General features: G+C 42.0%; 100 protein-coding genes and 2 pseudogenes (1 of these 102 running past the window's edge). 55 read left to right on the top strand and 47 right to left on the bottom strand.

Annotated elements, in window-relative coordinates; translation table 11 throughout:
* The 16 genes from V1U08_RS04810 to malK form a co-directional block, all read right to left on the bottom strand.
* Positions 1-431 carry the 5' portion of a glutathione S-transferase family protein gene (locus V1U08_RS04810; protein ID WP_330470069.1) on the bottom strand. 187 nt of this gene lie to the left of the window's left edge, so only the first 431 of its 618 coding nucleotides appear in the window; it begins with the start codon at positions 429-431; its stop codon lies off the left edge, out of view.
* Between the two features lie 14 nt (positions 432-445).
* On the bottom strand, positions 446-1,480 hold the full coding sequence (locus V1U08_RS04805) for an NADP-dependent oxidoreductase (protein WP_330470068.1): 1,035 nt from the start codon (positions 1,478-1,480) through the stop codon (positions 446-448).
* A 146-nt stretch (positions 1,481-1,626) separates the two neighbouring features.
* Entirely contained in the window at positions 1,627-2,226 is a 600-nt protein-coding gene (locus tag V1U08_RS04800; protein ID WP_065298140.1) for a TetR/AcrR family transcriptional regulator, read from the bottom strand.
* Between the two features lie 33 nt (positions 2,227-2,259).
* Positions 2,260-2,586: a N(4)-acetylcytidine aminohydrolase gene (gene yqfB, locus V1U08_RS04795; RefSeq protein ID WP_330470067.1), complete on the bottom strand. Its 327-nt coding sequence runs from the start codon at positions 2,584-2,586 to the stop codon at positions 2,260-2,262.
* 117 nt (positions 2,587-2,703) lie between these two features.
* Complete coding sequence (locus tag V1U08_RS04790; protein ID WP_065298142.1) at positions 2,704-3,093, bottom strand: VanZ family protein; 390 nt, start codon at positions 3,091-3,093, stop codon at positions 2,704-2,706.
* A gap of 2 nt (positions 3,094-3,095) precedes the next feature.
* Positions 3,096-4,403, bottom strand: coding sequence for an oligosaccharide flippase family protein (locus tag V1U08_RS04785; RefSeq protein ID WP_330470066.1), 1,308 nt, complete (start codon positions 4,401-4,403; stop codon positions 3,096-3,098).
* A gap of 9 nt (positions 4,404-4,412) precedes the next feature.
* Positions 4,413-5,444 (bottom strand): glycosyltransferase, encoded by a 1,032-nt coding sequence (locus V1U08_RS04780; RefSeq protein ID WP_330470065.1) that lies wholly within the window; start codon positions 5,442-5,444, stop codon positions 4,413-4,415.
* Complete coding sequence (locus V1U08_RS04775; protein ID WP_330470064.1) at positions 5,441-6,274, bottom strand: putative capsular polysaccharide synthesis family protein; 834 nt, start codon at positions 6,272-6,274, stop codon at positions 5,441-5,443. The genes V1U08_RS04780 and V1U08_RS04775 overlap by 4 nt, the downstream gene beginning before the upstream one ends.
* Complete coding sequence (locus V1U08_RS04770; RefSeq protein WP_330470232.1) at positions 6,271-7,509, bottom strand: O-antigen ligase family protein; 1,239 nt, start codon at positions 7,507-7,509, stop codon at positions 6,271-6,273. Before V1U08_RS04770 ends, V1U08_RS04775 begins: the two co-directional genes overlap by 4 nt.
* Positions 7,487-8,533: a glycosyltransferase gene (locus tag V1U08_RS04765; protein ID WP_330470063.1), complete on the bottom strand. Its 1,047-nt coding sequence runs from the start codon at positions 8,531-8,533 to the stop codon at positions 7,487-7,489. The genes V1U08_RS04770 and V1U08_RS04765 overlap by 23 nt, the downstream gene beginning before the upstream one ends.
* Positions 8,534-9,352, bottom strand: coding sequence for a putative capsular polysaccharide synthesis family protein (locus tag V1U08_RS04760; RefSeq protein ID WP_330470062.1), 819 nt, complete (start codon positions 9,350-9,352; stop codon positions 8,534-8,536).
* The gene (locus V1U08_RS04755; protein ID WP_020335424.1) at positions 9,330-11,510 is read right to left on the bottom strand and encodes a GumC family protein; all 2,181 of its coding nucleotides are present in this window, start codon (positions 11,508-11,510) and stop codon (positions 9,330-9,332) included. The genes V1U08_RS04760 and V1U08_RS04755 overlap by 23 nt, the downstream gene beginning before the upstream one ends.
* Before the next feature lie 15 nt (positions 11,511-11,525).
* Positions 11,526-12,059 carry a polysaccharide biosynthesis/export family protein gene (locus V1U08_RS04750; RefSeq protein WP_014234868.1) on the bottom strand — a complete coding sequence of 178 codons (534 nt, stop codon included), beginning with the start codon at positions 12,057-12,059 and terminating at the stop codon, positions 11,526-11,528.
* Between the two features lie 12 nt (positions 12,060-12,071).
* Positions 12,072-13,286 carry an outer membrane beta-barrel protein gene (locus V1U08_RS04745; protein WP_330470061.1) on the bottom strand — a complete coding sequence of 405 codons (1,215 nt, stop codon included), beginning with the start codon at positions 13,284-13,286 and terminating at the stop codon, positions 12,072-12,074.
* A 10-nt stretch (positions 13,287-13,296) separates the two neighbouring features.
* Positions 13,297-14,697 (bottom strand): undecaprenyl-phosphate glucose phosphotransferase, encoded by a 1,401-nt coding sequence (locus V1U08_RS04740; RefSeq protein WP_330470060.1) that lies wholly within the window; start codon positions 14,695-14,697, stop codon positions 13,297-13,299.
* A 461-nt stretch (positions 14,698-15,158) separates the two neighbouring features.
* Positions 15,159-16,277 (bottom strand): maltose/maltodextrin ABC transporter ATP-binding protein MalK, encoded by a 1,119-nt coding sequence (gene malK, locus V1U08_RS04735; protein WP_014234865.1) that lies wholly within the window; start codon positions 16,275-16,277, stop codon positions 15,159-15,161.
* Between the two features lie 671 nt (positions 16,278-16,948).
* On the opposite strand from malK, the gene malE reads away from it, so the two are divergent.
* From malE to malG, 3 genes are all read left to right on the top strand, one after another.
* Positions 16,949-18,127, top strand: coding sequence for a maltose/maltodextrin ABC transporter substrate-binding protein MalE (gene malE, locus V1U08_RS04730; protein WP_014234864.1), 1,179 nt, complete (start codon positions 16,949-16,951; stop codon positions 18,125-18,127).
* Positions 18,128-18,206: 79 nt separating this feature from the next.
* Positions 18,207-19,781 carry a maltose ABC transporter permease MalF gene (gene malF, locus V1U08_RS04725; protein ID WP_014234863.1) on the top strand — a complete coding sequence of 525 codons (1,575 nt, stop codon included), beginning with the start codon at positions 18,207-18,209 and terminating at the stop codon, positions 19,779-19,781.
* A 12-nt stretch (positions 19,782-19,793) separates the two neighbouring features.
* Positions 19,794-20,684: a maltose ABC transporter permease MalG gene (gene malG, locus V1U08_RS04720; protein WP_014234862.1), complete on the top strand. Its 891-nt coding sequence runs from the start codon at positions 19,794-19,796 to the stop codon at positions 20,682-20,684.
* A gap of 436 nt (positions 20,685-21,120) precedes the next feature.
* Here malG and V1U08_RS04715 read toward each other — a convergent pair whose 3' ends face one another.
* The 4 genes from V1U08_RS04715 to V1U08_RS04700 form a co-directional block, all read right to left on the bottom strand.
* On the bottom strand, positions 21,121-21,375 hold the full coding sequence (locus V1U08_RS04715; RefSeq protein WP_014234861.1) for a hypothetical protein: 255 nt from the start codon (positions 21,373-21,375) through the stop codon (positions 21,121-21,123).
* A gap of 150 nt (positions 21,376-21,525) precedes the next feature.
* Positions 21,526-22,011 carry an acyl-CoA thioesterase gene (locus V1U08_RS04710; RefSeq protein WP_330470059.1) on the bottom strand — a complete coding sequence of 162 codons (486 nt, stop codon included), beginning with the start codon at positions 22,009-22,011 and terminating at the stop codon, positions 21,526-21,528.
* A gap of 157 nt (positions 22,012-22,168) precedes the next feature.
* Positions 22,169-24,598, bottom strand: coding sequence for an ATP-binding protein (locus V1U08_RS04705; RefSeq protein ID WP_330470058.1), 2,430 nt, complete (start codon positions 24,596-24,598; stop codon positions 22,169-22,171).
* A 36-nt stretch (positions 24,599-24,634) separates the two neighbouring features.
* On the bottom strand, positions 24,635-25,747 hold the full coding sequence (locus tag V1U08_RS04700; protein ID WP_330470057.1) for a response regulator: 1,113 nt from the start codon (positions 25,745-25,747) through the stop codon (positions 24,635-24,637).
* Positions 25,748-26,276: 529 nt separating this feature from the next.
* Here V1U08_RS04700 and V1U08_RS04695 point away from each other — a divergent pair.
* From V1U08_RS04695 to V1U08_RS04650, 10 genes are all read left to right on the top strand, one after another.
* The gene (locus V1U08_RS04695) at positions 26,277-27,914 is read left to right on the top strand and encodes a BCCT family transporter (RefSeq protein WP_014234857.1); all 1,638 of its coding nucleotides are present in this window, start codon (positions 26,277-26,279) and stop codon (positions 27,912-27,914) included.
* 55 nt (positions 27,915-27,969) lie between these two features.
* Positions 27,970-28,374, top strand: coding sequence for a hypothetical protein (locus V1U08_RS04690; RefSeq protein ID WP_330470056.1), 405 nt, complete (start codon positions 27,970-27,972; stop codon positions 28,372-28,374).
* 247 nt (positions 28,375-28,621) lie between these two features.
* Positions 28,622-29,614 (top strand): CsgG/HfaB family protein, encoded by a 993-nt coding sequence (locus tag V1U08_RS04685; RefSeq protein WP_330470055.1) that lies wholly within the window; start codon positions 28,622-28,624, stop codon positions 29,612-29,614.
* A 9-nt stretch (positions 29,615-29,623) separates the two neighbouring features.
* Entirely contained in the window at positions 29,624-29,986 is a 363-nt protein-coding gene (locus V1U08_RS04680) for a hypothetical protein (RefSeq protein ID WP_014234854.1), read from the top strand.
* 11 nt (positions 29,987-29,997) lie between these two features.
* The gene (locus V1U08_RS04675; protein WP_014234853.1) at positions 29,998-30,351 is read left to right on the top strand and encodes a DUF4810 domain-containing protein; all 354 of its coding nucleotides are present in this window, start codon (positions 29,998-30,000) and stop codon (positions 30,349-30,351) included.
* A gap of 2 nt (positions 30,352-30,353) precedes the next feature.
* Positions 30,354-31,049, top strand: a complete 696-nt coding sequence (locus tag V1U08_RS04670; RefSeq protein WP_014234852.1) for a GNA1162 family protein — start codon at positions 30,354-30,356, stop codon at positions 31,047-31,049.
* Positions 31,050-31,315: 266 nt separating this feature from the next.
* Positions 31,316-31,780 carry an Lrp/AsnC family transcriptional regulator gene (locus V1U08_RS04665; RefSeq protein ID WP_330470054.1) on the top strand — a complete coding sequence of 155 codons (465 nt, stop codon included), beginning with the start codon at positions 31,316-31,318 and terminating at the stop codon, positions 31,778-31,780.
* 226 nt (positions 31,781-32,006) lie between these two features.
* The gene (locus tag V1U08_RS04660) at positions 32,007-32,609 is read left to right on the top strand and encodes a YitT family protein (protein ID WP_014234850.1); all 603 of its coding nucleotides are present in this window, start codon (positions 32,007-32,009) and stop codon (positions 32,607-32,609) included.
* A gap of 14 nt (positions 32,610-32,623) precedes the next feature.
* Positions 32,624-33,817 (top strand): amino acid aminotransferase, encoded by a 1,194-nt coding sequence (locus V1U08_RS04655; RefSeq protein WP_330470053.1) that lies wholly within the window; start codon positions 32,624-32,626, stop codon positions 33,815-33,817.
* 616 nt (positions 33,818-34,433) lie between these two features.
* A complete protein-coding gene (locus V1U08_RS04650; RefSeq protein WP_243978715.1) occupies positions 34,434-35,570 on the top strand; it encodes a hypothetical protein in 1,137 nt (378 codons plus the stop codon).
* A gap of 76 nt (positions 35,571-35,646) precedes the next feature.
* Here V1U08_RS04650 and V1U08_RS04645 read toward each other — a convergent pair whose 3' ends face one another.
* A complete protein-coding gene (locus tag V1U08_RS04645; protein ID WP_330470052.1) occupies positions 35,647-36,678 on the bottom strand; it encodes an AraC family transcriptional regulator in 1,032 nt (343 codons plus the stop codon).
* Between the two features lie 184 nt (positions 36,679-36,862).
* On the opposite strand from V1U08_RS04645, the gene V1U08_RS04640 reads away from it, so the two are divergent.
* Together V1U08_RS04640 and V1U08_RS04635 are read left to right on the top strand one after the other, a co-directional pair.
* Positions 36,863-38,365 (top strand): flavin-containing monooxygenase, encoded by a 1,503-nt coding sequence (locus tag V1U08_RS04640; protein WP_330470051.1) that lies wholly within the window; start codon positions 36,863-36,865, stop codon positions 38,363-38,365.
* Positions 38,366-38,395: 30 nt separating this feature from the next.
* Positions 38,396-39,199: an alpha/beta hydrolase gene (locus V1U08_RS04635; RefSeq protein ID WP_330470050.1), complete on the top strand. Its 804-nt coding sequence runs from the start codon at positions 38,396-38,398 to the stop codon at positions 39,197-39,199.
* A gap of 76 nt (positions 39,200-39,275) precedes the next feature.
* Here V1U08_RS04635 and V1U08_RS04630 read toward each other — a convergent pair whose 3' ends face one another.
* From V1U08_RS04630 to V1U08_RS04620, 3 genes are all read right to left on the bottom strand, one after another.
* Complete coding sequence (locus tag V1U08_RS04630; protein ID WP_014234844.1) at positions 39,276-39,698, bottom strand: Hsp20/alpha crystallin family protein; 423 nt, start codon at positions 39,696-39,698, stop codon at positions 39,276-39,278.
* A gap of 140 nt (positions 39,699-39,838) precedes the next feature.
* Complete coding sequence (locus tag V1U08_RS04625; RefSeq protein WP_330470049.1) at positions 39,839-41,326, bottom strand: sensor domain-containing diguanylate cyclase; 1,488 nt, start codon at positions 41,324-41,326, stop codon at positions 39,839-39,841.
* A gap of 433 nt (positions 41,327-41,759) precedes the next feature.
* On the bottom strand, positions 41,760-42,668 hold the full coding sequence (locus V1U08_RS04620; RefSeq protein WP_330470048.1) for a DMT family transporter: 909 nt from the start codon (positions 42,666-42,668) through the stop codon (positions 41,760-41,762).
* A 98-nt stretch (positions 42,669-42,766) separates the two neighbouring features.
* Here V1U08_RS04620 and V1U08_RS04615 point away from each other — a divergent pair, with 98 nt between their 5' ends.
* The 4 genes from V1U08_RS04615 to V1U08_RS04600 all read left to right on the top strand — a co-directional run bounded on the left by V1U08_RS04615 (position 42,767) and on the right by V1U08_RS04600 (position 47,238).
* On the top strand, positions 42,767-43,555 hold the full coding sequence (locus tag V1U08_RS04615) for an AraC family transcriptional regulator (RefSeq protein WP_014234841.1): 789 nt from the start codon (positions 42,767-42,769) through the stop codon (positions 43,553-43,555).
* Between the two features lie 122 nt (positions 43,556-43,677).
* A complete protein-coding gene (locus V1U08_RS04610) occupies positions 43,678-44,313 on the top strand; it encodes a TnsA endonuclease N-terminal domain-containing protein (protein ID WP_014234840.1) in 636 nt (211 codons plus the stop codon).
* Positions 44,310-46,226 (top strand): Mu transposase C-terminal domain-containing protein, encoded by a 1,917-nt coding sequence (locus V1U08_RS04605; RefSeq protein ID WP_330470047.1) that lies wholly within the window; start codon positions 44,310-44,312, stop codon positions 46,224-46,226. The genes V1U08_RS04610 and V1U08_RS04605 overlap by 4 nt, the downstream gene beginning before the upstream one ends.
* Positions 46,219-47,238, top strand: a complete 1,020-nt coding sequence (locus V1U08_RS04600; RefSeq protein WP_330470231.1) for a TniB family NTP-binding protein — start codon at positions 46,219-46,221, stop codon at positions 47,236-47,238. The genes V1U08_RS04605 and V1U08_RS04600 overlap by 8 nt, the downstream gene beginning before the upstream one ends.
* Here the strand turns inward: V1U08_RS04600 and V1U08_RS04595 are convergent.
* Positions 47,235-47,549 carry a helix-turn-helix domain-containing protein gene (locus V1U08_RS04595; protein ID WP_330470046.1) on the bottom strand — a complete coding sequence of 105 codons (315 nt, stop codon included), beginning with the start codon at positions 47,547-47,549 and terminating at the stop codon, positions 47,235-47,237. The genes V1U08_RS04600 and V1U08_RS04595 overlap by 4 nt on opposite strands.
* Positions 47,550-47,650: 101 nt before the next feature.
* On the opposite strand from V1U08_RS04595, the gene V1U08_RS04590 reads away from it, so the two are divergent.
* The 6 genes from V1U08_RS04590 to cas6f all read left to right on the top strand — a co-directional run bounded on the left by V1U08_RS04590 (position 47,651) and on the right by cas6f (position 54,663).
* Complete coding sequence (locus V1U08_RS04590; protein WP_330470045.1) at positions 47,651-48,193, top strand: hypothetical protein; 543 nt, start codon at positions 47,651-47,653, stop codon at positions 48,191-48,193.
* Complete coding sequence (locus V1U08_RS04585) at positions 48,187-49,572, top strand: DEAD/DEAH box helicase (protein ID WP_330470044.1); 1,386 nt, start codon at positions 48,187-48,189, stop codon at positions 49,570-49,572. The genes V1U08_RS04590 and V1U08_RS04585 overlap by 7 nt, the downstream gene beginning before the upstream one ends.
* Before the next feature lie 83 nt (positions 49,573-49,655).
* Positions 49,656-50,867, top strand: a complete 1,212-nt coding sequence (locus V1U08_RS04580; protein ID WP_330470043.1) for a TniQ family protein — start codon at positions 49,656-49,658, stop codon at positions 50,865-50,867.
* Positions 50,868-50,885: 18 nt separating this feature from the next.
* Complete coding sequence (locus tag V1U08_RS04575) at positions 50,886-52,985, top strand: type I-F CRISPR-associated protein Csy2 (RefSeq protein ID WP_330470042.1); 2,100 nt, start codon at positions 50,886-50,888, stop codon at positions 52,983-52,985.
* A gap of 3 nt (positions 52,986-52,988) precedes the next feature.
* A complete protein-coding gene (gene csy3, locus V1U08_RS04570; protein WP_330470041.1) occupies positions 52,989-54,050 on the top strand; it encodes a type I-F CRISPR-associated protein Csy3 in 1,062 nt (353 codons plus the stop codon).
* A gap of 10 nt (positions 54,051-54,060) precedes the next feature.
* On the top strand, positions 54,061-54,663 hold the full coding sequence (gene cas6f, locus V1U08_RS04565) for a type I-F CRISPR-associated endoribonuclease Cas6/Csy4 (RefSeq protein ID WP_330470040.1): 603 nt from the start codon (positions 54,061-54,063) through the stop codon (positions 54,661-54,663).
* A 493-nt stretch (positions 54,664-55,156) separates the two neighbouring features.
* Here cas6f and V1U08_RS04560 read toward each other — a convergent pair whose 3' ends face one another.
* A complete protein-coding gene (locus V1U08_RS04560) occupies positions 55,157-55,741 on the bottom strand; it encodes a hypothetical protein (protein WP_330470039.1) in 585 nt (194 codons plus the stop codon).
* A 411-nt stretch (positions 55,742-56,152) separates the two neighbouring features.
* On the opposite strand from V1U08_RS04560, the gene glgC reads away from it, so the two are divergent.
* The 5 genes and pseudogenes from glgC (at position 56,153) to V1U08_RS04535 (ending at position 62,152) form a co-directional block, all read left to right on the top strand.
* Entirely contained in the window at positions 56,153-57,409 is a 1,257-nt protein-coding gene (gene glgC, locus V1U08_RS04555; RefSeq protein ID WP_065302754.1) for a glucose-1-phosphate adenylyltransferase, read from the top strand.
* 419 nt (positions 57,410-57,828) lie between these two features.
* Positions 57,829-58,266, top strand: coding sequence for a GFA family protein (locus V1U08_RS04550; protein WP_330470038.1), 438 nt, complete (start codon positions 57,829-57,831; stop codon positions 58,264-58,266).
* Between the two features lie 404 nt (positions 58,267-58,670).
* Entirely contained in the window at positions 58,671-60,224 is a 1,554-nt protein-coding gene (locus tag V1U08_RS04545; RefSeq protein WP_330470037.1) for an arylsulfatase, read from the top strand.
* A gap of 254 nt (positions 60,225-60,478) precedes the next feature.
* A pseudogene (locus V1U08_RS04540) lies at positions 60,479-61,064 on the top strand (tyrosine-type recombinase/integrase).
* A 257-nt stretch (positions 61,065-61,321) separates the two neighbouring features.
* Positions 61,322-62,152, top strand: a complete 831-nt coding sequence (locus V1U08_RS04535) for a diguanylate cyclase (RefSeq protein WP_330470230.1) — start codon at positions 61,322-61,324, stop codon at positions 62,150-62,152.
* A 619-nt stretch (positions 62,153-62,771) separates the two neighbouring features.
* Here the strand turns inward: V1U08_RS04535 and V1U08_RS04530 are convergent.
* The 9 genes from V1U08_RS04530 to potE form a co-directional block, all read right to left on the bottom strand.
* Positions 62,772-63,275, bottom strand: coding sequence for a porin family protein (locus V1U08_RS04530; RefSeq protein ID WP_014234784.1), 504 nt, complete (start codon positions 63,273-63,275; stop codon positions 62,772-62,774).
* Between the two features lie 558 nt (positions 63,276-63,833).
* The gene (locus V1U08_RS04525; RefSeq protein WP_330470036.1) at positions 63,834-65,189 is read right to left on the bottom strand and encodes an FUSC family protein; all 1,356 of its coding nucleotides are present in this window, start codon (positions 65,187-65,189) and stop codon (positions 63,834-63,836) included.
* A 14-nt stretch (positions 65,190-65,203) separates the two neighbouring features.
* On the bottom strand, positions 65,204-66,067 hold the full coding sequence (locus V1U08_RS04520) for an HlyD family secretion protein (protein ID WP_014234797.1): 864 nt from the start codon (positions 66,065-66,067) through the stop codon (positions 65,204-65,206).
* Between the two features lie 10 nt (positions 66,068-66,077).
* On the bottom strand, positions 66,078-66,290 hold the full coding sequence (locus tag V1U08_RS04515) for a DUF1656 domain-containing protein (RefSeq protein WP_014234796.1): 213 nt from the start codon (positions 66,288-66,290) through the stop codon (positions 66,078-66,080).
* A 112-nt stretch (positions 66,291-66,402) separates the two neighbouring features.
* Entirely contained in the window at positions 66,403-67,293 is an 891-nt protein-coding gene (locus V1U08_RS04510) for a DMT family transporter (RefSeq protein WP_330470035.1), read from the bottom strand.
* Between the two features lie 35 nt (positions 67,294-67,328).
* Positions 67,329-68,267 carry a cation diffusion facilitator family transporter gene (locus V1U08_RS04505; RefSeq protein ID WP_014234794.1) on the bottom strand — a complete coding sequence of 313 codons (939 nt, stop codon included), beginning with the start codon at positions 68,265-68,267 and terminating at the stop codon, positions 67,329-67,331.
* Positions 68,260-69,600 (bottom strand): amino acid permease, encoded by a 1,341-nt coding sequence (locus tag V1U08_RS04500; protein ID WP_202796687.1) that lies wholly within the window; start codon positions 69,598-69,600, stop codon positions 68,260-68,262. The genes V1U08_RS04505 and V1U08_RS04500 overlap by 8 nt, the downstream gene beginning before the upstream one ends.
* A gap of 97 nt (positions 69,601-69,697) precedes the next feature.
* Positions 69,698-70,570 carry a transporter substrate-binding domain-containing protein gene (locus tag V1U08_RS04495; protein WP_330470034.1) on the bottom strand — a complete coding sequence of 291 codons (873 nt, stop codon included), beginning with the start codon at positions 70,568-70,570 and terminating at the stop codon, positions 69,698-69,700.
* Positions 70,571-70,619: 49 nt separating this feature from the next.
* Positions 70,620-71,963, bottom strand: coding sequence for a putrescine-ornithine antiporter (gene potE, locus V1U08_RS04490; RefSeq protein ID WP_014234791.1), 1,344 nt, complete (start codon positions 71,961-71,963; stop codon positions 70,620-70,622).
* 580 nt (positions 71,964-72,543) lie between these two features.
* Here potE and V1U08_RS04485 point away from each other — a divergent pair.
* The 4 genes from V1U08_RS04485 to V1U08_RS04470 all read left to right on the top strand — a co-directional run bounded on the left by V1U08_RS04485 (position 72,544) and on the right by V1U08_RS04470 (position 79,077).
* Complete coding sequence (locus tag V1U08_RS04485) at positions 72,544-74,838, top strand: Orn/Lys/Arg decarboxylase N-terminal domain-containing protein (protein ID WP_330470033.1); 2,295 nt, start codon at positions 72,544-72,546, stop codon at positions 74,836-74,838.
* Between the two features lie 94 nt (positions 74,839-74,932).
* Positions 74,933-77,227, top strand: a complete 2,295-nt coding sequence (gene adiA, locus V1U08_RS04480; RefSeq protein ID WP_330470032.1) for an arginine decarboxylase — start codon at positions 74,933-74,935, stop codon at positions 77,225-77,227.
* Between the two features lie 234 nt (positions 77,228-77,461).
* A complete protein-coding gene (gene pdxY / locus V1U08_RS04475) occupies positions 77,462-78,319 on the top strand; it encodes a pyridoxal kinase PdxY (protein WP_014234788.1) in 858 nt (285 codons plus the stop codon).
* Between the two features lie 329 nt (positions 78,320-78,648).
* The gene (locus tag V1U08_RS04470) at positions 78,649-79,077 is read left to right on the top strand and encodes a hypothetical protein (RefSeq protein WP_330470031.1); all 429 of its coding nucleotides are present in this window, start codon (positions 78,649-78,651) and stop codon (positions 79,075-79,077) included.
* A gap of 729 nt (positions 79,078-79,806) precedes the next feature.
* Here V1U08_RS04470 and V1U08_RS04465 read toward each other — a convergent pair.
* Complete coding sequence (locus V1U08_RS04465; protein WP_014234784.1) at positions 79,807-80,310, bottom strand: porin family protein; 504 nt, start codon at positions 80,308-80,310, stop codon at positions 79,807-79,809.
* Between the two features lie 482 nt (positions 80,311-80,792).
* Positions 80,793-81,701 carry a LysR family transcriptional regulator gene (locus V1U08_RS04460; RefSeq protein ID WP_014234783.1) on the bottom strand — a complete coding sequence of 303 codons (909 nt, stop codon included), beginning with the start codon at positions 81,699-81,701 and terminating at the stop codon, positions 80,793-80,795.
* A gap of 324 nt (positions 81,702-82,025) precedes the next feature.
* Here V1U08_RS04460 and V1U08_RS04455 point away from each other — a divergent pair.
* The 6 genes and pseudogenes from V1U08_RS04455 to V1U08_RS04430 all read left to right on the top strand — a co-directional run.
* Positions 82,026-82,226 (top strand): annotated as a pseudogene (locus tag V1U08_RS04455) (M20 family peptidase); the annotation flags it as partial.
* Between the two features lie 268 nt (positions 82,227-82,494).
* A complete protein-coding gene (locus tag V1U08_RS04450) occupies positions 82,495-83,568 on the top strand; it encodes an ABC transporter permease (RefSeq protein WP_330470030.1) in 1,074 nt (357 codons plus the stop codon).
* A gap of 9 nt (positions 83,569-83,577) precedes the next feature.
* The gene (locus tag V1U08_RS04445) at positions 83,578-84,384 is read left to right on the top strand and encodes an ABC transporter ATP-binding protein (RefSeq protein ID WP_330470029.1); all 807 of its coding nucleotides are present in this window, start codon (positions 83,578-83,580) and stop codon (positions 84,382-84,384) included.
* Positions 84,377-85,348: an MlaD family protein gene (locus V1U08_RS04440; protein ID WP_330470028.1), complete on the top strand. Its 972-nt coding sequence runs from the start codon at positions 84,377-84,379 to the stop codon at positions 85,346-85,348. The genes V1U08_RS04445 and V1U08_RS04440 overlap by 8 nt, the downstream gene beginning before the upstream one ends.
* 40 nt (positions 85,349-85,388) lie before the next feature.
* Complete coding sequence (locus V1U08_RS04435) at positions 85,389-85,988, top strand: ABC-type transport auxiliary lipoprotein family protein (RefSeq protein ID WP_330470027.1); 600 nt, start codon at positions 85,389-85,391, stop codon at positions 85,986-85,988.
* Positions 85,989-86,057: 69 nt separating this feature from the next.
* Positions 86,058-88,634: a mechanosensitive ion channel domain-containing protein gene (locus V1U08_RS04430; protein ID WP_330470026.1), complete on the top strand. Its 2,577-nt coding sequence runs from the start codon at positions 86,058-86,060 to the stop codon at positions 88,632-88,634.
* A gap of 408 nt (positions 88,635-89,042) precedes the next feature.
* Here the strand turns inward: V1U08_RS04430 and V1U08_RS04425 are convergent, their stop codons facing one another.
* Positions 89,043-90,074: an IS110 family transposase gene (locus tag V1U08_RS04425; protein ID WP_257887991.1), complete on the bottom strand. Its 1,032-nt coding sequence runs from the start codon at positions 90,072-90,074 to the stop codon at positions 89,043-89,045.
* A 294-nt stretch (positions 90,075-90,368) separates the two neighbouring features.
* On the opposite strand from V1U08_RS04425, the gene V1U08_RS04420 reads away from it, so the two are divergent.
* Entirely contained in the window at positions 90,369-90,755 is a 387-nt protein-coding gene (locus tag V1U08_RS04420) for a hypothetical protein (RefSeq protein WP_330470025.1), read from the top strand.
* 181 nt (positions 90,756-90,936) lie between these two features.
* Here the strand turns inward: V1U08_RS04420 and V1U08_RS04415 are convergent, their stop codons facing one another.
* The 4 genes from V1U08_RS04415 to V1U08_RS04400 all read right to left on the bottom strand — a co-directional run bounded on the left by V1U08_RS04415 (position 90,937) and on the right by V1U08_RS04400 (position 95,880).
* Entirely contained in the window at positions 90,937-91,968 is a 1,032-nt protein-coding gene (locus V1U08_RS04415) for a competence protein CoiA (protein WP_330470024.1), read from the bottom strand.
* A gap of 253 nt (positions 91,969-92,221) precedes the next feature.
* Positions 92,222-92,512 carry a hypothetical protein gene (locus tag V1U08_RS04410; protein ID WP_330470023.1) on the bottom strand — a complete coding sequence of 97 codons (291 nt, stop codon included), beginning with the start codon at positions 92,510-92,512 and terminating at the stop codon, positions 92,222-92,224.
* Positions 92,513-92,577: 65 nt separating this feature from the next.
* Positions 92,578-93,710 (bottom strand): IS3 family transposase gene (locus tag V1U08_RS04405; RefSeq protein WP_330470022.1). Its coding sequence is split into 2 segments (ribosomal slippage): positions 92,578-93,458 and positions 93,458-93,710, totalling 1,134 coding nucleotides; the frame shifts between segments, so codons are not numbered across the junction.
* Between the two features lie 1,273 nt (positions 93,711-94,983).
* A complete protein-coding gene (locus V1U08_RS04400; RefSeq protein WP_330470021.1) occupies positions 94,984-95,880 on the bottom strand; it encodes a phospholipase A in 897 nt (298 codons plus the stop codon).
* Between the two features lie 208 nt (positions 95,881-96,088).
* Between V1U08_RS04400 and V1U08_RS04395 the strand changes: the two genes are divergently transcribed.
* The 4 genes from V1U08_RS04395 to V1U08_RS04380 all read left to right on the top strand — a co-directional run bounded on the left by V1U08_RS04395 (position 96,089) and on the right by V1U08_RS04380 (position 99,952).
* Positions 96,089-96,652: a lipid-binding SYLF domain-containing protein gene (locus tag V1U08_RS04395; RefSeq protein WP_330470020.1), complete on the top strand. Its 564-nt coding sequence runs from the start codon at positions 96,089-96,091 to the stop codon at positions 96,650-96,652.
* Between the two features lie 526 nt (positions 96,653-97,178).
* Positions 97,179-97,781 (top strand): class I SAM-dependent methyltransferase, encoded by a 603-nt coding sequence (locus V1U08_RS04390; protein ID WP_330470019.1) that lies wholly within the window; start codon positions 97,179-97,181, stop codon positions 97,779-97,781.
* Positions 97,782-97,925: 144 nt separating this feature from the next.
* Entirely contained in the window at positions 97,926-98,774 is an 849-nt protein-coding gene (locus V1U08_RS04385; protein ID WP_330470018.1) for a hypothetical protein, read from the top strand.
* Positions 98,775-98,914: 140 nt separating this feature from the next.
* Positions 98,915-99,952, top strand: a complete 1,038-nt coding sequence (locus tag V1U08_RS04380; protein ID WP_330470017.1) for a DUF5677 domain-containing protein — start codon at positions 98,915-98,917, stop codon at positions 99,950-99,952.
* Positions 99,953-100,256: 304 nt separating this feature from the next.
* On the opposite strand, the gene V1U08_RS04375 is transcribed toward V1U08_RS04380, so the two are convergent.
* Entirely contained in the window at positions 100,257-100,718 is a 462-nt protein-coding gene (locus tag V1U08_RS04375) for a hypothetical protein (protein ID WP_330470016.1), read from the bottom strand.
* Positions 100,719-100,832: 114 nt separating this feature from the next.
* Here V1U08_RS04375 and V1U08_RS04370 point away from each other — a divergent pair, with 114 nt between their 5' ends.
* The 3 genes from V1U08_RS04370 (at position 100,833) to V1U08_RS04360 (ending at position 102,841) form a co-directional block, all read left to right on the top strand.
* Positions 100,833-101,276: a helix-turn-helix transcriptional regulator gene (locus V1U08_RS04370; protein WP_330470015.1), complete on the top strand. Its 444-nt coding sequence runs from the start codon at positions 100,833-100,835 to the stop codon at positions 101,274-101,276.
* A gap of 64 nt (positions 101,277-101,340) precedes the next feature.
* Positions 101,341-101,700: a VOC family protein gene (locus tag V1U08_RS04365; RefSeq protein ID WP_330470014.1), complete on the top strand. Its 360-nt coding sequence runs from the start codon at positions 101,341-101,343 to the stop codon at positions 101,698-101,700.
* Between the two features lie 259 nt (positions 101,701-101,959).
* Complete coding sequence (locus V1U08_RS04360; RefSeq protein ID WP_118120592.1) at positions 101,960-102,841, top strand: diguanylate cyclase; 882 nt, start codon at positions 101,960-101,962, stop codon at positions 102,839-102,841.
* A gap of 104 nt (positions 102,842-102,945) precedes the next feature.
* Here the strand turns inward: V1U08_RS04360 and V1U08_RS04355 are convergent, their stop codons facing one another.
* Entirely contained in the window at positions 102,946-103,161 is a 216-nt protein-coding gene (locus V1U08_RS04355; protein WP_330470013.1) for a hypothetical protein, read from the bottom strand.
* A gap of 404 nt (positions 103,162-103,565) precedes the next feature.
* Between V1U08_RS04355 and V1U08_RS04350 the strand changes: the two genes are divergently transcribed.
* From V1U08_RS04350 to nhaA, 6 genes are all read left to right on the top strand, one after another.
* On the top strand, positions 103,566-104,153 hold the full coding sequence (locus tag V1U08_RS04350) for a tyrosine-type recombinase/integrase (protein WP_330470012.1): 588 nt from the start codon (positions 103,566-103,568) through the stop codon (positions 104,151-104,153).
* 62 nt (positions 104,154-104,215) lie between these two features.
* Entirely contained in the window at positions 104,216-104,617 is a 402-nt protein-coding gene (locus V1U08_RS04345; protein ID WP_330470011.1) for an NYN domain-containing protein, read from the top strand.
* A gap of 97 nt (positions 104,618-104,714) precedes the next feature.
* Complete coding sequence (locus V1U08_RS04340; RefSeq protein ID WP_330470010.1) at positions 104,715-104,939, top strand: OST-HTH/LOTUS domain-containing protein; 225 nt, start codon at positions 104,715-104,717, stop codon at positions 104,937-104,939.
* A gap of 516 nt (positions 104,940-105,455) precedes the next feature.
* Positions 105,456-106,514, top strand: coding sequence for an FtsH protease activity modulator HflK (hflK, locus tag V1U08_RS04335; RefSeq protein WP_330470009.1), 1,059 nt, complete (start codon positions 105,456-105,458; stop codon positions 106,512-106,514).
* Complete coding sequence (gene hflC, locus V1U08_RS04330) at positions 106,511-107,500, top strand: protease modulator HflC (protein ID WP_330470008.1); 990 nt, start codon at positions 106,511-106,513, stop codon at positions 107,498-107,500. Before hflK ends, hflC begins: the two co-directional genes overlap by 4 nt.
* Positions 107,497-108,837: a Na+/H+ antiporter NhaA gene (nhaA, locus tag V1U08_RS04325; RefSeq protein WP_330470007.1), complete on the top strand. Its 1,341-nt coding sequence runs from the start codon at positions 107,497-107,499 to the stop codon at positions 108,835-108,837. The genes hflC and nhaA overlap by 4 nt, the downstream gene beginning before the upstream one ends.
* 76 nt (positions 108,838-108,913) lie before the next feature.
* On the opposite strand, the gene acnA is transcribed toward nhaA, so the two are convergent.
* The 3 genes from acnA to V1U08_RS04310 form a co-directional block, all read right to left on the bottom strand.
* On the bottom strand, positions 108,914-111,637 hold the full coding sequence (gene acnA / locus V1U08_RS04320; RefSeq protein ID WP_330470006.1) for an aconitate hydratase AcnA: 2,724 nt from the start codon (positions 111,635-111,637) through the stop codon (positions 108,914-108,916).
* Between the two features lie 244 nt (positions 111,638-111,881).
* Positions 111,882-112,094 carry a cold-shock protein gene (locus tag V1U08_RS04315; RefSeq protein ID WP_005378997.1) on the bottom strand — a complete coding sequence of 71 codons (213 nt, stop codon included), beginning with the start codon at positions 112,092-112,094 and terminating at the stop codon, positions 111,882-111,884.
* Positions 112,095-112,970: 876 nt separating this feature from the next.
* Entirely contained in the window at positions 112,971-113,180 is a 210-nt protein-coding gene (locus V1U08_RS04310) for a hypothetical protein (protein WP_014234823.1), read from the bottom strand.
* A 533-nt stretch (positions 113,181-113,713) separates the two neighbouring features.
* Between V1U08_RS04310 and V1U08_RS04305 the strand changes: the two genes are divergently transcribed.
* On the top strand, positions 113,714-114,730 hold the full coding sequence (locus tag V1U08_RS04305; RefSeq protein ID WP_330470005.1) for an IS110 family transposase: 1,017 nt from the start codon (positions 113,714-113,716) through the stop codon (positions 114,728-114,730).
* Positions 114,731-115,343: the final 613 nt, after the last annotated feature.

The following is a 115,343-nucleotide window of genomic DNA, read 5'->3' as shown; positions in this document are numbered from 1 at the left end:
AAAGCTTGCTCGAAGTAATTCAAAACACTCATGGTTTCTTTATCTGCGTAGCCTGATAAGAACTCTGTTTGAGTTGGTTCTTTGCTTACAAAGACTTTCAGCAATATTGGTAATATCGCCGAGCTTTCAGCAAAGTGCATCCACTGCAAGTACTGCGTATGAGCTTTCGTTCCGCGTTCTGGAGCAAGTTGACCATCGCCGTATTTTTCGATCAGATACTCTGTAATTGCGCCTGATTCAATGATGATTTCACCGTCATCTTCCAGAACTGGTGACTTGCCTAGTGGATGTACACTTTTAAGCTCTGGAGGCGCCAAAAAAGTCACTTTGTCACGTGCATACGGTACGACTTCATAGTCCACATTGAGCTCTTCGAGTAACCAGATAATGCGTTTCGAGCGAGACTGATTGAGATGGTGAAGTTTAATCATTCTTTATCCTATATTTATAGAGGGTTGTTTACCTGAACAACAACTTTGCCGAAGTTTTTTCCTTCGAGCAGACCGATGAACGCATCAGGTGCATTTTCCAGGCCTTGTACGAGTTGTTCACGGTATTGGATCTTTCCTTCTGCCAACCACTGGTTCATGTCTTGCGCAAATTCATCGTAACGGTGTCCGTAGTCATCAAAAATGATGAATCCTTGAACTTTGATTCTCTTTGTCAGAATGTTAACCATCAGTAGTGGCAGGTGGTCTGTGCCTTGTGGAAGCTCGGTCGCATTGTATTGAGAAATCAAACCACATACAGGAATACGGGCGTTTGTATTAAGCAGCGGAAGTACCGCATCGAATACCTTGCCGCCTACGTTTTCGAAGTAGACATCGATGCCATTGTCACATGTATTTTTCAATTGTTGCGCGAAATCGTCGGCTTTATGATCAATACACTCATCGAAGCCCAACTCTTCTTTTGCATAGCGACATTTCTCTTCACCACCGGCAATACCGACTACGCGACAGCCTTTAAGTTTTGCAATTTGACCGACCGTTGAGCCAACGGGGCCGGTTGCCGAAGCAACGACGATAGTTTCCCCTGGTTTTGGCTGGCCGATATCAAGCAATCCCATGTATGCCGTAAAGCCAGGCATACCTGCTACGCCTAGTGCATACGAAGGGTTTTGTGGATTTTTGCCCAATTTAATGACCATTTCGCCTGTTGAAATCGCGTAGTCTTGCCAACCCACAGTGTAAGCGAGTACCCATTCACCCGCCTCGTAATCTGGGTGGTTTGATACTTCAACCTGACACACGGTTCCTGCAACCATTACGTCATCAATTGCAACTGGTTCTGCGTAAGATTCCGCATCACTCATACGACCGCGCATATAAGGGTCGAGTGATAGGTAAACGGCTCTTAACAACATTTCACCATCTTTTGGTACTGGCTTTGCCACTTCTTCCAGTCTAAAGTTTTCAGTTGTTGGTGCGCCGTGTGGACGTGATGCAAGTACGATTCTGCGGTTAAGTGCGTCTGTCATGTTATTTTCACCTTAGATTAGACCGGTCGTCTAGTTTTTATTGCAAAATATCCCGCTCTGAGAGCGGGAAAGTATTTTGTGTCTGCAAAGGCTAGCCTTAAACAGACACTTATAGGGTTGTTCTCTTACTGCGTTGTTGAAGCCACTTACGATAAAGTGCGTGTGTTCTGCAATAGATCTTGAGTATAGGTCAGACTCTGCGTCAGTGCCGTCTGATCTTGATACAGCTTGTTGAGTAAGCTTGCACCATTCCAAAGGTAGTAAAGTTGTCTTGCTAACAAAGCACTGTCACCATTTGCAATTGATCCGTCTTGAATGCCAACATCAATACAGTCCGCGATGGCTTGAATTGATTTGTCGGCTCCACGACGTAGTGCAAGTCGCATTGGTTCGGAAAGGTCAGAAACTTCCGCGCTAAGTTTGACTAACAGACATTTGTTCGCATTACATACATCTTGTTCAACTTTTGCCAATTCCTCAAAGTAGCTCATCAGACGTTGGTATCCGTTGCGATCAGTATTGGTAAAGAGCTCATCTAACTTGTGGAAATAGCGATCGAAGTAAGCCTCAATCAAAGCCTCACCAAACTGCTCTTTGGATTTAAAGTAATGATAAAACGAGCCCTTTGGCACTGCTGCCGTTTTTAGAAGCTCGGAAAGTCCAACGCTCGTAAAGCCTCGGGTTACGATTAACTCGTATCCGACCTCGAGAATATGTTGGCGTGTGTCGTTAGTCTTAGCGTTCATGGGACGTACTATAATTAAAATTAGACCAGTCGTCTAGTTTGTTTTGATCAACTCGTATTCAATAACGAAAAGTGTGTCAGTATCAGGGTAAATCTCCCTAATCAGCTGCTTTAACTTTGGTAACTCCATGGCTTCTTGTTCTGCGTGGAACTCGTTGATTTCATAAAAGTTAAGTGGATTTACCGATAGGATCTTGATGTCACAGACCTTGCGGTTAGTCTCTAAAGTAAAGACTTCCACTTCGGTATTTGGGATGTAGTGACTTTCTGACTTATCTCGTATCGTGATGGTTTTTTTGCCCGATGTGATCAAAGGGGTCAGAAATTCAAAAAAGGTGATGGTTGTTGGATGAGATGACATGCAGCACTCGCTTCTCAAGGTTATGTAAATGCATTATATAGCGATACCTGAATAACCTCGAGGTGCTTATTTCAGTGCACGTCGCTTATTAATCCTCAGTTGGCTAAAACCGACAGCTTAGTGATTTCGTATGCTAAGCCATACCTTAGCGGCAAAGTAACCAAGTAACATGCCGCTCCAATTGGTACTGAGATCCGCAACGCTGAATGTGCGGTTGGGGATAAAAAGCTGACTAAACTCTTCGAGTGAAATTATTAACAGCAGACACAGCAAAAGGCGAATTCCAAAAGCATCTGCTTTGATTGGTCTGGCATGGCGGGGAAATGCAAATACGGCACAGAGGCCAATCAGCAGACTGAAGGTAAAGTGGAGCGTCGTTGATCCGCCAACATAGTGCTCCATATTGAGATAGGTCGCATGACTCAAATCAGAACTTTTCCATAAGGAAAGGATGACGGTCAGTAGTGATACGAAGCCAAAACTGATGCGCGCAATCATAGAAGACATAATTAGCCTACCGGAAAGAATCCCAAATATCGTTTAACAAAGTACAGTGCGGCAAGGTTCTGTATCGCCATTCCGATTGCCATAGCCCAAGCTGCGCCAATAACACCGTGAATGTGGCACAAGACGAGCAGCAGCAAAATCGAGATAGTTCCAGAGCCAATGGTGATGTATTTCATTGTTTTTTCATGTCCGCTCATTAAAAGCAGAAACCCGACCGAGCCAGTGGCAACGTTGACCAATTGACCGAGGGACAGCACCACAAGAAGAGGCGCGGCAGCGACAAACTCTTCGCCAAAAAAATTCAGTACAAATACAGGGTACAGTGTACAAATCAACACTGGAATTAATGCGGCTGCAATGTTCATTCGACAGGCCATCCGGCTCAAATTGCGTAATTTGTCCATCTCACCTTCTTTGTAAAGTGACGCAAACATTGGAGCGACGACAAAGTTAATAGTGATTAACACAAAGCCGATCAATAGTGAGGTCCGTTGGGCTGCGGCTAACAAGCCAATCTCTGAAGCGGAAATGAAGAACCCTGCGATGACGAGGCTTCCCCACTGCAGTACATTGTTAAATATGCTCCCAATCCAGACTTGTTTGGCTGAAGCCGTCAGTTGGAGATTAGGCGTTGACGTTGGTTTGCGAAATTGCCCCGATCTCACCCAGTTTGTTGTCGATGTCGTGGCAACAATCACGCATGTTAGCAGTAGAGCTGCCATGAGATAGTTGAGACTTTGCAGGCCAAACATGGCTAAAGCAGCAATGGCAAACACCATCAGCATACTCACACCCAATTGCAAAGCGAATAGCGAAGAGACCACTTTTTTGCTCGCTTGCAAGACTCGGCTATTGGTTTGTCCAAGTACTAAGAAAGGAACACAGAGTAACGCGAGTGCAACGGCTGGTAGTGGGGCATTGGTCTGATTGACTGTCTCGGGGAATAGATAGAATCCGGCAAAAATGGCCAGTCCGGCCGGGACGCAAAATGCGAAGCTTCGGGATAACGCTGTTTTGTAATTATCGCTTTGTTGCTGAGCATTGTGACTGTTAAAGGCTATGGCGTTGTATCTCACCAAAGCCACGTCAAAGCCCAACTGAGAAATAATCGCGGTCAGTGATACTAGATTAAATAAGAAGAAAAACTGACCTGCTATCGAGGCATCTGTGGTTCGGGACACCATGACTGCAAGCAAAAATGCAAACAATGCGCTGAACACTCGGGTAAGCGCGGTTTTTAAGCCAAGTGAGAACAAGCTTTTTTGTTCGCTGGGCGCAGACAGTCTTTTTTGATGAAAGGCGTGAAACATGTAATCTCTCTAACGGTAGATGCTGTTCAAAGCGAGACGCTGTTTTTCTTCACTGAATGTGTCGTTCAATTCAGTCGTGTATTGGCCAAAATCAATATCGTGATAGTGGTTGATACAGTGGGCCAGCTGTTTTGCCATTTCTTGCGGCGTTTGCGCCAAAAATGGATAGTTCAGAGCTTCTGTCGCGCCAATCTTGCGAATCACCATTGGGAGATGCAGCTTAGCGGCCTCGAGAATCGTTAGTGGCATGCCTTCCCAAGCGGCAGTGTGCAGATAAATATCCGACGCTTTTAATTGCTTCATAACTTCACTACGAGGAAGCATGCCAGTCACGTGTACGCCTTGGTCTTTTAAACGCTGTTCAAGCTCTTGGTCGCCACCACCAATCCAGGTGATCTCAAACTGACGATTGAGTGTCGCAACATCAAGGTGGGAAAGAGTATCAATCAGAAACTGAGGGTCTTTCTGAGGTGCGACCCGGCCAAGTACCACCAGTTTTAATGCGGCGGCTTTATCTCGGCTTTCGCGCTCTTCACTTTGATAAGATACGTAGTTATTAAGTAACTCAGCCTGCTTGGCGCCGATGCTGATGGCTAAGTCACATTCACGTTGGCTACATCCCGCCACGATATCGATTCTATCTAACCGCAAGCGCTCTAACGTTTTATAGAGTTGTCGAGCAAAGCCTGAAATATCCTCCCGCTCAAATGCGTAGCAGTGGGGCGTGTAAACTAATCGTGCGTTGTTGAGTCGCAAAAAACGCCCCAAAAAGCCTGCTTTGCTCGAGTGTAGGTGGACAATATCTGGTTTGACTTCATCGATTGTTTTATTTGCATCTTTGATGAACTGCAGCAGTCCACCCTTTACCCATTGAACACGTGAAAATACATCGTGGTCGCTGTCATTGGTTAAATCATTTTCGCGAGCTCTGGCAACCAGAAAATGCTGATAAGGTTCATGACGGGAAGAGTGCGTGTAACTGTAAAGTGCAGTTTGAACACCACCACCAAAAGATTCGGTTATATGCAGTACTTTTTTCATGATGACTTGGTTCCCGGAGTTTGCTGCCATTTGGACTTAAAAGCGTCTCGCTCTTGAACTGAGTAAACATGCTGATAAAGCGGCAAGTCGTACATGTAGAACAATTTAGAAAAATCGTATTGCTGCTTAAAATACTGATAGATATTTGAATACCATTTGTTTTTCGCTTCGTTGCTATTCTTCAACTCAAAATTGTCGACATTCAAGAACTGGCCAATCTCTCGGTCTAGCGAGCTGAGTTTTTCGCACTTAATTAACAGTACTTCTGCCTGACTGTTGCTAAAGGTAAAGAAAGGTTGGGTGTTATCAACCTTCTGGTCCATTACGTCGATGTTGAAGTTACGTTTCAGTTCGTTGTCGAACCAGTCGGCAAAATAGTTAAGATTAATGTAGTTGTCGAAGCAGTGCTCCAAATGCTGGTAGGTCACGTCCATGTCGTTGTGGATCGCTTCGTTTTTTTTACCTTCGATAAACTGAAAATGCAGGTCCTGGAAAAAGCGAGACAATACAGTAGCGATAGGGTCACGCACTAAAGTGACGATTTTTATCTGTTCGCGTTTTTGCAGAATTCGTTTTCTTTGGTTAAGGACCAAACGGTAAATTGCTCGGTTTTTGAAATCGAAGAATTTCTTCACATCGCGTTTGTTGTGATACATGTGGAACTCCTCATGATCATCAAAGGTATGGATGTGGTAACTGGGAATATTACGCTCTCCCAATGTGTGTTCAATGGAAGATGAGCCGACTTTGCCCATCTGGTAAACCAAGACAAAGTTGTCAGCTCGAAGCTCTCGGTTCTTTTCAAATTGTCGAGCGATTGAATATTTCATTGATCAAGTCCTTGATTATTAAAATTGGTGGCTTTAATTCCCGAACATGAAGGCATGCGGCTGGATTCATCCGTGCGTTTTATGCTGAGCATTACTGGTAGTAACAGGATTAAAATAATCGTGGTATTTACCGCAACGAAGCAGACCATAATGAGCGCGTACGCTGCGAGTAGCAGGCTTTTGCGGTTCTCATTTAAGCTGTAGAAGCAAAATTTGATGAAGAAAAAGTATCCACCGAACAACAGCGCTATACCCAGTAACCCATACTCAATGGCGGTATCTAGAACAAAGTTATGGGTGTAAATCGCCAGCTCTTGATAGTTAAAGTAATTGACCATGAAGCTAGGCAACATTTTGGCTCCCACACCTAAGATGGGATGCTGTTGCAGAATGTCGAAACCATTGGCGAGTAAAAGTTTTCGGTGCAAATTGGATACCCACCTCGCTTCACTCTGATTGGCAAACAAGATGTCTTCTTGGGTGAACTCTAGCTGATCGGCTAACGTGTCGAAGCCCACATATGAAGTGATGGACACCGCAGCCAATACCGCGAAACTCAGCGTCAGTAATATGGTCCAGGCATATGTTTCACTGACGGTTTTTCTCATCAAACTTTTAATGAAAAGCTGATCCAAAAGAAACAATAAACAAAAGCCAAGCAGGGCTTTGCGCTCTTGCGATAAAACCAGTAAGACCAGTGCTATCAGCATTAAAATATGGAAGGCGCGAATTTTGTCTCGATATAAATAGAGCAACGAGCAGAGCAGGCCAAAACCATACTTACTGACCCCAAGAAGCTTGAATCCACTTTGATAACCTTGGGCAAAATGCCAAGCGGCAACCAGACAGCAAATAACGAAGAGAATATAAGAAAAGTACACCATGACTCGTTCATCTTCGAAAGCTCCATAAGCGAACAGTAATCCGAGCAGACTAAGAATCGCTACCCACTGAACGGTTTCGGTAACGAGAGGCATCAAGGGCACACGATTAAGCAGGCCGTTAATAAACACATAACCGGTGAACAGCAATACAAATCCGATGCACGGATGCAGGAGCTTGCGTGTTTTGCTTTCCATAACAACAAGCGCACTTAATCCCAGAGAGAGAAGGCTTGCGATATCACTCGGCGCTAGCGCAATACCTCCCGCTTGAATTTTCACTGGCACAAAAAAGAGCGCTAGGGTAAACGCAGCCAGCAGAGGAATGTAATTACTTACTGGCATAGAGTTCATCATAAGCCTTGTAATAGCTCTCTCTGAATTGTTCCAGAGTGAAAGATTTACAACGTTCGACAAAAAATTGGGTAGCCATTTCATAATGGGCTTGGCTACTGCAAATTATCTCAATTTTATCGGCTAATTCCTGTTCGTTTCCTAGTTCAAATAAGTAGGAGTCGTTACCAATCACTTCATCTAATCCCGGAACATTCGAGCCTAAAACGGGCAACCCTTCAGCCATCGCTTCCACGGCGGCCAGCCCAAATCCCTCAATAATTGAAGATTGAACATACACATCAAGATTGGATAAAAAAGTCGGCACATCTGAGATGACACCATGCCAGTGCACACGGTGAGCGCAATTTAATTGTTGCGCTAAATCTTTCAGCTGTTGTTTTTTATCACCGTCACCCGCTAAATGAAGGTGGTAGTGTTCCGGTAATTTAGCGATGGCCTTTATGAGCGTCGGGTGATCTTTATAGCCATGAAGTCTGCCTGCCATCCCGATATTGATTAGGCTGTCTGGTTGAATTCTGCTATACGATTTGGCTTTTCTGGAGAAACGATTTAAGTCGACGCCATTGTAAATAACGTCGTAGCGATCCTTGTATCTCGGCAAGAACCTGACTAACTCTTCTCTTACTTTATTGGTGATACAAATCGTTTTCTGATGTTTTTGGTACATCAGATACTCCGTAAACTTCAAGGCAGGGTAATCTCTGCGTCTGTTCGTCGTATTGTGTTCGGTTTGTACCCGTTTCTTACCAATCGCCAGTAAAGCGACGTATATCGAAGGAAATAAATGGCTGTGGATCAGGTTTGGCCAGCGCAACAGCCTCCACTTTTCTTTTATCGACAGGGAAGGCCAGTAATAGAAACTGACCCCGTTTTCATTTAACTGGGTCTCGAAGTCATTGTCTTTATTCAGAACCAGTATCTTTACTTCGTAGTGGGGCTTATGCTTAACAACAAGGTCAACCAGAAAGCGCTGCGCTCCCCCGTTGTTAGATAAGTCATTAATTATATGCAGTATCTTCATTTATCTACCAAGCTGTTTCTGTGTGTATTTGTTCTTGATGTTGTCAATTTCTGAGCTCGTAAAGAAATGCATAGCAAGCTTTGAAGAAAGCATGTCCTCAACAAACTCTGGTTTGAGTTGGTAAGAGCTCTTGAACTCAGTGGCAAGTGGCGAGTACCACTTGTTCTCGGATTGGTTGTCATGAGTCACTTGGATGTCTTGCTGCAAAAATTCACTGATCGCCCGCTGTGACTGGTCCAGTTTGTCGGTTCTAATCACCATCAAAGAGAAGTTGCCCTTTTGATAGGTTTGATAACCAAGCTCATGATCAAACGGATGAATGAAAACATCTATTCCTGTGAGTGCTTTGATTTCGTTGTCAAACCACTCAAGCGGATAGTGATGATTCACATGCTCCTCAAACGCTTCATGAAGCAGTTGAGGACGTTCTGAACGGACTGCACTGTCATCTTTGAGGTATTTATCCGCGACCCAAAAAGGGAGTGACTGAAAGAGCATGGATATGTTTCTGCCAATAGGCTCTCTGACCAGCGAGATAATACGAACATGCTGTTTACGTTTTAGCATGTTGATCATAATGGCCCGTTTCAGTAGCCGCTTGACGTAGTTGGTTTTTGGTTTGTATAACTGTGCTCGCACAGGGGAGATCTGTTTTGACGCCGAAATGGACATCAGGTCATGCAGATGGATGGATCCCTCAATCGACTTTTCGAGTGCACTCGAACCCACTTTTCCCATTTGGTATATCAATACGGGCTGTTCCTGACGCTTCAGCGTTTGGTACCAAGACACTTGTTTAGTAGGCGTATTTGTGGACATATAACGCTTCCCCTTCCTTAGATTTTGCCTGTGTAATAAGCACGCCAAGAGATGGTACGGAATGTTGTAATTGTTTGGATAACGCAACGTTAACCAGTTGTGCTTTGGTCGACTCTGCGCGAATAACGGTAATCAGACCATTCGCATACTGACCCAAAATCAGAGCATCGCTCACTGACAGTAGTGGTGGTGTGTCAATAATGATGCGGTCGTATTTTTCCTGAAGGTAATCCAATAGCTTTTTAAAGCGTGCCGAGGCTAACAGTTCCTGCGGATTTGGCGGAATTAATCCTGCTGGCAAAACATCCAGCTTTGCTTCTTCCACTCTCACAATGCAGTCTTTAATGGACGTATCCATCGTAAGTATGTTGGTTAATCCCGGTTGAGATTCGGCAATGTCGAACCTTTTGGCCAATGAAGGTTGGCGAAGGTCGCAGTCAATGATCAATACCTTTTCCATGGTAGAAAAAGACACGGCCATATTAATGCTGGTGGACGTTTTCCCTTCTTCCGGGATAGCAGAAGTAAAGGGCAGAACTTTCTGTTTTGCGTTGGTCAGTCTGAGTAACAGAGAGGTTCTGACGGAGCGACACGCTTCACTAAACAGTTTTTCATTCTTGTCTAAGTAAGCTGTGTAGCTGAGCCCACTTTTACGCAAGCGACGACTTTTGACGAGTGGGATAGTGCCCAAGCAGGTCACGCCTAGTTTTTCTTCAACATCCGATGCGGTTCTTATCACCTCACGCAATGTTTCTAAAATGATGACGAGCGCACAGGCAATTGCAAATCCGAATACTGTTGCAATAAAAACCAGCTTCATTCTCTGTGGCGCAACGGGAAACAGAGGAATAATGGCTTTATCTGTGAAACGAGCAGTGACATTTTTGTAGTCGCTGGTCGCACTGGTTTCCTTCTCTCGGTTTAAGAACGCTTCGTAAAGCGCTTTATTGGATTCAACTTCTCGCTTGAGTTGTTCATAGCGCGCTTTTTGTGAACCCAATGATTGGAACTCTGTTTTCTTGCGATTCAACTCAGCACGCAGCATGTCTTCCTGAGATTTTGCTGACAGTAAGTCTTGCTGTTTACTGAACGAGATTTCTCGAATGAGCTGTTGGGTTCTGGTTTGGATCGAATCTAATTGAGCCTTCGCCTGAATCATACGATCGTGCTTAGGTCCGTAACGCTGTGCCAGTTCGGACAAGTTCTTCTCCGCCTGAGCCTCCGAGAGTTTCAGATCACGGATCTGTACTTGGTTGGCGAACTCATCTATCGACAGCAGGCTATCTAAGCTTTGCGATGATTTACGCCTCAGAAGCTGAATCAACGATTGCGCTTCAATACGGTTGTTAACAGCGGTGTTGAGTTTTCGGTTGAGCTCTTCCAGCTCATTGGCGTAGATTTCATCGATACCGTTGATATCAATCAGCCCCTCTTGCAATAAGAAGTCTTGCAGAGCCTGTTCTGAGTCTCTCAAACGCTCTTCTAACTTTTGTGAGTTGTTGGTCAGCCAGGTTGCGGCATTTTGTGTGACGACTAATTTCGCTTCAAAGTTTGTGTCGATGTAGGCTTGACCCACCGCATTGGCGACTTGTGTTGCTAGTTTAGGATCCACCGATCGAAAACGGATTTTAACCATTTGCGTATTGCGGACAGGTTCTATTTCTAGCTTGTCTTTAAATGTTTGCAGTGCTCGATAATAGGTATCGGAATACTGCGCTGTTTCTGTTGGGTTTGGCGTAACGTTGAGTAAGTCTTGAACCAGTGGAATTGATTTTATGTTATCAATGGTTTGTTTTAGCCCACCTGTACTCGTGAACTCGGGATACTGAGTCAAGTTAAGGCCTTGGATAACCTTATCCGCGATATGGTTCGACTGTAAAATCGCCACTTGAGTCTGGAAGTACTCTTTCTTGGTCGTATCCACGCCATAGACTTCTTCTATGGACAAAGCGCTTTTTTGCTCTTCTTGAATCAAAAGTGTTGCTGTTGCTTGGTATATAGAAGTTTTGGAGTAGATATACCAAGTGCAGGCCAAAGAGAAAATTAAGGTAAAAGCAGCAATACTCAACCAGTTCTTTTTGAGCGTATTATAGTGATGACCAAAACGAATCAGTTCTACTTTGTTCATCGGGAAGGTGCTTGGGTGAGTTCCGTTCATTTGATTACCTGTCACTTAAAAGAAGCTTTGATCAATAAATACAATGTCACCAGGCTCAACATTCAGGTGCATATCGACATTTTCTACCGTTTTACCGGTCTTGTGTTTGGTGAGGTTAATTCCTTTGCGTGATGCTCTGTCAGTGAGCCCACCCGCAAGAGCGATCGCTTTTTCTATCGTCAGCCCCGGACGATATTCAAAACCTCCGGGTTTACGTACTTCGCCATTGACGTAGAAAAGGCGGAAGTTATTGATCGTAACCATGACTTTTGGATCAATCAGGTAATCGCCTTTCAGCCCGGTCTCAATTTCATCTTTAATCTGTTTTGGCGTTTTCTGGATAGCTTTAATTCTGCCGAGATAAGGGTAATCAAAGTAGCCGTCAGACGTGATCTGTATGTTCAAAATCGACAAATCTTCTTCACCATAAACTTGTATCGAAATGGTATCCCCGGTATCAAGTAGGTAGTCTTGTTCATTCGTTGTAGCCGTGGCGAACGTGCTAAATAGCAATAAAACCAGGCTGATAAGCGTCGTTAATGGGTTCATTAAAAATCCTTTTTACAGCGAAAATTGAGTGCTTAGTGTCCAAACATTCTGTTGGAAGCTATAGCCTGTTCGGTCTGACGTTTTATCTTGGTATTGCCAGTTGGCCTGCAGTAGAATCCAACGTTTGATTTGATAGTCGATACCGGCAGACAGCGAGTAACGTTCGCTATCTCTTGAATCACTTTCCGGCAGTTCCCCGGTGTAGTCATCTTCTTGGTATAGGAATCCTAACTCTGTGGCGAGGTAGCTGTTCCAGTCATGCTTAAAATCAATTCGATAGCGTGTTTGCAGGTTGTAGTCGCCATCTTGATCTGGATTAACCGCAGCTTGAGTTGTTTTTACCGTAATCAGCGTTTGCTCTTGAGGTAACCACTCAAAGCCGATATCCCAACTGAAGCCTTTAAAAGTTTCTCGCTCATTGCTATCAAAGTCTTTTATTTGGTAGCCAAGTCGAGCAATACCCTGTGTTTTTCCGGTTACTTCCCATTGTGCCCCGGTATAGTAAAAGCCCGCTGTACTGTCTCTGGATGCCATGGCTGGGTTGCTGTGCTGATAATCGGTTTGAATTTGTCTGCTACCTATCAGCCAATAGGTTCTTGGCGTTGCTCGCAAATAAAACTCAGCGTGAGCACTGGGTGCTCTAAAGTCGTTGTATTTTGTTTTCGCATTTGGTGCGAACGTTAAGCCGTCGCGATAGTTTTGGTAGGTTTTGTCGCTATAGTTAATACCGAACTCGAAACGTCCTTTGGCCCCTTCAGAACCAAAAATGTAATTGGTTTTTAGATCGTTACGGTGGAATCTAATTGGCGAGTCAACCGCGTCACCGTTGCCTTCTGTGATGTTCTCACCTCTCAATTCATGTTGGGCACGGAATTGGTAATCGACGACCAGACGATTCCGGTGGTTAAACTCAAAGAAATTGGTGAATTGAAACGTATGATCATCGTAATCATTACTGTCATCCGATGAGAAGCCCGATTTCAATTTGTACATAAGGTTAGCGCGATATTGATTTCGCTCGATTCGGGCAAGCAGGCTTGGCTCTACTCCCCAAGTATTAATGGACTTCGCGTTCTCTTCGTCTTTATTCACGTTGTCGTCGCCTTCATAAAAGGCTTTCACTTGCGGAATAAATTCAATACCTGAGCCAGTTGTATACGCCATTGGTTCTGCCAAAGTGAGCATTGGCAAAAAGAGTAGCGAAATGATTGGAGTTGCCGTCTTCATCGTCTCTACCTTAGTAAGCGTTAGCGCCGGTGAATCCTTTAAATACGGTCAGGAATATGATTTTTATATCCATCCATACCGACCATTGGTGGATGTATTCCAAATCAAACTCGACGCGTTTTTCCATTTTATCGAGAGTATCGGTTTCGCCTCGGTAACCGTTAATTTGAGCCCAGCCAGTAATGCCGGGTTTTACTTTATGTCGCAGCATGTAACGGTCGACAATTTGACGATACTCTTCGTTGTGGGCAACGGCGTGAGGACGCGGTCCTACGATGGACATGGTGCCTTGCAATACGTTAAAAAACTGCGGTAACTCGTCGAGTGATGTGCGGCGTAGAAACCCACCAAACGGGGTAATACGAGGGTCGTTTTTTGTTGCCTGTTTAATGTGGCTACCTTGATCCATGGTGGTCATGGAACGGAATTTCCAAACGGCAATTTTGCGACCATCCAAACCATAGCGGTGCTGCTTAAAGATGACTGGTCCTTTGGACGTTGCTTTGATGCCGATAGCTATCGCAATGAGTATTGGCGAGATCAAGAGCAAGATCAGACTTGAGAAAATGATATCTTCAAGTCGTTTTATCCAGGATGAAACACCAGCGAAAGGCGTGTCGAAAACGCTGAGAGTCTGAACCTGCCCGATTTGATCCCAGCGAGAATGCAACAAGTTATAGGTAAAGAAATCTGGTATGAGGTATGTGTTCGCGGTGGTGTCAGAGAACTGATTAAGAAGCGATGCGATACGCTCATTCGCATGCATTGGCATCGCGATATAAACATAATCAACGTCGCCCTTTTTAGCGCGTTCTAGTGCTTGGTCAACAGGACCTTTTATCGGGTATTGGGAGTGAGGGAGTCTGTCTATGGAACGTTCGTCGTAGAAACCATCAAACAAGACACCGTGCTCGGTATGAGATTGTATTTCGTTCGCTAGGGTAATACCGTGTGGGGTTTGGCCGATAATGATGGCTGTACGAGTGTTTAAACCCATTGTTCGCAAATACGCTAAGCCCGTGCGGAAGGCCAGTCTCCACGTTAAAAGTAAAAGCGGTGTAATGATCACCCAAAATCCTAAAATGCTGCGATCAAACAATGGATACACTTCAGAAAAATAAATAACCGCAAACAGCAATGTGATGGTTATCAGCCACGACATACAGGTGATGAATGCTTGTGCTTTAAATGAGCTGGTACGCCACGAGCGATAAAGGTTGCCGCTCTCAGCCATCAAAAAAAATGAGATGCCAGCGACAAATGAGAGTATGACGTAGTCCTTGTCCATTGTGGTATGCGTTCCTCTGAATACCAGAAACAGCATAAAGAAGACAATGACGGTAAGATCGGCGATGCGATATAAAAAAGCGAACTCTGCTTCATGAGAACGAATAAGTCCTTTGTATTTCATTACCTAGATTCCCTTCTGACACGCTACCGCCAATGGAGTTATTGTCCAGTGGTTGTGCCGTAAACGTTTTAATTAGTGAACAGATTTTTCAACGAACTTTTGTACTGCGAAAACACTTAAATTCGGTATTAAGTTTAAAAATTCGTTGCGTAAAGGTAAGTGGAATTAAGAATGAAATTTAAACTTGGTGCTCAGCTTCTTATTTAAGATAAAGCTGGTACTTAGAAGCAAGGGATGAGTAAAAGTATGATGAAAGTAGACTGAAAATTTAGACTAAGGTTTATATAGCTAGTGGCCTAATGAACTAGCTTTTGAGCAGAAAAATAATGGATTAGTTGTGGTTATTTTTAATTAGACGTATTGCTATGAGTGGCTTTGATGAATATTTTTGCTTTATTGGCCGGATATAAAAATCCCTCTCAAGTGAGGAGAGGGATTTTTAGCAATTAGAGGTGAACTAATTATTCGACGTCTACGCCATTCTCTTTAAATAGGCGACGACATGCGCGACCATCGCTGTGGAATAGGTGACAACGGTGTGCCGGGATACCAATTTCCAATTTATCACCCAGGTCGACAGCTAGCGTATCTGGTTGACGGAAAATAACGTCAGCATCTGCACCTTCAAGGTTTAGGTATACCTGAGTTTCGTTACCTAGTTTCTCCACAATCATCACTTCACCGTGAATGCTTGCATCTGCTTCAGAAGCGGATAGTAAGTGCTCTGGACGGATACCCAAAGACATACGGTCACCGCGGTTAACGGTTGTGCCGTCAACAGGAATCCAGAATGATACGCCGTTAGATAGCTGAACTTTCACGCGTTCTGCTTCGGCTTCTTCAATAAATACACTCATGAAGTTCATTTTTGGAGAACCGATAAAGCCTGCTACGAAGCGGTTTTGTGGGTAATGGTATAGCTCTAGTGGCTTACCAACCTGAGAAACATAACCACCATCCAAAACGACGATCTTATCTGCCATTGTCATCGCTTCTACTTGGTCGTGCGTTACGTAAATCATCGTACAACCCAACTGGCGCTGTAGTTTAGTGATTTGAGAACGCATGTTTACACGCAGTGCCGCGTCAAGGTTAGACAGAGGCTCATCCAACAGGAATACGTTTGGCTGTGAAACCAGAGTTCGACCAATCGCTACACGTTGGCGTTGACCGCCTGAAAGTGCTTTAGGTTGACGTTCAAGCAGGTGACCTAGCTGTAGGATTTCTGCTGCGTGCTCAACACGTTTGTCAATCTCAGCTTTGTCTGCTTTAGCCAGCTTAAGACCGAATGACATGTTGTCATAAAGGTTTAAGTGTGGGTATAGAGCATAAGACTGGAATACCATACCAACACCACGTTTGGATGGTTCAACGTCATTCATGCGCTCGTCACCAATATATAAATCACCTGAAGTAATGTCTTCTAGACCGGCAATACAACGTAGAAGGGTAGATTTACCACAACCTGATGGACCTACGAAAACAACGAATTCACCTTCGTTAATTTCCAGATCTACGTTTTTAGAAATCAATACGTCGCCATACGCTTTACAAACATTTTTTAACGTGACACTCGCCATGTAGCTCGTCCTCGATCAAATTTTTATTTTTTCACCACTCATCATTATATGAATTATCTAGCGAGCAGTAACAGTAGGAATCGGTAAGTAAAGGTGGTTGATAAGAAAAGTAGGGTAGCACTTCAATAAATTGTCCTAAGAAGTGCTACCCGTCACAGCCAAGTACGAGTTTCTCTCCCCCACATTAATAGCGTTGTCTCCCCCGTGAAAAAATAACCACAAACAACACCAATCAATGACATTCCACTCGTATGGCAATGCAAAACCAGCCTATTTTCACCTAACTAATAGGTATAGCTGGGAAAGGGTTCTTACCATCCACTCTTGGATGGGTGCAGTTTCTAAGATTGTTCCTTTTGTCACATCCTCCTAATCGAAATAATTGTGGGGGGAGTAGACGGGGAGGAGTAAAAAAGGAGGAGTAATGAAGGAGTTGGGCGGAAATCACATTATCACACCACCTAAAGTTGAAGTGGATCACGACAAAAGCCCTTTTTGTGATTTGGGTCTCCTATGCTTGACGATATAGATCACGAAAATACGCCATAATTGATAGGGCGTAGGGATTAGGAGGATGAGACATACTGGATTATTTCAGATGATATATGTCGAAATACGGCTGAACCTCAATGGACTAGCCCTACATCAAAAATATAACAAAGGATACGAACATGAAAAAGTTAAGCGCTGTAGCACTAGGTACTCTTGTTGCTTTGGGGTCATTTGGTGCTCATGCTGCCATCGAAGAAGGACAACTAACTATCTGGATCAATGGCGACAAAGGTTACAACGGCCTTGCTGAAGTTGGTAAGAAGTTTGAAGAAGACACTGGTATTAAAGTAACAGTGGCTCACCCTGATGGCCTTCAAGATAGATTCCCACAAACAGCAGCGACTGGTGACGGTCCTGATATCGTATTCTGGGCTCACGACCGTTTTGGTGGTTACGCAGAAGCTGGTCTTTTGGCAGAAATCAAACCTTCTAAAGAAATTCAGGAAGGCATCGTTGATTTCGCATGGGATGCAGTGCGTTACGACGGCAAACTTATCGGCTACCCTGTAGCGGTTGAGTCTCTATCTCTAATCTACAACAAAGATCTTGTTCCTAACCCACCTAAGAGCTGGGAAGAAGTTGCAGAGCTTGACGCGAAACTTAAGAAAGACGGCAAATCTGCAATCATGTGGAACCTAAAAGAACCGTACTTCACTTGGCCATTAATGGCTGCTGATGGCGGTTACGCGTTCAAATACACTTCTGAAGGCTACGACGTTAAAGACGCGGGTATCGCTAAGCAAGGTGTGAAAGATTCTATGTCTTTCGTTAAAGGTCTTGTAGACAAAGGCGTAATTTCTGCAGATATGGATTACTCAGTATCTGAGTCTGCGTTTAACCAAGGTGAAACTGCGATGACTATCAACGGTCCGTGGTCTTGGGGCAACATCGAGAAGTCTGGCATCAACTACGGTGTAACTACACTACCTAAATTCCAAGGTCAGTCTTCTAAGCCATTCGTTGGTGTTCTAACAGCAGGTATCAGCACTGCGTCACCAAACAAAGACCTAGCGGTAGAATTCCTAGAAAACTATCTGCTAACTAACGACGGTCTGCGTAAAGTTAATGATGACAAGCCATTGGGCGCGGTAGCACTTAACTCATTCCAACGTGAGCTAGATTCTGATGCACGAATCGCGGCAACAATGGATAACGCAATGAACGGCGAAATCATGCCAAACATCCCTCAAATGAATGCATTCTGGGGTGCGGCTAAGAACGCAATCATCAACGTTGTTGACGGTCGTCAAACTGTAGATGCAGCGCTTGCTGATGCAGAAAAACAAATGACTAAATAATTCTGTAATACCTTTTTAAGGAGGGGGTAACTCCTCCTTACTTTTCTATACTTATTCTATATTCGCTAGCAGGTTCCCTATGCAGTCAGTTCAAGGTACAAAAGCTATGACAGCACCAGCAGCCAACCTTCCGAGCAGCAAAAAAGTGTTTATTAAATGGGCGCTTTTAGGCACAGTCGGCATTCTTAATGGTTACGCAACAATTCTTATGTATTCGCGCGGTGAGATTGCGTTTGCACTTCTTACGATTATTCTTACTGCTTTAGCACTGTACATTTTTGGTAGTAAAAAGACTTACGCTCACCGTTACATTTATCCTGGTATTGCAGGGATGATTTTGTTCATTCTTTTCCCATTGGCATATACCGTAGGTCTGGCATTTACTAACTACAGCGCGAAAAACCAGCTCTCTTTCGAGCGAGCCCAAACTGTACTTTTGGACAGGACGTATCAAAGTGGTGATAGCTATCCGTTCACGTTATACAAAACTGAACAGGGCCATCAAATTGTCATTGATAAAGATGGCGAGTTACTGGCTACGCCGACTTTCCAACTACAAGGTTTCTCTGCAACGGATTTAGATCTTGCACCAATCCAAGAAGTGACTGGTGAGAAAGAGCAAATCAAAACCATCGTGAGTAATCGCGACGCACTAAGCAGTGTTGACCTTCATCTGCCAAGCGGTGATGACATCCGTATGAGCGGTCTGCGTAAGTTCGCAGCGGTTGTACCTTTGTACACGCTACAAGAGGATGGTGAGGCGCTATTTAACAACCGTACTCAAGAAACCCTACTGCCAAACATGGAAACGGGTTACTACCAGCCGATTGATGAAAATGGTCAGTTTGTCGGCAGTACCGTATCACCGGGTTTCGTGGTTGGCATTGGTAGCCATAACTTTGAACGAGTTTGGAAAGATGACGGTATCAAAGAACCATTTATTAGCATCTTTATCTGGACGATTGTTTTCTCTGCACTAACCGTACTATTTACTCTAATCATCGGTTTGGTTCTGGCGAGTGTGGTTCAGTGGGAAGAGCTAAAAGGCCGCTCTGTTTACCGACTTCTACTTATTTTGCCTTATGCGGTTCCAGCGTTTATTTCTATCCTGATCTTTAAAGGTTTGTTTAACCAAAGCTTTGGTGAGATCAACATGCTACTTGAAGGTCTGTTTGGTATTAGCCCTGCTTGGTTCTCTGACCCATTCATGGCGAAAAGCATGATCTTGATTGTAAACACTTGGCTTGGTTTCCCTTACATGATGATTCTATGTATGGGTCTGCTTAAAGCGATTCCTGATGACCTTTATGAGGCTTCTGCTATCGATGGTGCGAACTTCGTGTCTAACTTTACGCGCATTACGTTGCCAATGATGCTTAAACCGCTGACACCGCTGTTGATTGCAAGCTTTGCTTTTAACTTCAACAACTTCGTGCTTATCCAGTTGTTAACAGGTGGTGGTCCAAACATGATTGGTACTTCAGAGCCTGCAGGTTACACAGACCTATTGGTTAGCTACACCTACCGTATCGCATTCGAAGGTGCTGGTGGTCAAGACTTCGGTCTGGCAAGTGCGGTAGCAACACTTATCTTCCTGTTGGTTGGCGCGTTGGCTCTACTAAACCTACGTGTAACTAAAGTAGCTCAAGATTAAGGAGACATTATAATGGCAATGGTACAAGGTAAGTCATTAAAGTATCGTGTTTGGGCTACTCATATTGCAATGTGGGCGTTCTTGGCACTGATTATTTTCCCTTTGCTGATGATCATCGCGATCTCATTCCGTGAAGGTAACTTTGCAACGGGTAGTCTGATTCCTGATAACCCAACATTGGATCACTGGAAACTGGCTCTAGGTTTCTCTGTGACTAACGCAGATGGTACTGTTACACCACCTCCATTCCCGGTAATGACATGGCTATGGAACTCGGTAAAAGTAGGTGGTATCTCAGCGGTTCTGATTGTAGCGCTATCGACGACTTCTGCTTACGCGTTTGCTCGTATGAAGTTTAAAGGTAAGAACACCATCCTAAAAGCGATGATGATCTTCCAAATGTTCCCGGCAGTGTTGGCACTAGTTGCTCTATACGCTCTGTTCGACAAGCTTGGTCAGTACATTCCGTTCCTTGGTTTGAACACTCACGGTGGTTTGATCTTCGCTTACTTGGGTGGTATCGCTCTGCACGTTTGGACGATTAAAGGTTACTTTGAAAGTATCGATTCATCTCTGGAAGAAGCGGCAGCACTCGATGGTGCGACACCATGGCAAGCGTTCCGTTTGGTATTGCTTCCACTGTCAGTGCCAATCCTGGCTGTAGTATTTATCCTGTCGTTCATCATGGTAATCGGTGAAGTTCCTGTAGCGTCACTCCTACTTTCTGATGTAAACTCTTACACATTAGCAGTAGGTATGCAGCAATACCTATACCCACAGAACTACTTGTGGGGCGATTTCGCAGCTGCTGCAGTACTATCAGCAGTGCCAATCACTGCAGTATTCTTACTTGCTCAACGCTGGTTGGTTGGTGGCCTAACCGCTGGTGGTGTGAAAGGATAATCTCAACTGGTCTTTGAGATTGACAAGAATAACTAGAAAAGGGCGACCAAATGGTCGCCCTTATACTTAGCACTGATATTACACTTTTGGTTTGGCCGCCGATCAGTAATATCTTGCTTTTATTGGCGTTACGCATAGCTGGCTGTTAGCTTAGTTCCTTACGACACAATCACTAACAGTTCTTGTAACCATAACCTGAGTTCAAACTCAGGTTTTTTTATGTCTGTAAAATCAGATCTTTACGTATTTAAACAATCGTAGAATACGGTGATGATGTTTATCGCCAATAATGAGTAAATAGATATTGATGATGCAGGCCAAGACTATCGGCTTTGTAATGGATTACATAGAGCCTTGGAAATGGCCTGCGTAGCACTTCACATAAAAATATCGCGCAAAAGCGCTGGGGGAGAGGGGTAGCTAGGCGGGTTAGCCGTCAAAACTCACGGCTGGAAGGCGCACATCCTACATACTGGAGCAAGGTATATAAGCTCTCTTGCTGCAGTGCGACACGACGAAAAAGGTTGGCAAAGGTTACGTCTCCACCAAAACACGTTTGAATATAATGGTTGATTTCAGTCTCGTTGTAACCCTCGACATACATGGTTCTTACCCATTGATATTCGACTGCCTTTAAATTGGTCAGCGTTTCTTCACTTAAGGTGGTTTTTACAGTTCCCAAGATCCACACTCATTCATTTCCAAATTAGTGCAGGGATTTAAGCAAATCAAGGTGAAAGATTTATGACAAGGCAGGAGAGTGTGTGAAACAAATGGCAGAAGCATGACATTGCTTCACACAACAATTGGGGCTACGGTTTTGAATTCTCGTGGTAGGTAGTTACTTGAGGTACTTAACGTGAGCTTCCATCTCTTCGCCGATTTCTTTACGCATGTTCATCAGCGCAATGGCGGAGCGCTCTAACGCTTTGTCCTCATCGGATTCAGGAACCCACTTAGGAACATCTGTTGGCTTGCCGTCTTCGTCTACCGCAACCATGATCACAATACAGTGAGTGGTTAAACGGTTTTTCATTTCTTTGGGATCGCTCGCCTGTACATCAATGGCGATGTGCATCGAGGTGCGACCGGTGTAAATTACTTTTGCACTGACTTCAACTAGGTTACCCACATGGATCGGTGCAACAAATCGAATCCCACCCGCGTAAGCGGTAATACAGTATTTGCCACTCCAGGCGGCAGAGCAGGCATAAGCAGCTAAGTCTATCCATTTCATTACTGCGCCGCCGTGGACTTTACCACCAAAATTTACGTCGCCAGGTTCTGCTAAAAAGCGAAGGGTAATATCTCTTTGACCACTGCTCATCTGTTATTCCTTTGTGAATTTGTTGTTACAACCATACCTTGAAAAAATGATCGACACCACTAGTTTTAGACACCAAGTCAAGAGCCTACAATTCACATAAAAAAGCAGGCCCTGAGTTTGACCTCAGTGCCTGCTTTTTAGTGCTAGGCAAACGTCTTTATTCGCTTGGAACCATGGTCTCTTTGAATTGACTTAACTCGACTTTGACTTGATCCATTAGCTTCAGAGCGTCGTCAAAATGATAGGTTGATACTGCTTCAGACAGAGCGTAGCTCAGTTCCGGATTAAGTTTTTCAAAACAGGACTTATGCTTGGAATAATAAAATTCAGACTCTAAGTCGCACTCTTCAAGAAGCGCTGTCAGGTGGTTCACTTTAGACTCAAACTCCTCGACTGATTTGATATCACACTCGTGTTGAAGATGCGTGGTATCAACAAGCACAGGTTCTGGAAGCTCTGTGTACTTAGGAATTACTGATATACCGGAGTGGTCAATATCGAGTTTGATGGTAAACCAGAAATTGCTCCCTTTATCTAGCTCACTGTCGACACCAACATGACCGCCCATTAACTCTGCGAAGTGCTTAGAAATCGCAAGGCCAAGGCCAGTACCTCCGTATTTTCTGGTCGTTGAGGCGTCTGCCTGCTGGTAGCTGTCAAATACGACGGCCTGATCGTGTTCAGATAAACCAATCCCCGTATCCATGACACTAAATAGCAGGTGAATATGGTTTTCACTTCTTTGTACGACACTGACTGCGATGGTTACATCTCCTCCTTTAGAAAACTTGATGGCGTTACTCACATAGTTCAGGAGGATTTGCTTAATACGAAGTTGATCGCCAACGACCTGAGGAATGGACTGATCAACTTTAGTCATAAGATGAACATCGTTTTTTCTGGATTTGTGCTCAACAAGATCGTGCACATCCTGAATTGTCGCTCGGATATCGAATGGGACCTTCTCAATATCAACCTTATTTGCTTCAAGCTTAGAAAGGTCCAGAATGTCGTTAATCAGTGTCAGCAAGTGCTTGCCTGACTTATCGATTTTCAGCAGGTTATCTTTTTGCTCAGACGTGAGGTCCGAATTTAACAGTATGTGAGATAACCCGAGAATCGAATTCATCGGCGTGCGGATTTCATGGCTGACATTTGAAATAAACTGGCTCTTAGCTAGGTTAGCATGTTCAGCCGATAATTTTGCCTCAGTCAGTTCGGAGGTGAGCCTATCCAACTTGCCACCCATGTTGATGATCGCGTTTGCTGTTTCATTGAGCTCTTTTAAACGGAAGCCTTCATGAGCTAAATGAAAATCACCCAGCCCGATTCGATTGACCATACTCTGGATCTGAGTTAATGGCTTAGCAATAAATTCACTCATCTTCTTGGACGAACGCCAGATGAGGATGAAGAACAAGGTGTAGAATGCCACTAAACCGAAGATCAGAATGTAACCAATGTTTTGGTATTTTTGTTCTAGCGCGCGAGAAGTCGCGTACATTTCATTCTCACCAACAATCATCAGTAAGCGCCACTGGGTTTCTGGTATGGTCGACCACGATAGAAGTTTATTTTCACCATTCAGTTTGAGCTGCATAAACCCATTGGTGTTCTTGAGCAAACGCATGCTCAAATCAGCGGTGTCATCACGTTTATACAGGTTAAACGCGTCAGGCTTAAAAATTTCTTTCGTGATGGCTTGCTGGTAGCTGTGCTCAGTGAGTTCTTTCAAGCCAAAATCGTGTTCGCCTTGTGGTGGCAAAGCCATAATTGTACCGTTACTACTCGCTAAAATAGCGTAGCCGCCCCAAGGAATGGCAAGATTTTGAATGCTCTCTATAATGTCACTGACTTTGATATCAAGCCCGACAACCCCTTCGAGAAAACCTTGGTTGTAGACCGGAGCGATAGCCGATGCCATCCAGCCGTGACCCGCAGGATCAATGTAAACATCTGTCCAAACTGTCTTTTTGTCAGGATTGTTTTCAGCGTTCGCCAGATAGTAAAAATTGTAATTAGGGATATCCATTTTAGCAGGATACTGATCGACGGTAGAAAACCATGGGTAGATTCGGTTGTATGAATCCCAGGAATTAAAATAAATCGACGCAACTAATTCGCTGTTATTTTCGATTTGTTTCATAAGTGGATCGAGGTGAGCAAGTCTATACACCTTCTCCCAATCTTTCTCCGCGGTTAGGCCAGAGTAGAAAGAAGCTGAGCCCCCTAAATCTTGTTTAGAATACAAGACGCCATCTTTGCTCACGGCAAGATTATCTTTTTCAGAGCGGTCAATGGTGTGTTCTTCTGATAAAACACGTTCGGTTTCGTTTCTGTATACGGTGGTTAAACTTTCTATTGAGAGCAATTTTTCTCGAATGATTGCCGCTTCTCTGTCCGATGAAATTTTCAATTCTTCATTTACTTGTGTGTAAATGTATTCCATGTTGTCGGTACTGATAAAGTGGTTACTTATCAAGTAAACGGCAATAAGAACCGATTCCACCAGAATAAGTGGAATGATTCCGGTTTTGACCATTGAACGCCACACCCACGATTGTGTGGTGATTTTGTTGTCTTTCATGTTTTTCCCAGAAACGGCTATAAGTACTTGTCTTATCTAGTTCGTGTATGCTTGAGCAATGGCATCGAGTTCATCTGTAATTTCAGCGAAGGCATCGATGATAGTAGGGTCAAATTGAGTGCCTTTGCCCGACAAAATGATGTTTACTGCATCTAAATGAGTAAAAGCAGGCTTATAAACTCGCTTGCTGATCAGCGCATCATAGACGTCGGCTATCGCCATGAGTCTGGCTGACAACGGAATTTGCTCTCCAGCAAGACCTAATGGGTATCCTTTACCATCCCAGCGCTCATGATGCGAGTAGGCGATCTCTTTTGCGACAGTCAGAAATTTCATTGGCTGATCGCTCACTTTCTCTGCGTTTTTAATCGCTTCATAACCGATGGTGGTGTGAGTTTTCATCACCTGAAACTCATCGTGTGTTAGCGGGCCTTCTTTCAACAAGATAGTGTCTGGAATACCTATTTTTCCGATGTCGTGAAGTGGGGCTGATTTATATAATAAATCAATAAACTCATCGTTTAGTTCTGATACATAACGCGTGCTTTTTCGCAATTGTTCGGCTAACCGTTTTATGTAGGCTTGGGTACGTTTGATGTGGTTACCCGTTTCGTTATCGCGGGTTTCAGCCAACGATACCATGGCATAAAAGGCAACATCCTGAATTGCGTGAAGCTGTTCTTTTTGGCGCAGAGCTTCAGTGGTTCGTCTCTCGACTTCTTGCTCTAGCACTTGATTCTTGTCTTTTAAAATATCGGAAGCCACTTTGAGAGACACATGAGTGTGGACACGTGCTTTCACGATCTCTGGGTTAATCGGTTTGGTTATGTAGTCAACGGCACCCAATTTTAGTCCTTTATGCTCATCGACTCTTTCAGCTTTCGCTGTGAGGAATATGATTGGGATATCACTGGTTGCTGGGTTTGATTTTAGTTTCTCACATACCTGATAACCGTCTATTTCCGGCATCATAATGTCGAGCAAGATCAAATCGGGGTTAGCGGTTTCTGCAAGTGCTAGTCCTCGCTCACCGCTATTCGCCCCTTTTACTTTGTAATCATCTTTAAGTAATTGGTACATCAACGTGAGGTTCTCAGGGATATCGTCGATAACCAACACCGTTGGCTTGGATGAAGAAAAATCGAACATCCGTTCTCCTTTTGGCAGCAATACGGCAAATTGCCAATTAGTGCTTAATATTTGTGTCAATAATCACTTAATGATCTTGCACTATTATTTTTTATATTAGTTGCACCTAAAGTATCATAACTCTTTGTTACATATAGTGATGGCCTTCAACTTATAGTGATCTCCATTCCAAATTTGATTGGGGTTTTTGATATGAATTCGGCTTCCAATAATGCTGTTGAAGATAAGTCGCGTATAGGTTATCGACTTCATAAATTGTCATATTTGAAATGTATAAAAGAGAACTTTTATACTCTCGTTTAGACACGTTACTTAAAGCACTTTGTTACTGAAATACGTCACATTTTTGCTTTGTGTGCTTGCATTTAGGTGTCTAACACATGCCGTTTATTTTCGACTTTTTCAGTTGGTTTTGAACGCATTCGAGATGTTTTCATTTATTAAGACTTATACTTATGGCTAATAAGTAGTTGTTAATTGATCCATACCTTTCACCTATTTAGGTTGTGTAAAGATAAAGGAACATTCAATGAGTAAAGATAATGGTGGTATTCCTAAACACAGCGGAAAAGCCAACCCTATAGATACCGATTATCAAGTCGGTCAGGACAACGTCGTATTATCCGTCGGCCCTTTTGGTTTAGATATTCATAACCGAGTGTTTGCAGTCTCTGGGTTAGCAATTGTGATATTCGTATTTGCTACCTTAATTTTCAGGGAACAAGTAGAGCCGATTTTTGTCCATATGCGATCCTGGCTAACCTCCAGCCTTGATTGGTTTTTCATCCTTTCCGGTAACATATTTGTTTTAGTTTGTATTGGTTTGGCCATCTCTCCACTGGGTAAAGTTAGGATAGGCGGGACGGAGGCTTTACCTGACTATAGTTACGCTGGCTGGCTAGCAATGCTGTTTGCCGCAGGTATGGGTATCGGGCTGGTATTCTTTGGCGTATCGGAGCCAATGTCTCACTTCAGTTCTTCGCTCGCAGGGCCTGTGCTTGAAAATGGAGTCCGAACAGATTGGGCACCTTTAGGCGGCGCTTTAGGTGATATCGAAGCGGCTCAGTCATTGGGTATGGCCGCAACGATTTATCATTGGGCTTTGCATCCATGGGCCATTTACGCCTTGCTGGCATTGGGTCTCGCCATATTCTCGTATAACAAAGGTCTACCGCTGACGATGCGTTCGGTTTTTTACCCGGTTTTCGGTGAACGTATTTGGGGCTGGCCAGGGCATATTATTGATATTCTTGCGGTAGTAGCGACAGTATTTGGGCTTGCTACTTCATTGGGTTATGGCGCTTCTCAAGCAGCAACTGGTTTGAATTTTCTGTTTGGCGTACCGCTAACAGACACGACACAAATTGTCCTGATTATTGTTATCACCGCATTTGCGTTGATATCCGTACTTGCGGGATTGGACGGTGGTGTTAAACGACTTTCCGAAATTAACATGGTATTGGCGGCATTATTGCTGTTCTTTATTGTTATTGTTGGGCCAACCTTGTTTATCTTGACTGGCTTTTTCGACAACATTTTGTCGTATATGGAAAACTTCCCAGCATTGTCGATGCCATTTAATCGCGAAGACGTTAACTACTCTCAAGGTTGGACTTCATTCTACTGGGCTTGGTGGATTTCATGGTCGCCATTTGTTGGTATGTTTATCGCACGTGTATCGCGCGGACGTACCGTTCGTGAATTTATTTTCTGCGTACTCATTGTCCCTTCAACAGTCTGTGTTTTCTGGATGACGGCCTTTGGTGGAACAGCAATTAGCCAATTTGTAAATGATGGTTATGAAGCCGTTAAAGATGCCGAGCTTCCGTTGAAGTTGTTTGAGATGCTGGAAGTTATGCCTTTATCAAGCATTACCTCTTTTGTAGGTATCATTCTGGTTGTGGTGTTCTTCATAACATCATCGGACTCGGGTTCGTTGGTTATCGATACTATTGCAGCTGGTGGTAAAGTCGATGCACCGACACCACAGCGCGTATTTTGGTGTACGTTTGAAGGCTTAGTGGCGATTGCATTATTGTTGGGAGGGGGATTAGCCGCTGCGCAAGCGATGGCAGTGACGACAGGTTTCCCATTCACAATTGTCTTATTAATCGCCACATTCTCTCTGATATTAGGGTTAATGAATGAGCCAAGAGCCCAAAAGTAAGGGCACATTCATCCATTAAGCAAGGGGCGTATCCGCGAGGATACACCCCTTTTCGTTGTTAAGAAACCTTTCAACTGACCGTAATCACGCGGCTTCTTTAGCTCGTAATACACTTGCACAAAACTTAGATATCAAAGTGAGTGTGCTGGAGAAAAACTATCAAAAGATCAGCAGCTCTGTAGACGGACAATCTGCGGGCACTTCTTTTGAGCAGATCGCGAAACAGGTCTCGAATACTTCAATCCATCATAGTGAAGTAGAGCAGATCTCACTGGTTGAAATTGACGGTGCGAAGCAGGTATGTGCTTTGGTTGTCATGCCAGAAGTGGAATCAGAAAAACTATTTAATAGTGCGTTAAAAGTGTCGTCTATCGATCCAACCGATAAGGCGTCTCTTTATAAAGAGTTTGTTAGCCAAAAGACCACGAAACAATTAGAAGAGCAGGCAGAAGCGCTGTAAGTTGTTTGTGACCTATTACGAAAGCGAGCGTGGGGCTCGCTTTTATTCTCTATTTGATTGATTCTAGGTAGGAATAATTACAGCATTTTAACCGCAACTCCCACAGTCTTAAAATTGCCTCGTCTCTTTTCCGTTTAGTCACGCGTAGTTAATTGGAACTTCACACCTTTATCAGGAAAAAACAAACATCATTTAAATAATTATTTGAAGTTAAATTGATTTTTTATACATGTGCAAAAGATCTTATATGTTCTTTGTTGAAATACATGTAAAGTATCAGGTTATTGTTTTAGATTTTTCAATTTTTATGGCTTACAAGATGAAAATAAGTGTATTTTTTCCCACTTTATTGATGGCAGCGATGGGGATGCCTTCATACGCCGCTTTAGATGCGACTAAACCTACCGTTGAAAATATCGATGTGCAGGAAATGAGATTGAAGAAAAAGGTCGCAATAGCTCGTTTTACCAATGAAACACGTGCATCTAACAGTTTTTTGCTGGATGAGAATGATGACCGAATTGGTAAGCAAGCAGCAGATATCCTCAGTGCTAGATTAACGTCAACTGGCAAGTTTTTGATGTTCGAACGTCAAGATAAAAATTACGTAGATTCAGAGGCGGCACTAAAAGGCCTTCAAGATAGTGGGGTTGCAGTTGATTACCTTATTGTCGGCTCTGTAAGCGAATTTGGTCGTTCTACAGAGAGCGATACTGGTCTATTTTCGCGAGCTAAGACTCAGAAAGCTTATGCCAAAGTCAACGTTCGTTTAATTGATACTTCAACAGGTCGAATTGTTGACTCAGTCGAAGGTGCAGGTGAAGCAACTACTTCTACGAAAAAGACATTCGGTTCTGGTACTGATGCAGGCTATGACCAATCCCTCACCGACAAGGCTTTGTCAGAAGCAATTTCTCAATTGATAACTAATTTAACACAGCAAATGACGGCTCAACCTTGGCGGTCTTATATTTTGTCAGTCGAAGATGGCTCATATTTGATTGCGGGTGGTGAATCACAAGGCCTGCATCAAGGTTTAGACCTAATGGTTTTTAAGCGTGGTAAACAAGTTAAAAACCCTCAAACAGGTGGTGTCGTAGAATTGCCAGGAAAAAAGGTAGCAACTCTCTCTGTTGACATGACTTACGGTGAAGATGAGTGGAATCAAATCAGTTTCACATCTTTAACCAGCGGTAAAATTTCTTCAGATCTTTCCAAATATTACGTGAGCGCAAAGTAGGTCGAAATTATGTACAAAAGTTTTTTCTTGATGATGTCTGCTTTACTACTTTCAGCCTGTGGGTCACCTGTAGTGAACCATCAAAGCGGTATTGTAGAAAACCAATCTATTTATATAGTTTCTGACGAGCTTGTAGGATATTCCGTTTCATTAGGTTCTTTAGATAATCATAAAATATCTCGTAGCGACCTATTGAGTAATAGCTTGAAAGTCGCGACGTCTGCGAACTCAGACTTTCAAAAGTCAGAAGTTATCCAAATAAAAGCGTTAATAGGAGAAAACCTGTTAGAGCTAAAAAATCCAAATGGGGATGTTATATACAGAAAGAAAATATATCTCTCTGCTGGCCAATCGATAACCATTAACTTATAGGACAACTCAGAATGCACAAGTTGTATAAATCCATTGTTGTGATGCTTTTTATTACTCTTACTGGATGTGCTCATCAAGTCTCAGAGTCGGGCTACTACTGGGGCACTTACTCAGATACTTATTATGCGTACCTAGAAAATCCGTCTAAAGAAACTGCAGAGCAACATTTCTCATCACTAACCGATATTGTAAAAGTTTCTGATGAGAAAGGTCTTAAGTGCCCTCCAGGAATCTACGCAGAAATGGCTTACATCAAGCAAAAGCAGGGAAATAATCAAGAAGCAAAAGACTTTTACAATCAGGAGCTTCAACTTTACCCAGAATCTAAGACATTCGTTGAAAAGCTATTTGTAAAAGGAAATTAGTAGTGAAAACTAAGTTAGTAAACATTTGTTCTGCATTGGTGCTCGTTTTTATGGTTTCAGGCTGTGTCACTACTCAATCAAAGCAGGAACTTTTTCCTAAAATGTACGAAGCTGAGCGCAACCACCAAAAGATTTTAATTGCTCCAATAATTAATGAAACGACTTCGGCTGAAGCTGCCGAATACCTAAATTCAACGCTGGCGGAGCCATTTGTAAACAAAGGCTATTATGTCTTGCCTGTACCGATTACCGCAGACATTTTTAAAGATATAGGTATTGTTGATGGGAAAGAGCTTCAAGGTGTTCCATTCAGTCGTTATAGAGACCAGTTCGGTGCGGATGTAGTGCTATTTATAACCATCTCAAACTGGGATACCAACTATTTAGTTGTAGCTGGTAACGTGGAAGTTGGCTTGAAATACGTAATGGTTTCTACAGAAACTTCGGAAATCGTATGGTCGTATCAAAATAACCTTGTGGTGGACACGAGTACGAGCAGTGGTAGCTTACTTGTAGATCTAATTGCTACTGCAATAGCTACAGCTGCAACAGATTACATTCCAATTGCTCGACAAGTAAATGAGATTACTACCCAATCTCTTCCTGTTGGTGAGTATCATCCTCGTTATGGTAAAGATATGAAAGACAACGTTATTCAAGATAAGGCTACTGCGGCATCAGATGCCTTTGTAAACTAAGTAACCAATCTAAAAGTTAAGTAAAAGATGTTCTCTCTTTTACTTAACTTTCTTCATATAGTCCTAAAGGTAATGAAAATTATTTTAGCTGATGTAGGGATTGCCCACGAAACCAAAATAATGGTGATTTGGTGAAAGTGCACACATTCTAAATTCTTTATGTTTAAGTCATTTCCATTCACAAATCCAGCAATTCAGAACCGAAAAGTAGTCGAGATTGCGAGGAGTTGTTACACTCACGAGCTGCTAAAAAGGAGTAAGCTTACATGGCCAATGACCTGGATGACTACGACGTAAAAATTCTGCAGTTATTGCAAGATAATGGACGCCTGACAAATCAAGAGCTTAGTGAGTTGGTTGGGTTGTCAGCCTCGCAATGTTCCCGCCGTCGCATCACATTAGAAAACAATAGCCTCATACTTGGCTATCATGCTCGCTTGTCACCAAAAGCGCTAAAGCAGGAAGTGATAGCGATGATAGAGGTGAAACTGCTTAATCACGAAGCTGAGAAAACTCATAACTTCTTGAACTTTATCGATAATGAATCGTGTATTGTTGAAGTCTTTAAAACCACGGGAGATGCGGATTATCTTATAAAGTGCTTGGTCGCTGACCTGAACACGTTAAACGATCTGATCAACCGCATCTTCACTACTCAACTCATTTCCCATATTAAGACTTCCGTCGTGCTTGAGCGTGTAAAAGAGTACGGCACTACCCTCCAATCTTGATAAATGGTTGCACCAAAATAGCTCGCGCCTGCGGGTTTGGTGCAATTAATTTTCAAACTATGCATGAAATCGCCATTTTTGTGTTTTTACTTGCACGATATATTTGTTGTGTTATTAATAATGCACAAATTACGCATGTTGTTGTGCGAGGACAGTGATCAAGGAATAGATTGATTGCTGGGGTGTAAGTGTTAGTTAAGGGATTAATAAAGTGTCAGAGGCGACAATGACGAACACAGGCCATAAGTGGTTTGAAGACGTGTTCGCTCTTTTTATGGGAACAAGCTTAGTATCGTTTGGCGTGTTGTTTTTAAAACAAGTGGGAATGGTGACAGGCGGTACTGCTGGACTATCTCTGTTCCTTAGCTACAACTTTCAATTAGAGTTTGGCACCATCTTCTTTTTGGTAAACCTACCGTTTTACTATTTGGCTATCCGTCGTATGGGTTGGTTGTTCTGCCTGAAAACCTTTACTGCAGTCGGTTTGGTCTCATTTATCACCAATACACAATCCAACTTTGTTGAAATCAGCAATGTGCACCCACTATATGGGGCGATTTTTGGCGGGTTTTTATTTGGTACTGGGTTTATCATCTTATTTCGTCACAAAGCCAGCTTGGGTGGCTTTAATATTCTAGCGTTATACCTTCAGGACAAAATTGGTTTACGCGCAGGCTGGTTCTTAATGGGCGTAGATGTGACAATTATGTTAGTGTCTCTATCCGTTGTCGGTTATGTCGAACTGGCTCTATCAATACTCTGTGGTGTCATATTGAACTTTATCATTGGTTTAAATCACCGTGCAGACCGTTATCAAGTTAATAATTAACAAGGAGAATTTCAGTGCTTAATCATGTAACAGCCTATGCCGGAGACCCAATATTGTCTCTGATGGAACAATTTATGGCGGATGAACGTTCTGAAAAAGTGAATTTAAGTATCGGCCTGTACTACGATGAAAATGGCAAAATTCCAACGCTACCATCTGTTGCAACTTCGCAGCAGCAGTTAGCCGCAGAAGAAAGTCAGCCTTGTATTTACTTGCCAATGGAAGGCTTAGCAGCATATCGTGCAGCGGTTCAAGCTCTTGTTTTTGGTGAAAGTCACCCTGCGCTGGAAGAAAAGCGAGTAGCGACGATTCAATCACTCGGTGGTTCTGGTGCGCTGATGATCGGTGCGGATTTCCTTAATCATTATTTTCCAAATTCGAAAGTGTGGGTGAGCAATCCTACATGGGAAAACCACAATGCCATTTTTGCGGGTGCTGGATTCGAAGTAGGTACTTACCCGTACTTTAACCCAGAAACGAAAATGCTCGATTTCGATGGCATGGTTTCTCAGTTAGAAGCGCTACCTGCAGAGAGTATTGTTCTGCTTCATCCTTGTTGTCATAACCCTACGGGCGTTGATCTTACTAATCAACAATGGGACAAAGTGATCGAAGTGGTTAAAGCACAAAAGCTGATCCCATTTTTCGATATGGCTTATCAAGGATATGGTGAAGGGATTGCTGAAGACGCTTACGTTATTCGTCAGATTTCTCTGGAAAAAGACGTAGTGAGCTTTGTAAGTAACTCATTTTCTAAAACTTTCTCACTTTACGGTGAGCGAGTTGGTGGCCTGTCTGTCGTATGTGGTAACGATGAAGAAGCATCTCGCGTGCTTGGGCAGTTAAAAGCGACGGTTCGCCGTAATTACTCAAGCCCGGCAAAACACGGTGCGGTTGTGGTTTCTAACGTGCTCAATACGGAAGAACTAAAAACTCAGTGGTTTGGCGAAGTAGAAGGCATGCGTAGCCGTATTCTGACGATGCGTGAAACCTTGCACGAACAGCTAAAAGCGTTACGTCCTGAAAAAGACTTCAGCTTTCTAATTAAACAAAAAGGTATGTTCAGCTACACGGGTTTCTCGCAAGCGACCGTTGAAAAGCTTCGTGAAGAGCACGGTATCTATCTGATTAACAGTGGCCGTATGTGTCTAGCGGGTCTGAACGAACAAAATGTTGCACGAGTTGCTGAAGCATTTTCTGCTGTTTAATAAGACATTAGATTAAGAATATACACCCAAGTACTCTTAAGTTGCTTGGGTGTTTTTTTATGCTGTTAGCGAAGTGCATATTAGCCCCTGATACCCTTGCCTGAAAACAATTCAGATAGTTATCTCGGCCTTATGAAGTAATATTAATAAATCTATCAGCATCTATATAGCCAAAAAGAATAATTACTATTAGATTAAAAAGTCTAAAATTTTAGAGTTCAAAACCCTTCTCATATCGTTAAAAATCTATCTCTTTTAGGTCCGGTTTATCGCCGTCTACTCGGGTCACACTTTAATGAAGATCTTACTAACCTTCTGCTGTTAAAGGTGAATCTGACCAATTAGCCACCCTCGTTTGCTCCAACGGCTACTTTGGCTTGAAACTTTTGCATGCCATCCTATCGTGTTCTTTGTTTTATGAGAATTGAAGCGCTTCTCCTGCCTAGCACATCGTATGCTTAAATTTAACCGTTTACGAGACGGTAAGCTTCATATTGTTATTACTATTTAATCTGATGCATATGCATATGGGTCACTACACTTTTACAAATGCTTAACAAATTAAATGGTTCAATGTCGAGCCATTTTAGTCACCACAAAACAAGGAAGAGCAGCTATGAACAAGACAATGCTTTTTGTTTTAATAAGTTCACTGTTGAGCACTGGCGCATGGGCTGGTCCGCCGGGAGAAAATACGCATGGTAGTACAACGATTTCGGTATCTGAGAGTATTCTAGGAGCGGATACATGCATAAATCCAGCCTCTGCGATGGCAAATGATTCAGATAGCGATGTATCAGCTGATGCTTTAGCTTACGCGATGTCCGAGGCTTCTTCATATATCGACATCAGTTATTCTGGGGGCGTGACTCTAGACTTAACAAGGCACGGAAACAATGGCGCTGTACATCAGGTCGAGTTAAACGCGAGTATGGGAAGTGGTACTCTTTTTGCCCAAGTGGCTGAGTCCGACACAGAAGGGGATTCAGAGGCTTCTGCTTATACTAGTGCAGAAGCGGAAGCCGCAGCTACGATGATTGCACAAGCCTACATGAGTGTATTCCAAGGTATTAATGAGGATATTGACCTCGTAGTAACAGAGATCACCATTAAGATTGGTACCGAAGCGACAGCATCAGCTGTTGCCGGAGTTGAAGGCTCAGCAGAGAGCGAAGCAGTCGCAGAGTCTGAAGCTAGTGCGGATGGCGATAGTTCTGCTTCTGCAAGTGCAACTGGCGGAGGTATATCGTCGAGTGGATCTTCATTCTACGTACAAGGAGCCAATATCGAAGAGTTTACAACACAACTGGGTGTTGCAAGCGGTACTGTATTCAATGTTCAGACTTCAGCTCTTGCGCAAGTATACGCTGACGCGATGGCAACATCATTCGTTTACGCCATGGCAGAAGCATCAGCTCAAGCGCAGGCCGCTGGCAAGCTTACGTTTGAATGGGACTTACCTGTTTTAGGGACAGGTTCGTTACCCATTGTGACCGCTTTTGACTCTGCGGCTGATGTCGCGCAACAAATAGCCGATGCCACTCAAGAGATCATTTCGTATGCGCAAGCTGCCGCTACCTCTTCTGCAAGCGCTTTAGGTGGTTCTTCCGTTAACATGAATATGATGGTTCATTATGAGAATCTACCTGGTACCGAAGATTTATTGGAAGTCGTGGGAGGTGGTAGCCTTGCTTTAGACTGTTCTCAAGCTTCGGCCAGTGCGACTGCAAGTGCAGAGGCTGAGACTAATTAGAGACTTAGTTTAGCCAAAACAAATACCAAGTCATCCAACGCATGAGTTGGATGACTTTTCTTTTATGTTCGGATAGCTATTTAAAATCAAGCTCTTCCAGAAGCTGGGCTCGGTAAGCTCGCGGAGTGACTCCAAACCAAACCCGACAGGCGCGGTTAAATGTGGCTTGTTCTGAGTAGCCTAGTAGCCCGCTGATTTGACTTAATTTTAGGTTCGGATCTTTCAAATACTTGGTCACGATAACTTGTCGCTCACTCACTAATATTTGCTCGTAAGTAGTACTCTCTTGGGCGAGTTTTCGTTGCAGTGTTCGCTTGTGCATAGAAAGGTGAGAAGCGATGTTTTCACTGCTACATTGGCCTGTGGGAAGAAGACCTCTAATGAGTCTTCTTACATCATCAGAAACGGAACTGGCAAAGGGAATGGGTTGTGATTCCAGGTAGTGCCTTGCCAGTTTACAGGTTTGCTCATCTTCGCTGGATAGTGGAGTCGCGAACGCCGACTCTGGGAGAATAAATCCGCACCAGTTCTGATTAAACTCGACTGGACAGCCAAATACGTTTTGATACGACGCCTCATCTCCCAGCCGAGCGTGCATAAAGTGCGCAGAGATGGGTTTAAAGTCGTTTCCGCATAATAACTTAATCACCTGCATCGCATTCGCCAATCCCAGCTCATAGCACTGTACAGAGTAGTCAATGCCACGACCCTGCACGCAGTATTCCAACTTTATTGTTCGGGCTTGTCCCTTTGTTTGAACGATGTGTTTTGTCGTTAATGCTGAACAATGCAGGTGTAAATAATTGGAAATATTTTCCAGTGCATCACCAACCGTCGCCGAACTGCGTGCAATCACCGAAATCGGGCCAAGAATGCCCATACCCTGATATTCAGCGAGTCTCAGGCCGAAGTCCGGGCAATTGAGAGTGGTTACCGTGTATTCCAGCAAGGCAATCATATTACGAAAGATGAGGAAGGAATCCTCATCTCGTTTGTCTGCACTAGGGATGTGATATTTCGACAGCAGATAGAGAGGATCTCCACCCAAAGATTGCGTGAGATTGTCGTATCCGCGAAGGTTTGTCGCTCTAATTAGAATATGCACCATGACTCCCTTGTCTCTATTTTTCCATTCTATCGCTGATACAGTTCAGTCAAAAATGTGGAATTAACATTTTAGTAACATTGTCGTGTTTTATCAAAAAATAGTCGTCATTCATCAATATTGTTTGCCTTCCTTTCTGAAATATTGAGCAATGTTTAGTCAATAATAACGACAAAAGGAAAACGTTATGACCGCTGCGCACTACGACACTATCATCATCGGAGCCGGACTTTCAGGGATTGGAACCGCTTGCCACCTAGCCTCTGAGCACCCTGATAAAACACTGGCGATTTTAGAAAGAAGGGAACGAATGGGAGGTACCTGGGATTTATTTCGTTACCCAGGAATTCGTTCTGATTCAGATATGGCGAGTTTCGGGTTTGACTTTAAACCTTGGTATTCCGATAAAGTTTTGGCAGAAGGAAAAAGCATCCGGGAGTATGTTGCGGAAACGGCTGAAGAGTTTGGCTTTGACGACAAGGTGCAATACGGTTTGGCAATCACTTGTGCAGACTGGTCTGACGCTAAACAGCGATGGACTGTGACCGCTACGTACGAGTCGTCAGGTGAGGAAAGAACATTTACTTGCTCGTTTTTGATCAACTGCGCTGGCTACTACAATTTTGATAAAGGCCATCGACCACATTTTGAAGGAGAGGAATCGTTTAAGGGCGATATTGTTCATCCTCAGTTTTGGCCAGAGGATTTTGATTATTCGAACAAGAAAGTGGTCGTCATTGGTAGTGGTGCAACAGCCATAACACTTTTGCCAAGTATGGCGGAAAAAGCTGCGGGTGTGACTATGCTCCAGCGCTCGCCAAGCTACATTATGGCGGTTCCGAATACGGATAAAATTTCTGTTTTCCTTAATCGTTTTTTACCGAAAAAGTGGGTGTTCAATCTGATCAGAAAACGCAACATTCTCATGCAACGAGGTATGTATCTGGCGTGTAGAAAATGGCCAGAAAGAATGCGTAAAGTGTTGCTATCGCATGTTCGTAAGCAAGTTGGTCCCGAATTTGATATGAGTCACTTCACGCCGAATTACAACCCATGGGAGCAGCGCTTGTGTGCAGCGCCAGACGGTGATTTTTTCAAAACCTTGCGTTCAGGTAAGGCGAATATCGTCACTGATCATATCGAACACTTTACGGAAAAAGGCATTAAGCTGAAATCTGGACAGTACCTAGAGGCTGATGTGATTGTGACCGCAACAGGTTTGGATATCCAGTTAATGGGGGGCATGGAGTTCCTGTTAAATGGTGAGCCAATCAATGTTCCGAATCGCATGATCTATAAAGGGATCATGATTGAAGGGGTGCCGAATTATGGTTGGATATTTGGCTATACTAATGCGCCATGGACGTTAAAAGCGGATATCGGCGGACGTTATTTGTGTCACTTGTTTAGTCATATGGAACAACATGGTTTTGCCGCTGTTCGACCAGTGGACAACGATAATGCCAACACGGGTGTCAGCATGCTAGATGGCTTTGCGCCGGGTTATATGGAGCGGGCCAAAGAAAGAATGCCGAGACAAGGAAAAGAAGGTCCTTGGGTTGTCACTATGCACTATGGAAAAGACAAAAAAGCGTTGACTGAGGATCCTATCGAAGATGGCGTTTTACAGTTTTCTCCTGCTGTAAATCAAGATAAAGCAATGGTTCAGGAAGTTGAAGCGACAGCATAAGACGACTTACCTTAAGTGAAGGACTTGAATATGAAAATACCTGATAGCACTAAGCCGCCGGTGGTACTTATTCCCGGAATGTGGAGTACGGGAGAAACCTTATCAGAAGTACAGCAGGCTTTTGAAGCGCAAGGTTATGAGGTGGATTCTCTTTGTCTTCCTGAGCACAAGAACAAGCTCGAATACAGTCAAGCGGATAAAAGCCGACTTGCTACGACTACATTACAAGACTACGTGGATTTCATCGTTGCCAGAGTTAAGTTGCACGATCTTGCCCCTATTTTGGTTGGGCATTCAATGGGAGGATTGTTAGCACAATTAGTGGCGGTTAGGGTGCCAGTCAGTAAATTAGTGCTGCTCTCATCTGCCTCTCCTGGTGGCATTAATGGTTGGAGTTGCTCGGTTATTCGTACATTTGGGCTCAACTTATTGGTATTTCCACTTTGGCGTAAAGTCACGGAAGTTGGCGAGAGTAATGTCCGCTATGGCATTGCTAACTCTCAAAGTGACTCTGTTCAAGAGCAAATCCTAGACAATATGACCTTTGAGTCGGGCATGGCAACGTTTCAGATTGGCGTTGGTGGCTTTTTCAAAAGTGGTTTTTCACGGGTTGATGCAAAGCAGGTGACGTGCCCAATACTGGTACTGGGCGGAACCGCAGATCGTATTACGCCTATCAAGGTGCAACGCGAGATCGCGAAAAAGTATGGGCAACAGGCTACTCTGGTCGAATTACCAGAGGTATGTCACTGGACAATAGGGGGAAGCAATTTACCCCACGTTACATCGTTGATCTTTGACTGGCTTGATGAACAAATACATATCGCCGCGTAAATACAGCGTTTGTACATTGAACTGCATGTTTGAAAAATGCCCTCCTGTTATAGGAGGGCATTTTGTTTACTCTTAGCTAGCGAATTGGAATCTTGTGTTCTTCTTCGCTGTGTCCGGCTAGTTTAGGTACCACGACAGTCAAAACACCGTCGGAAAAATCAGCGCTAATTTCTTCGACATTAATGTTGTTACCGAGCGTAAAACTTCGAGACATTTTGCCACTGTAGCGTTCACTGTGGACTACTTTACCTTCTTTTTCTGTCTCTTTTTTAGTTTCGATACTGGCTTCGATGGATAACACACCTTGCTGGCAGCTAAGTTTGATATCTTCTTTTTTCACTCCCGGCAAATCGGCAGTGACTTCGAAAGCTTGGTCTTTCTCGACGATATCAACTCGTGGTGAAAAAGACCCTTCTTCGAATCGTGTCCTCAATGCAGGAAATGAATTGTCAATGAACCGGGAGAAATCTGCCCAGCTATCACGAGGAACCAAGCTCATAAGTACCTCCTAATTCACTCTTTCCTAACATCACTATAAGTGTAATTCGGGTGTGCGAATTTTCAGGAAAAATTACTGCTCTGTTTGATAAATATCAAATATTCAGCGGGAGGTTTTTAGCTCTCAAAAAAAACGTCCTACTACTTAATCTCAGACCATTTTGTTGTTTGATTTCGCCCCTGCCTTTTAGATGTATAAAGCGCTTCATCTGCTCTGTCTACAATGCTATCTATGTTCTTATCACTTGGATGTAATTCGGCCACACCCAGACTGATTGTAAGTGGTTGACCCGGACTGAATAGGAATGACTCTGTTTCTTTTCGTATCGACTCAGCCACTTTCACCCCGTTATCTTCCGATGTGTTGGGCAGTAGAATAATGAACTCTTCGCCCCCCCATCGTGCCAAAATATCACTATGCCTTATTCGATTTGACACAAGCTCACTCAATTCTTTGAGGTAGATATCACCGACATTATGCCCAAATTGATCATTAATGGATTTGAAATGGTCGACATCAAACAGGATGATGCTAAAAGTAGAGGTGAGGTTTTTACCCTGTACAAATTCATATTGTAAGTGCTCGGTGAACTTGTTGCGGTTGAATACTTGAGTAAGAAAGTCGGTATTCGAAGCAGTAGTGAGCCTTTGATTATGTCTGTGGCTAGCGAATATGCTCCAAGCGGTCACGGCAGAAACCAACAAGATAAGTAATAAGTATATCAGGTAGTTATTGCAAAGCTCTTTCAGCCTCGCGTCTTGCGTACTGGAGATTAAGTACGCAACATGTTCACCCTTGATATTTTTAATGGATAAAAAGCTCAGTATGTATGTATTGTCACCGATAGTAATATCGTGGGAGAAGCTATGTTCGTCTAGGGTTAGTGAGCTTAAAGACTTTTTAAGCGTGTCCGCGTTGTCTAACAAGTCTCTGTATTTTATTTTCGGTAAATGTTGTTCGAATACGGCTTTATCAAAATAGTAGTTATCGGATAAAAAGCTGTTTAGATAATTGTATGCCATGTCGTCGAAGAGCTTAGACTCTACGGTCGATTTGTTGATGATAAAATGGAAATCATCATCGGGGTACAATTCAAACAGTAAGTCGACGATGCTACCCATGGAAAGAGACACTTCTAATGTGCCAACTTGTTTATCGTGATCGACAACTGGGTACACGAATCGGTAACCATTAAATATCCGGCCTTCTTCGAAGCCTTCGACAAAGCGTTCTTCGACATTCGCTAATCTGACGGATTCTCTTATGGAGAATAGGTTATCGCCAAACTTTTCTGGTTTATGAACTCTTAAGAAACTGTCGCCATTTTTGAAGTGAAAATGCAGTTGCCTAAAATTGTACTCCTTTAACAAGGCGTAGTCTTTTTTCAACAACTGGTAGATCTTCTGTCTGTTTTTGTTCCTAACTTCTTCACCAGAATAAGCTGCAGCCGCGAATAAAGGGACGATTTCCTTATCTCTCTCGATTTGTTTGAATACGTAGTGAGAAAACTTGCGATATACACCAATACTCGACTGAACTTTGGATTCAAACGTTGTGGAATAGTTGCTAAGGATACTTGATTTCTGCTCGTGATAGCTGTCGAAGAGCAAAATGAATAAGGAGACCAAAAAAAGGCCAAGTGCAGCATAGCGGGTGGTTAATTTATGGGGTGTTAACCGAGAAAATTTAGGCGTATTTCGTGGCGACAAACGCTAGCCTCTAAAACTTTAAAAAATAGATTATGACAGTAGGGGCATAGTACAAAGATGTTAGTAAATTTAATAGGTTTTTTAGTATATTGTTAGATTGCGATCAGGTTTATGTTTTCCGAAAAGCACATCTTTTTGTACCCAAATATAGCGCCCACCAGAACCGTGGTTGAGCGCTATCTAATCTCGTTCTTATTAGTCTGTGTATAATGGTCCAATTCATTCAAGTTTGTGCTGCAATGTTAGCGATAGGATGAATCAAAAAGCCCTTTTAGGCGCTTCTGTTATTACGCGTCGAAGGTTAAATGCTACTCCCTCAGTTCAGCACGAACTTCTCTACAATCTAATTCGTTTATGAAATGGTCGCTGAAGACAACTCTTGGGTGTGTTTGCTGCTTTTACGGCGCACTTTGATCTGCGAGAGAATAACACCGGAAATAACAAATAAGCCGCCAACAATATGGTAGAGATGAACTTCTTCGCCTAGTAATGTCGATGCTAACGCCACTGCGACCACAGGCATTAAATTCATGAACATGGCGCTGGAGTCAGCACCGATTAAATCTATTGCTTTCACCCACATTAGTGGAGCGAAAATTGAGGCTGCAATGCCTGCGTAAGCAATCATCGGGAGTGCTTCTTGGCTAGGGAGAAGATGATCACTGGTCAACCACAATGGTGCCAGCATGAGCACTGAGAAAAATCCTTGCATGTAAACCAAAGTCAGGCTGTTAAATGGCATCTTCCAGCGTTTAAGTAGCACGCAGTAAGTTGCGTAAACCAAGGCGGCAAGTAACATCAAACTGTCACCTTGAGTCATGTCCTGATGGAAGAAATAGGTGATGTCTCCGTGGCCAAGCATAAAGGCTAACCCTAACAATGAAATTAAGCCACCAACGATACTCAATTTAGAAATCGACTTACCTAACAAAGGCACACTCAGAAAGACGCTAATAAGCGGAACCAATGACGTAATCAGTGCCATGTTAGAAGCTGTGGTCGTTAAACCAGCGTAATAACCCAGTGATTGGTTTAAAACCATACCGAGCAGAGCGAGACAAGCCAATTTACTGAGATAAGGGCGAATAACGTGACGCTGCTTAATCACAGCTGGCAGACAAAACGGTGTCAGTATCAGCAATGCGATAAACCAGCGGTAGAAACTCATTGCACTCGGTTCAATCGCACTGGCTGCCATTTTGTTGACGATAGCATTCCCACCCCAAATCATGACGGTAAAAAACGGAAGTAAATAAACCATAAAAATCCTATCGCACAATAATTGATGACGATAGTCTGGCAGGTCTTTATAATGAAAAGTATCTCCTAAAAGACATAGTGAGCGATAGGAAGACAATTTTGAAAAAGAGTTCGCGAAACCTCCACCCTTCATTATCAATTGATAGGGCACCATCCGACGTATTTATGAATTTCGAAGCGTTTTTGTCGAATACAGAGACTCGAATTCACAGCCATCCTTGGGGGCAGGTACAGTTGATCAGTGGTGGCATCTTGGAAATTGATGCAGAAGACACACGCTTTTTAGCACCACCTCATTTGGCTATCTGGGTGCCTGCGGGAATTCGTCATACCAGTTATAACAGAAAACCGATCGAGTATTGCTCGCTAAATATTTCGCCTGAATTGACGGCACATTTCCCGACCAAAACCAGTTTGATTAAGGTTACGCCAGTCATAGCTGCGATTATTGAGGATTTTCGCCAACGAGATATCAATGTCGCGCATAGTGATGAAGACAAACGTCTAGTGCAGGTACTTCTCGATCAACTGGCAAAACAAGAAGTGGAGCACCATTTCTTACCGACTACCGATAACAAGTACCTAGAACCTATCCTTAAAGCGGTAGAAGAATCTCCCACGGATGAGATCAGTTTGGCAGAGTGGGCCGTAAAGGTGCACACCACCGAGAGAACGCTAGCGCGTCATTGCCAGAGTGAACTAGGGATGAGTTTTACAGAATGGCGATTACGTGTCCGCTACCTGCATTCTATGGAGCTGCTACGCAAGGGACAAACGGTAAAAGAAGTCGCATTGACCCTAGGTTACAATCAGGCGAGCCCTTTTATTGCAATGTTTAAGAAATACTCCGGCATGACACCGGAGCAATATAAGAATCGTTTGTTATAGCAGGCATACCAATTGTGGCTGGAATCATAAGATGACATTTTAGACACAATAGTTGTCATTTTGGACAGATAAGTTGTCATGGTCTACTTTTAGGTTGTAAATTTACTACTTAGGGCTAGGCCATGTACCCACATACCATAGATAAGCCACACGCTAAGAAAAATATCTTCAAGTTCATTAGTGTGAAAAATAAAGCCATTATCATGTGCGAATCATCACTTGAATTTGATGCTTGTTTTCACCTTGAATACCATCCTGACGTTGCATCTTTTGAGAGCCAGCCGTTTTACTTGGAATACCAGTTAGAAGATGGTTCACATAGCTACACTCCTGACTTTCTTGTAACGCTGAATGATGGTAAGAAATACCTACAAGAAGTCAAAAATTCCAAGTTATGTCTTACGCCTGAATATCTTCATGTTTTCGAAGCAATGCAAAGAGGTAGTGAAGATATTGGATTTCCCCTTTATCTCGTTACAGAAAGACAAATTCGCAAAGCCTTCATCTTAGATAACCTTAAATTGATCCACCGTTATGCGGGTTCAAAACACATTTGTTCTTTCAAACAATCACTTTTAGAAGTCATTCAAAACCAAGGGTTGTCGTCATCTGAAAAACTCGCCGGTATATTTGGTAAGTCCATAGGCTTTATGAACAGAGAATTGTTAGAGCTAATGAGCCTTGGCCTTGTTTCTGCCCATTTTGAAACATCCATGTTCGATGAGAGAACTGCAATTTGGGTGAGTGAACAAGTATGAGTGGTCCATTTGTTGACGAATCTAAAGGTGAACCGCCTAATAATGGTGAAGGTGGTCTAGTACAAGATGTAAATATTGGTGATGTTACAACAGACTCTTCTGATCTTTGTTACCGCCCTCTAAATACTTTAACGGTTTACGAACGAGACTTAGACAGTTTTCCTGAAGAGCTTAAAAATGAAGCTTTAGAGCGATTTAAGCTTCTGTCACTTATTGGCAAAGAGTTCGATGGTCCTTGGCCATTTAAACAGATACAACAGTTAATTGAAAAGTACAAAGATGACGTTTCTATTCCAACTCCTAGCCCAAGAACGGTTCAGCGTTGGAGGGAACGTTATGAGAAGAGTAACGGCGACTTAAAATCTCTTATTGTTAGAAATTATGCTAAAGGTAATCGTAAACCAAAGATCATAGGTGATGAATATTACTTTGATTTAGCCGTGCAAAGTTGGCTCGAGGCTGAAAGACCGAACATCACCCGTGCGTATGAACGTTACTGTGACTCAATTGAAGTAGCTAACGAATCAATTGTTGTGGGTAAAATACCTAGCGCTAGCTACAAATCATTCTCAAGGCGACTTAAACAACTCCCTCCCTATGCTGTTGCTCTACAAAGACATGGAAAATATTTTGCTGATCTTTGGTTCAGACACAACGCTAAGCACAAGCCGCCTACACGTATTCTGGAGCGAGTTGAAATTGATCATACACAACTGGATTTGATGTTACTCCATGATGAGTATCTTGTTCCTATTGGACGCCCCTGCTTGACGATGCTTATCGATGTATTTAGCGGTTGTATCATTGGCTTTCATCTTGGTTTTCATGCACCGGGTTATGCAACGGTAGCAAAGGCATTGTTAAATGCGATGAAGCCTAAAGATTACGTAAAAGATTTACCTATAGAGTTAAATAATGAATGGATTTGTGAAGGAAAAATTGAAAAATTGGTCATGGACAATGGGGCTGAGTTCTGGTCGAAAAGTATTGACGATGCCTGTAAAGAACTCAACATTGCTGTTCAATACAATCCAGTCAAAAAGCCTTGGTTAAAACCCTTTATCGAAAGGTCATTCGGTATTCTAAACAAAACGTTACTCTCTACTATTCCAGGAAAGACGTTTTCGAATGTTCTTGAAAAGGGGGACTATGATGCAGCCAATAAAGCTGTAATGAAGTTCTCTACGTTTGTTGAAGAACTTCATCGTTGGATCATCGATGTACATAATGCCAAACCTGACTCGAGAAACAATCGCGTGCCTAACTTATATTGGAGCCAAGGCGTCAAAACACTTCCTCCAGCTAGACTCCCAATTAAAGACAGCGAACAACTGTCTATTATTATGGGTATATTGGTGAAGCGAAAACTCACGGAGAAAGGTATTCAATACGAAGACTTATTTTATCGTAGTCAAGCCCTTGCCGATTACCGAGCAAGGTTCCCACAGACGAAAGAATCAGCGATAAAATCCATCAAAGTAGACCCCGATGATCTGTCGAGAATTTTTATCTTTTTGGAGGAACTTAATGGTTATATCAAAGTTCCCTGTGATGACCCCGAAGGATACACAAAACATCTTTCACTTCATGAACACATTATCATCAAACGAGCCCATAAACAGTATATCAAAGGGCAAGTTGATACCTTGTCGCTTGCGAAAGCACGTCTAGCTTTGGCAGCGAGAATGGAAGAAGAAACAGAAGAGTTGCGTTCTTTCAAGAGAAAGCGTAAGCCGCCGAAAAACATTAAAAAGATGGCTGAGTATTCGGGAATAAGCAGTGCAGTTATTGAATCGAAGTCACCAGCTTTGGATAAAATGTCATCGAGAAAAAGCAACGCCGAAGAACCAAAGGATATTGCCAACTTTTTGGATGATTGGGAGGCGATACTCGGAGATTTAAGTGATGACTAGCAACTCTGAGAACGTTCAACGTCTTGTTTCCAACTTTAATCAGTCTTTTGCTCTGTTTCCTCCATTCGATGCAATTCTTAGTGATCTGGAAAAACTACGAAACAAAAGTGCAAGAGAAGGGTTTAAACCATCGATGTTGATCTATGGAGATACAGGTGCAGGTAAGTCTGCATTACTTGAGCATTTCACTAAGGAGAGCAAATCCAAAACAGGCCGTAAGGTACTGAGAACAAGAGTGAGGCCTTCACTGCAAGAGACTCTTAGCTGGACACTTCATGTTCTAAATCCTCTCCGGAGAAATAATCGATTTGTAAAAAAGGCATCTGAAATTGGCTTAACTGACATGGTTGTCCGCGACCTTAGACAAGCAAATATAGGCATTATGATTATTGATGAATGCCAAGAGTTTGTAGAAATTCGTTCGAGTGATAAAAAAAAAGAAATCAGTAATCGTTTGAAGATGATCAGCGAAGAAGCTTCTGTCTCCATGGTCTTTGTTGGTATGCCTTGGTCAAAAGAAATCACCAGAGACAGCCAGTGGGAGTCCAGAATACGTTTAGTTCGAGAAATTCCTTACTTCAAAGTGATCAATGATGATGGAAGTAATAACAAAGACGAGATGAAGAGACTTGCTCTGTGTTTAAAGGCGATATCAAAGCTGATGCCATTAGATAAACAACCTCAGTTAGAGCTTCCTGAGTTCAGTTTTCCACTTCTGGCTTACTCACGCGGAGAGATGCGAGCACTGAAAGATATTCTATCCGATGCTCTCGAAATAGCTCTTAACGAAGGCTCGAAGGAACTAACAAGGAGCCATTTAAAAGAGGCTGCTAAATTTTCTGTCGAAGGTGAAAACCCATTCGATGCAAAAGCAAATACGATCCAAATTCAGACGATTCAGCAGTACACACGTTTTGAGTTAGATGAAAACACTGGCAGAAGAGAGAGGTTTGATCGTGCTTTTACAGCATTGCAGCAAATTCCCTTCCAAAAGCTACTCAGTAAACGCTAGCTCTCGCCGCCTCCCCCCAATCTAGCAATCAATGCCGCTTTATCCTCATCACTTAGTTTATCTACCAAGCATGCCAGCTCTGCACTTAATTCGTTACGACAGAAAAAGTAGTTTAACGGTACGTCTAGCTCTTCAGCCATACGTTCGAGCGTGCTTATATCAGGTACGTGTCTGCCTTTTTCATAGTGGTTCATTCGACCACTTGCCGAACTTTCTTCCATGCCTATTCTCACCCCTAGATCTTTTTGGGTGATTTTGGCTTTTTTACGCGCAGCTTTGAGCCTCTCTGGGATTGGGTTGTGGTTTTGCACTTGCTCATTTCTAACAAACCTATCGATAACTTAGATTGTCTAAGTTTTACTGATTTTTGTATACTTAGCAATCCTAAGTTTTTATTGATTGTTATAGCCACATGAACAGAGTCACCAAAATTAACCCACACATGTTTAACTTATTGATTGAAAGAGGAATGGATGATTTCTCTGTAACAGAAGCTAGGGATGCGTTACTTGAAAGCGGTGTATTGTTTCCAAGCAAAGAGGATGCTCGAAAGTATGTGTATAGGCAACTCCTATCGTTTGAGGGCAAAGGATGGCTATTAGCAGATGGACTGCGCCAAGATAAACGTTACCACGTTACTGCGGAATTTAAAGCGTTAGCAGTAGAACCTCGAACCCTCAACGATAAAAATGGGAGAGTGAATTCAAACGCTAATCTAACGGAATCTGCTCTAAATACGTTGGTGCAAGAGAGGAAGCTGTATGAAGGAGAGTTAGCGATTACTTTGGGCGAGATTGAAGAATATCAATCGTTGTTGTCTCGGTTTCCAAGTAACAAGAAAGATCTGCAGCCACTCTATAATGCTGCAAAAGAACACTCAGCGAAACTATTGGGTAAAATCAATGCGTTGAACAATTACGTTCATATAGCAAAAGATAAGGCGCAAAAATGCTAAGGGTTTGGCAAAGCGAGTGTGTAACTCAAGTTTTAAAAAAGTTTACGTCAGCCCGCGATTCCCATTTCTTTTGTCAAGCGACTCCAGGAGCTGGAAAAACAGTTATGGCTGCAGAGGTTGCAAAGTGCTTATTTGAAAATGACATGATCGACTTGGTCCTTTGTTTTTCGCCATCCCTCTCCGTGGCTGAAGGAATGAGAAATACATTCTCTTGGAAGTTAGAATGTTCTTTCAACGGAGGATTGGGCTCTTTGGGGGGATCTTATACGTACCAATCCATCCGATTCTTGGATGAAAGCTTTTGGAAAACGGTCAGAAAGTATCGAGTGCTAGCCGTATTTGACGAAATTCATCATTGTTCGTTTGATGAAGACGGTCGTTCTAATTCGTGGGGGATAGAAATTATTAGGAAACTCCAAGGGCTTGCACAATATACACTGGCGTTATCTGGAACACCCTGGCGATCAGACCGGTCACCCATTGTAATGGCTGAGTATTCTGATCCAGATGGAATGGTTATTTGTGATTATCAGTATGGATTAAAACAGGCTGTTGAGGACAGGGTATGTCGTCGTCCTCAAATTGTATTAATAGACAATGATCATCTGAGTATTTCTAAGGGGAGTACAAATCAGCACTTTACCTCCATTTTGGATTGCCTGAAACAATCAGATGTTTCTTACCAGAGTGTCATCCACAATGAAGATGCCATGAACTATATTCTGGAGAGTGGTTGCCAAAAGTTAGCACAGGTAAGAAAAGAATCACCAAATGCAGGTGGGTTAGTTGTTGCTGCTTCTGTTAGACATGCGAAAGATATTCAGCAGAGACTTATTGAACGCTTCAATCAATCGGCCTGCGTTGTTACTTATCACCTTAACAACCCGTTACAGGAAATTGAATCATTTCGGCATTCAGATACACAGTGGATAGTCAGTGTGGGGATGATAAGTGAAGGAACCGATATCCCTAGATTACAAGTATGTTGTCATATGAGTGCGGTTAAAACAGAGCTCTATTTTAGGCAGGTATTAGGTCGAATACTTAGAATCAATGACTCGCCGAACCAAGAAGCCTGGCTTTATACCTTTGCCGAGGAGAGCTTAATTAGGTTTGCTGAAAGGATTGAACAAGACATTCCAGAGTCATGCCAGTTAATCAAACTTAACAAGTGCAGTGAGAAATATAATAAACAAGAAAGGAACGCTATTTCTACAGAGCGTTTAGTCGATATGGCCTTGGAGCCTAAGGAGGCTATATCCAGTATCAATTGGTCCAGGATTAGCCCTTTTTCTAATACGGCCACCCTTCCGGTCGTGGGTTACGATGAACTGCATTTAGGTGATTTTAAACAAAGAGTTCTTGCTGCCTTTATGTAATCAAGAAAAATATTATTCACCTTGATTTATACACCTCATCAGCAATACTAAAACTTAGTTATTCTAAGTTTTAGTGGTGGATTGTGATTACAAATATTCAACTATACCCTGATGAATCGCTCGAAAGCTTTCTGTTGCGACTATCGCAAGAGCAAGGGTACGAGCGATTTACCCATTTTGCAGAAGACATCTGGTATCAAACACTTAATGAAAATGAGGCGATGTCAGGTGCTTTCCCACTAGAGCTTAATTGCATCAACATTTATCACGGGCATACAACCAGCGAAATGAGAGCGCGTGTCCTCATTGACCTAGAACGCCGAATTAAACTCAACGACTTTGGTGTTTTACGTTTGGCCTTAATGCACTCAAAAGCCAATTTTTCACCAAAATTCAAAGCTGTGCATCGTTTCGGTGTGGATTATCCCTTTTCCTTTCTGAGAAAGAGATTTACACCAATTTGTCCTATGTGTTTGGGTGATGCGCCGTATATACGACAGAATTGGCAGTTTATACCTGTTCAATCATGTGCGGAGCACGGCTGCAAGTTGCTCCATCAATGCCCAGAATGCGGTTGCCGACTTGAGTATCAGAATTCAGAGCGCATTCAATATTGTGAATGTGGTTCTAACCTTGCCGAAGCTGAGGCAAAAGTATCGTTTGAAAGCGAGTTGATGGTAGCTCGCTGGCTAGCCGGAGAGTCACCTATGGAAGAGGGCGTCATGAGCAAAGATATGACAACCTCAGAGCGCTATGGTTTTTTGCTTTGGTACGTGAACCGCTATGGCGATCTAGAAGATATCAGCTTTCATGCCTTTGTAAAATATTGTGCAGAGTGGCCAAAACCATTACACCACGAACTGGATAAGCTGGTAGATAAAGCTGATGTAATTCGAGTGAAGCAATGGAGAAAGGTATTTTTCAGAGAAGTGTTTGGGGAATTGTTGAAAGAGTGCCGCGAACTCCCAAGTCGTCAGTTAAGTAAGAATATTGTGTTAGTTGAGATTTTACATTATCTCACTCGTTTAGTTGCCGACAGTTCCTCGTCGCCTAAAGGAAATATCGCAGATGTTTTGTTGAGCCCGTTTGAAGCGTCTACGTTGCTTTCATGTAGTACAGATGAAGTATATCGTTTGTATAATTTCGGTGAGATTCAAGCAGCATTTCGACCGAAAATACACACTAAACTAGCTCGCCACGAACCAGTATTTACTTTGAGAGGAATGATAGAGACTAAGTTGGTTCGTATGTGTTCCGAGAGTGATGGCCTTAGTGTCTATCTCTCGAACTGGTAATTCAGGAAAGTAATAACGATGAAGCTAAGTGATGTATTGCGAATTGAAGATGAAGTGGTCAAGCAGACGACGTTGAAAAAAGTATTCATGCCTTATAGTGAAGATATCGAAATTGATGGCTGTGAAAAAGAAGCTTTAATCATACTGCTTAACTTAAGTTACTACCCCAAAGGAACGAAGCATATTAACTGGCTGGGTGATGAACGAGCGCTAGGTTATCTAACAGAGCAACGCAACCTAACTGCCTCGCTGGCTGAGATACAATGGTTCCACACTCACAACCTAAAATACCCAGATTGCCGAGTAAGTAGACAGAAGATTATTGGTGAACCTCTTCCTACAGATGACGTTTTCATTTCAAGTGCTACGTTGAAGCCAAGCTTAGGTTGGGCGCATAATTCGGCTGATTATCGCTACACTATTTGGTTGCTGAATTCTTTCATTTGGCAGTCTCAACCCGCCAATATTCTTACCTTAATAGAGCAACAAAACCCAATTTGGTTAGACTTGCTGAGGGCCTTTGGTTTGAGCGAAAAGTCGCTTGAACGCCTTAGAACCGAAATTGAGTTGCAGCTTTCCTCACAATCGTTTCCTCGCTATGTTGATCCGTACTCTAAGCAGTTGCGTTTCCCTTGGAACGGAGATTATTTATCGATTACTCCCGTTGTGAGCCATGCGATGCAACGGGAATTGGAACATCGTTATCGAAACGGAGAGAGTCATCTCAAGTTTGTAACTCTGTCATTCCCTAATTCAGCAAATATCGGGAATTTATGTGGCAGTGTGGGTGGCAATATGCAAGTACTGAATTACCCATTAGATGTGCCGTCATCGACAAATAGGTCAACATCAAGAAAAACTCTAGCCGACAGCAGGCTAGCGAGTGGTCTGTATTTTGATGATTTTCAGCTAACGAATGAAAAAATATGTAAAGTTCTAAGTCGTTTGACTGGCACAGAAATATCTACAACGCACAAACAAAGAATTAAATCGAGAAAAGATCAAAGTAGAGTTTTGAGAAAGCAGGTTGCCTTATGGATGCTACCGTTAATTGAACTGCGAGATCGTATCGATAGCGATAACCGAGAGGGCGTTATTGAAGAGCATGAAAGCTTGGTTCAAGACTTTCTAACGCTACCTGAATTAGAACTACCCGCGCTGGTAAACCAGTTCAATCAGCGCTTACATTTTGTATTACAAGAGAATAAATTTACCAGAAAATTTGCTTATCATCCTAAACTGCTACAAGTAGTTAAATCTCAGATTGTTTGGGTTCTTAACAAGCTGAGCAAACCTCAGGAAGATGAAGTTAGTGGCCAGGGTGAACAGTATATCTACCTTTCTTCACTGCGGGTGCAAGACTCCCTAGCGATGAGTTGTCCATACTTATGTGGTGTTCCATCACTCACAGCTATTTGGGGCTTTGTTCATCACTATCAAAGAGAGTTCAATAGATCGATTAACAGTGATGTGTTTTATGAGTTTGCCGGCTTTTCGATATATGTGCGAAGTCAAAGCATTACTGTGGGCGCGAAGTTGACGGAGCCCAATTCAGTAGAAAAAGTCCGAACCCTTTCAAATGCAAAGCGTCCAACGATTCGAACTGATAGGTTTGCTGACTTAGAAATAGATTTAGTTATATGCGTAAAAAGCAATGGCAGATTATCGGATTACCGCGCAGCACTTAAGTCTGTACTCCCGCTTTCTTTGGCCGGAGGCTCTTTGTTCCAACCTCTCATCTCATCAAAAATCGACTGGCTGAGAACGTTCGATAGTCAATCTAGTTTGTTTCATGCATTAAAGGGCTTACCAGCTTATGGACGGTGGTTATACCCCTGTGAGCTGCAACCTGATAGTTTTGATGAATTGGAATCGACTTTGGATCAGAATAATGGCTGTCTACCAGTCTCAAATGGTTACCATTTTTTAGAATATCCTATACCTCGAAACAATGCCCTTACTGCTCTACACACTTATGCTGAAAATACGTTGATTGTAGCTAGGCAGATTATCCCTATAGATATGCGTTTTGCCGGAAGTAAACACTTTTTTCAGGAAGCTTTTTGGTCGCTAGAATGCAGTTCAACAACTATTCTTGTAAAAAAATACAAGGAATAGGATATGGAACTGTGTAGTCAACTCAATTACGTGCGGTCTATTTCTCCAGGGAAAGCGTATTTTTATTGCTTGGCTTCGAATGGCGATAAGTGCCCGTTAGCGATTGATAGAACCTACCTCCGAGCATCAAAAGGCGGGTATGAGGTAGCTTATCAAGGTAGTTCATTTGTTCAAAAAAATGTAGCACCTCAGAACTTATCTTATTCCAATATTCAATTTATTGAGGAATGCTATGTTCCACCAATGACCAATGAAATCATCTGTGAGTTTTCACTTCGAATTAAAGCTTGCTCGTTACATCCTGATGTATGTAGTGATGATAAAGTGCGCGAGCAATTAAGGTTACTTGCCAAAATTTATAAAGAACTGAACGGTTATCAAGAACTGGCTTATCGCTATGCGAAAAATATACTGCGCGGGAAGTGGTTGTGGAGAAATAGAGATTGCCGTTGTATTGTGATCCAAGTAATAACGAGTGATGGTGAATCCATTGAAATTAATGATGCGACAAAGCTTTCTTGGTATGACCACTGGGATAAACAATCAACTCAGAGCTTAGAAAAATTAACAGGCTATTTGTCCAGAGCGTTGTCTGACAGTTCTAATTCTCAGCGCTTCTATATGGATGTGAAGGCTATACTGTCAGTCGCAGGAGGGGATGAAGTTTATCCAAGCCAGGAGTATATAGAAGGCAAACAAGAGGGGTTACCCACAAGGCAGTTGGCTAAGGTGTCTTTACATAATGAACAAGAGACGGCTGCATTTCATGCTCAAAAAATTGGTGCAGCATTGCAGTCAATTGATGATTGGTGGCATGAAAATGCAGATAAGCCGTTAAGAGTGAATGAGTATGGGGCTGACAGGAAATATGTGATTGCAAGACGTCACCCATTATTAGGTAATGACTTTTATCAGTTGATTCGGGGTACCGAAACGTGGATAGAAGTAATGAATGAATCTCAATCCATACCTAATGATGTTCATTTTATTATGTCGGTACTTATTAAAGGTGGTTTATTCAATTGCTCAAGCACCAAATCTAAATCTAAATCTAAATCTAAATGAGGGTATGCTGATGGACAGAAGGTATTACTTTTCGATTCGTTATATTCCTTCATATGCTGACTTTGAACTCTTGGCTGGTCGCTGTATATACCAGATGCACTTGTTTTCAGTTAACAATCCTAAGGTGAAAAATAAAGTGGGAGTTTGTTTTCCTCGCTGGAATACGAAGGATGTTGGTGACATGATCGCCTTTGTTATGGAAGATAAAGAAGCGCTATTGGGGCTAGCTTTCCAACCTTACTTTTCCAGAATGATAAAAGAAGGTTTATTTGAACTTTCGAAAGTTGATGAGGTTCCAAAACTGTCTTCTGAAGTGAGGTTTGTAAGAAATCAAGCGATTGGCAAGAGTTTTATTGCTTCTAAGAAACGAAGGATGAAACGTAGCATGGAGAGGGCCAAATTATTGGATGTAGAGCATACCCCGGTTGCGGTTGAAGAGCGTGTAGTGGAACATTATCACCGCATTCCAATTTCTAGTGGTTCATCTGGCCAGGAGTATGTATTACATATTCAAAAAGAGTTTTCACAATCAAGGGAACAACCTAATTTCAACAATTACGGCCTAGCCACAAATCAAGAAAAAAGAGGGACGGTCCCTGCGCTGTATATTTGACCATTTTTTGAAGTTCACATTTATTTTACGATAAAACAGTGGGTTACAGTAAGAGGCAAGAAAAGGGTAATATACGAATTGTTGTTTATTCTAATAGGAAAATCATTAACTTATAGTCTATAATTTATAGTGACCTGCCGAGTAGGCAGCTAAGAAATAGCAGGTCTTTAAGGGGCATGGCCGTTGGTAGTGACCTGCCGAGTAGGCAGCTAAGAATATGTTTAAAAAATACTCAGGTAAAACCCTACCGAATAGGTAGTTTGAATTTTATCATTTATAAAAGGCAGATATAGTGGTTCTGCCTTTTTTGTTTCTCGGTGCATATTCAGGAGCAATCCGGCCACCGCTTCTCGCTGGGATTCCCCGACTCCCATCCCCTCTGTGTCAGCACAGTTTTATGCCCGGTTGATAATTCCAAACTTCGAGCTGAGGGCTCACTCACTGAGGGTGGGCCAGAAGCACTTGAGAACCTTACAGCATTGGTGCTCATCGTTTACGGAACTGCGTAGAATGCGTTTTTGTCCTCTAATGTTGATTGTCTGGCTAACTCAATTGCTTCATCAATAGTAAGAAGTCTTTGATGTACATCCCACCCAACATCAAGACTATTTTTATATGGCTCAAGGTGCCCATGACAATGTCCAAAAAAATGAAACGAGTTCGAATAATGCGAGCGATTCCAAACTCTTAACGGATAGTGATTGAGGACGATCAGATTCCCGTTGAAAGAGAACTCGAAATGATCGTAACACGGAGTGTTTGAAAGTTGGTTTCGTAAGACTTTAGAGTGATTACCAGCGAGGTGGATGACTTTGCCTTTAAGGCGTTTTAAAATTGCCTCACACTTGTCTTGTGGTGCAAAAAACATGTCTCCAAGATCAATTACTACATCATTATTGGAAACTACAGAATTCCAGTGTTCAATAATCGTCTCATTCATATCTTCTATAGATTTGAATGGTCTAGTATTTGATTGATACTTAAGGATATTGTTGTGATAAAAATGCAAGTCAGAAGTAAGCCAAATTTTACCATTGAGGTTGTCACTTCGCAGCTTTTGCCCGAATTTGATATGCACCAGAATACTCTATAGCTACTGTATAAAATGACACTCTAACACAATAAACTGACATGATGATAAATCTCATGCCTAGCTCACTGTTGTCCAGACGCGTGTAGCGACTATCACAACTAGCGCCGATCACAGCGAAACAACAGTGAAACAACCTGTTTCTACACGATTCTGGCTAGCAAATTTTTGCCCCAAACCTTTTTAGCACAAGAATCAGGACTCATTTCTTTTGTCATAACTTGGCCTATTTTTGGTAATGCTAAAAGTGGCTACGATACTGGTGGCTATTCAAGTAATAATGCCGAACTTCAGTCACAGTTTATTCAACAATTACCCTATATAGTAACTTGCATATAATCAATACACTGCTCCGATTATAACTACAAGCATATATAAATCGCCCCCATGGAGGTCTCTATGCCCCAGAATTATGATAGACATATCAGTAATTTGACCAAAGACACTTACGCTTTGATATTGGCAGGTGGTCGAGGTAGTCGTTTATTTGAACTCACTGATTTTCGAGCAAAACCTGCTGTATATTTTGGTGGTAAGTTTCGTATTATCGATTTTCCACTATCAAACTGTTTCAATTCAGGTATTCACCGCGTAGGTATCGCTACACAATACAAGTCGCACTCGTTGATCCGTCACATTAGCCGCGGTTGGGGAAGCCTTAGGGCTCAACAATTTGTTGAAATTTTACCTGCTTCACAACGAACGGGCGATGACTGGTATGCTGGTACAGCGGATGCGGTATATCAAAATATTGATATAATTCGTTCACATAGACCCAAGTACATTCTAATTCTGTCTGGTGACCATGTATATCGTATGGACTACGGCACTCTACTAGCGGAGCATGTGGCAAATAACGCAGATATGACAGTCTGTTGCCTAGAAGTTGATACTGAAGAAGCTGCAGGTAGCTTTGGTGTTCTGACCGTAGATTCCAAAAACAAAATAGTCGCTTTTGATGAGAAACCAGCTCAACCTAATGAAATTCCGAATAAACCGAATAAGTGTTTGGCTTCAATGGGCAATTATTTATTCAATGTTGATTTTCTTTTTAACCAGTTATTAAAAGATGTGGATGTCCAAGGATCCACCCGCGATTTTGGCCACGATATCATTCCTTCAATCATTAATGAGAGTAATGTTTTTGCTTACTCTTTCAAAGATCCAGACAGTGAAAATCAGCCCTACTGGCGTGACGTGGGTACACTTGACTCATTTTGGGAAGCCAATATGGAACTTGTTACACCTAAACCACAACTTGACCTTTATGATAAAGACTGGCCGATTTGGACATATCAAGAACAGCTTCCACCTGCTAAATTCATTTTTGATAATGATGAACGCCGTGGTATGGCCGTAGATTCAACGGTTTCTGGAGGGTGCATTATTTCTGGTTCAACTATTAGAAAATCATTGTTGTATTCAAGTGTCCATGCCCACTCATACAGTCTTATTGAAGAGTCAGTACTGTTGCCTGGCAGTCAAGTTGGTGAACACGCTAAACTGAAGCGAGTTATCCTTGATAGTTATTGTTGTATCCCGGCCGGTTTGAGCATTGGTTATGATAAGGAACAGGATGAAGCCAATGGTTTTCGTGTTACGAAAAAAGGAATCACCCTAGTAACTAAAACGATGCTGGAAAATCTTGCTAAATAAACGTACTGAATAATTTTTTCGAAATACGAGTCAAAGACATCGCATGGCTAAAAATATGGCACACGAGTACAATTAGTCTGACACCCAAATTATGGTCTTATCTTCACCACTCGGAGATAAGATCACGTTCCACCTAAAGACATACCCCCGCGGCTAACAATTGTTTCATCCACAAAAATCGAGAAATTGGTGTGTTAAAAAGCGAACCTTATGATGAATTTTAAAATAAGAATGCCCCCATTTCTTCTTAGATTTATTACTCATAACATTCCCGGTCCCTCGTGGTTAACCAAAATTCTTTAATGATTCAATATGGTTCTGGTTGAATATTGGTGCGCATTGACTTACGGTCACTTATTCGGAGGTGGTACACACTACCTTATGAAGCTAAATGTGTAATCGAATGTAAGGAGGCTTTCATGACCAATAAACATAAAGGTTCATGTCTTTGTGGTGAAGTGAAGTATGAGCTTTCAGGTGATTTCCAGTCTTTCTTTTTGTGTCACTGTACTCACTGCCAAAAGGATACTGGTTCTGCTCATGCTGCAAATCTATTTGCTACAGCGAACACGTTAACTTGGTTACAAGGTGAAAGTGACGTTAAAACCTACCATCATTTAAATTCAATGCATGCAAAAAGCTTTTGTCAAAAATGTGGATCTGCACTTCCCACGGTTGATGAAAATATTAATAGTGTCGTGGTTCCTGCAGGTAGCTTAGATAGCCCAATTTTAATTGAGCCCACAGCTAAAATCTTTGTTAGTCGTCGTGCTAACTGGTCTAAGCATTTGGATAATATTCCTAACTATGACGAATCACCGGAGCATGTTAAGAGCCAAACACATACGAAATTTTAGGTTTCATTACATTTAGCACTTGATAACTCAGAAGCCCCTGAAAGGGTGCCAACCTTAGATTTAATACACATTTCTTTTGTCATAAATTGAACTTATTTACCTAATAGCAGATTGTATATCAGGGGCTATATGGAATGTAGACTGTTTTCGTAAAACCACAGCGATAACAATCAAGAGTCAAAGACTGCGGGCAATACAAATAAGCTATATTTTGCAGGACGTTAGTTTTTTTCAAACTTGTCGAACGACTCAAAATATCACTGGCTGAATAGTCTATTCTGTCTTTGAGAACAATATGTCTGAACGTTTAATACTAGGCTTGGTATCGAAACGTAAAGCGGTGATATCGATAGGGTCTAGAACTAAAACTTCCAAAATAAGTAAATTTTAAAAGGTACTTTTTAATGAAAAAAACGTTACTAGCAACGGCTTTACTGGCTTCCACAGGTATTGCTCCTGCAATAAGAGCTGCGGAGGCAGAACAGCCCAATATTTTAATTATATTCCCTGATGATGTCGGTTGGACTAACGTCAGTGCTTATGGGCGTGGGGTGATAGGTTATGAGACGCCAAACATCGATCGCCTAGCCAACGAAGGGGTGATGTTTACAGAGCATTACGCTCAGCCTTCCAGTACGGCTGGTCGAGCCGCTCTAATTACTGGCCAGTATCCTATACGTAGCGGTATGACTACCGTTGGGCGTCCAGGTGCAAAACTGGGACTCAATGCTAAAACTCCGACGTTAGCTGAAGTCCTAAAAGAGATGGGCTATCGTAGTGGCCAATTTGGTAAGAACCACCTTGGAGACCGAAACGAGCACCTTCCTACAGTTCATGGTTTTGATGAGTTCTTTGGTAACCTTTACCACTTAAATACTGAAGAAGAACCGGAGCAATATGATTATCCAAAAAATCCTGAGTTCAAGAAGAAGTATGGAACCCGCGGCGTGCTGCATTGTTACGCAACCGAGAAGGTTGATAAGACCGAGGATCCACGTTTTGGCGTAATGGGTAAACAAAAGTGTGAAGATACTGGGCCGCTAACCACCAAACGTATGGAAACTGTGGATGATGAATTTATTGCAGCGGCGGAAAATTTCATGCAAGAAAGCAAAGACAGTAAGAAGCCGTTTTTTGTTTGGCTGAATACTAGTCGCATGCATATGTTTACCCACCTTCGAGAGTCTCGTCGTTACTTAGCTGCCGACACCAATACCGAGCATGACGCGTATGGTAGCGGAATGATTGAACATGATATGCAAGTCGGTGAATTGCTGGACTCGATGGAGGACATGGGCGTCCTCGATAACACGATTATTGTTTACTCTACTGATAATGGGCCAGAGCACAGTGCTAAAACGCATGGTGGTACAACACCATTCCGTGGTGAAAAGATGACGACATATGAAGGTGGCGTTCGGGTGCCTATGATTGTTCGCTGGCCGGGACATATCCCTGCAGGAGAAATCAGAAGAGGCATTCAGTCACATATGGATATTTTCACCACTTTAGCGGCAGCAGCTGGTGTTCCCGATGTTCATGAAAAAATGCTGAAAGAACGAAAACAGTTTATTGATGGTGTGAACAATCTGGATTATTGGAAGGGGGAAACCAAAGAAAGTTCCCGAGATAACTTCATTTACTACTATGAATCCAGCATTAAAGCCATACGCTATAAACAATGGAAGTTGAATTTTGAAACCAGTGAAGACTACTATGAACCGTATGTAAAACAGAAGTTTCCAATCATTTTCAATTTACATATGGACCCATATGAGTCTTTTTCTTCAACATCTGACCGTTCGCAAGCACTCCAACGTAAGCAATGGTTGAATGAGCCTGTTCAAGAGCTATTGATGGAGCATATCAAGTCACTGCAAGATTACCCGCCAGTGCAAAAAGCTGATACGCACGACTTTAGTGAACTAATTAGCGAGCTACAGAAGGGTCGCGAATAACTAAGGGTTATTTTTGGAGCCTATTCAAATATGACTAGGCTCCAGTTTTCAGCTGAATTAGTGTAGTGGCTTATGGCAGATATATATTTTTCCTTACTTAAGGTAATTCTATTGTCTCTAAGTGAATAAGATACTTTAAGCAAATTTTGTCCATGGGCGTTTAAGCTCGTGCTATCCGACAGCGATCGAAACTGGAACTGTTGCATTCATAGTCAGACTTTATGTTGACCAATAGCACCTAAGAGGAGGTCAACATGAGAAAGTTATCTTCAGGAAAATGTAGCGGCATAAAAAGGCCATTCAAGCTTGAAGAAATCTGGCGAATCAGGACTAGACTTGAGCTTGAAAACGACCTGATGCAGCTTGCTCTGCTAAACCTAGCCATTGATAGTAAGCTAAGAGCGAGTGATTTACTAAAGCTGCACGTATACGATGTTTCTTCGCAAGGAGTGATTTATGAAAGGGTTCAATGCATCCAGCAAAAAACGGGTATTGATGTGCACTATGAAATTACTCCTAGGACGCAGCAAAGTATCAGTCGATGGATCTACTCCGCATCCTTATAAGCCAGCAGCTTTTTATTTCCAAGTTGTCGCCGTAAAGGGCAACCAATCAGTTACTCATTTTATCGTTCAATTATCAGGTGTTGGGCTGTAAAGCTCAGACTATTATGGGACTCATTCAATGCGTCGCACTAAAGCCACGTTGATCTATGCCAGAACAAAGAACATCAGGGCGGTACAGATTTTACTAGGGCATTCTAAGCTCGATAATACAACGCGCTATCTGGGTGTTGAATTGGAAGACGCTCTAAAGCTTTCAGAGCAAACAGACTGCTAGTTAGCATAAAGGCTTTTCTAACTCTGAAAAGCCTGTGCCCCATTGCGTGTTTCAAATTGGGTAGTACATCTCTGTAAACCCGCACCAATTATGCTCAGTTTTAGTATAGTAATTACACCCAATGTGCACTAAGTTTTATTTAAATATATTTCATATTGCATGGTTAGTAGTTTTAATAAATGCAATAATTCAGTTAGGTTGATCACTTATGTATACAGTAACAAATGATGAATTATTACCAGTTATTGAAAGAATAGATTGCTATTTCGTCTCATCGTCAATGGGTAAGAGGTCTGATGCGTACGATTGCTTGCCATACTATGCATACAAAAATGGATTTGTGTAAAGACGCCCACTTATTGTGTGCATCTGGTGAATGGTATTACGGCGAGCAGCCTGCCGAGCTAAGAGAAAGCCAGTTTTTCCGTGACATCGAAAATCTACATCGATTATTGCATGAAAGTGCAGCGGCAATGCTCCGGAGTGAAATAGACGGCAAAGCAATCAGTAAGGACCAATTTGATTCATTTTATTACAATCTTGATGAATTCGTGGAAGTACTCGAAAATTTAAAAAAAGAAATCAATACATTATTATACAATCGTGATCCACTAACTGGCGCATATAATCGCCGCTCACTTAATGATGAGCTTTGTAAAATTAAGCAGTTGATCTCTTCAGAAGTTAATAATGCATGTATTATTATTTTTGATCTTGACCATTTTAAATCAATAAATGATCGTTATGGTCATCGTGCTGGAGATCAAGTATTAAAGCAAACGATAGAAGTAGTGAACCGAAATATGCGAAATCTTGATAAGGTACTTCGATACGGAGGCGAAGAGTTTGTTATCTCGCTAATCCAAACAACGCTAAAGGATGCGTATAAAGTTGCTGAGCGTATGCGAAGTGACATTGAGGCAATGGAAATACTGGTAGCAGAAACAACCATTAAAGCAACAGCTTCATTTGGAATAGCAGAAATAATTTCAAGCGCAAATATTTTCAACGCTATTGAAAAAGCGGACCAAGCACTTTATCAGGCCAAAAGAAATGGCCGAAATCAGGTTTTAATATCAAACGATTGACACATCCCAAGGAAATACTAATGCAAAGTTTTCCGATCAGGTTGAGCTCAAATTTCTGGCACGAAAGTGCCTCTTTCAGAGTTACGCCTAGTTGATATATTATTTCACCTAGCGGTGATTTGACATACTTTTGGTCATACTAGAAGTGGCTACTATATTGGTGGCCATTCAGTAATCAGTTAGTCGCCAATTTAGTCAAGTTACTAAAACACATTTGTCCAGCATTGAGCGAGTTATCGTCACTAGATCTGTTTTGCCCCAAGATGAGTTTCAACAAAACTATTACCTTCGTGCCAAAAGCATCTTTTGACCTACCTTTTCTAATATCTTTGTGTGCGAAGGTCTTGAGCCACAGGCTGTTGTGTAAAACTATTTGTAATTTGGATTTTCATTTATTCTTACCAAATAAAACAAAGTGATACATACATTAACTCGGCATTTTCTGCAAACTTATACAAAAAATGTCCAGTAAAAAATACTCTTCGCACTTTCAGAAATTGGAGATTTCAGTGGCAAAAGAACTAGAGCTTGTTTGTCGACATTATGTTGACCACTTTTAATTCTCTAACTTTAAATAAAAGCCACCCCAAGGTGGCTTAACTCTTAGTAACTAATTGAATTAAAAATGGTAATCAACTGTTAGGAATACTTGTTGAGAGTTATCCACTTTTGTATTTTTTTCGTCGTAGTCTTGCTCTAGGTAGCGATAAGTTAAATCTGTTGACCAGTTTTCATTGATTTTATAGGTAGCACCTACTTGTCCACCATAAACAAAATCTGTTGAGCTATGGTCGTTAATATCGTTCTTCGCTACGCCGGCTGACGCACCCACAAAAACACTGATGTCTTTGTATACTGGAACCATGTAGTCATAAGAAGCTAGAAAAGAGTGCTGTTCAGATTTATCCATGTAGCCATAAGTCCCCATTACACGATGATGGTCATTGATGATTGCACCACCACGAAGTTGAGTCGTTACGTCTTCACCATTTTGGTCATGAGATAGGTGATCATTTTGGTAACCTACGCCCACACCTGCGAACCAGTCGGTGTCAGCGGCGAATACAGGTGATGCGGCCATTGTTGCAAGAATGATAGCTGAAGCTGCTGCGAATTTTTTCATATTATGTCTCCAAAAAGAATATTTTGTCCCGCTAACGGGAGGCTATTTTTGCTGTCTGAGGTCATAATATTTAAATATGTGACTAATGAACAATCGCATATGTATGATCCAATCCTCTGTGGTAATTGGAAGTAAATAACCTGATTTGCTCATTACATTTAAATCCCTATAAATCATTGACTTATGAAACTCACACTGGTCTTAATTTGACGAAATAGACAAAATCTATAGTAAAATATCGTTGAAGATTTTTTAAAGTTTTCATTTTTAGTGTGTAAAATACTATTTTAACAATTTCTTATTCTTAAAAGGATACTAGATTGATGAAGGTTTAGCGTTCAATGTTCTCCTGTTTAACTTGTTTTCTAAAGAGATGTGTGAATATATGAGCCTGAGAGTTTTAAGCGGGTTTTTATTGACAATACAGCGAGTGTGAGTGAACTGTGAGGGTGTTGTTTGCTGATGAAAGCTAGAGAAATATTGGCTATAGAAAGGAGCGTTGTAATAAATAAAAACCTCATTAAACATTGCATTTAACGAGGCAGATATTTCGGGTGTTTACGCTTTGCTAGGCACTCTGAATAAGTCGCTGAATACTTTGGCTATCATCAGAGCGAGCAAGATATTTGTCAGCATAAGAAGCGGTGTTTCTATTTTATATACCGGCGTTAGGTTTAAAGCTCCAGACGTAAGTACGACTAACAAGTTAATACCCAGAACTCGATGTATCATCAGTTTTGGCGTTGAAAAGATGTTCCAGATAACGATGACGTTAATGAAATAGAATAATGCCAGTTGCCACAACTCGGTCAATAATGGCATTAAAAATACGTATTGAAGTAAAATGACCGTTCCGGTCCCAATTACGCCCAAAAAACCGTCTTTGAGAACGCTAGGGGGCATTGTGGGTAAAACACACGAGAATACCCCAGCTAGCAACGGGAATATAAAGCCTCCAGGTATCGGTAGATATATCCAAATTAATGTAGATGTGACAAACATGATCACACCTTGGAGAACTTTACGACCATCTTCATTAAGGTGCTGGAGAAAACTGCGTTTTTCTTGCTCCCAAGATGTCTGAACGTGTTGAATCACAAGATCGTTCTGGTTATCAACTAGTGAGTATTGTGGCTTGTTTGCATCAAAGTTCTTTAGTCGTTCTATCAGCTTTTCGTCGTCGAGGTTATGTTTTGTATTGGACTCGGAACATTCAACCAAGGTTGCTTGAATATGAGCGAGTTCATCTACTCGATTGCGCCAAACTTTCCTATGTTGTTTTAAACGATAACTGCCTGTAAGTGGTAGATTTAAGAGTTGGTACAGCTTTTCAATGTTTGCTGTATTCGACTCCAAAGATTCAGTGAAGACTGAGCCTGGATTTGTGACCGATTCGAGTAATGTAGAGCGAACGGCCTCAAAACATTTGAGGAAGTGTTGTTCAGTATTAACTGGCCATACGAGTCGATAAACCACAGAAAAAGTAATCACGCCTAATATGGTTTCTTGTACCCGTAACAACGCAAAATGGAATGTTGCTTGGTTATCAAACCCACCCATACAAGCGATGATGGAGCAGACAGAAAACCCCATCGTAAATACATAACCATATTTGGCATCACTTGACATGAAAATACATACCCCAAGAAATAGGGTAAAAAAGGTTAAGAACAAAAACTGATCTTGAGAGAACATAGCAATGAGAAAAAAAGCGTATCCGATACCTACGACAGTCCCAAGTAATCGGTTGTAGCCTTTGTTCAGTGAATGCGCGAAGCTCTCGTTTAATGCCATGACGGCAACCGCAATCGCCGCCCAGTATGGTTTTTCCCATTGAAACCACAGGGCGAGGCAAATGGCGATAACAATAGAGAGTGCTGCTTTTATCGCTTCTTTCGTCGAGGCATTAAACATAGCAATCTACCTAATTAGTTTTTGATGATTTTAACGGAAGCCGTCATACCCACGCGTAACTGTAGATTTTCGGGGATTTTGTCTAGCGTCACTTTGATCGGAATGCGCTGAGCTAAACGTATCCATTGAAAATTAGGGTTTACGTTAGGCAATAGATCGTTACCTGTACTGCCATCTTGCTTAGCGATGCCGTATCCAATACTCTTGATTTTACCCTTTAATACCACGTCATCGTGCATGAGCAAGGTGACGTACGCTTTGTCTTGTGGGTCGACACCAACTAAATCAGTCTCTTTGAAGTAACCCTCTATCCAAAAGCTATTTTCATCAATCAAAGCGACCACTGGTGAGTTAGCTACTACTTGTGAACCAACGCGCAGGTTTAGATTGGTAATATAGCCATCGGTAGGTGCATAAACTTTGGTAAAATCGAGATTTAGATGCGCTTCTTCTACAGTGGCTTTTGCTAGCTCCACATTCGCCATCGCCGTTTCGACCGCATTACTTAAATTATTCAGAGTCAGCACTGGCACTGCGCCGGGAGTACGCTTTTGTAGTTTTAAGGCACGCTGCTCTTCATTTTTCGCTTTAGATAACAGTGCGACTGCTTGTTTCTGACTTGCTAACGCTTTGTTGTAGGTCGCTTGATAAATACTCGGATCAATCTCAAACAATAGATCGCCTTTTTTAACCTTTGAGTTGTCAGTCACGTAAATATCGGTGACTTGTCCGGTTACGCGAGGCGTTATTGAGACAATATAAGCACTAACTTGGCCATCTCGGGTCCAAGGGTTATTTTCGTATGTTTGGTAGTAGCTGTAAAACACAGTACCAGCGGTACAAAGTAATAGTAGAGTGATGAAATAACGTTTAATCACGGGGATCGCCTTAAAATATGGTGATGAACTGACCAACGAGGCCTGTAAAAATAACTATCAGACTTATCTCGGCTAACGCTGGGAAGGCAATGTACTTATGAAGCCCCAGTTTGGTTGCTATCGATCCCACTAACAGCGTTAGTATGTAAGCCAATGCGATAACCAGTAGTAGCGGAGGGAAATAGACCTCTCCCCAGACAAGTTCATGTGGCATTATGCTCATTGCGTTTATCTCTGTTTTCTTGATGAATGAAAAGATAAGGCAATCAGAATAGAAGAGGTAATCGCTTTTGTATGACAGTATCCACCAAAAGCCAAAATTTATAGATATGTGTCTATTTTATGATGGGTAAGGCATTGTTGCTGCGCGTATTTTCAATGCGTCGTTCCCAACGGCGATGAGCTATAAGCGTTATCAAAACAATGCTCCCTCCGATTAAGTTCTCTTTGACGGGGCGCTCGTTGAGAACTAAAAACAGCCAAAGAGGACCAAGTAATAGCTCTAGCAAGAGCACTAAGGACGTTTGTCCTGCTGGTAAATAATTGGATGACTTAGAGATCAAAAAGCCAGACAGTGGAACTACTACACAGCCAAGTAGAGCCATATAAATAAATTGTAAAGCGCCTAGAGAGCCAGGCACCGCACCATTCATCATTGCGACAGCGGACATAACTAAACCTCCAATCACGAGCATTATGAGACCGTTTACACCACGATTTTTTCTCAATGCTACGAGATAAGAAGCCGATCCCACAGCGGCAATGAGCGCGTAATAATCCCCTTTGGCTTGACCTACACCTAAACCATGTTGAAAAATTATTCCTATTCCCAACATGGAAACCATCATGGCAACCAGTAAAGCTGTTGATAGTTTTTCATGGAGTACGATGAAGGCGATGAAAGAGGCAAACAGCGGGGCAGTATTAAATATCGCTAAAGTGCTTGTCGCGTCTGTGTTGTTCATCGCCAGAACAAAGAAGATGGTTGCTATCGCAAACGAAGACCCACCGATAAGGTCCACAATGGAAAGTGATCGCTTAGCATCGTATGTATGCTTACTAGATGCAAAATATTTGAGTGTGATAATGGTTGCCGATAAGAAAAGTCCTCTCCAGAAGACCAGATTCCACGGTGAACTGTCGACTAACCTAACCAGAAGACTGTCGAAACTCAATATAAACACACCACAAAGGGCATAGAGAGTACCTATCTTTTTGTTCTGCATTTTATAACCTCTACGTGATGTGTAGAAAAGGCGGACTAAGCCCAATAGCGATCATGAGTAAACGAGATAGTGAGCCAAAGATGGTTACTCAGTGGCTTTAGGCACGACTCGACATCAACACGGATTTTGTCCAGTTCCTGTATCTCAAACATTCGAGAAGGGGTGGTATCGATAAAGGTTATATCGACGAAGAGCTGTCGACCGGTTTTTGTGATACGCGCGACATGATCGTCAAATGAATAGCGTGACGAAAGTGGGCGCAATATGTCCTCGATTTCCTGTTGAACCGACTCATCGGGTGCCATGACAAGTAGTTCTTTGATGCTCTTAACCAATCTTGTGATAGGAACCTTAATAAAATAGAGCGTTGCAAGAATCACGGATATTGGGTCGACGTAAGAAGCAAGGTGCTTCAGAGAATCAGTTGTCATCATCAGGTGGCTAATGACAAAAGAAACGACCACCAGAAGACTGAATATCGCATCGACTAACCATTGTTCACACTCGGCTTGTATGAGGTCGTTCTGCTCCTGACTGCAGTACTTTAAGTAGCCCCAACTGCTTAAACAAATTAATGCGGTGATGAGACCATAAGCAATGCCCGAGAAGCTTTCATTATTTTCTGCGCCTCCGTTATGCAAAACCAATACGGCGCTCACAAACCCATAGAGGCAGATAGAAATAATGACGAACGATTTAACCAGGTTCACTAACGGTTCAACAGCGGTTCTACCCATATGAAAACTGCTCTGATGGAATTGGTTTGAGTCAAAGCTATTGTCTTTACTTATCATAACCAGTGCGTACATCGTCATCATCGAGAGCAATATCGACACGCCAGAATATATCGCATCGAAAAGAATGATCCCCGATTGTATGAGGAGTCCCCATACCACTCCTGCCGTCGTATAGAGACAACCCATCGTTATGGAAAATTGGATAAGTTTTTTGTCATTTGTACTGTTACTACTCATTATTTGAATCTTGTGTTTCTTTTTCTATGATCAACCAAACCGGAACTGCACACATCAGAAGTAGTAAGCTCCACATCCCCGCAGTAGGACCACTTCCGTAAATAGTCGCAACAGAAAATACGAATGCGATGGCGCCAATCGGAATATAAGCGTTTATATTTAGCACACGAGAAAGCTTATCTTTTTTGACAAACAAAATGCCTTCTACCACACAACAGAATACATAAGGGATCATGGCCGCATCAGTCGACAGGTCGACAATTAGATTGTAAAACGTGGCCATTGCCTGGCCGCCTGACACATCGACGATTAACAGCAAGCTCGATAGGGTAGCTGAAATTAAAATGCCGTACTTAGGAGAACCAGCACGGTTCACTTTCGCAAACACTTTGGGCATGGCACCGTCTCGTGCTGCCGCCATAGGAACCTGACCCATGAGTAACGTCCAGCCATTGATGGCACCTAAGGAAGAAATAACTGCGGCAATCGATATAATGGTAGCCGCCGTTGGTCCCCACATGACGTGAGCAGCATCGGCAAACGGCGCAGTGGAATGAATCAGAAACTCTCTTGGCAGTACCCCCAGTACTACGGTTGTCCCCAAAATATAAATTAGAGAAGACACCAAGGTACCGACAATGGTGGCGCGTGGAATGGTTTTATCGGCATTTTCTACATCGCCAGCAGGCACGGTCGCTGATTCAATACCCAAGAAAGCAAACATCGTCAACGGAGCGGTTGCCGCTAGAGCGCTAAAGAACGGCTTGTCACTTGGGTTTAATACGGCAAAGTGACTCCAGTCCACCCAGAATAACCCAAAGATACTAATACCAATAAACGGGATCAGCTTGGTGTAGACGGTGACCGCCTGAAACATACCGGCTTCTTTGACACCCTTGATATTAATCGCAGCAATTAACCATATAGCGCCGAGGCCAATTAGAACGTTAACGCCACGCAACTCATGAAGGAAAGGGAAAAGATTATTGAGATATCCAACCAAACCAGCAGCCATGGCGGGTAAAGAGGCCCAAATGGAAATCCAGTAACCCCAGGCCACTAAAAAGCCAGTAAATCGGCCAAAACCTAGTCGTGTGTAGGCATAGGGTCCACCTGTTGATGGGGAAATTCGTGCTAGTCGGGCAAATACAATGCCAAGACAAACCGCAGCCATTGCCATTAGGCCCCAACCAATAATCGCAACCGATCCGTAAGGGGCGAGTGCGGCAGGAGCTATGAAGAAACCGGAGCCAATCATATTACCAATGATCAAAGCCGTACAGGTCCAAAACCCTAAAGACTTTGTTTTGGCGGGTGTGTTATCAGTCATCATAAACCTTCATTGGTGTGTCAATTCAACAAATATTTGAGGGGATTAAACAAGCCCACCGGAAGTTATCTCCAACAGTGGGCTTATTGTTCAGAGTCAGTTACTTCAATGAGTAAGATTGAATTACGTCCTGACTTTGCTGTTGACCAAAGTAACGTTGGAACAGTTCAGAGAACTCGTTAGTTTGGTATGCGGCACTTAATGCCTTATCCACGCTTAGTCTAAAATCATCGTTGTTACGTGGAACCGCTAGTGATTGAAGTGCTGTCTCATAGACACGGCCTGAAAGTTCTAGGTTGCCAAAACCGCCTTTCGCCATTTCACTGCTTAAAGAGTCTACTTCAGCGAAGTAAGCGTCTGCTTTACCAGAGTTAACCATGTCGAGTCCTTGCTCGTGAGTATCAACACTGACAACCTTAGCAATAACACCAAGGCGTTTAACTTGCTCTTTAACCCAGGCTTCTGTCACCGTTTGCTTGTGGACGACGTAAGTGTGATTCGCAAGGCCACGGTTGACAGTGGCACGCCATTTAGGACCTTCGTGTGCAGGTTTACCTTCGAGTACACGTTTTAAGTCTTGCTGTGCATCTTGATTCAACACTGCGCTAACGCCACCTTGGAAGATGGGAAGCGAGAAGCTCGCCAGCTGACGACGCTCTACCGTTGGTGTGATCGCGCTACATAAGATGTCGATTTCGCTGTTAGAAAGCTTTTGTAGTCCAGAGTCTAGAGTAACAGGGACAAACTGAATACTATTGCTCTCTACGTCCATCGAATTGGCAACCGCTTTACAAAGATCAATCGCGTAGCCCTCTGGTTGGCCGGTTACCTGGCTTAAAGATGAGAACGGTGCTTCATCAGCAAGGTAGCCAAACGTTAGGCTGTTTTCGTTGGCAAAGGCAACGTTCATTGTCACAGGAAGTAGTACGGATAGTGCTAATGCACTCTGTACCAATGATTTTTTATTTAACATATCTATGTTCCTAATTCTTTAATCAATATGAGTGGTGTGTTGCCACTGATTAGTTATTTGATTCGGCTGATGCTTGAGTTGTGTCTTTTTTATCAAAACGGTAAGCAATGAAGCCGTAAAGAAGATAAGAAAGCATCATCACGACCATGCCGCCAAATACCGCTTCCATTCCTGAAGCGTAAAGTGCGTAAGCGCTGTAAAGAATCGCAACCAGCATGCAAATGATGTTCAGCGTAAATGCTTTACCCGTTACGTTTGCTTTCTTCATGACAATAACCAGTGCAGAGATTGCGGTGATGTAAGGAACAATGTTTGTTACGGCTGCAAGGTCAACCAATTTACCAAACTGCGCCGCTGCGTCAGGAGACATAGTGGTTACCGCGAACAGTGTTTGAATAACACCAGCAATCACCATACCAATTACAGGCGCGCCAGCTTTGTTTAGTTTTGCAAACACTTTAGGGAACATACGGAAATCAGCCGTAAATTTCGCTGTTTCTGCCAGCGTGAACTGCCAGCCAAGCAGAGAGCCTACACACGCAATTACCGCTAGAGCCATGATGATATTACCCACGAATGGGTTAAACATTTGAGCGTAAACGTAAGCAAAAGGCGCACTAGAGTTAGCTAACTCAGCATTAGGAACAATACCTTGAATGACGGCAGTAGATAGAACATAGATAACTGCAGCGCCCAGCGTACCTAACAGACACGCAAGTGGTACATTTTTCTTAGGGTTTTCGACTGCGTCGGAGTTTTGCGCAGCAGACTCCATACCGAGGAATGCCCATAGTGTTAGTGGAATACTTTGCGCGATTGCATCTGACATTTTCAGGTTTTGTGGGTTCCACGCTTGAGCAAAAGTATCTGCCGAGAACCAGAACCAACCGATAATACCCAAACCAGCAACAGGGATGATGACGCCCCAAACTGTAATTGCACCAATTTTACCGGTTAAACGTGCCCCGCCAAAGTTAGCAACAATGGTCAGCCAAATTAAACCTACTACGCCGACAAACAGTGGCGTTGCTCCGGTACCCAGCCAGGGGAAAAATGGTGTCAAGTATCCCACCGCTGAAATAGCAATAGCAACGTTACCAATTGCTAGAGAAAGGTAATAAAGAAATGACGCCATGAAAAAGCTGGATTTCCCATGCGCTTCCTCAGAGTAGGCAGACATGCCACCTGAGCGGTTACAAAACACACCAAGTTGCGCAAATGAGTAAGCGATTGCCATGGAGCCAATTGCGGTAACAATCCACGAAAGGAGTGAAATTGCTCCTATTTGTGCCATAGATGATGGAAGCATGATAATGCCAGAGCCCATCATATTTACCGCAACTAACGTCGTTAGCCCGGTAAGCGTCATCTTTTTGTTATTAGAATCGGCCATTTTAAACTCCTAGAGTTAAGTTTTAATTTTGAAAGATTTATTTTCTGTGTGTAAATAGAAATTTACGTGTTTTTATTTACACGTATTTCTATTTTTAACTCACAAAAAATTGAAAATGGTTATAGATTAAAAATGATTAAATCAATACAAATTAAAATTTCGACTAGTTTTATTGATTACTGATATTAAAAATTAAACAGTATGAAAACTACGACGTTGATTTAAATCGAGTGGGGATATTAGTAGTAATTAGACGGCTATCATAATCGCATTTGGATGATTGCGTCCGTCAAAACCTGAAGCTTAGTCGGTTTTGGAAGGGGGGGTGGACACAGGTTGAGTTTTTATTATTTTAATATCAATGATTTAATTTTGTTTGGAGTGAGGGGTACTAAATTGGATGCTTAGGAATTAATGAGAGGATAAACAAAAGTTCAATTATCTAATGAGTGTTTTTATTTATTGATTATTTGAATGATCTGATCCGTCATAAGCGATTTAAATATCCTTGCGTTAGAGAACATAATGGCGTCCTGATGTGAAACAACAATCTTAAATTAATCCTTATTAAGGAGGAACTGTGAATAAGAATTCCCACAACCTACCAGAGCGTTTGGCAAATCAGTTTCCTGTATTGTTAGTCGCTGATTTAAGTGACAACAATGCAAATGCAAAAAGTGTCGAATCAATTACTAATTATCTAAAACAAGATAATATTAATATAGAGGTGTGCAAAACATTAGATGATTTTGCAACTTATGCTTCTTCAAATCCTGCATACAGCGCGGTGATTATTAGTTGGCACCTATGTCAGTCAAATCAAGAGATAGCATTACAAGTCATTGAAAATATCCGTTTGCGTTGCTCGGGGATTCCCATTTTGCTTGGAATGTCTAAACACCATTCATCTTCGATCCCACTTAGATTTGTTGAAGCTATGGATGGTGTTATCTACGTCCCTGAAGATAGCCCTAAGTTTATAGCAGGACGAATTAAGGCGGCCGCTAAGCGTTATCTCGACACTATCCTACCGCCTTTTTTTGGTGCCATGGTGAATTTTGACGATTCGCATGAATACTCTTGGCATACCCCTGGCCACACAGGTGGCACGGCTTTCATGAAAACGCCTGTCGGTAAAGCCTTTGTTGATTTCTATGGTGAGCAAATGCTGCGTTCAGACCTCTCTATATCGGTCGGCGAGCTTGGTTCCCTTAATGATCATAACGGTCCTGTTGGAGAAGCGGAGAAAAATGCGGCTCGAGTATTTGGCGCAGACCATACATACTTTTCTGTGGGTGGGAGTTCATCAAGTAATGAAATTATCCTACATTCCGCTGTCACAGATGGCGATACGGTTTTGGTTGACCGAAACTGCCATAAGTCATTGAACTATGCATTAAATATGTCCGGGGCAATGCCAATTTATATGGTGCCTAAGCGTAATGCTCGTGGTGTGATTGGCCCGGTACCTTCCAATCAAATGACACAAGATGCTATCAAACAGAAAATGGATGAAAGCCCAATTGTCACAGACAAAGAGACACTGCCAGTACTTGCTGCATTAACCAACTCGACCTATGACGGTTTGTGCTACAACGTTGAAACCACAACGCGCCTATTAAGCGAGTCAGTACCTCGTATCCACTACGATGAGGCATGGTATGCGTATGCTCGCTTTAATGAGCTTTATGAAGGCCGTTATGGTATGCACCGCGGCGAACGTCATCCAGATGACGCTACGATCTCCGTGACGCATTCAACACACAAGTTGCTCGCGGCTCTCTCACAGGCTTCAATGATCCACTTACGTTCAGGCAAGGTTCCTGTAGATCCTGCGCTGTTTAATGAAGCGTTTATGATGCACACGTCGACCTCGCCACAATACAGCATTATCGCGTCGACCGATGTGTCGGCCAAAATGATGGACGATTCCGGTGAATATCTTACAGATGAGTGCATCAGCGAAGCCATCGCGTTTCGTAAAGCCATCGTCAGTATCAAAGATCAAATCCTTGAGCGTGATGAGAGCGACTGGTGGTTTGACATGTGGCAACCCGATGCGGTTGAAGGTGTCCCGTTCGTTCAAGTGGATGATAAGAAGTTAAAAACAGATGCAAGCTGTTGGTATCTAAAGCCGAACGAACAATGGCATGGCTTTGACGACCTAGGCGATGATTACTGCATGCTTGATCCGATTAAAGCCACCGTACTGACTCCTGGCATGAATATTGGCGGTGAACTAGAGGAGACCGGTATCCCGGCGACGTTAGTGTCATCGTTCCTGTCTAGCAGAGGTATTGTGGTTGAGAAAACCGAGCCTTATTCATTCTTAGTTTTATTTTCTATTGGTGCAACCAAAGGAAAGTGGGGCTCGTTGATCTCTGGTTTAGTGGAGTTCAAGCGTCACTACGATGCCAACACACCACTCAGTATCGTATTGCCAAACTTGGTAGAAGAACATCCACAGCGCTATGCGGATATGGGGATTAAAGACCTTGCTCAGCAAATGCATAACGCTATATCGGGCACAGGTATGTTAACGCATATGGACAGTGCATTTACGCAACTTCCAGATGTCGTTAAAAGCCCTCGTGAAACTTACGGACAGTTGGTTAAAGGGAATGTAGAGCGCGTGCCTGTAGAAGAAATGGTTGGTCGTGTCGTGGCCGTGCAGGTTGTTCCTTACCCGCCAGGTATACCGTTGATGATGCCTGGTGAAAAAGTTGAAGCGGGTAATACCGCAGTCATCGATTATTTGCTCGCTCTGCAAGACTTCGACGCTTTATTCCCGGGTTTTGAGCATGATACTCACGGCGTTGAAATTGAAACTAACGAGAAGGGTGAGGCTTATTACAGCCTGTACTGTTTGAAATAAGAGTTCGATGGTGGGGCTTTTCGGCCTCACCGTACTTAAACGATATAAATTTTTAATTCGCTCCATAATCTAGGAGCGCATAGAGGAAAAAAACATGATTTCTACAGGTTATAAGCCAGTAAAAAGTAAAGTGCTAGTGATTGATGATAGTGCTTTCAACACGAGTATGTTTCGTAACGTTTCTGCACTGATTGAAGAGCTAAACATGCGCGATGTGATCGTTACACATGCCACGTCTTTTGATGATGGTATCGCTACGGCTTCTTCAGATGCTTCTATCCACGGTGTCTTTTTGAACTGGGAACTGCTAAATGGCGCTGATGACCACGCTGCGGCGAAGCTCATTCTAGATGAACTGTCTAATCGTCATGCCAATATTCCCGTGTTCCTAATGGCAACACACAGCGATAAAGTGAAAACGATCAACGAAGATGTGATGAAGAAAACCACAGAGTTCGTTTGGATGTTACAAGACACTGCTGATTTCATCGCTGGCCGTATGATTGCAGCGGTAACACGTTACCGTGATCAGCTACTTCCTCCATTTGCGGCTGCATTGGCGAAGTACTCACAGCGTAAAGAGCACTCTTGGTCTGCACCCGGTCACCAAGGTGGTATCGCCTTCACTAAGCTACCGGTAGGTCGTGCGTTCTTTGATTTTTATGGTGAAAACCTGTTCCGTACCGATATGGGGATCGAGCGTGGTGAGTTGGGTTCACTGCTGGATCACTCTGGTCCTATCGCGGAGAGCGAAAAATACGCAGCGAAAGTCTTTGGCGCTGATCGGTCTTACAACGTGGTAGGTGGTACATCTGAATCAAACCGTACCATTATGCAAGCGTGTATGGTTGAAGATGAAGTTGCGATCTGTGACCGAAACTGTCATAAATCGGTTGAACAAGGACTTATGCTAACAGGTGCTCGCCCAGTATACCTAGTCCCGACCCGTAACCAGTACGGCATTATCGGCCCAGTACCGGCGAGCGATATGTCGGCAGAAAGTATTCAACATAAGGTCAATACAAGCGCATTAACCAAAGACTTAGATAACAAAGACGCGGTTTATTCTGTATTAACGAGCTGTACTTACGACGGCCTGTGCTATAACGCAGAAAAAGCAGAGCACCTACTTGGTCAAAGCTCGCCACGTGTACACATGGATGAGGCATGGTACGGCTATGCGCGTTTCAACCCGATTTACGATAAGCACTTTGCGATGCGTGACGATGCAAAAAGTGATGAAAATGCGCCAACCGTATTTGCGACCCACTCAACGCACAAGTTGTTAGCGGCACTATCGCAAGCATCATACATCCACATGCGTGAAGGTCGTGATTCTATCCCACACGATCGTTTCAACCAGTCATACATGATGCATGCGACGACGTCTCCGCTTTACTCGATTGTTGCGTCAAATGACATTGCCTCAGCAATGATGGACGGCAATGGTGGTAAGTTACTGACCAATGAAGCGATTGAAGAAGCGATTGGTTTCCGTCAAGCGATTGGTCGTGTGCATAAGAAGCATGTTGCTGAAGGCGACTGGTTCTTTAAACCATGGAACGCCGAGGTAGTGACTGATCCTGCGACCGGTGAAACCTTCAACTTTGAAGAAGCACCGCTCAAACTCTTGTCAACAGAGCAGGGTTGCTGGCGTTTAAACCCTGAAGACAAGTGGCACGGCTTTACAGAGTTAGAAGATAACTGGGTGATGCTTGATCCGGTTAAAGTGAGCCTACTGACTCCAGGGATGGATCAAGATGGAAACTTGCAAGAGTCAGGGGTTCCTGCGGAACTGTTTACTGCTTATGCAGGTCAGTTTGGCATTGTTCCAACACGTACCACAGACTTCCAGGTGATGTTCCTGTTCAGTATTGGTGTCACGCGTGGTAAATGGGCGACATTGGTGAACACTATGCTGGATTTCAAACGCATGTACGATGAGAACACGCCGTTAGAGCAAGCCATTCCAAAATTGGTGAAAGCAAACCCAGAGCGATACGCAGGTCTCGGCTTGAAAGACTTGGGTGACCAAATGTTTGATTTTATCAAGAATGAAGATCCAGGTACTTCACTAAACCGTGCGTACTCATCACTCCCTGAGCCAGTATTCACGCCTCGCGAGACGTTCCAGCGTCTTGTAAAAGATGAGGTAGAACTCGTGCCAGCGGATCAACTACATGGCCGTATTGCTGCGAATGCGGTAATGCCATACCCACCGGGCATTCCAATGATGATGTCAGGTGAGAAGTTTGATGTACAAAACAGCCCTCAGGTTGACTACCTAGTTAAACTGGGCGAGTGGGACAGTCGATTCCCTGGCTTTGAGCATGAAGTAGAAGGGGCTGAAATAGAAAATGGCACATACTGTGTGCTGTGTTTGAAATAGCCCGTTAGAGTCCTTTACAACGCCCCAATCGCTGAAAGCCGGCTTTTGGGGCGTTTTTCTCTCATTTTTAGTTGGTTATAACACTTAGCTCAATTAGGACATGAACTAACGTAAGTTGCCCAAATTCGAACACGTTCTTTAAAGAGAGTTTGATCCTACATATGCGATTAACAGTTACTCTGAAATTAAAATTAATATAGGCCTAACTAGATTTACGTAGGTCAAAAAGTAATTATGAGCGGTATTATTTCAATTCAAAGTCATGTTGTTTATGGGCATGCAGGTAACAGTTCTGCTGTATTTCCAATCCAACGTATGGGGTTAGAGGTATGGCCCATTAATACAGTACAATTTTCTAATCACACTCAATACGAACAGGGATGGACTGGACAAAAGTTAAGCTCAGATGATATTCGCACGCTTATTAAAGGTATAGATAACATTGGAAAGTTAGAAGAGTGTAATGCGGTTCTTTCTGGTTATCAAAGCAGTGCTAATCAGTGCAAAGCCGTCGTGGATGCAGTGACGTTGATCAAAGAGCGTAACCACAATGCTATTTATGTTTGTGACCCTGTCATGGGGGACCCTGATAAAGGCTGTATTGTTGAAGCTGGTGTTCAAGAGGAAATCATCCGCTCTTTGGTACCTGTCGCTGATGTGATTGTTCCAAACCAGTACGAACTCACAGCGATAACCGGCGTGGAAATAAATACACTGTATGATGCGGTGACCGCATGCAAAAAAGCGTTGGAAATGGGGCCAAAAGCCGTCTTAGTTAAGCACCTTCATACACCGGCCTCTGATGAATTCCAAATGATACTTGCGACACCGAAGGCTTGTTATTTAACGCAAAGGCCGAATATCGAGTTCACGAAGCAACCTGTCGGAGTTGGAGATCTTATCTCAGCCGTTTTCACCGCGTGCTTGATGAAAGGAATGTCCCCAGTAGCCGCATTTCAACATACAAACAACGCAGTTTATGGTGTCTTAGAGGTCACTAAAGATTGCGACACATGGGAACTTCAGACAATCAGTGCTCAATACGAGTTTGTTGAGCCAACGCATGAGTTTAACGTGATCAAAATCGCTTAACATTTTTATACCTAAATATATTTGATAGTAGAGTACTTCCATATATTTAGGTTATGAGCAACACTTTCATCTTTTGCACTAATAAATAAAACTCTTAAATTTTTAATTAAATTTTGAGTTAAGTTTTTGATATGTAGTGCTTTGAGAGTTTTATATAGAAATGGACATCTTATAGTTAAGATAGTATCTGATATGTAATGCTATTTCTCGAGCAACCATTATATTGGTAGTTCGATTAGTTCAGAGAGTTTCGTAGAATAGAAACATCTGTGAGAATATTTATTACTATCGATTTAGTAGTCCCGAAATAAATTTAAGTAGGTAAAGAAATGAATAAGAATTTATTATCACTAGTCTTGTTAACTGCTTCTGCCGGTGTAATGGCGCAAAATGGTGTATCTCTTGACCAACAGAAAATAGATAGTGATATGCGACAACTGCATCATATATATGAAAAAGGTGCAACCTTTATTATGATAGATAAAGATTCAAGGTATGAAATAGTTGAATTTTTTGGGATTTGGGTTGATAGAAACAACTACGTATCACGTAAGGACTCAAAGGTACTGAACTTAGAAGTGGTAAATAAACAATTCGTTTATTCGCATACTGGAGATACTCTTGACTCATTAGAAGAGGGGATTCTCGAACACTTAGATGTGACGTTGCCTAACTACTTTAGTGTTGACGTTTATAGAAATTATCACGGTAACTCAGGTCAATTTAACTATTTAGCGAGAGTTATAGAATATAAGTAATACATAGGGTGGTGTTGACTCAATTGATGGAAGCTCCTAATAGCCCTTACTCTGCTACTTTGAGAGCAGAGTATAGGCTAAAGCAGATGAGTGCATCAGAAGTAAAAATCACCAACTGGAATGCACATAATCAAAAGCTCAAAAATAGCGGTTCGCCGACGTATTCCTTCCTTTCATACCTAGTAATGCTCTGACATTAATATCCGCGGTAACTTCACACTCTCTAAATATAGAACGATTGCGTAACTGGCTCCTTTCGCTGAACTTCGTGCGTATCTAGACTATCAAGCGTATAAATTCTTTCCTTACCATTAACGTTACACAGTCCGAGAATCTCATCACAGAAAACTCTACGGGCAATTTTAGCCCTTATTTCATTGTTATGTCGCGAGGGAGTTAGGGAATTGATCCTTATGGCTATGTGTATACTAGAATTACAGTGCCATTTTTGTCACTTCTGCAAGGCTATGCAAATACTAAAATGGTTATAGTGAGATCTTAATTTATTATAATCATAGTCAGCAAAGAATAGGTATTGGTGTCGCTTTAACCGATATGCCTTGAAAGGCGAGATTTATTAAATACAACGATAGAATGTGGGATTTATATCTATTTTATAAACACCTTATTATAAAAACCTTTTGTGCTAGGCAAGCTGCTCACTTAAGGTTTATAGCAGGCAATAAAAAAGCCACCTAAATGGTGGCTTAATATCAGTAATTCAGTAAATTAAAAATGGTAATCAACTGTTAGGAATACTTGTTGAGAGTTATCCACTTTTGTATTTTTTTCGTCGTAGTCTTGCTCTAGGTAGCGATAAGTTAAATCTGTTGACCAGTTTTCATTGATTTTATAGGTAGCACCTACTTGTCCACCATAAACAAAATCTGTTGAGCTATGGTCGTTAATATCGTTCTTCGCTACGCCGGCTGACGCACCCACAAAAACACTGATGTCTTTGTATACTGGAACCATGTAGTCATAAGAAGCTAGAAAAGAGTGCTGTTCAGATTTATCCATGTAGCCATAAGTCCCCATTACACGATGATGGTCATTGATGATTGCACCACCACGAAGTTGAGTCGTTACGTCTTCACCATTTTGGTCATGAGATAGGTGATCATTTTGGTAACCTACGCCCACACCTGCGAACCAGTCGGTGTCAGCGGCGAATACAGGTGATGCGGCCATTGTTGCAAGAATGATAGCTGAAGCTGCTGCGAATTTTTTCATATTATGTCTCCAAAAAGAAATACTATTCCCCGTTAATGGGAGAGTGTTTTTGTTGTCTGAAGGCATAATATTTAAATATGGGACTAACGAACAATCGCATATGTATGATCAAATCCTCACCAAGGGTGTAATGGAGAGTTAGATAATGATTTTAAGTATAGGTTTAATTACTTAAGTGATTGATTAAAAGATATTTTCATGTAAATGGCGTTTGATATGCTTAGTCATTTAACTTCTACTAAGGTGATGAAAATCATTTAGTTTGAAGACATCATTAAGTTAGACCAGTGTAATTTTTAATATCACTCAATAGAAATTTTTTGAATCAACAGAGAACCTAACACGGGCAAGGTAGTGTATAACTCATGTGTTTGATGTTTGATGTTTGATGTTTAAGCATATAGGTTAACGCGTTGAAATTTAATTAAAAGTAGGGTTTTATGTGAGCCTTTGGTCTTTATTCAGGCTCGCAATTTGATGAGTCACTTATACTGATTTTTAATTTTATTCACATAGCGATTTAGTACAGTGAGAATTGACTTCCTAACGTCCATGACCTGTTTAGAGTGAGGGGACCACAACGCAACACCAAACTTGAGTCCTTCTAATATTTGATCTATTTTGAGTTCTTCTATACGGTCGGTAGCATACTCTGATTCAGAAAGAATTTTAGGTAGTAGAGCCCAGCCAAGATCTTCGCCAACCAACTTAATGGCGAGTGCTAGTTGGTCTATTTCTTCGTGCTCTGAACTGAATACAATTTTTTCTTTTAAGTTCTCTTCAACAAAAGTCCGTAATATAAACTGACGCTCCCTAGCTAATACTGAATAAGCCTCTTGAGAGCTAACTTTAGATAACCTCCCTCCTTTTTTAACAAAAGGGACAAACTCCACATGTCCTAGGAATGTTGCATCTAAACTATGAATTGCTTGGCTTTCGTGAATATTGACAATACCGAAATGAATGCTTCCACTAACAATACCATCCTTAATTTCATTCTTATTACGAACAATAAAGTTCACTCTCATCAAGGGAAAATCTTGTGCTAGCTCGGCACGGAGATCGGACAACACTTTATGTGGAATAAAACTTGGGTACGCGATAGTGATGTTTTCTAGGCCTCCATACGAAAGGCTAAGTGCTACCTTATCGAGGATCCGAGCTTGCTCAACAGTCTGCTTTGCATAGTGGTATAACAACTGGCCTTCTTCTGTTGGCTTAACAGAGCGTCCAACACGTTCAAAAAGCGTCACCGCTAACTGGTCTTCCAAATTTGTAATTACCTGACCGACCGTTGTTCTGTGCTTATTGAGTTTAACTGCTGCTTTACTGAATGAAAGCTCATTGTAAACAGCAATAAAAGCCAATAATTGTTCTAAGCTAAAGTTCATAAAGATAGACACCAGAGAAATGTGAGATTTTCAAGATACCATGGTGCATGGATATTTCCCAGTCAGAAAGGTTGATATTGAGCAGCCTTGGATATTAATTAATTGAGTACATTCAACAATGACGTGAATCTTTGCCAAAAGTATTATCCATTCTCCAGCGTATAAAGATAAAGTGAAGCCATAGCAAACGTAGGAGTCACTATCACTGCAAGCGAGCCTTTTATTTTGGGCCGACTTGTCCCTATTCGACGAAACATTTTGTAGGAGCGCGTCCTACATAAGCGATTGGTCGAGGGAGCGTTTTTCGATAATGATGACCAAATCCATGCAATTCTTGAAGCGGCGGAAATGAAAATCAAAGAGGGTTTTCAGCCAGAGTGCACCAATCTATTTGGCTTTGGTCACGATAAATAAGTAGGTGGTCCATAGGGTGCAAAACATGCGGCAGATTTAATTGAGGCACGCTACGACAAAATAGTGTTTGCAATTGATGAGTCGGCCCCAATTGTGCCGGGCATCTTCCCGTATTCTCTTCCGGTAAACCATATCAGGTTTCTGAAGGGAGTGAACTATACACGCTTGTTTGGGGGAGTGGTGATGTCAAAGTGGATAAAGTTGATACAGAGCAACAGATGATGATTTATCCACATTAATTAACAAATTAGCCTCATATTCACGCTTGAAAACTTTAAATTTTGACTAAGCTTAATCGAGGTGACTATGGGGATACTGTCATTAAAAGGTTCTGAATCTTTGAGTATGTAAGATTTTATTTGGTGGCGAGTGGAAGTCTATGGATCAAAGCAATTTGGAAATTGAGTTAGCTGAAAGCATTACTTCTGCAATTGTTGGTGACTTGTGGGATAAAGTGAACAATATATTGGAAACTTACCCAGATTCTCCCATTGTGGTGAATGCAAGCAACTTAACCTTTATAGATATATCGGGCGTCGCGTTTTTATCAGATTTACAAACCCGATTTAGAACTCCTGGTGCTGAAATTACAATCATTGATCTTAAGCCCAGTTTGGCCGAACTTATACCGCCAGCACCAGTAGAAACCGCGCCTAATAATATGGGCAGAGAAATCAGCTTTTTCGAGCGTGTGGGACATACAACAAAGGAAATGCTTGTTTATGTTGGTTCTGTGGCTCGGTTTATCAAAGAGTGTGTCCTAGTTTTTAAATTAGGAATCAGCCGAAGGAAAAATATTAACTGGGCGACGGTCACGAATATAGCGGCAAGGGCAGGGGCGGATGCAGTCCCAATCATTTTGTTAATTGGTTTCCTAATGGGCGTCATTATCGCCTTTGAAATTGGCTTAGTTGCTCAACAATTTGGAGCCGTTCTGTTTGTGGCTGATGGGATAGGTATCTCTATGTTTAGGGAACTCGGCCCACTTATGACAGCTATCGTCTTTGCAGGTCGAACTGGCGCTGCGTTTGCCGCTGAAATAGGCACTCAAAAAGTGAATGAAGAGATAAACGCGTTGCGTACCTTCGGGATCAGTCCCGTCGAGTTTCTGGTTATACCCCGGATTTATGCTTCTGTTCTTGTCCTGCCACTATTGACGGTACTTGCCAATATTATCGGTGTTCTGGGAGGCGCTCTTGTCTTGCTGAAGTTCGATATCAGTTTTGTTCAGTATTATCACCAACTATTAAACTCACTTTCTGTTTGGGATTTGGCTTTCGGTTTGATCAAGGCCACCACTTTTGGGTTCATTATCGCCGTTATAGGCTGTGAAAGAGGGCTGGCCACTGGACAAGGCTCTACTTCAGTAGGCTTAGCGGCAACAAGCGCAGTAGTGAGTAGCATCATTTGGATAGTGGTTATTGATGGTTTTTTTACCGTGTTGCTAACTTAAGGAAGCTTGATGAACTCGAAATTAAATAACCAACAAAAAGGTGATGCGGTAGTAGTGGCGGACATAAAAATGGGATATGGCGAAAATATCCTGTTAGAGAACGCATCCTTTAGAGTCAACAGAGGTGAAATCCTCGTTATCTTAGGTGGCTCAGGTTGCGGTAAGTCCAGCTTGATGAAACACATTATCGGTCTCTATGAGCCCATTTCCGGGGATATCTCAATTAACGGTAGGAGCATTGTTCATGCAGGAGAATCCGAGAAGGCATCAATACAACGCGAGCTAGGGGTCATGTATCAAAGTGGCGCTTTGTTTGGATCGTTAAACATACTGGAAAATGTTCGTTTCCCATTGGATGAGTTTACGAATCTCGGCCTTGAAGAAAAAAATAAAATTTCCCGAACATTATTGGAACTTCTGGAGATGGGGCATTCAGTTGAACTTATGCCGAGTCAGTTATCTGGAGGCATGTTAAAGCGAGCAGGCATTGCCAGAGCCATGGCCATAGGCGCGAATATTTTGATTTTGGATGAACCTTCTGCCGGGTTGGATCCGATCACGGCCGCCAACTTGGACCAAACCATATTAAATTTAAGAGAGAGTCTGGGATACACATTCATCATAGTGACGCATGAGTTACAAAGCATTTTCTCCATAGCCGATAGGGCAATCATGCTAGATCCGGTATCTAAAAGCATTATTGCAGAGGGACGCCCTAAAGATTTACGCGATGAAAGTAGAGACATGAGAGTTCGCCAGTTTTTCAACCGGCAGCCAGATGCACTAAAAGAAGAGAGTGAGCTAAGTAATGGATGATTCAAAAAGCAGTTATAAATTGGGGCTGTTTGTAGTCTCAGCGTTGGTCTCATTATTTGTCGTTCTGTTCATTTTGGGAGGGCGATCGTTGTTTGAACCCAAGATGTTCGTTGAGACCTATTTTGATGCGTCAGTGTCCGGTCTAGAGGTTGGCGCTCCTGTTCGCTATCGCGGAATCACTGCAGGTGAAGTGGTTTCAATAGAATTGTCAGATGTCTTTTACGAATCCTCTGTACCAAGAGAAAACAGGAAGTCCTATGTTGTCGTTCGTAGTGAGATTACAGGGTCAAAGAGGACGCTCGAAGAGTGGAACAAAAGTATTGAAATCTCGGTTGACCGAGGACTTAGAGCGACAACACAGTTAGCCGGTATTACAGGGCAACAGTACTTATCCTTTGACTACACAACCGCAGATGAAGGACTTAGCTTCGACTGGGTCCCTGAATACCCATATGTGCCATCAACAAAAAGCTCTACAGGAAAAATCGTTTCAGGGATACAGGACTTAATTGACCGTCTGGATGAGGCTGATATCAATACACTCGTAAGTAACATCAATACACTGATTGGCACTCTTAACAGCAAGATAGAGCAGGTTGACGCTGAAAGTCTAAATATGCAATTGATAGAGCTATTGATTAACGCTAATCAGATGGTTAAGAACGTGAATGGTGTCGTCTCGGATCCTGAAGTGAAAGCGATCATCTCTTCCGTTGCACAAATCACTAAAAACCTGAATACGTCACTCAATGATGAAGGCGATATCAATAGGTTAATAAAAGACTTGGATCGAGCGGCTGTGAGATTAGATGTGATTATGGCGGACAACCAGTCAGATGTTAATTATGTCATTAAAGACTTGAGGGTCACTGTCGAGAACTTAAAAAGCTTTTCAGAGACTCTGAAGAATCAACCATCCAGTATCATATTCAGTTCTGAGCCTGAGAAGTTAAAAATTAATTAAGGCAATGAATATCACTAATCCAACTCAAGTGTGGTCAGATATGAATAAAAATAAATACCTTCTACTGATTTTTAGTCTTCTTGTATTATTTGGCTGTAGCATGAGTCAGCCTGTAGAAGCCCCAAAGAACTACGCCATTGTAGCTGATTTTACAGCTAAGACTTATTCGAAAAAATACGAAACGTTACTCATCGATGCCGTGCGTATTGATAGCCCTTTTAATGATACTCAAATGGTATTCCGGCTGTCTGACGTTAGTTTCGAAAGCGACTATTACAACCGCTACATCACTGAGCCGAGTGCTATCATTGAAAATCAATTACCAACTGTGCTTACTCGCTCTGGCGTGGTTGGGAATACCGTTCCCTACAGCGCGGGAGTCGCAAGCAATTTTGTCCTCAAAACTGTGGTGACCAAATTATTTGGCGACTTCAGAAAAGAGCAAACACCCACAGCCATCATGGAAATACAATTTATTTTAGTGGACAGTTCTAGTGTTCGGCCAAGCATCATCTTTGATAAGAAAATATTAAGCAAAGTTGAGTTATCAGAGAAAACACCTGAAGCGCTGGCTAAGGGATTGGGCGTCGCGCTGACCGAAGTTTTTGAAGAGTTGGCTGAGGAGCTCAGTCAGGGATAAAACAGAGGAATATATATCTATTTGTAATGGATGGAGTCTTCTGAGTCTGCGTACTGGTGAGAGGTGTTTGTGATTAGAAAAAAGGAAATCTACTCGTATATCATTGCATTTATGGTAATGATCACCACGTCGATTACCGTCTATTTACTCACCAGTGAGGATGACACGGCATATTCCAGAGTGTTCAGTAGTAACAACTTTATAGAGAAGGAAATCGTATATAACCAAAAGAACTTTTCAAACACCCATAAACTTGGATTAGAAATTGATAAGGTCAAGCTTGAAATCGGCAAAATGTCAGCTAACTTGGAGAGGGTGAGTCTGGAGTACGGCCAATTAGTAGATGAAATGGAGGTGATAAAAAGTAACCTAGATTGGCTGAGAAAAACGACGGCATTCAGCTCCTATACGAGGAAAACGCTACAAGAGTTGCCTCAGAAAATTAACATTGAAAGTCTTCGAGACTATCGTTCTCAAGTAGACATTCGAATTTACGAAATTACTAAGGCAGAAAGAGCAGAGAGTAAACTCAATCCTGATAATTCGTCCTCAGCAGAAAAAATGGACTTAGAAAAACTTCAGGAGTTGATGTCTTTATACAAGGCGCTCTTAAGTCAGATAGACACGTTAATTTCTGTTGCTGGTGATTATTCTTTTGCGTTGGAGGAAGCCAGAGTTTTTCTCAAAGAACGTCAGGTCTGGACATATAGTAACTCGCCAATTTGGGAAAGCATTTTTAACCTCGACACAAAAAAACTATTTGGTGTGGCATCGCTAACCAGTTCAATTTCTCAAAATATCGAGCTAGCGAAGGTTCGACTTTCATTATTTTATTTTGTTGTGCTCTCACTGATATTGTTCTTTTTAAATTGGTGGTCGAGGTTAAAGCTTAATATTGTCTCACAGCGGCAAGAGAAGGTGTTTGGCCACCCATTAAAAGATAGTTTTTCCAACAGTATCATAGTGCTAACGATTACATTCATTGCGTCTTCATTTCTTCCTGTATTTTTCTTCACTTGTGTTTGGTTTCTCGATTTTAATTGGGTTCGTCATCCTTCAATTTTGTTTGATGAAGCCATGATTGCTAGTTTCGTGCTCTTATGGAGTGTAGGTTTTCTTTATCATTTGAGCCGAAAGAAAGGAATGCTTGAGTTGCATTTCCGATGGTCAAAGGCTATGTGCTACACAATTCATAACCGAATACGAGTGATAATGTTTCCTTTACTCGTGATTCTGGTTTTCTTCCATTTTTGCCGTTTGGTTGCTCAGGAAGGTGATGCCGAAATTCTCCGTATACTTTATCTTACGATGGTCATCTTTCTTTTTATCCTTTACAGGAGTGCGTTAAATATAGAGGAAGTGAATGCTCATCTACCGGCTTACTTTCAATCCGGTATGGGATATCTTGTAATCTATTATTCAGTACTTGGGTCTTTCTTTGTTGTAATAATTTTGGCTATGTTGGGGTTGTATATCGCGTCATGGAAAATACTCGTACTTCAACAGCTGAATATATTCGCCTTAATCGGCATATTCTTGATTTATCAGCTCGGCGAGCGTTGGCTAATACTAGAGCAGCGACAGCTGAGCTATCAGCGCTTTCTAACAAAGCGAGAAGAAAAGATCGCTCGTGAAAGTGAAGGAATATCGGAAGAAGCGTCAGCCTTAGATGTGGAAGACCAGGGGTTAGACAAGGAGGCCATCAGCGATCAGTCAATGACCTTGTTGAAAGGACTTTGCTTGGTCTTGTTAGTGACCACTCTCTCCGCGATATGGTCCAACCAGCTGGAGCTAACTACTTGGATGGATAATGTTGTCTTATGGCAGACAGCATTGTCTGGGAGTAGCGGTGCAGAATTGATTGATATCACATTGAAATCTCTTTTGTATTCACTACTCACCTTAGTCATTGCTTTTGTAAGTATTCGCAATATACCAGGACTTTTAGAGTTGTTGGTTTTACGTAGGATGAACCTATCACCTGGTACGGGATATACAATCATCACCTTACTCCGATACATAATTTTGGTGCTTGGTATTGTTATTGCGTTTACAACGATAGGTATAGAGTGGGACCGTTTACAATGGTTAGTCGCTGCGATTGGTGTTGGTTTGGGTTTTGGTCTGCAGGAGATATTTGCCAACTTTATTTCTGGCTTGATATTGCTCTTTGAGAGGCCAATAAGGATAGGGGACACGGTTACTATTAATGAGCTTTCGGGAACCGTCAGTAAAATTCAAACTCGTTCAACTACTATTATCGACTGGGATAATAAGGAAATTGTCGTCCCGAACAAAGTGTTCATTACAGACAAGCTTATCAACTGGTCGTTAACTGATTCGGTCACTAGGGTGGTGATCCGTGTTGGGGTGGCCTATGGTTCAGATATCGACCTTGTTGAAGACTTACTGTATAGGACAGTAGAAGACACTCCACTTGTCTTAAGTGTTCCATCACCACAAGTCTATTTTCTGACCTTTGGCGACAGCAGTTTGGAGTTTGAACTCAGGCTCCATATCAACTCGATTGATGACCGCTTACCGACTCTTCATTTGGTAAACAAAAAAATCAATCAACTATTCAAAGAGAATAGTGTTGAAATCGCTTATCCCCAAATTGATGTGCATATAAGGGGGGATACGTAACATAGAAAACTTGCGTTTTGCACATAGCTAGAGAGTTTAATGTATCTAAGTGATTTTATTTTCAAACAAAATTATTATCGTTTTAACGCAAGCTGCGATCGTGAGGCTCATTATCGTCAACTTGAGACAGCAGGGTAGTGTGAATTTCTTGTCTTAAACTTGCTTTTGCCCCATTCCGTATATGGAATCCACGTATTTACAAAGTGATTTAGCAATTAAAGTTAAGATGCGGTCGTATATTCGGCTTCTTGTTGAAGGGGCTACCTTCTAGCCTTTGATGTTTTGCGCACCTACTGTCCTCATCGTGCTATCAGCTTTAAAAGCATGAAGGAATGGTCAGGTTTTCAGTAGGTTGGTCTTACCTTTTTATGCTTCATCATTTTGTAAAATCTAAGAATCTATTAGTAATTAATTTGTGAGTAAAACAGGTTTGTATTCAGTCTCATACCGAAGCATTGCCCACGCTGTTCGTACCACCTTGTTAGCTAATGCGATGCAGGCCTTTTTGAAGCCAATACGATCAATGATGCTCCTCAACCAAGCATCCTTCTGGGTCTTTGGTTTTTCGGGTAGTCGCCCAACGTAGGACATTGCACCAAGATAGAGAAGGGAGCGTAGCTCTTTCACGCCCCCGCACTTGTCGATCCCAATCATAAAGACCTTGCCACCTGAACTGTGTTGTTTTGGGGTAAGACCAACAAACGCTGAAGCTTGTCTACCATTCTTGAACTGCTTTCCATCACCAAGAGTTGTGTAGAGCATTGCAGCGGTTGTTTCTCCAACACCTTCAATTTCCATTAATCGTTGGCATGGCTCTATCTGACGCGTTAGAGCATTTTTCTCTTTTTCGAATGCGATGAGTTGTGCTTTCAGTTCTTTATATTGATTCCATAACATTGACAGAACGGAAACGACATTGGCTGGTATTGATGTTTCTCCATCAAGAGCTGTTTGAACCGACGCTTTTAAACCTTTTTCACCTCTTGGGTTAGCAACGCCATAACCTAACATCGTTCCTCGAATATGCTGTCCTAAAGAAACTACACTGCGAGATAAGAAACGGCGACTACTCTCTAAAGAATGCATTGACTGTTGCTCTAATGATTTTGGTCGGCTGTATTTGATACCTATTTGAATTGCTGCGTTAGCAATAGCAAGAGCATCATTGTGATCAGTTTTATGGCCTTCCAAGTACCCTTTCACTTTTTTGGGGTTAATGATGCGAACTTGATGCCCATGTTTTTCAGCAAGTTGCCCCCAGTAATGGCAACCGCAGCAGCCTTCCATTGCAACAATAGAAGGCTTTGCCTTAGCAAGAAACTCTTTCATTTTCTGTCGGCTTAAGGGCTTATTGGAAAGCAATTCACCATGAACACTGATATGACAGGCTTGAAGAACATTTTTGGCTAAGTCGATAGCGATAACATTATTCGTCAACATATTGGAATCCTTGTCTTGGTCTCATTCTCCTAAGTCTAATTGGCAAAAGGAGGGAGTGGATTCCATACATCATATATGGCAACTAGGAAGATATCCTTCTCGATTGCTTTCCAGCGCATAAGAAATACTTAGTAATTCCGTCCTCGGCCACTGTAACAAGCCTATGCCCCTTTCCGTGTTTATGCCGTTTGATTGTCCCTCGTCACCACTACGAAGTGGCGATACTTTTTCTCATGATGGTGACTATTGACTGTATAATGTTGTGCTCAAGCAACCATATAGCAGTAGTTTAAAATGAGAATGTATAAAGCACTTATATTTGCTTTCATCCTTGCTCTCACAGGATGTGCTTCTGGATCTTCAATTCTAGTGGGAGAAGCAAGAGACCCTATTGAACCAGAAACAGTACGCCTCTATGTCGAACCGCCTGAATCATATGAAATAATCGCTTTGGTCAACGCTTCAAGTGATGCAGGCCTAACTAAGCAAGGTTCTATTGACTATGCAATTGAGGAGCTGAAAAAACAGGCAGCAAAACTTGGTGCAAATGGGGTTCTACTGGGAGTGACAGGCAGCAACAATTCAGTGATGCTGGGTGGACAAGGTACAGATTATCAATATCTAATCCCTATATCGGAGCAAACTATTAGTGGTCAAGCAATTTACGTCAAAAAGCAATAAATAAATCCGCTGAATACTTCATAGCCAGCGGATTATACGCTGGCTTAACTTTTTACCTCAAAAGTACTTACACCTTCCATTCTTCTCCTGTTTTTAGTACGTATGGCTTATTCGAGTAAAGTTAGGGTAATTTTTTGTCTGGCTTGAGCAACAACGCTCTCAAAACTAAAAAATCAGGAAATTAATAGATATCTTTTCCAATATATCCTTTGTAGTACCAGCCAGCTTCAAATGTTAGTTTGCACTCTTCATAATTCCAATTAAATGGTATGTAAAAGATCTTACCTGCTTTTCTTTTACTATAGAAATTTCCGAATATAGCGTCACAGTGGACGCAGCCATTAGTATATTGGTAGTTACCTCCAAGATTTTGGCGGCGTTTTACTTGTCCAATGTGGTGCTCAGTCAGAAAATCATCAGGTATGTACTTAGCTATCCACTCCGGTACATTGTCATTTATGAAATTGAAAACCTTGAGATAACGACCACTATTTCCATAGTCAAATTCTAATCGTGTAATAATCCTAGTCGATTTATCGCATTTCCAGCATGGAACTTCGCAATATCCAAGCTGAGCTGATATGGGCTTTCCTAGTTTTGGACTCCACTCTAACCTACCGATAAGCATATTACGTACAAATGACTCTAACTTTTCGTTATATCTAGAAACAACCCACCCATCATCAACTTGGCGAAAGCCAAAATAAGGTAATGACTCGGATTCATGCGAATTGACTGAATTGTATTCTCTTTTACCAAGTCTAAAGAACCACGCACAACGGACACCAGAGCGTTTATATTTTTCTGTACGCCGCATATATTCATCCTGGGTTTGGTGTGACCATTGGATTTCAAAAGCTACTTTTGCATTAAGGTGTTCGCAATAGACATCGGCTATCCATTCTTCGCCATCTGGTGTCATCCCTCTATATTCAGTTATAACTTTCCAACCAGCATCTTTTGCTGCTTTTGCTATTAACGTTTTTAGTTGGAGGTGCTCTTTAGTCTCAGAAACTGCTGCGCAATTTGCCCCACGAGCATGTGTAAAGAACTGAGTTTTGAGCTTACTAGTTTTGGGAATCGCGTTATGGCCGCAACAGGGCAGAGTCAACGTGCAGTTTTTTTTATAACTACCTTTCAATTTAGCCCATTTGTCAGGGCTAAAATCAAAAGCTAGAACATCTTCATTATCCAAAGTAGCTCGAAGTGGCATAGTTAAGCGCCATGTCTAGGTGTGATAGCTCAATTATAACTTCGTCCCTTAACGCTGATAAGGTTCAGATCATTAAACAATTAACGGAGGCTGACTTAGTAAGCTTTTCCTAGCAAGGTTTTGGAATCATCAGAATCATCAGAATCATCAGAATCATCAGAATCATTACCGCCAAGTGCAGCTAGCCTTCGCTTGTAGCGAAAATTTAACTGTTTCAGTCATAAAATAGAACATCCTTGCTCTTTAAGTTAATTTAAGATTTCACAATCTCGTGTGCATACCTAAAGCCTAGAGCCCCCTTACATACTTTATGAACCCCATAGAAAAGAAAGATAAAAATTACGAAAGCCAGAAGTCCAGCCGCAATTTTTCTATCTCTCTTGTCGTCATAATAAGGTTTAAGAGTATTTTCTATATCGTCAAGCTCCGCGACAATTCTCATTTGCTCATCATATTTAACTACCGCATTACCTTTCGACTTGATGAGACAAAAATCATTACCTGCTAACAACTCCAGAGGATGTAGTTCATCCAGAGCATACAAACAATATTTATCCTCTAATATGATTCATTAAAAAAGATGGAGCGTCAGTGACCTGCCCCCGAGAACTAATCCAAAACTTCATTAGTAATGCTTGCTAAATTACCGCTGTTTCGTGCCTTTCTTGTTGTCGCTGCAAACTCAGAAGGAGTTAAGTAACCCAGAGCTGAGTGGGGGCGATTTTCATTGTAATCCATTCGCCAGAGGCTGATTAGGTCACGAGCATGACTCAAATCCCTAAACCAGTGCTCGTTTAAACATTCATCTCTGAACTTACCATTAAAACTTTCAATATAAGCATTTTGTGTCGGTTTTCCTGCTTGGATTAATTTTAAAATCACACCATGCTGATAAGCCCATTGGTCAAGCGCTTTCCCGGTAAATTCTGGGCCTTGATCCGTTCGAATTGCTTCTGGATAACCGCGAAACGCAGCGATAGACTCCAGCGTGATCACAACTTCATCCCCCGAGATCCCCGTAGCAACAGGAATATCTAGGCACTCCTTTGTGTAATCATCCACAATCGTCAGGCATTTAATCCGTCTGCCGTTACTGAGCGCATCCATCACAAAGTCCATAGACCAAGTGTGATTTGGTACTGAAGGAAGCAAGAGAGGCTCTCGCTCAACACACTGTGATTTTCTACGTCTCCGTTTGCTGACCGTTAAGCCTAATTCGCAGTACAAGCGATAAACTCGCTTATGGTTAACATCAAAACCTTCTCGCCTCAGAAGGCGATGGATCCGACGATAACCGAATCGACGTCGTTCCAATGCCAGCTCTTTTATACGAGCCTGAAGCTTATCATCCTCGCGATTAGCTTGAGGTTGATATCGCAGTGACGCGCGTTGAATACCGACGAGCAGACAGGCTCTGCTTTCTGAAAGCTGGGTGCTTTTCTGAATGACTTTAACAGCCTTGCGCTTGTCCTCGACGGTCAGTACTTTTGGCTAAGAGCGATTTTAAGTGCTTCTGCATCCAGCAGTGTCTCAGCCAGCAGCTTTTTGAGCCGAGCGTTCTCGTCTTCCAGTGCCTTAAGGCGACGGGCTTCAGAGACATCCAGTCCTGCGTATTTTTTGCGCCATGTGTAAAACGTTGCATCCGATATCCCATGCTTGCGGCAAAGCTCTCGGGCGGGGATACCTGCTTCCGCTTCCTTTAAAATGGCAATGATTTGTTGTTCATTGAATCGCTTTTTCATGTTCATCATCTCCTTGGTTGGATGAACATTACTAAGTGTAGACTGGACTAGATTAAGGGGAGCAGGTCAGAATGTGATGATTAGCATCATTGAGAGTATGACGACATTAGCTGCCATATCGCCCGCACTAAAACCAACTTCCCTAGTACTGATAATTTATATTTATACACGGTTTAATACTTTGTTCTCACGTTTGATTCAGATACTACAAAGGAAAATCGCGGTTAACCGCTAAAAGAGTCATGAATTCGAAGAGGCAGCAAATTTGTACATGCTTTCAGCCAAAATCTTTATAAAGGAGGCGTGAGTTTGTATGTTTTATAAAAACTGAACATACATAATATCAACAGTCCCGTCACGAAAAGTAAAAAAAATCACAAGGAAACTAAATGTATTTGGTATTGTCGTAATATATTTCTGTCAAGTGAAATATTACTCATAGATATGAATACATATAGATTAAGTAGAAGTTTTTGAAGTGCGTTGAAGTGATTTTTAGCGAAATTATCCATGTTAGGGGAGTGATATTGCTAGCCCCAACTATACGATAATATTTTATGTGGAAAAACTGATGTTCTGTAGACGCCATTTTTTCCGTTATCAGTCTTAATACTCAGAGTAATAGTTCCGCTGCAATTTGGTGTAAACCACCCCAAACTATAGCAAAATGGATAAAACGGTATAAAGTTAAAAAGCTTTAAAATCAAAGCTATGCTTACCATCGTAACGTAATTATTCTGGTTTCAACATACTTTTTATGATCTGAACGGAAGCCACTAAGTCATTTTCGCTAAGAAGCTTTTGTCCATCTTCGAGTCACCTTGATCTGAGCTGACTTTGTGATCACCAAGCGATTCTGTCGTACCTTAATTACCAAGCGACTTTGTCATTACAATAAGTACCGAGTGAATTTGACGGAACTCATTAGCAAAGTTATCGATACAAAGGACTAACGAGCGGTAAATAGAGCTTGAGGTGTTACAACGCTCAAGTGGTGAAATTATGGCGAATGTCAAAGCTATTTCATAGATCTAGGTATGCCCACCGAAGTTAACGGCTAGCCATATATGGCGTTGCTGAACTTCAGAGCGATTTGATCAACAAGGCCGGGAGCCGTTTCCTAAATCCTTCTGCATTTCAATAGTTCGCTGTCGATTAAGGGATGTGCATTGCTGGGTATGCGAAACTTGATATCGCCAAATATTTTGGGGACTTAAGCATGCCGAAAATATCGAATTAATTAATACATATCCCTTTACAACTTATGCGGATCTTAAAGCATGTCTGTTAAGGCGATGCCTATACCGATTCTCTGCTGGCTGTGGTTGTAATCAATTAAACTTTCACCGTAGCCGTTAGAATATTGAATGTAACCTTTCAAGTGCTTTAAGAATGGGAATGTCATGCCAATTTCGGCATAACCATGATGTTCGGAGAAATTGTTTCTACCAATAAATTTAAACTCTAAACTGTTGTATTTGTAAACCATGCCGGCCTCAAAGTGTCCCATGTAGTCAAGCAGGTCTGGATTGTCATCGTCATCTTTGTTTTCAGATAACCTTATCCACGGTTTCAATCTAAATGCTAGATTGCCCTTTTCGGCAATGACGCTGCCGTATACATAGTTCCAGCTTCTCGATAGTTCGCCACTTTGTCCATTAGAGCTGTGCTTTACACCCGCCCCTAAAAAAAGGTGATAGCCGTAAAGATGTGTTTCTATGGGCGTTACATAGAAAACCGTAGGTTGGTAATTGGTTTCTCTGAACGGCCTTGAAATATCGCCAGCGTATAGTTGCCACCAAGACCGCAGTGTAAACCCGAAAAAGAACCTGTCGCCGGGGAGAAAGATGCTAGTTGTGCTGAGTGGTACTTTAAAGCTCAATTGATACTTTGCTTCTGTGTCTTTCAAGTTTCCAAACCAATCCCTTTCTCGATACGCTTCTTGGTTAATGTCGCTTGTATATAGGACTGGTAAAATATAGTTCATCTCGTATGGTGTAATAACAAAGGGGTCGAACATTGTGGATTGCTCTTTGTTATACCTTTCAGTGACGCCGCCCGGGCTATCTGTTGCCTCCGTGTCCGGTATGGTGCTTTCAGTATTTCCTTGGGCTAAGGAAAAACACGCGTAAGTAGAAAGTGCTATTCCTAGAATGGTTCTTTTTGCCATTTATCATTTCCTTTGCGTAACTACAAAAATAACTTCATATAAGTTATAGATTATTTTGCGGTTTTTGCATTGGCCTACAGAGATAGGCCTTTAAGTTAATACACTCCGTGGTATCAGAATTATCTTAAAACCACCATCTCGAATTTTTAATTTGGCTTATACTGAAATGCAGCTCGTTTTATATCTGTTCTAACAAAAGGAGTGCAATATGAAAAATCTGTTGATGATAATTGTGTTAATATTTTATGCTCAGGTTAACTTCGCTAATGCAACAACATCGCTGGCTTCCGAAACCCAATTGACGATAAATAAATTCTCACAATCTGAAAAACTGAAGAAATTATTCGAAGAGTCGTATGGGTATGCGGCTTTCCCTAGCGTGGCAGAGGGAGGTATAGCGCTTTCTGGTGCGTTTGGAGAGGGAGAGGTGTTTAAAGGTGGTGTCAAGGTTGGAAGAGCCACTTTAACGCAAGTTTCTTTCGGCGCAACACTTGGAGGAAAAACCTTTGATCAAGTGATGTTCTTCGTGGACGAAAGGGCGTTCAATGAGTTTACTAGCGGCAAATTTGCTCTTTCTGCCGATGCGTCTGCGGTTGCATTAGATCTTAGCGCACAGGCTTCTTCCTCAACGGTAGGTAATACGGCTAGCACGGACAATACAAATCAGCATGGTGATTTTGTTAATGGGATAGCGGTATACCAATATGCCAATGGAGGTTTCATGCTGGATCTGTCGATTGGTGGCCAAAAATTTAGTTATGAATCTTACTAGAAAAAAGCCTCTTCCCACCTAGGCTGATAAGTTCGTGGGGATCTGAGTTTGACTCAGATCCCTTTTTTATTCTTTTAATTTCAATGTCTTATCCTTAGATAGAAACGCCTAAAATCGTAGGGTGATATGAAATAATGTAATAATTACAATAGCTTATGTCTTGAGCTTGAATTTTATAATTACAAATAATTCATCCAATGAGTCTTAATGCAGTCTTTCGGCTTTGATTCCTCGATATGACTAGAACTGACAGGTTGCAAAGTTGATGTGTATCCATTGACTTGCTTTTGCCCCATTATTTTTTATCACTGAAGCTATTTAACTTCTTTTGGATGATAGTTTCCCTTACCTAAAGTTATCCGAGGGAGTGTCGAAGAAATCTTTTTAAAATTATGCGCCATTTTGCGATTTAATATCCATTAGCTCTAACTTATTGATTGTAAATTAAACTGTGAGTGAAAAAGCTGCATGATAGAGTATGAAAAGCGGCTAAAAGCGTTATGTACTTAGAGGTGAAACGAAGATTATGGATGATCAGAAACATAGAGAAAATTGGCGAAAGTTTTACGAAAAGGCATTAAATCGACCACATTCCACAAGAACTGAACGAGCTGTAAATTTAGATGCTTCTTCAATTAAAGTAGCAATAGATTGTGGTTGCGGAACGGGTAGCGACATAAAGTATTTAACCTCGCAAGGCTATAAAGTCTTCGGCTTTGACATCAATCCTGACTCAGTAGCAATATGCCGAGATAGGTTTGGCAATGAGTCGAGTGTAAATGTTGTGCAATCATCATTTTGTGAGTTTGAGTATGCTGATGCCAGCTTAATCGTCGCTAACGCGAGTTTATTTTTTGTGAACCCTGAGCAGTTTCAAGCGGTATGGACAAGCATAGATGCTAGTCTCGTAAAGGGGGGCGTTTTTGCTGGTGATTTCATGGGTAAAAACGACTCTTGGACTAGTGACTTCCATACCCCCATAACTGCACTCTCTAAAGATGAGTTGCTAAACTTATTCTCTAACTTTGAAATCATCGAGTTCAATGAAAGGGATGAAGATGGCACAACAATGGTCGGTGAATCAAAGCATTGGCACATTTATTCGGTGGTTGCCGTCAAACGTATATAACGCGGTTCAAGAAGGGGTCGGCACGCGTGGTATTTTTGGTTTGCATTGGGTTTAGTGGTTGAGGTGGCGTGTGGCGGTATCGGCATTGCGTACCTCACCTTAATTGGGCGTTCATGTTCAAAGGAATAAAATTTGAGTCTATTAATGGATATTGGCTTTGGGTGTAGATGCTCTCATCACATCGAAGCGACTGTATATGTTCCTGATCCAGACTTCATGGCGGAGAAATCTCGTGATAGTACCAGTGAACATTGGGAAGGAATTGAGTGTGAGAAGTGTGGGGATGTGTATGAAGCATACATTACCAACTCATTCTCATATGCTGAATGTAGCATTGATAATGGAGAAATTGATGTAAATTTTTCAATCCCTTATTATCCTGATTTAGGTGAAGATGATCTCGATTGGTTTATTGAAAGTTCAAAGCAGTTCTCTGTATTCGAACGCCAAATAGAGAATGTAAAAGGGCTTCTTGAAGCGGAAGTTTCCGAAGAGCAAGCTTTTAGCTTACATGTAATGCTACATGGTCATGTTGTTGCCGCAGTAGAGGCATATCTTGCATCAACGTTTATACATAAGGTAACTAACAATAGTGATTTTATACAAAAGCTAGTAGAAACTGATCCTACGTTTTCACAGCAAAAATTCACTCTTAAAGAAATCTTTCAAAAGCAAAACCAATTAAAGCAAACAGTAGCGAAGTACTTAAAAGACTTGATATTCCATGATCTTAAGAAAGTTAAGCCCATGTACAAGGAAGTATTGAGCGTAGATTTTGGTGAAATAAAGTGGTTATTCCAAGCTGTAAGTACAAGGCATCACTGTGTTCATCGTGCTGGTTATGATAAGGATGGGAACCCCTTAGTTATTGGTGCTGAATCTATCCGTGAGCTAGTTGATAAGAGTTGGAGCTTTATCGTCTTTATCGAAGAAGAGCTAAAAACCTTAGAACAACAGTCTGATTTATATTTAGATTTCGACATACCATTTTGAACATACAAAGCATTTAGCGTGATTCCCAACGCTTGGCACTTTTAGTGTAAAGGTTGGTTTTGTGTTTACGGAGCTATGATTTAGGTTTGGCAGTAGCGTTGCTCACCTTAGTTGGGCGTTAGCACTCATAGGAGTATAAGTTGACAGCAGGGTATAAGTTTGGAGATATCCAAAATCAGCTCTATGAATTAGCTGAAGAACTTGACGATATTTCTCGTGAAAAATTGACTGAAATATCAAAGTCTATTGCGGGGCCGATGCTTAATAACTATCTCAGCTCTTCATCGCAAAGCTATCAAGATGCATTGCTAGAAAGGCGTGAGTTTGAGTCACGTAATGTAGATAAGTGGGAACAAGCATTTAGCCTGTTTGACAGCTATATACAATTGGCATTTGAGGTTGTTTCCGAATACAGAAAACACAATGAAGCGTCTGCCGAAAAAGCTGAAGACCATCAGTTTATAGCTTTAATTCAACTCCATGCAAAAGCAATACTTGTGGCTCGTGAAACTCAAGCTTTAGTTTCTGCGGGTTTTGCGGACGGAGCACTGGCTCGTTGGCGTACATCACATGAGTTAGCTGTTTGTGCTAGAGCTATTGCGTTATCCAAAGAGTCGGGTTTCAGATTTTTGTTGTCTGAGCATGTAAAAAACGCCAATGGTATGCGCTGTTTCGAAGAGTATCATCAACGTCTAAATCATGCTCCGTTTACAAAAGAAATGCGGGATTTAAACTTGCTTAGAGAAGCTGAAGCATTAGCAATTCTCGGTAAGGACTATGATCGTAAAGGCGACTATGAATGGGCTAGACCCTTAGCCACCGATAACGGTATTCCAAAAAAGAAGCGTATATCATTAAAGACGCTAGAAGAGTTAGTTGGTCTCGACCATTATCGCCCATATTTCTCTTGGGCATGTGAGAAAAACCATGCTCCATCTAAATTAAACTACGCAAACTTGGGTACAAGTTGTAACGAACAGAATCCACTATTTTTAGTTGGCGCTAGTAGTTTTGGTCACTTGGAACCTATCGATTGCACTGCATTGTCGCTACTTTTTACTACAATAGCGTGCTTAACACCGTATCCGAGTGTCGACACTATTGTTTTCAACCATGTGCTTGCTGACTTTGCAGCACAAGTTTCACAAGCGTGTATTGCGGTCGAAAAAGGGTGCTAACAACTATTTAAGGTTTCGAGATACTTTTTCTAATCCAAATAGAGCGCGCTAAAGTCCTTACGCTAACGTGCTTTTGTCCAGACACGTGTTGGGGCGACTAGCGCTAACTTGCCTTTGCCCCAAAGTGTATCAACTTCTCATTTGTTTGAAATGCCACCCGACCGAAAAACAACAAAAGTTAGATTTAGCGATGATATCAGCGTAAAAGCTACGCTTCAGTCACTTAGATTGGATCATTTAGGACAGGATTTATGTGAACTGGCTAAAGAGCGGAGTAAATATTTAATAGCAACTAAGGATAAGCTTAACTGTTCTTTGAGAGATCTAGAGCTATGGTAGATTGATAGAACGGAGCTGAGTAATCCTGAAAGATATGGTTGAATTGCTCACGGCTATCAAGCACAAAAGCAACTCGAATGTGGTCTAGGTTGTATGTCGTCAAAACAGAGCGTAACCAACCCGCCAACGAACTCTCCAAAAGCGCTCTACAGCCTACGAACCACACCCATGCTTGCTGATCACTTCGAATAACATCTAAGATTTCTGACTTGTATCGATAACCATCTCCCATTGAAGTTAGGTCGATGTACACAACATTAGCCCCCAGTCCATGGTTAATGCGATTGTACGTATCTTGAAGTTCTTTACCGCATTCACTATCAAATGTGTGAAACCTCATCACGCCCAACTCCCAATAGCCATGTATTAAGCGTTCTGGTGTACCTACAGGCCAGCTATCAAAGGTATATAAATTATCTTTACGCATCTACGAAACTTATTTTTATGAACGGACTAGAGAAGTGAAGCCCAATGGTTGGACACATAAGCCAATACCTTAAGCTCAGAAGAGCTTGAAGCCCTCAGATTGGGAGCGGAATGGGTGGCAAAGCAATCTAACGGAGAATTTAGCGAGGCTGCCATTGACGCAATTGCTAAAATCTCAGCAGTGTTGCCCTCTGAGCACGAAGCTAAGCATACTGAGAGTGTTATTAGAGTTGCTTCAGCTCTCAAAGTTCCGAAGCTAATGGTCTCGCTAACAGAGTTGAAAGCAACGATCCAGAAAGAGAATAAAGCTGAAATTGTTTACGAAGATGCCAAAGGAGTTATCAGAAAAAGGGTTGTGTGGCCAATACTTATAGGTATGTTTGAGCAACACAATATTTTGGTTGCATGGTGCGAAATACGAAGCGATTACCGTAACTTCCGGCTGGATAGAATTCACTCTTTTTCTCAACTCAAGACTAGATACGAACGTTCTCGCCATGTATTGCTAACTGAGTGGGAAGCTTTAGAGGAAATCGAACATAAGCGTAATTTCTACTGACAAAAACTGTCAGTACCTTTGTTTATACTTAATTTAGTAATTCAAGAAATGAAGGTTTATTAATATGTTAGCTATTGATTCTATAGTTCTTTATGTAGAAAAGATCCCACTTAGCATGGCTTTTTATGAGAAAGCATTTGAATGTCAACCAAAGCTTTTATCGCCAACTTTTGCAGTAGTAGAGTTTGCTGAAAACGTGAAGATTACTCTGAAAGAAGCTGATGCACTAACGCCAAGTAGCCTAGTTAGAGGAGGCGGCACAGAGCTTTCTATCCCTGCAAAGAGCCGCGTCGATCTAGATAACTTGTTCGAGCAGTGGAAACAACTAGATGTGGAATTTGTTCAGGAACGTGAAGAGTCTGTATATGGCGTTAACTTTGTTGCATTAGACCCAGATGGACACCGCTTGCGAGTGTTTGCGTAACGTTACCTTGTTTTTTTAAAAGCCAGCATCTTTGCTGGCTCATTTTTGTCCAGAGACTTCTCTGCGCGATCCTAGTTAACAAATTCCTGCCCCATCGCGTGTTTCAAATTGGGTAGTCATCTCTGTAAACCCGCACCAATTAAGAACGGTTTTAGTATAGCATTAACAGCTAATGCGCACGAAATTTCATATAATCATCTTGCATATCGCATGGTTAATCGTTTTAATGAATGAAATAATTCAGTTAGGTTGATCACTTATGTATACAGTAACAAATGATGAATTATTACCGGTTGTTGAAAGGATAGATGTTGCTATTTCGTCTCATCGGCAATGGGTAAGGGGTCTGATGCGTACAATTACTTGCCATACTATGCCTACAAAAATAGACTTGTGTAAAGACGCCCACTTGTTGTGCGCATTTGGTGAATGGTATTACGGTGAGCAGCCTGCTGAGCTAAGAGAAAGCCAGTTTTTCCGTGATATCGAAAATCTACATCGATTATTGCATGAAAGTGCAGCGGCAATGCTCCGGAGTGAAATAGACGGCAAAGCAATCACTAAGGTCCAATTTGATTCATTTTATTACAATCTTGATGAATTCGTGGAAGCACTCGAAAATTTAAAAAAAGAAATCAATACATTATTATATAATCGCGATCCTCTAACTGGCGCATATAATCGGCGCTCACTTAATGAAGAGCTTTTTAAAATCAAGCAGTTGATCTCTTCAGAAGTTAATAATGCATGTATTATCATTTTTGATCTTGACCATTTTAAATCAATAAATGATCGTTATGGTCATCGTGCTGGAGATCAAGTATTAAAGCAAACGATAGAAGTAGTGAACCGAAATATGCGAAATCTAGATAAGGTTTTTCGATACGGAGGCGAAGAATTTGTTATCTCGCTAATCCAAACAACGCTAGAGGATGCGTATAAAGTTGCTGAGCATATGCGAAGTGACATTGAGGCAATGGAAATATTGGTAGCAGAAACAACCATTAGAGCAACAGCTTCCTTCGGAATTGCTGAAATAAGTTCAAGCTCAAACATTTTCAACGCTATTGAAAAAGCGGACCAAGCACTTTATCAGGCCAAAATAAATGGCCGAAATCAGGTTTTAATTTCAAACGATTGACACATCCCAAGGAAATACTAATGCAAAGATTTCCAATCAGGTTGATCTCGAACTTCTGGCACAAAAGCGCCCCTTTTTCATTTAGAGTGATATCAATAGCGAACCTAAGCGTTATTAGTTAAGGCAAAATTGATATCTTTCTTAAACACAAGTGCGGCAAAAAAGACAAAGTTAACAGGAGGGAAAAATGCGAAGATCAATGAGAATAATGCTGCAAGCTTTGCACTAGATAACTTACGCTTCCCTAAGTAGTAACCAGTCACCATGTTCCCTATAAGATATAGTGAGAAGATTACTGCTCCAATTATGATGTGTCCCATTCCGCGCTCCTATCTGATCATCAGGTAAAATAAAACACCAGATGTAAATCCAATAACGCTTGTGTTTTTACGCAAAAAAATACTAATTATTCCCTTCACAATTGAATCCTTTCGTTGGTTAATCATATATCAACAGTATTAACGTATTCATTTAATTGTCAAATTTTGAATGGTTGCTGAAAGTACAGGCAAGAAGCTGCTTTTGGAAAATATACATATCAAACGGTTGAGGTGTTTCAATATACATCTTCAAACCTGGGAGCAAAGATTTAGGGTTATACGTCTAAATCGTTTCTGTCCATGGGCGTTTAAGCTCGTACTGTCGCTACAGCGATCGAAACTGAAACTGTTGCAATTGATAGCCAGACTTTATGTTGACCAATAGGATCTAAGAGGAGGTCAACATGAGAAAGTTATCTTCAGGAAAATGTAGCGGTATAAAAAGGCCATTCAAGCTTGAAGAAATCTGGCGAATCAGGACTAGACTTGAGCTTGAAAACGACCTGATGCAGCTTGCTCTGCTAAACCTAGCCATTGATAGCAAGCTGAGAGCGAGTGATTTACTAAAGCTGCACGTATACGATGTTTCTTCGCAAGGAGTGATTTATGACAGGGTTCAGTGCATCCAGCAAAAAACGGGCACTGATGTACATTATGAAATTACTCCTAGAACTCAGCAAAGTATCAGTCGCTGGATCTACTCCGCATCCCTAGAAGCAAGTAGCTTTTTGTTTCCAAGTTGTCGCCGCAAAGGGCAGCCCATCAGTTACTCATTTTATCGTTCGATTATCAGGTGTTGGGCTGTAAAACTGGGGTTGAATGCAGACTATTATGGGACTCATTCAATGCGTCGCACTAAAGCTACTTTGATCTATGCCAAAACAAAAAATATTAGGGCGGTACAGATTCTATTGGGACATTCGAAGCTAGATAACACGATTCGTTACCTTGGCGTTGAACTGGAAGACGCTTTTCTGAACAATCCCATTTGAACAAATATTACTAATGCCGATATAGTGCAACTAACTACATAAAGTATGGTCACGCACGGATTATGGGTAACAGAAAAATCGCTGTATTAATTGATTCAGAAAACACTCCGCACTCAAAGCTAAACCTGATTATTGAAGAGCTTTCTAGTTTTGGGCAGATCATCGTTAAACGTGCATATGGTGATTTTTCTGCTGAGCAACTAAAAAACTGGAAGCAGCCTTTAAATGAGTTAGCTATTCAAGCCAAACAGCAATTTGCCTATACATCTGGAAAAAACTCCACAGATTCTTTAATGATTATTGATGCAATGGATCTCTTATACAGTCAACGGTTTGATGCTTTTGCTTTGATATCCAGTGATAGTGACTTTACAAGTCTTGCTACGAGGTTAAGAGAGTCAGAGATACACGTTATCGGTGTTGGAAAAGCGATGACTCCGACGTCTTTTAAAAAACGCTTGTGACGACTTTGTTGCAATAGAGAACTTAAACGCTGATGTTGATCTAGAGGAGGCACAATCAAGCTCTAATCAAGACGCAGAACGCGAACTATGTCGATTAATGCATCAAGCTTGGCAGAACTATAGAGATGAATCGGGTTGGGCAAAACTAGGTGAAATTGGCAAATATTTAAAACGATTGAAGCCAGATTTTGACCCTCGAAACTACGGTTTGAAGAAGTTATCTGACTTTTTTGATAAATATCCAACGCGCTATAGAACCCGTAACACTAAACGCTCTGGTATGGAGTTTCAGTTGATAACAAAGGCTAGCAAACAAAAATGATTTGCAGCTTCGCTGACCTATTTTTGGTAATGCTAAAAGTGGCTACGATACTGGTGGCTATTCAGTCCAGTATTGAGTCGGTGCTCTCTACTCTGATTTAACTTATCCCGATTCTTGATAGAACGGCCGCTCTTTTAGGTTATTCGAGTCATACTTCTCTACAAGGCTCGTTCCGTTGTAGAAAAATTACCAAAGCTGTCCTTATACGGACATAAATCACCTATAATAATAGTTAAAGATGTATGCTCTCACATAACTATACGTCGCATAACGCTAGCGATAAAAAGAGCCTAATAATTAGGGGTTACTGTAGAGCTTGAGATATGAAAGCTAGAAATCATACTAGCTAATAATTTCTAACTATATTAGAAGTTTAAATAGAGCTTCTTTATCCTAAGGCAACACTTAGTAACTAATCTTAAACTGCACACAATTTACTCTAGTTGATTAAGCGCTACCTACCTCATTCAATTTTGCATAGGTCAAATTCCTTACCTATAGCTGGAGGGCATGCTCATGCTCCCAAGTAACAATTCTTCAGGAAACCCCTGGGGCGGAGGACAGCAAGATCCTCCACATTTGAAAAAAGCTTTTCATACGATTCTTCAGCACTTCAAGAAAATTCTTATCGGTGGCGGACCGTCGAGATTTTTTTCTCCATTTATTATTATATTTTTAGCTCTCGTTTTATGGTCAACATTTTATACCGTTCCAAGTGATTCTGTCGCTGTCATACAACGCTTTGGTAAGTATGTAAATAATGTTCCTGCGGGGCTCCACATCAAGGCTCCACTTGGTATTGATACGGTAAAAATAGTTCCAGTTAAACGGCAGCTAAAACAAGAGTTTGGTTTTACGACGCCAGAAGCTAATGATCCTCACCAAAGTCCAAGAGTGAACGATCGTCGCCAAGAGACACAAATGGTCACTGGTGATTTAAATGCTGCCCTTGTGGAGTGGGTAGTTCAATATCGAATTTCTGAACCCATTAAGTTTTTGTTCGAAGTCCGGAAACCTAGTGAAACACTTCGATATGTTTCTGAATCCGTAATGCGTGAAGTTGTCGGGGATAGAACTGTGGATGAAGTGATCACAATAGGTCGACAAGAAATTGAATATGAAGCGCTTTCAAAAATGCAGGCGCTCTCAACGAAATATGCCTTAGGAATAAGTATTGACCAAGTGCAATTGAAAAACATCAACCCTCCTCAACCTGTCCAGGCATCATTTAACGAAGTGAACCAAGCCCAACAGGAAAAAGAAAAGCTTATTAATGAAGCTCGCCGAGATTACAACAAAGTGATCCCTTTAGCTTTAGGAGAAAAAGATCAACGGATCAGAGAGGCTGATGGTTATCGTTTAAAACGAATTAATGAGGCTGAAGGTGATACAGCTCGCTTCAATGCATTATTGGTCGAATACGTTAAAGCACCGGAAGTGACTAAGCGAAGAATCTATCTAGAAACAATGCAAGCTGTATTACCGAATATTCGTGCCAAAATTATCATTGATGAGCGAACAAACAATATTTTACCTTTGCTCAATCTCAACGAGACGCAAGGAGATGCACAATGAAACCGATTAAATTAGGAGTCATAATCGCATTAGCCTTAGGTGTCTCTTTTAGCATATACAACGCACTTTATACGGTGAGTGAAGTACAACAGGTCATTATTACACAGTTTGGGAAACCGATAGGCGAACCTGTGGTGGATGCCGGGTTGAAGATAAAAATACCGTTCATTCAGGAAACTAACACAATAGATAAGCGAGTGTTGGAGTGGGATGGCAACCCTTCCGACATGCCAACAAAAGATAAGCTGTATATTTCTGTTGATTTATTTGCTCGGTGGCGAATTACCGATCCACTTCAATACTTTTTACGTCTTAAAGATGAACGTAGTGCTCAATCTAGGCTTGATGATATTTTAGGGAGTGAGACGCGAAATGCTGTGGCAAAACATGAATTGATCGAAATAATTCGTACAAATAAAAATCGAAAACCGTTACGAGATCCCTTATTGAGTGATGTAGAAGGCGAATTGAAAATTGGCGCCCTAGTGCCTATTCAAAAAGGTCGTCAATTAGTCGAGCAAGAAATATTCTCTGCAGCATCAGAAAAAATAAAAATCTTTGGTATTGAATTACTCGATATTCGCTTTAAACGTATTAATTATAATGAAAGTGTCCGCCCTAAAATTTACGAGCGAATGATTAGTGAACGTCGGCAAATTGCGGAACGTTTTTTATCTGAAGGGAATGGTGAGGCTGCGAGGGTTCGTGGTGACCGAATTAGAGATTTAAATAAAATTCAGTCCGAGGCCTATCGTAAAGTTGAAGAGATTCGCGGGCAAGCCGATGCCCAAGCTGCCGAGGTTTACTCGCTAGCCTACAATAAAAGCTCTGAAGCGAGACATCTTTATGAGTTTACACGAACGATGCAGGCTTACTCGACCGTCATTTCAGAAAACACCACGCTTGTTTTATCTACGCATAGCGATTTATTCAAGTTTTTGAATAACATCGAAGGAAACTTAAATACCACAGTCGACAAGCAATGAGTAAACGAGAAAAAACAACTATCAATCGGATTCAACTACCGAGAGAATATATTGATTGGCTGTCTCAGCCTGTAACCCGTTTTACACATATTGAATCTGCTTCGGGTGTTGTGCTGTTTATTTCCACGTTGCTTGCTGTTGTGCTCGCCAACTCGAGTTTAGGTGAGGCGTTTTCTCAATTCTGGCAGATTAAGTTGGGAATTACTGTCGGGGATTTATTGTTTGAGCGTTCAATACACACATGGATTAATGATGCAGGAATGACCTTGTTCTTCTTTCTCATTGCATTGGAACTCAAGCGCGAGTTGATGTTAGGTGAACTCCGTAATCCTAAATTAGCCGTCCTTTCTATTGCTGCCGCCCTAGGCGGTATGCTGATTCCCTCTTTTTTCTATTTGCTTTTACAATTTGGTGAGCCCGGGCAGCGTGGTTGGGGCACGGTCATGGCAACGGACACCGCATTTGTGATCGGATGTTTAGCTCTGTTAGGACAAAGGATTCCAAATAGCTTACGCATATTCATGTTATCAATGGCTGTGGTGGATGATATCGGTGCTATCGCTGTTGTTGCTATTGGTTACGGTAGTGAGATTGATTGGTTATCTATCACTTGTGCATTGATAGGCTTTGTTGTTATTCGAATCATGGGTTTTTTAGGGATTCGTAGTCTTGTCCTTTTTTCTGTAGTGGGGGGAATGACCTGGCTAGCTGTTGATATGTCTGGCATACATCCGACGATTACTGGTGTCATTATTGGACTATTAACACCAACGAGTAAATGGGTGAGCAAACAACATCTTTCCATTATTATTGATACCGTGATGAAATCGTCTACTAAGATGCAGTGGAGTGGCGATACCGCAGAGGGAGTCGCTTTGCGGACTGCAGCAGCTGCAGCTCGTGAAACACTCTCACCGGTTGAGCGTTTAGAAATGTTACTTCATCCTTGGGTCGGGTTTATCATCCTGCCGCTGTTTGCCTTAGCCAATGCGGGGGTTTCGTTAACAGGGGCAAATCTAACGTCTCCAATTTCTCTTGCCGTATTTTTGGGTTTTGTTTTTGGAAAGCCGATAGGTATTGTGTTGTTCAGTTGGATTTCATTAAGACTCGGTTTAGCGATACTGCCAGAAAATCTCAATTGGGGAATGCTCTTGGGGAGCGGGATGTTGGCTGGTATTGGTTTTACGATGGCATTGTTCATATCGGAGTTGGCTTATAGTCCTGACCAAATTAATGCTGCAAAACTTGGAATTTTCTCAGCTTCCATCTGTTCAGCTTTACTCGGTCTCACTTTTTTACGTTATTTCTCTGTGAGAACAAAACAGAACAACATCTGAATCTGAAATGTGTAGACAGTCTGCGGTGAAAAACTACCGCAGACTGCTACCCCGTAATCTAAGACGCGAGACTTCACTATGACATTTTAGGAATATTAGCTGTCAGTTGCTTCAGAACATATTGAAGAATACCCCCCGAGTTAAAATACTCCAGTTCCTTAGGGTTATCTATACGAGCAGTAACAGGTATGGTGAGTTCAGCACCTTGCGCTGTTACTACGATAATATTGAGCTCCAATAACGGCTTTATAGGTTCATGGGGGGCAATAAAAACAGTCTCATTACCCTCTAAAGTCAGTGAATTTAATTCATCTGGTCGCATCAGTTGAAGAGGCAGTATGCCCATACCGACTAAATTACTACGATGAATTCGCTCAAACGATTCCGCGATGACCGCTTTCACATTCAATAACAAACAACCTTTTGCCGCCCAGTCACGACTAGAGCCTGAACCATAGTCTTTGCCTGCAAATATTACCAACGGAACGTTAAGTTCGATTGACCTCCTGCTGGCGTCGTAAATAGGAATGATGGGAGGCGCTTTCTCAGTGGTTGACATGTTACAGTCATCCAGTTTGGTATCGCCGTAACATCGCGTGACACCGCCTATCGTCGGGGAGGCGATTTTGTTTTCCAAACGTACATTTGAAAAAGTCCCACGAACCATGATGTGATGATTTCCTCGGCGTGACCCATAGCTATTAAACTCTTCGGGTGTGATGTTTTTTGAAAGTAGATATTGACCCGCCGGACTATGTTCTGAAATGCGGCCTGCTGGTGAAATATGGTCGGTTGTAATTGAATCCCCCAAAATGGCTAATACACGCGCTGATTCAACAGGAAAAGTCGGCGGTGGTATTTCCAAAAAAGGAGGGCGTTGTATGTAAGTAGAGCCTTCGTCCCAAGGGTAGCAGGGGCTATCTTTCATTGACAATTGTTCCCACTCTTCATCACCTTCAGTAATGTCGCTGTAGCTCAATCTAAAGTGGCTCTCATGGACTTGATTTAGCATTTCATCCAGCATGGCTTGGCTTGGCCACAGATCTTTTAGATAGACGGGCTCGTTGTTACTATTGAGCGCAATTGGGTCTTTTTCTAAGTCAATACAGGTCGTACCCGCTAACGCAAATGCGACGACTAAAGGTGGCGAGGCAAGCCAGTTTAGGCTAACAGAGGGGTGTACTCTACCTTCAAAGTTGCGATTACCTGATAATACCGACGATACATTCAGGCTGTTTTCCGAGATCTCAGTTTCAAGATTGTTTTTTAATGGGCCAGAGTTACCAATGCATGTTGTGCAACCGTATCCAACTCGATGAAATCCCAATAGGTCGAGGTAGTCTTGCAAACCCGTATCATTGAGATATCGAGCGACAGCTAATGAACCGGGGGCGAGAGAAGTTTTGACGTAGCTAGGAACGGTTAACCCTTTTTTAACTGCTGCCTTAGCCACCAAACCCGCAGTCAGCATAACAGCGGGGTTTGACGTGTTAGTGCACGAGGTGATAGCTGCAATGACGACATCACCATGATGTAAGGGTCTGGATGAGCCTGGCTGGTTTGAGTTTACGGCACCTTCAATAGCACATTGGTCAAGAGTCGCTTGCTTAATGGCGCTGATATTAAGTCTGTCTTGAGGTCGTTTGGGCCCTGCTATTGAGGTACCGATGGCAGATAAATCGACTACAACATTTTCGTCATACTCTGGTGAAGGGCAGTTTGTATCCCACCATAGCTCTTGCTCTAGAGCGTACGCCCGCACTCTATCAATCAGTGAAGAAGGGCGGTTTGTTAGGGTTAAATAGGCGATAGTATTTTCATCAATTGGGAAAAATCCGCAAGTGGCTCCATACTCTGGTGCCATATTGGCAAGCGTTGCTCGGTCTGCCACCGATAGAGTGGCTAAGCCGTCACCATAGTACTCAACGAACTTACCGACCACGCCATGAGACCTTAACCTTTCTGTGATCGTCAAAACCAAATCGGTCGCAGTCACACCGGGACGCAATTGCCCATCAAGACGTACTCCGACAACTCGTGGGATAGCGATATTTAGTGGCTGACCAAGCATTGCAGCTTCGGCTTCTATGCCTCCCACTCCCCAACCCAACACGCCTAACCCGTTTATCATAGTGGTGTGGCTATCGGTTCCTATTACCGTGTCTGGTGTTAACACTCTTTTTTCGTCTTCGCGCACAACTTGAGATAGATATTCCAGATTAACTTGATGGCATATCCCCTTACCGGGAGGGATCACTGTCAAGTTACGGAAGTTGTTTTGTGCCCACTTTAGAAATGTATAACGCTCTCTATTTCGTGCCATTTCATGTGCACGATTTGTTTGTATCGAAGATTCTGAACCTGATTGATAAACAATTAACGAATGGTCAATGACAAGATCAACCGGACATTTAGGTGTTACATAACTCGGATCTCCGCCTTCTTGAGCTACTGCATCTCTTATTGCGGCTAAATCGACTAAAGCAGGTATCCCAGTATAGTCCTGCATCAGTACTCTACTAGGATAGAAGCTCAATTCTGATGAATGACCGTTGTTCTCTGAGTCGAGAGCCTTATTTTTAAAGAGCAATGCTTCAATAATTCGAGATGACTCTTTTAAATCAGAGGTTTGTCGCATTACATTTTCAATAAGCAGACGTTTAGTTACGGGAATTTTGGACAGGTTTACTTGAGAATCTTGGGCAAGTTTTTTTAATGACCAGTATCTATATTCTGTACCTTTTAAATTCAGTGACCTTAGATATGTTTGGCGCCATGTTTTCTCGTTAGTGGGTATCATGATTTGTTTCCTTTCAATGATGGTTGACCTTTATAAAAGGCACCTCCTTGTCATAGACTGTTTTCTGGGACATTTTTATATTTCCCATATCCAAATAGCTTTGATCAGCTGAAAATCTATAACCTGAAAGGATCAGAGTTGAATTTCGAAAAGAAGGAAGAAGTTGGAATGGACTTTTACCATCAAACAATAACTAGACAAAAAATGAAGGCCAAGCTTTTGATTGTTATGCCTTCAGCCGTATCTAGATGAGAGCCACGTTTGTTGCGTGCGGTCCTTTCTCACCTGGTTCAACTTCAAAACTTACTTTTTGTCCTTCCAAAAGGGTCTTAAACCCATCAGACGAAATCGAACGGAAATGGACAAAAATATCCTTGCCATCACTATCTTTGGTGATAAATCCAAAGCCTTTATTCTCGTTAAACCATTTTACTGATCCAGTCTCTCTGTCAGACATATATACCTCGACTAATCCTATAGGTTAAGGCTCTGATAACTAGAGCCATTTCATAGTCACTCAAGGGGGCTGTCGCAGAAGTTAAACGAAAAATTTCGAAAATAACTGTGAAAGGAAACTTGTTTTATAATGAAAAAATAACTCAAATTCGCGGAGCTACTTTAAGTATAAGCCTTAAATTGAAAATAGTTAGTTTAGTCTTCGGTCATATTTTAATTTGGTTGTAAGGTTATGATTTTAAAAATATCAGTAAGTTTTTAATGCGTTAGCTAACAAAAAATGACTTTATGCCGACTGCGAGCAAATAGCCGAATTTGCAACAAGCTGGTATTTGCGATACTTACAATAATTAACAATTTGCTAATTTAACTAGTGCTGTTACTCACTTTTGTCTATTTTATGCTGACTTGTGTAGTATCATTGTTTCTTTCATAGCCAATGTGGATGCGGTACGAAATGCAGTTAACCATCAAAATAGGATTATATGTGGGCAAGTTACCTAAACCGACACAAAAGCAGAAACAACTTGGTCTTAATCCGAAAGGAAAAAGGATTAAGCGGATACCAGAAGAGTTGAAGAGAAAGGATGTCCACAAACGAATAGAATATATTGAGGAACAAAAGACGTGGGATAAGGAATGGGGATTGTGAGTTCAAGAAACCTCTCTGAACTTATCAATACGACACTCCTCATGCATTCTGAAAAACTGAGTAACTTGGAAAGAGACATGCTTGCTGGTTTACTCGATCAACTCTATTGTGAACAGGCTTTGACAGACAAACAAATTAAACTGTGTCAAAGGCTAATACGAAAAACTAATCAAGCCTGTGTATTTATTGATGACACTCCAAACGAACCGTGATTGCTAGGCAATATCACTGTTCGATGCTATCAACCCAGCCTTGCTCAGGCGTCAATCGAGTCAGCACTTGATCCATTAAATCTTTGATTTCAATTTGGTCAGTACCCTCTGGCGCATGATGCTCTGCTGAGCGCTTAGCGTTGGTTAGGTTTTTCATGAAGATAGCTTCGCTATCCATCACAGCGTGTCTCACGTTGAAGTAAGTGACCTGGTAGGTCGGCATAGTATTATTCCTTCTGTGGGGGCGTGAAGATGTGATGCTTTCAATATAGCACTTTTTCATGCTATAGCGTTCTAACTGACTTAGCCTTCTTGATTAAAATTGACTAGTCAACTCACTGATTATCAATAAATATGAACGCAAAGCCTACTTCTCATCCTTACAATATGATGATGCGGGTTCGGCTCTCGCTGTACGCTCCAAATCCACAAACCAACGCGCACTATGACTGACATTTGTCATCGCCCACCATTGTTTAAGCAACTTAACGTCGCTCTTGCTATGATGTCCCTCCCAGACATGTCGTGGGTGCTAATGATACTTAGAGATTATCTATTGAAGAGCACGGTCTTTCTATGGGCAAATATTGAGCATGCCTTGAGGGGGGGGAATAAACAAAATACATGGTGCAACACCCATACTTTTCCTAATACCTAATAGTCTAAATAGAGTAAATTGCCTAACCAACTAATTAGATGGTACGCCCCTCCATTCCACTAAACTCGATAGTGTCGGGGAAAGGAAAGGTAACCATCATGAACAGCACACATATTATCGGTATAGATTTAGCGAAACATGTCTTTCATCTCGTTGGCCATGATTGTTGTGGCAGAGAGACTTTTCGAAAGAAGTTAACCAGACAGAAAACCCTTCAGTTACTTTCAGCCCATGAGCCTGTCATTATTGCAATGGAGGCTTGTGGTGGCAGCCACTGGTTTGCTCGAAAATGCCAAGAGTATGGTCATCACGTAAAGCTGATTCCCGTGCAATACGTTAAGCCTTACGTCAAAACTCACAAGAACGACTTCATTGATGCAGATGCTATTGCTGAAGCAGCCATTAGGCCAAAGATGAGATTTGTTTCTCCCAAAAGTGAACAAGCTCAACTTAGTATCGTTGTTCGTAAAATTCGTTCTGGTTACATAAAAGAACGAACTGCCTGTATGAATAGGATTGGCTCCATGCTTTTGGAGTTCGGGATCAGCTTTCCAAGGGGTCATCATCAGATGAAGAATCTTTTTCAGTGGTTGGCAGATAGTAAAGAAGTAGTGCCCCCTTTACTAATTCTCGAATTAAGGAGCCAGCTTGATTACTACAACCTGCTAAACAAATGGATCAAAGAGCAGGAAGAAAAACTAGAAGCGTTAAACAAAGACAATGAGTTAATGACCATTTTACAAAGCGTACCTGGGATTGGGCCAATGACAGCTTCCTGTTGCCTATCAGTTGTGGCAGATCCTAAAGATTTTAAGAATGGCCGTAACTTTGCCGCGTGGTTAGGTTTGGTTCCATATCAGTATTCCACTGGAGGCAAACCTCGGATGCTTGGAATATCTAAGCGTGGAAATAAGGAACTTCGAGAACTATTTATTCATGCTGCGCGTGCAGTTATGTGGAGGGATACCTCGGCAGAAAAATATTTCGGCACTTGGCTTATTGAATTAAAACAACGGAAACCATTCAATGTGGCACTCGTCGCTTTGGCCAACAAACTAGCAAGAATCTCATGGTCTGTTATGGTCACTGGTAAGGTATTTGAGATCAGAACTTAATCAAGGTTTGCAGATGATAAAGAAAGATGACAAAACGGTTAGACCACCAGATTGAAGACCTTATGGACAAAACAGCATCTACAGTGCTTACAAACTTTTGAGGACAATCTGGCGCGGATCTCATCGTAGAGCGGGACGGTTGATGAAGTGAACGTCTTATAAACTCTGAATACATTGACGCAAACCAGCTCCGTTATTTTTAATTATCAACTTGCAAAACGGGGCGTACCATACATTTTGTCCAAAAGCTTGTTAGAACCCACTTACTTTCATTTGTGATCACCAAGCGATTCTGTCGTACCTTAATTACCAAGCGACTTTGTCATTGCAATCGCTATCAAGGGTGAGTGTCGGGGCTGAATTGGTTTGAACTGATGAGAACAACAAATAGTCAAGTTAATACTAAACTGCTGCACTTTTAACCCAGCAGCAGTTTAGTATTATCATGATTATCTGATTACTTATTTTGAAGCATGATAGACATGCACAGCTGTAAGAATGTTTCTTACATTCAAATTGCTAAGACGTTGCCGATTTTTAGTAAATGACACCTTATGGTAACCATAAATGTCACTATATGGTTCTTGTAATCATGTAAGACGCTGATTTTTAA

The organism is Vibrio sp. YYF0003 (genome assembly GCF_036350715.1).
Classification (GTDB): domain Bacteria; phylum Pseudomonadota; class Gammaproteobacteria; order Enterobacterales; family Vibrionaceae; genus Vibrio; species Vibrio natriegens.
Note: the sequence above shows the minus strand (reverse complement) of the source record. Positions and strands in the feature narration are given on the sequence as shown.

What these genes read in the sequence shown, in the direction of transcription:
- V1U08_RS04805 (WP_330470068.1), bottom strand. Translation starts at nt 1,480, where the DNA reads ATGACAGACGCACTTAACCGCAGAATCGTACTTGCATCACGTCCACAC.
- V1U08_RS04800 (WP_065298140.1), bottom strand. Translation starts at nt 2,226, where the DNA reads ATGAACGCTAAGACTAACGACACACGCCAACATATTCTCGAGGTCGGA.
- yqfB (WP_330470067.1), bottom strand. Translation starts at nt 2,586, where the DNA reads ATGTCATCTCATCCAACAACCATCACCTTTTTTGAATTTCTGACCCCT.
- V1U08_RS04790 (WP_065298142.1), bottom strand. Translation starts at nt 3,093, where the DNA reads ATGTCTTCTATGATTGCGCGCATCAGTTTTGGCTTCGTATCACTACTG.
- V1U08_RS04785 (WP_330470066.1), bottom strand. Translation starts at nt 4,403, where the DNA reads ATGTTTCACGCCTTTCATCAAAAAAGACTGTCTGCGCCCAGCGAACAA.
- V1U08_RS04780 (WP_330470065.1), bottom strand. Translation starts at nt 5,444, where the DNA reads ATGAAAAAAGTACTGCATATAACCGAATCTTTTGGTGGTGGTGTTCAA.
- V1U08_RS04775 (WP_330470064.1), bottom strand. Translation starts at nt 6,274, where the DNA reads ATGAAATATTCAATCGCTCGACAATTTGAAAAGAACCGAGAGCTTCGA.
- V1U08_RS04770 (WP_330470232.1), bottom strand. Translation starts at nt 7,509, where the DNA reads ATGAACTCTATGCCAGTAAGTAATTACATTCCTCTGCTGGCTGCGTTT.
- V1U08_RS04765 (WP_330470063.1), bottom strand. Translation starts at nt 8,533, where the DNA reads ATGAAGATACTGCATATAATTAATGACTTATCTAACAACGGGGGAGCG.
- V1U08_RS04760 (WP_330470062.1), bottom strand. Translation starts at nt 9,352, where the DNA reads ATGTCCACAAATACGCCTACTAAACAAGTGTCTTGGTACCAAACGCTG.
- V1U08_RS04755 (WP_020335424.1), bottom strand. Translation starts at nt 11,510, where the DNA reads ATGAACGGAACTCACCCAAGCACCTTCCCGATGAACAAAGTAGAACTG.
- V1U08_RS04750 (WP_014234868.1), bottom strand. Translation starts at nt 12,059, where the DNA reads ATGAACCCATTAACGACGCTTATCAGCCTGGTTTTATTGCTATTTAGC.
- V1U08_RS04745 (WP_330470061.1), bottom strand. Translation starts at nt 13,286, where the DNA reads ATGAAGACGGCAACTCCAATCATTTCGCTACTCTTTTTGCCAATGCTC.
- V1U08_RS04740 (WP_330470060.1), bottom strand. Translation starts at nt 14,697, where the DNA reads ATGAAATACAAAGGACTTATTCGTTCTCATGAAGCAGAGTTCGCTTTT.
- malK (WP_014234865.1), bottom strand. Translation starts at nt 16,277, where the DNA reads ATGGCGAGTGTCACGTTAAAAAATGTTTGTAAAGCGTATGGCGACGTA.
- malE (WP_014234864.1), top strand. Translation starts at nt 16,949, where the DNA reads ATGAAAAAGTTAAGCGCTGTAGCACTAGGTACTCTTGTTGCTTTGGGG.
- malF (WP_014234863.1), top strand. Translation starts at nt 18,207, where the DNA reads ATGCAGTCAGTTCAAGGTACAAAAGCTATGACAGCACCAGCAGCCAAC.
- malG (WP_014234862.1), top strand. Translation starts at nt 19,794, where the DNA reads ATGGCAATGGTACAAGGTAAGTCATTAAAGTATCGTGTTTGGGCTACT.
- V1U08_RS04710 (WP_330470059.1), bottom strand. Translation starts at nt 22,011, where the DNA reads ATGAGCAGTGGTCAAAGAGATATTACCCTTCGCTTTTTAGCAGAACCT.
- V1U08_RS04705 (WP_330470058.1), bottom strand. Translation starts at nt 24,598, where the DNA reads ATGAAAGACAACAAAATCACCACACAATCGTGGGTGTGGCGTTCAATG.
- V1U08_RS04700 (WP_330470057.1), bottom strand. Translation starts at nt 25,747, where the DNA reads ATGTTCGATTTTTCTTCATCCAAGCCAACGGTGTTGGTTATCGACGAT.
- V1U08_RS04695 (WP_014234857.1), top strand. Translation starts at nt 26,277, where the DNA reads ATGAGTAAAGATAATGGTGGTATTCCTAAACACAGCGGAAAAGCCAAC.
- V1U08_RS04685 (WP_330470055.1), top strand. Translation starts at nt 28,622, where the DNA reads ATGTTCTTTGTTGAAATACATGTAAAGTATCAGGTTATTGTTTTAGAT.
- V1U08_RS04680 (WP_014234854.1), top strand. Translation starts at nt 29,624, where the DNA reads ATGTACAAAAGTTTTTTCTTGATGATGTCTGCTTTACTACTTTCAGCC.
- V1U08_RS04675 (WP_014234853.1), top strand. Translation starts at nt 29,998, where the DNA reads ATGCACAAGTTGTATAAATCCATTGTTGTGATGCTTTTTATTACTCTT.
- V1U08_RS04665 (WP_330470054.1), top strand. Translation starts at nt 31,316, where the DNA reads ATGGCCAATGACCTGGATGACTACGACGTAAAAATTCTGCAGTTATTG.
- V1U08_RS04660 (WP_014234850.1), top strand. Translation starts at nt 32,007, where the DNA reads ATGACGAACACAGGCCATAAGTGGTTTGAAGACGTGTTCGCTCTTTTT.
- V1U08_RS04650 (WP_243978715.1), top strand. Translation starts at nt 34,434, where the DNA reads ATGAACAAGACAATGCTTTTTGTTTTAATAAGTTCACTGTTGAGCACT.
- V1U08_RS04645 (WP_330470052.1), bottom strand. Translation starts at nt 36,678, where the DNA reads ATGGTGCATATTCTAATTAGAGCGACAAACCTTCGCGGATACGACAAT.
- V1U08_RS04640 (WP_330470051.1), top strand. Translation starts at nt 36,863, where the DNA reads ATGACCGCTGCGCACTACGACACTATCATCATCGGAGCCGGACTTTCA.
- V1U08_RS04635 (WP_330470050.1), top strand. Translation starts at nt 38,396, where the DNA reads ATGAAAATACCTGATAGCACTAAGCCGCCGGTGGTACTTATTCCCGGA.
- V1U08_RS04630 (WP_014234844.1), bottom strand. Translation starts at nt 39,698, where the DNA reads ATGAGCTTGGTTCCTCGTGATAGCTGGGCAGATTTCTCCCGGTTCATT.
- V1U08_RS04620 (WP_330470048.1), bottom strand. Translation starts at nt 42,668, where the DNA reads ATGGTTTATTTACTTCCGTTTTTTACCGTCATGATTTGGGGTGGGAAT.
- V1U08_RS04610 (WP_014234840.1), top strand. Translation starts at nt 43,678, where the DNA reads ATGTACCCACATACCATAGATAAGCCACACGCTAAGAAAAATATCTTC.
- V1U08_RS04605 (WP_330470047.1), top strand. Translation starts at nt 44,310, where the DNA reads ATGAGTGGTCCATTTGTTGACGAATCTAAAGGTGAACCGCCTAATAAT.
- V1U08_RS04600 (WP_330470231.1), top strand. Translation starts at nt 46,219, where the DNA reads ATGACTAGCAACTCTGAGAACGTTCAACGTCTTGTTTCCAACTTTAAT.
- V1U08_RS04590 (WP_330470045.1), top strand. Translation starts at nt 47,651, where the DNA reads ATGAACAGAGTCACCAAAATTAACCCACACATGTTTAACTTATTGATT.
- V1U08_RS04585 (WP_330470044.1), top strand. Translation starts at nt 48,187, where the DNA reads ATGCTAAGGGTTTGGCAAAGCGAGTGTGTAACTCAAGTTTTAAAAAAG.
- V1U08_RS04575 (WP_330470042.1), top strand. Translation starts at nt 50,886, where the DNA reads ATGAAGCTAAGTGATGTATTGCGAATTGAAGATGAAGTGGTCAAGCAG.
- csy3 (WP_330470041.1), top strand. Translation starts at nt 52,989, where the DNA reads ATGGAACTGTGTAGTCAACTCAATTACGTGCGGTCTATTTCTCCAGGG.
- cas6f (WP_330470040.1), top strand. Translation starts at nt 54,061, where the DNA reads ATGGACAGAAGGTATTACTTTTCGATTCGTTATATTCCTTCATATGCT.
- glgC (WP_065302754.1), top strand. Translation starts at nt 56,153, where the DNA reads ATGCCCCAGAATTATGATAGACATATCAGTAATTTGACCAAAGACACT.
- V1U08_RS04550 (WP_330470038.1), top strand. Translation starts at nt 57,829, where the DNA reads ATGACCAATAAACATAAAGGTTCATGTCTTTGTGGTGAAGTGAAGTAT.
- V1U08_RS04545 (WP_330470037.1), top strand. Translation starts at nt 58,671, where the DNA reads ATGAAAAAAACGTTACTAGCAACGGCTTTACTGGCTTCCACAGGTATT.
- V1U08_RS04530 (WP_014234784.1), bottom strand. Translation starts at nt 63,275, where the DNA reads ATGAAAAAATTCGCAGCAGCTTCAGCTATCATTCTTGCAACAATGGCC.
- V1U08_RS04525 (WP_330470036.1), bottom strand. Translation starts at nt 65,189, where the DNA reads ATGTTTAATGCCTCGACGAAAGAAGCGATAAAAGCAGCACTCTCTATT.
- V1U08_RS04515 (WP_014234796.1), bottom strand. Translation starts at nt 66,290, where the DNA reads ATGAGCATAATGCCACATGAACTTGTCTGGGGAGAGGTCTATTTCCCT.
- V1U08_RS04510 (WP_330470035.1), bottom strand. Translation starts at nt 67,293, where the DNA reads ATGCAGAACAAAAAGATAGGTACTCTCTATGCCCTTTGTGGTGTGTTT.
- V1U08_RS04505 (WP_014234794.1), bottom strand. Translation starts at nt 68,267, where the DNA reads ATGAGTAGTAACAGTACAAATGACAAAAAACTTATCCAATTTTCCATA.
- V1U08_RS04500 (WP_202796687.1), bottom strand. Translation starts at nt 69,600, where the DNA reads ATGATGACTGATAACACACCCGCCAAAACAAAGTCTTTAGGGTTTTGG.
- V1U08_RS04495 (WP_330470034.1), bottom strand. Translation starts at nt 70,570, where the DNA reads ATGTTAAATAAAAAATCATTGGTACAGAGTGCATTAGCACTATCCGTA.
- potE (WP_014234791.1), bottom strand. Translation starts at nt 71,963, where the DNA reads ATGGCCGATTCTAATAACAAAAAGATGACGCTTACCGGGCTAACGACG.
- adiA (WP_330470032.1), top strand. Translation starts at nt 74,933, where the DNA reads ATGATTTCTACAGGTTATAAGCCAGTAAAAAGTAAAGTGCTAGTGATT.
- pdxY (WP_014234788.1), top strand. Translation starts at nt 77,462, where the DNA reads ATGAGCGGTATTATTTCAATTCAAAGTCATGTTGTTTATGGGCATGCA.
- V1U08_RS04470 (WP_330470031.1), top strand. Translation starts at nt 78,649, where the DNA reads ATGAATAAGAATTTATTATCACTAGTCTTGTTAACTGCTTCTGCCGGT.
- V1U08_RS04465 (WP_014234784.1), bottom strand. Translation starts at nt 80,310, where the DNA reads ATGAAAAAATTCGCAGCAGCTTCAGCTATCATTCTTGCAACAATGGCC.
- V1U08_RS04460 (WP_014234783.1), bottom strand. Translation starts at nt 81,701, where the DNA reads ATGAACTTTAGCTTAGAACAATTATTGGCTTTTATTGCTGTTTACAAT.
- V1U08_RS04450 (WP_330470030.1), top strand. Translation starts at nt 82,495, where the DNA reads ATGGATCAAAGCAATTTGGAAATTGAGTTAGCTGAAAGCATTACTTCT.
- V1U08_RS04445 (WP_330470029.1), top strand. Translation starts at nt 83,578, where the DNA reads ATGAACTCGAAATTAAATAACCAACAAAAAGGTGATGCGGTAGTAGTG.
- V1U08_RS04440 (WP_330470028.1), top strand. Translation starts at nt 84,377, where the DNA reads ATGGATGATTCAAAAAGCAGTTATAAATTGGGGCTGTTTGTAGTCTCA.
- V1U08_RS04435 (WP_330470027.1), top strand. Translation starts at nt 85,389, where the DNA reads ATGAATAAAAATAAATACCTTCTACTGATTTTTAGTCTTCTTGTATTA.
- V1U08_RS04425 (WP_257887991.1), bottom strand. Translation starts at nt 90,074, where the DNA reads ATGTTGACGAATAATGTTATCGCTATCGACTTAGCCAAAAATGTTCTT.
- V1U08_RS04420 (WP_330470025.1), top strand. Translation starts at nt 90,369, where the DNA reads ATGAGAATGTATAAAGCACTTATATTTGCTTTCATCCTTGCTCTCACA.
- V1U08_RS04415 (WP_330470024.1), bottom strand. Translation starts at nt 91,968, where the DNA reads ATGCCACTTCGAGCTACTTTGGATAATGAAGATGTTCTAGCTTTTGAT.
- V1U08_RS04400 (WP_330470021.1), bottom strand. Translation starts at nt 95,880, where the DNA reads ATGGCAAAAAGAACCATTCTAGGAATAGCACTTTCTACTTACGCGTGT.
- V1U08_RS04395 (WP_330470020.1), top strand. Translation starts at nt 96,089, where the DNA reads ATGAAAAATCTGTTGATGATAATTGTGTTAATATTTTATGCTCAGGTT.
- V1U08_RS04390 (WP_330470019.1), top strand. Translation starts at nt 97,179, where the DNA reads ATGGATGATCAGAAACATAGAGAAAATTGGCGAAAGTTTTACGAAAAG.
- V1U08_RS04385 (WP_330470018.1), top strand. Translation starts at nt 97,926, where the DNA reads ATGGATATTGGCTTTGGGTGTAGATGCTCTCATCACATCGAAGCGACT.
- V1U08_RS04375 (WP_330470016.1), bottom strand. Translation starts at nt 100,718, where the DNA reads ATGCGTAAAGATAATTTATATACCTTTGATAGCTGGCCTGTAGGTACA.
- V1U08_RS04365 (WP_330470014.1), top strand. Translation starts at nt 101,341, where the DNA reads ATGTTAGCTATTGATTCTATAGTTCTTTATGTAGAAAAGATCCCACTT.
- V1U08_RS04360 (WP_118120592.1), top strand. Translation starts at nt 101,960, where the DNA reads ATGTATACAGTAACAAATGATGAATTATTACCGGTTGTTGAAAGGATA.
- V1U08_RS04355 (WP_330470013.1), bottom strand. Translation starts at nt 103,161, where the DNA reads ATGGGACACATCATAATTGGAGCAGTAATCTTCTCACTATATCTTATA.
- V1U08_RS04350 (WP_330470012.1), top strand. Translation starts at nt 103,566, where the DNA reads ATGAGAAAGTTATCTTCAGGAAAATGTAGCGGTATAAAAAGGCCATTC.
- V1U08_RS04345 (WP_330470011.1), top strand. Translation starts at nt 104,216, where the DNA reads ATGGGTAACAGAAAAATCGCTGTATTAATTGATTCAGAAAACACTCCG.
- V1U08_RS04340 (WP_330470010.1), top strand. Translation starts at nt 104,715, where the DNA reads ATGCATCAAGCTTGGCAGAACTATAGAGATGAATCGGGTTGGGCAAAA.
- hflK (WP_330470009.1), top strand. Translation starts at nt 105,456, where the DNA reads ATGCTCCCAAGTAACAATTCTTCAGGAAACCCCTGGGGCGGAGGACAG.
- hflC (WP_330470008.1), top strand. Translation starts at nt 106,511, where the DNA reads ATGAAACCGATTAAATTAGGAGTCATAATCGCATTAGCCTTAGGTGTC.
- nhaA (WP_330470007.1), top strand. Translation starts at nt 107,497, where the DNA reads ATGAGTAAACGAGAAAAAACAACTATCAATCGGATTCAACTACCGAGA.
- acnA (WP_330470006.1), bottom strand. Translation starts at nt 111,637, where the DNA reads ATGATACCCACTAACGAGAAAACATGGCGCCAAACATATCTAAGGTCA.
- V1U08_RS04315 (WP_005378997.1), bottom strand. Translation starts at nt 112,094, where the DNA reads ATGTCTGACAGAGAGACTGGATCAGTAAAATGGTTTAACGAGAATAAA.
- V1U08_RS04310 (WP_014234823.1), bottom strand. Translation starts at nt 113,180, where the DNA reads ATGCCGACCTACCAGGTCACTTACTTCAACGTGAGACACGCTGTGATG.
- V1U08_RS04305 (WP_330470005.1), top strand. Translation starts at nt 113,714, where the DNA reads ATGAACAGCACACATATTATCGGTATAGATTTAGCGAAACATGTCTTT.